Below are 115,343 nucleotides of genomic sequence, written 5' to 3' on the forward strand. Positions count from 1 at the left end.
GTTTGCCGCCATCTTTGGCACAGCGACGCGAATCTAATGCGAATCTACGATTGCGAACTTGTGACTCGGGACACTAGGATGGATTGAGCTCTTCGCGAAGCCCCATCAGACCATCCGGCCGATTGGGCGGGCGATCAATATGATGACGACGCGACAACGGTGACATTGCACTCAACTCGTAAGCGATCTCCAAGGGGACAGCCGCAACGAGAGCACTTTCGGTCAGCTCGGAGTTAAGTGCACTGTCACCCGTTATCGCGAGCCTCTCCTCGGGTGACGCGCACGCCCAAGTAATTAGTAGTCCCAACGTGCGGAGACCTCGCGATAGATGAGCAGCCCGGCGCTCCACATCACGACGCCGAGACCGCAACCCAACACGATCAGAAGCTCGGGAGCTATCACATGGAGCATCATTCGCATGAACTCCACCCGAGCTGATTGAGAACCGGAAGAAACCTTCGCCAAAATCAAGTAGACTTGCCACTCCCGGAGCACAAACAAGATCACCAGCACTTTTAGAAAGCCCAGCGCGGTTCGTCCTTCCGGAGCAGGAAAAAATAACCCGCGCGGGCCTGCAGCGTAAGAATCCCAAGAACAAGCAACGAGACGAGGAGCGACAAGACAAAAAACTGGCGAACGAAAATGTCTGCTCGATCGAAATCGGCAAACGTAATCTCTTCAAATACTTTGAATTTCTCGGTCAGTGCGACAAACAGCATCCTTTCGGGGAGAGGGAGCGCGAATGGAAATACGAAGTCAATCACGGGCGCAGGCAGTATCAGCGTTTTTCCTTCGCCAAACAGCAGCAATGCGGTGCCGGGGACGATCATAAGCAGTGCGTTGGCCAAGGAATAGCAGTGGCCGACAAAACCGCCTCGGTCTAACCCAAAGTTACCGTTGTCCATGGAGGTCACTGAATCTTATCCTGCGCGTTGCTGCGCAAGTTATCACATCCACAGTCTGCTAAGCAGGGTTAGCAGCAGCAAAGTCAGTGGAAGCACCACGATCGTCGTGAGCAAGCGCTGCTGAACGAACACCCTGGTTTGCTCATCCCTGGGAAACATCTCCCAAGTCATGCGCTCCCAAAGGCCAACTCGGCGCGACGGTTTAAGACCTCGCATCCAAAGAGAGAGATGTGTAATCACCAAAGTAATGAGCAAGGAGATCAGCATGGTCCAGCCAGTCCGCGTCATTTGGCAAGCCTCTCCTGAAGCAATTGGCTGGGCGGCCTTCCCGAAGGACCCGCCCCACTCATCGAGATGCAAGCGGGGCACTCTCGAATAACCCGTCAGTCTCGTCGATGCTTATCCAAACACACTCGAAAACTCTGTGCAGGCTGAGAGCACGTGCCGACGGTTCAACCCGACATTTCCTGAACCGAGCGGTCCGCTGAACTTCACAAGGAGACGCTCCGGATGCTTTGGATTCGGTCTGGCATCCGTCGTCCATGACAAACGCCCAATTCTGGTCTTGATGGCTTCTTGACGTTCACAGGCTAGCGCAATCGAAGTGAACAGCGCACGCACGTCGTCGATGGACATATCCATTGCCGACGACTCTCCCAGATTGCACCAGAGCCGAAATCCTGGACCGAGAAACTCGACGTAAAAGCCATAGCCAGGGCCGACAAGTGAAATCCGCTGGTCTTTCATATGCGCTCTATGGGTCCATAGCTCACGACAAAAGAAAAAGCCCAGTCGCGAGACCGGGCTTTCCTTTATTCTCAGCTCTCCGACGCCACTCACGCCGCCTTCGACACCAGCGCCTCGCTCTCGATCAGCTCGGTACCGATCAGATAGTCCCGGCAGCCCCGCAGGCTCCGCAGCGCGCGGTTGAAGTCGATGCCTGTCGAGACCAGCGCATGCAGCGTTGCGGGATTGCGCACGATGCCGCGCAGCACGGCGGCGAGGTCGATCTGACCGTTCGGCTTGATGGCGGCGCGGGCGAGCGCCGGCAATGCGCGGTGGGCGGGATCGCTGATGACGCGGACCGCGGCAAAGGGCAGCCCGGCTTCGGTGGCATAGGCGGCCGCGATGTGGCTTTCCATGTCGACGGCGGAAGCACCGGTCTCGGAATGCAGCGCCGCCTTGCAGGCGCGCTTGGTGACCACTTCCTCGGCACCGGCGAGGCTGCCGCGCACCACGCGGCGGCGGCCCGAGGTCAGGCGGTCGATCAAATCGTCGCCAAGCGAGAGCCCTGCGGCCCAACGGGTATCGCCGTCGAGCACCTCGGTCGCCAGCACGACGTCGCCGGAGCGCAGGCTCGGGTCGAGCCCGCCGGCCACGCCGAACGAGATCACGCCGCGAATCGTCTCTGGATCCACCACCGTCAGCAGCGCCCGCAACTGGGTCGGGCTGCTGGATGAACAAATCACGGCCATTCCGGGCCCGGCTGCGATGCGGGCCTCCTGAACCAGTCCGGTCACGATCAGTATCGGCCGCGGGTCGATGGCATTACCCACGGTAAAATAGTCCCCCGTCCCCAAAGTCACATTCCGACCCCTACCACCCTGCTGTTGGTGTTCCGCAAGTTCCGATACCGCGCCAGTGCCCACAACGGAAAGAACTTTGGGTAACCATGATACCGCAGATAGAACACGCGGGGGAAGCCTGTGGCGGTGTACCGCTGCTCGTCCCACAGTCCTTTTTTGTTCTGTGTTGCAATCAGGTACTCCACCCCGCGGGCGACGGCCGGGTGATCAACCTCGCCTGCCGCCATCAGGGCAAGCAAGGCCCATGCCGTTTGCGAGGCGGTCGAGGGGGCGGCCTCCCATCCCCGGTAGTCCAGCCGGTAGCTGACGGCGTCCTCGCCCCAGCCGCCGTCCTCGTTCTGGATCGAGGCCAGCCAGCCGGCGGCCTTCCGAATCATGGGGTCCTTGTGGGCGACGCCGGCCATGTTGAGGGCGCAGAGCACCGACCAGGTTCCATAGATGAAATTCATGCCCCAGCGGCCGTACCAGGAGCCCTCGGGGTGCTGAGTCTTCCTGAGGTAGGCGACCCCGTCAGCCACGTGCTTGCTGGTCTTCTCGGTCTCGCCGAGCTGGGCCAGCATCGAGATGCAGCGCGCCGTGACGTCCTCGGTCGGCGGGTCGAGCAGCGCGCCGTGGTCCGAGAACGGGATGTTGTTGAGATAGTATTCGAGATTGTTGACGTCGAAGGCGGCCCAGCCGCCATCGTCGCTCTGCATGCCCTCGATCCACTCCCGGCCGCGATCGATCGCGGCGTCGTAGCCGGTCGCACCGTGCTCCCGGCGCATGCGGTCCATCGACATTACCACCACGGCGGTGTCGTCGAGATCGGGGTAATGCGCGTTGTTGTACTGGAAGGCCCAGCCGCCCGGACGCACGTCGGGCCGCTTCACGGCCCAGTCGCCCTTCACCTCGAGCTCCTGCTTCGGGATCAGCCAGTCGAGGCCCTGCTTGGCCGCCGGCACCGCCTTGTCGCCGCCAGCTTCCAGCAGCGCATGCGCCGTCAGCGTCGTGTCCCACACCGGCGAGACGCAGGGCTGGCAATAGGCTTCGTCGTCTTTGATCACGAGCAGCTTGTCGATGCCCCGGCGTGTGATCGCGCGCGGCGGGAAGTTCTCGTCCTTGCCGAGCGCGTCGTACATCATGACGATGTTGGCCATGGGCGGGTAGATCGCGCCCATGCCGTCCTCGCCGTTGAGCCGCTCCTCGGTGAAGGCGAGCGCCGCATCGATGGCGCGCTTGCGCAAGGCCTTCGGGAACATCGGCTCGATTACGCGTAGAATCGCGTCGAGCGAGCGAAACAGCACGAACCAGGCCATGCTCTGGTGCGGCGCCTTCGCGGTCATGCCGATCGAGCGCGGATCCTGCAGGAAGAGCTCGTCGATGCCGACGCCCTTCGGGTTCTTCGCGCGCGGCTTCAGCGCTGCGAGCACCATCAACGGCACCATGGTGGTGCGCGCCCAGTATGAGATCTTGTTGAGGTGGAACGGCGACCAGAACGGCAGCAGCACGATCTCGATCGGCAGCACCGGCACCGCGCGCCAACTCACCACGCCGTACATCGCAAGCAGGAAGCGCGTGAAGACGTTGCTGTTGACAGCGCCGCCGCGCGCGTGGATCGCCTCGCGCGCGCGCACCATGTGCGGGGCGTCGACGGAATCGCCGATCATCTTCAGCGCGAAATAGGCCTTCACGCTGGCGCTCATGTCGAACTCGCCGTCATGCACCAGCGGCCAGCCGCCATGGGCGCCCTGAATGCGGCGCAGGTAATTGGCGATCTTGGCTTCGAGCACGGCATCGACCGGCTCGGCGAGATAGTGGCGCAACAGAACGTATTCGGCCGGAATCGTACAGTCGGCCTCGAGCTCGAACACCCAATGGCCGTCCGCCTGCTGGAAGTCGAGGACGCCCTGCGTCGCCGATGCAATGCTCGATTCCAGGATGCCCGATTGCAAGATCCCCGATTGAAGGGCTTCGCGGCTGGTCGCGTTCACGGAATCCATCTCGCTCGATTGCTCCGATAGTCGATTGAAATTGGCCGGGACGTCTGCCCGTCAGGGCCGCTTTGCGGCGAGAACCAGATCGGCGGCGCGATCACCGGACCGGACCGATCCCTCGATGGTTGCAGGCAATCCCGTAGCAGTCCAATCACCCGCAAGGAACAGGTTTTTCAGCGCAGTGACCGGCCCCGGACGCAGGGCATTCTGCGCCGGCGTCGCCGCAAATGTGGCACGGCGCTCGCGCACGATCTGCCAAGGGGGCAGCTCGCCGGACACGCCGCCGGCCTTGCAGACGTCGTTCCAGATCGTCTGCGCGAGTTCCTCACGCGGCATGTCGACCAGACGGTCGCTGTTGCTGATGGTGACGGACAACCGGTTCGGGAACGCGAACAGCCACTCCACGACGCCGCCGATCACGCCGAGGATGGGCGCCGAAGCCGGCGGCGGTGTGATCCGGAAATGCGCATTCACGATGGCGCGATATTCGGTCGGCGTCTTCACGCCCGGCAGCAGGCTCGCAGCAGCCCGCGGCGGCACCGCCATCACGACGACGTCGCCCTCCCCGATCTGAACGACATCCTCGCCGCCGAAATTCAGCGCACTGGCCTTGCCGTCAGTGCTGGTGAAGGACCGCAGCTCATGGCCGAGTTGAACGGTGTGGCCGCGCTCCTGCAGGAACTTCACGGCCGGCTCGATCAGAACGGCGCTGAGGCCGTCGCGCGCGATGAGGGGACGGCAGGCCTGTCCGCCGGCAAGCAGCGTCTCGCGCACGATGGCGCCGGCAAGCCCGGCCGAGCCCTCGGGCGGATCGACGTTGAGCGCCGCGAGCAGCAGCGGCTGCACCAGACGCTGATAGAGCACGCCTTCGCAAGGAATCGATTTGCCGACCAATGTGTCTTCCGACGCCCAGATCAGCGGCGCCAGCTTCAGATAATCGGTGAGGCCCGTGTCGGGCACGCGGCGGCCTTCGTCGAGCACCCAGGTCGGCAGCCGGCCGGTGCCGAGATCGATCTGCCAGCGCTGCCCGGTCTTGATGTCGACGAAGGGAAACTGCGCGCTGTCAGGGCCGACGAGGCCGGCCTCGCTGCCGATCGAACGCGCATAGGCGCGCGCATGCCTGTTGCCCGACAGCAGCAGATGATTGCCGTTGTCGATGGTGAGATTGGTGGCGCCGTCGAAATAGGAACGGCAACGGCCGCCGGCCTGCTGCGTCGCCTCGTGCACAGCGACCTTGAAGCCGGCATTGGCGAGCCGCACGGCGGCGGAGAGGCCGGAAATTCCGGCACCGATGATATGAGCTGTCTTTTGCATCAGATGAAAGCGTAGCGAAGCAGGATCAGGATACGTGTGACCTTCGACACACGCACCGGCTGGCGCGGCGCGTTGAAGCCGCGCGCAATCAGCAGATCCAGAATGGAATGATAGTATTTCGACATGATCCGCGGCGCGCGCACCGTGCGGCGCTTGTTGCGGTTCATGATCTCGTCCGACTTCTCGAAATGCGTCTTCGCACGCTGCGTCAGCGGCAGGCAGACCTTCGGCAGCGCGCGCTCGGCGATCACGCGGTTCGGATCGTCGGAGGTGATGCCGGCATGCAGCAGCGCCTCGCGCGGCAGATAGAGCCGGCCGAGGCCAGCGTCCTCGTCGATGTCGCGCAGGATATTGGTGAGCTGAAGCGCGCGGCCCAGATGATAGGCGAGCTGGATGCCGTCTTCCTCGGGCAGGCCGAACACCCGCACCGACAGCCGTCCGACGGCGCTGGCGACGCGATCGCAATACAGATCCAGCGTCGCCATGTCGGGCGCGCGGATGTCCTGCGGGACGTCCATCTCCATGCCGTCGACGATGGCGAGGAAATCCTCGCGCTTGAGGCCGAAGGTCTTCACCGAGCCGACGTAGTCCTTCAGCCGCGGCGGCGGATTGCCCTGATAGAGCGCGTCGATGTCGTTGCGCCATTCCTGAAGCGCGGCGAGCCGCTCCGTGCGCGGACCGTCGGAATCGGCGATGTCGTCGACCTGGCGGCAGAAGCTGTAGATCTGGAACATCGCTTCGCGCTGGTCATGCGGCAGGATGCGCATCGCGGCGTAGAACGAGCTGCCGGATGCGGTCGAGCCATAATTGGCGCCGGGCGAGGTCGCCTCAAGCGTCATGTGCAGTCCCCGGTCTGGAAATGGCCTTGCGTCCAATTGCGCGGCGGCCGACCTCGCCGATCATTCCGGCAAGGCTGAAGATGAGCAGTTCGAATTTGTTCAGGTGCACCCGCTCGCGCAGGGGATCGCGCACCTTCAAGAGGCGCACGATACGGTCGGCATAGGCCTGGATCACCGCAACGTCGACGCCGAGGCGGAAATCCCGGATCTCCGCAGCGAGCGACCTGCCCTCGTCGAGCAGCGCTTCATTGCGCACGGCCAGCGCCTGCAGGCAGGCCAGCATCGCCGGCGGCGACTGTGTCAGCCCGAGCTGCTCGACCGAGGCACCGTGTGCTGCCAGCGCATCGCGCGGCAGATAGACGCGATTGAGCTCGCGGAAATCCTTGCCGCAATCCTGCAGGTGATTGTTGATCTGCAAGCCTGCACAGAGCGCATCCGATGCGGCCCAGGTCGAGGTGCTCTCGCCGTGGACATCGAGCATGAAGCGGCCGACCGGCATCGCCGAGTAACGGCAATAGTGGATGACCTCGTCCCAGTTCTCGTAGCGCAGCTTGGTCACGTCCATGCGGAAGGCGATGAGCACGTCGAGCGCATGGCGCGGCGCCATGCCGCGCTCGGCCAGTGCACGGCGCAAAATGACGGCCTCAGCCTGGGTGTCGCCCTTGCCGAGCAGTTCCGCCTCGAGCAGGTCGAGATAAGCGAGCTTCTGATCGGGCGGCAGGGTCGCGTGATCGGCAATGTCGTCGGCGGTGCGGACGAAATTGTAATACGCCAGGATCAGGGCGCGATGACGCGGATGAATGATCCAGGACGCGACGGGAAAATTCTCGTCGCGGTCACCTTTACCGGATCGCAATTCGCTCGCAGAGGTCATCGAGGGCTGGTTTACAATCGTTTGGACAGGAAGGGCTTCTTCGCTCGCGCGGGCTCATGCCGGCGATCCGCCGCGGCCCCCATATAGGGGAATACGGCCGCAAAACCAATCCTGTCTCTCGATGGCTGCCCTTCCGCGGATCGGGCCCGAAAAGGCGGCCCGGAGGCCGCCTTTGTGGGCCAGTGGCCGAGCTTACTGGTTGTGGGTCTTCAGGACCTGGTCGCAGGCCTGCGAGATCTTGGCCCGGTTCTCCTTGAGGCAGGCCAGGATGGTGAAATCGCCCTGGTCGATGACTGGGCGGCAGAACTTCTGCACGTCGCGCGTGCAGGCCTTCTGCTCGGCGTCCGTGCCGCGCCCTGCCTGGGCAAAGGCCGCCGTCGAAAGGGATGCCGACAGCAGGGTGAGAGCGACGAGAAGCTTACGCATTGTATTCCTTCATTCTGACGGCAGAATCGCACCGGACCCGGACTGCACAGGGCGGAGGACCGGAACGGATTGTTCTGATGGCAAGTCGCCGCGACAGGTGCGGCCTCAGAGAAGGCACAAGCACTGGCAAATGCGGCCAAATTGGCGCCACGCCCACCAAATCAGGTCTTCCCTGCGCCTTCATTGGCAGATGTAAGAGATTGATACTACGTCATAATTCGGAAGCACTGCGTTTTACTGCATACCTGTTGCAGAGCTGCATCTGTCCGCCCCGCCTTTCCCGCCGGAAACACGCAGAAACAGGGCAAATCGACCGGTCCGGGTCTGGCGAGAGGCGTCGTGAACCGCCATCTCTGGCGGCCGGGCTTTGAACCTGACACTGGCTCGGAGCACTAAACTTTCGATGTGGCGAGACGTTATCACGCGTAAGCGGGCGTCGTTCCAAAACGGGATATTTGAGATGAAATTCTTTGGGCGATCTGGACTGGCAATCAAAGCGGCCGGCATCGGGGCGGCGCTGCTCTTCTCGGTTTCGGCAGGCCACGCTCAGTCGTCCGGCCCGTTTGCCGGTTTCGACGGCGCGTGGACCGGCACCGGCACGGTGTCGCTGTCCGACGGCTCCACCGAGCGGATTCGCTGCAAGGCCGACTACAAGGTCGCCGGCAGCGGCCTCAATTTGAAGCAGGCTCTGCACTGCGCCTCCGACAGCTACAAGTTCGACCTCACCAGCGACGTGACGAGCCAGGGCGAGCGCATCTCCGGAAATTGGAGCGAGTCCAGCCGCAACATCTTCGGCAATCTCCAGGGCACCGCCGGCGGTGGCCAGATCGACGTGTTCGTCGAGGCCAACGGCTTTGCCGCAAATCTGTCGCTGCGCACCAACGGCACCAAGCAGACGGTGCAGATCAGCTCCAAGGGCGAGATCCGCGGCGTCAACATCACGATGACGAAGGGCTGATTTCGTTCAGCTTGAATGGAATCATTAGCCCCCGGTTCTCGCGAGCCGGGGGCTTTTTGCTGGCATGAACTCACCCGGAACGGACTTGCCGAGATGGACCCGATACGCAGACATCTGCTCAAGGCCGCCGGGCTCTTCGTCGCCACTCGCGCCTTCGCCAATGATCAGCAGGGAGCGAACATGCAGCCTTCGTCCGTGAAGCCGCGTCACGTGCTCTGCTTCCTTGGAAAGAATGAAAGCCTGCTGCGACCGCCGAAGGCGGTGGCCGAGACGATCGCCGATTTGGGCTTCGAGATCGACCGCACCCATTCGCAAGCAAAGCCCGATCCGCACATGGAGCGGTCGTTCGGGGTGTGCTGGGACCGCGTCTTCCCGAAGGCATGGTCCGCATCCGACGAAGCGGCCGTGGCCAACCACAAGTCAGTCCTCTACGTGCTGGGCCCGCCGATGGCTCAGCAGAAGACGGCCGCCTTTTCAGCCGCGGCCCTGCAGATCGTGGACGAGATGCTCGACGCGGGCGCCGTCGCGGCGAAGGGCGAGAGCGCCGGCGTCGCTCACGGCATCGCGCGGTGGCGAGGTCTCATGGATCAGGCGCGCAAGGGCGCCATAACCAGCCAGGGCCTCAGCATGACCCCCGCCGTCACCAAGGCCTGCCGCCTTGCCTTCGCCAAGCGCCCGCTCGCCGGTCACAGCTATTACGAGACCGTCGGCTATCACCTCGTCGGCCTGCCGGAGGTTTACGTCGCGAAACCGCGCGGCAACGAATGGTCCGCGGTGATGGCGATGGAGGAGATCGCCGACGCCATGGCCGAGCGCGGCATCGAGGCGACGCTGCGCGAGCGCAAGCTCACGCTCTCGCACGAGCAGGACTACGCCGAGAGCGACTTCAAGTTCAATCCGTACGGGATCGTCCGGATCGAGGCGTGAGGCAGGGCAGCCTTAGCTGCCTCGCCGCTCAGATTGCCGGCTTGTCGGTCCCCTGCAGCTTGGCGTGCAGGTTGATCAGCCACATCGCCGTCGGCCGCAGGATGAAGAGGTCGGCGACCAAGGCCATCACCATCGAGAAGGCGCTGAGCCAGCCGAACAGCCGCAGCGATGGCAGGTCGGAGAACACGGTGACGACGAGGCCGCAGGCCAGCACCACCGTGGTCAGGATCAGCGCCGGGCCGACCAGCACGGTCGCGCGCTCCACCGCGAGCGCCGAGCCGACGCCCGGCTTGCTCTCGAGCCGGAGGCGGTTGAGGAAGTGGATGGTGGCGCTGAGGCCGAGACCGAACGAGACCGTAAGCGCGACGACGCTGGCGAATTGCAGGCCCTCGCCCATCGCCCACAGCACCGTTCCCGACATCACCACCGGGAAGATGCCCGGCAGGATGCAGGCGAACATCACCACCCAGGAGCGGAAGGCGAGGCCGATGAAGATCGCGACCAGCGCGAATTCGACGGTGAGCCCGCGGTTCAGCTTCTCGATCATGCTGGCCGAGTTGCGCGCCGCGATCGCGGCAAGGCCCGTCACCGCGACCTCGTAGCCCGGATGCTTCTTGCGGACGGCGTCGAGCTCGGCATCGAGCTTGTCGACGATCGGCAGGAGCTGGCTGGAATCCTTGTCCGGCACGCGGCCGGCGACCACAACCGCGTCCTGCTCGGCGTCAATGAAGCGCCGCACCAGATGCTCGGGAATGACGCTGACATATTCCTTCAGCGTCGCGACGTCGGCGCTGCCGGCCTTTTCCGCAAGCCAGCGGCGCAGGGTCTCGACCGACCAGACATTGCCGACACCGGCCGCCTTCTCCACGGTCGCATGCACGTCCGCGATGGTCTGCAGCGTCTCCGGCGAATAGAGCGATTCACCCTTGGGGAACTGGATCAGCACATTGACCGGGTTGGCGCCGGTGAGCTTGGCGTCGAGCCGGTTGCTGGCAGCGACCGCCTGACGCTTGTCCGGCACCTGGTCGGCAAGCCGGTAGCGCGGCTCCAGATTGGCGTAGATGACGCCGAGGCCGCCGACGAACAGCACTGCGATCAGGCTGAACAGGCCGGGCCGGCCCACCATCCGCACCGCGATCCAATAGCAGAAATTACGCAGCGCCTGGACGCCGGCATCCGCGCTCTGGAACTTGACCGCGAACGTCTTCTCGTTGCGCACGAGCAGCACGCCGAACACCGGCACCAGCGACAGCACCGCGACCAGCGCGATGATGGTGGCGGCGAGGCCCGCCTCACCGAACTTGCGGATCAGGTCCGAGTTGGAGAACTGCAGCGCGATGAAGGAAATGCCGGCGGTGCCGTGCGTCAGCACGCAGGCCGGGCCCACCACCAGCACCGCGTTCTTGAACGCGGTGAACTTGTCCTGGCCCGCGATCAGCCGGTCGCGCGCGGCGAAGGTGAGCTGCATCGAGTCCGAGAAGCTGATGACCATGATGAGCGGCGTCATCACGTTCAGGAACATGTTGAGATTGAAATTGGCCCAGCCGAGCGCGCCGAGCGCCAACAGGATCGCGATCATCGGCGGAAACGCCGCGGCGACCATGAACGAGATCTTGCGGAAGAAGATGATGGCGATGATGCAGCCGGCGAGAATGCCGAGGATGTTGTAGGTCAGCCCGTCGCGTTCGACGGCATTGCGGATCTCGAGCTGCATGACCGGCACGCCCGAGAGCTGCACGTTGAGACCGGTGTCGCTGAGATCCTCCTTCATCAGGGCGCGGATGTCGCCCACGGTCTTGGTCAGCTTGCTGGACGCCACCACCTCCGGATCGAGCGACAGCACGATCAGCGCCAGCGTGCCGTCTTCCGACAACAGCTTGCCGCGGATGATCTCGTTGTTTTTGACGGTCTCGATGAACTTGTCGTAGTCGGCGCCCTCGGGCAGTTGGGCCGGGAACAGCGCCGCCGGCAGCTTGCCCGGTGCCGGCGCCTGGCGTGCCGAGAACAGCGAGACCAGCCCGCGCGTGCCTTCGACCAGTTGCAGGTCGGTGACGAAGTCGCGCAGCTTCTCCAGATTGTTCCGGGCCAGCAGGTTCTTGCCCTCGACCACGACGAGGACGTCGAATTCCTCGGCCGGGAACTTCTTCGTGACCTCTTCATATTGATGGAATTCGCGACTGTCGGAGCGAAACAGCTGCGACAGCGAATCGTCGATCTTGATCCGGTGGATGCCGAACACGGCTCCGACGATCAGGACGAGCAGGACGATGCAGGAGACGATCGGCGCCCGGACGGCGATCAGCCCGATGCGCTCCAGCCCGAAGGCGATCGAGGACGTAGGTCCCTGCTCGACCTTGTCGACATGAACCTCATTCTCGCTGTGCTTTTCGAGCATGCCTTATCCAGTTCCTAAATCGGCTCGGGCTGAGAGCTTATTGCGCCCCGCGAACGGCTTGAAAACGCCATACCAATGGGAGGCTTGCCCTTTGAAAATGCGCGGAAAATCGCCGCGAGGGGTTTAGCAGGTGAACCGGTCTTTTCGCAAGCAGGCGAAGTGTGGCCGAATCGATCAAGAAGTGGCGATCTGGGCCGGGGATGCCCGTCATTCGGGCAATGCCGTGCCAATTCGACGCGGCGCGCGGTCCGCGCTCTCGTCCTTCAGCGCCACGCCGCTGACCTGCCGGGCCAGCCCCTCGCGGACCAGCCAGGCGATCTTGAAGGCGGCCTCGTCGTAGCTCAACCCGGCGTGATGGATATTGGACACGCAATTTCGCTCGGCGTCGGTGCGGCCGGGCTTCGGCGCAAAGGTCAGATAAGCGCCGAGGCTATCGGGCGCCGACAGGCCCGGCCGCTCGCCGATCAGCATCAAGGCCATGCGCGCACCGAGAATGGCGCCGATCTCGTCGCCGAGCGCGACGCGCGCGCCTGACGCGACGACGACATGGCCGACCGCGACGTCATCCCCTTCGGCGAGCAGGGGCAGCAGGTGCCTCACCAGCGCCGCCGCATGGGCGTGGACTGCCGCCGCGGACAGGCCGTCGCCGATCACGAGCGCAAGCCGGCACGGCGCCGAAGCCGCTCGCGCCAAGACCTCGGCCGAGCCGGGGGCGAGCCGTCGTCCCAGATCCGGCCGCCGCAGATAGTCCCTGCGGTCGACCGCCTGGCTCCTCACCTCGGTGACGGCAAGCCCCAGCGCGCCGAGATCGGCGAGCAAACGCGGCGCATCGAAGGCGGCATGCACGGCATCGCGGGCGCGGGCATGATCGAGCGTGAAATCGAGCAGCGCCTTGGTCGGCACGCTAGCGCCGCTGCGCCCGAGCGCCACGCGCGCGGGCGTGAACGCCCGCAGATCGAGGGTCGGACGGCGCGGCAGGGCCGGATCAGACATGTCGCATCATTCGGCGGGAACGGCGGCCTCGCGCAGCCGGATCGAGTAGTTCGAGGCGTTCTGCCTGCCGCTGGAGGCCGCGCGCGCAAAGGTGATGAGGTGGTGCGCGATCAGGGTGCATCCGATCAGACCTTCGACATCGCCGCGCTTGAGGCGCCCCAGCGCGAACTTCCAGAACACGCGCTTGTAGTCACCGAGCACGCCGACCTTCCAGAAGATGTTGCGCAGCATGACGAGGCCACGCCTGATGTTGGCCCAGGTCTTCATCTCGTCCGGGGTCGGCACCTTGAGGCGGTGAACATAAACGTGGTCGCATTGATACTGGAAGCGCGCGTAGACCTTCTCGGGCGCATATGCGACCGCCATCGCGTGCTTCCAGGACGCGACGACGTCGTCATAGGGCAGCAGGAAGTCGACGTTGGAATCGCGGCCGTCGTCTTCGACCAGGCGCCCCTCGCGCTCCAGCCGGTCCCACAGCGGCGTCTTCGGCAGCGCCTGAAGCAGGTTGATCGTGAGCAGCGGAATCCGGGACTCCTCGACGAAGCCGAGCAGCGCCTCAGACGTATTCGGCTTGTCGGTGTCGAGTCCCATGATGATGCCGGAGACGACCTCCATGCCGTAGGAGTTGATGGTGCGCACGCCCTCCAGGATCGGGACCATCATGTTGTGGTCCTTCTGCATCGCCTTCAGCGCGTCGGGATCGGGCGTCTCGATTCCGCAGAAGATGGTGATGAAATAGGCCTCGCGCATCTTCTCGAGGATCTCGGGCCGCTTGGCGATGTTGAGCGTCGCCTCGCAGGCGAGCCGCACCACGTAGCCGGTCCGCTTCTGCCATTCGATCAGATGCGGCAGCAGATCCAGCGCCGCCTTGCGGTTGCCGATGAAATTGTCGTCGACGAAATAGACCGTGTCCGTCATGCCGCATTCGCGCAGGCGGTCGAGCTCGGCGATGATCTGCTCCGGCGCTTTGAGGCGTGGATTGCGGCCGTAGAGGCCGGGGATGTCGCAGAACTCGCACTGATAGGGACAGCCGCTGGAATACTGGATGCTGCCGAGCATGTATTTCTTCACGTCGGCAAGCTCGTAGGCCGGGATCGGAAACTCCGTCATCGGCACGCGGTCCTTGGTGGTGAGCACCACCTGTTCCTCAGGACGCGTGCTGTCGCGCGACAGGATCTCGATCAGCTGGTTGGTGGCATCGCCGAGCTCGCCGACATGGAGATAGTCGAAGGACGGATAATAGTCGGGACAGGCGCTGACGGAGGGACCGCCGAGCGCGACCGGCAGATCGAATTCATGAGCGCGGCGGCAGATGTCGTTCATCTGCTGGCGCTGGATGTGCATGCCGCTGACGAAGACCACCTCGGCCCACTCGAACTCCTCCCTGGTCGTGCGACGCAGGTTCTCGTCGACGAATTTGACCTGCCAATCCTGCGGCAGATAGGCCGAGATCAGCAGCAGCCCCTGCGGCGGCATGAAGGCACGGACACCATCGGTCAGGGGATAGGAATGCTCGAACGTCCCGAACGACGAGGTGTAGCGCGGAAACACACAGAGAATCCGCCGCGACGTTCCGTTACTTTCAGCTCGCATCAAAGCTCCCCCGCCACGCTCGATCTGGTTGCGGAAATAGCCAGCCAGACACATAGCGTAATGCCGTCGCCGGAATTTCTCAATATTGTGGCACAAGCATAATTCGGAGAGGGACCAATGGTTTCCTGAAGGCCTTAGGGAGCTTCCAGCCTCAGGCGATCAGCCGCGAGGCAAAATCGGGCAGCAGGCCTGCATCGCCGGCAAGACGGAAATCGGCGCCAGTAATCCCTGCCTGCACCAGCCAGTCGTCGAATTCCGGCGCGCGGCGCAGACCGAAGACGTCCCGGACATAGAGCGCGTCGTGAAAAGACGTCGACTGGTAGTTCAACATGACGTCGTCGGCGCCGGGGACACCCATGATGAAGGTGACGCCGGCGGCTGCGAGCAGCGTCAGCAGATTGTCCATGTCGTCCTGGTCCGCCTCGGCGTGATTGGTGTAGCAGATGTCGATCCCGAGCGGCAGGCCGAGCAATTTGCCGCAGAAATGATCCTCCAGCCCGGCGCGGATGATTTCCTTGCCATCATAGAGATATTCCGGGCCGATGAAGCCGACCACGCTGTTGACCAGCAGCGGGGCAAAGGCGCGGGCGACCGCATAGGCGCGCGCCTCGCAGGTCTGCTGGTCGACGCCGTGGTGGGCGCCCGCCGACAGCGCCGAGCCCTGGCCGGTCTCGAAATACATCACGTTCTGCCCGACCGTGCCGCGCCCCTGCGACAACCCGGCCTGCTGCGCCTCCTTCAGAAGCGCAAGGTCGATGCCGAAACTGCGATTGGCGGCCTCGGTGCCGGCGACCGACTGGAAGACAAGGTCGACCGGCACGCCCTGCCCGATCAGCGCCAGCGTCGTCGTGACATGGGTCAGCACGCAAGCTTGCGTCGGGATCTTCAGCCGCGTGATGATCTCGTCGAGCAGTCGCAGCAATTGCGCGATGACGGCCGGATCGTCGCTCGCGGGATTGATGCCGATGCAGGCATCGCCGGCACCCAGCAGAATGCCGTCGAGGATCGAGGCGGTGATACCCCTGGCATCGTCGAAGGGATGGTTGGGCTGCAGCCGCGTGCTCATCCGCCCCTTCAGGCCGATGGTGTTGCGGAAGGCGGTGGTGACCTCGCATTTCCGCGCCGCCAGGATCAGATCCTGATTGCGCATCAGCTTCGACACTGCGGCTGCCATCTCCGGGGTGATGCCGCCCGCCAGCTTGCGCAGGATTTCGGGCGTTGCGGCATCCGACAGCAGCCAGTCGCGGAAGGCACCAACCGTCAGCGACGCCACCGGCGCGAAGGCCTTCGCGTCATGGCTGTCGATGACGAGGCGGGTGACCTCGTCGGCCTCGTAGGGAATCACGGCTTCCTGCAGGAATTGGCCGAGCGGGACGTCGGCGAGCGCCATCCGCGCCGCGATCATCTGCTCGGCGGTGTCGGCGGTGATCCCGGCCAGCCGGTCGCCGGAGCGCGGCGGCGTCGCCCTGGCAAGGAGGTCGCGCAGGTCCGGGAAGGTGTGGGTCGTGGCGTCGATGGTATGGCGGTAGACCAAGGGTCTCTCCGGGGTGCGTCGGCCGGTGGCCGACCTAAGACTATCCTGAAACTCTACCTTCGGATCAAGACGCTGAAATAACTTGCCTTTCCTACGACCAAGGACGGAGGCAGCCAACGGCCGTGTTAACGCCGCATCCATCTTCGTTCTGCATAGTTTTGCATCAAATTCGAACCACCCCGCTCACCGGCCGCTTCAGGCCATTCCGGGCCCCTGAACACCATGACATCAGACCGATCTGGGAATGCCGCCAAGCTGGCTGGCCGTTTCACGCTTGCCACCAAGCTCTATGCGATCTTCGCGCTGTTCGCGCTGCTGACGGCTGCGATCGCGATGCTGTCCGACTACAACAGCCGCCGCGGCGCCGACCTGACCAGCGCGATCGAGACGGCGAACGCCGCAGCTCTGAACGTCGAGCGCGTCAACTCGCTGGTCTATGCGGTCGTGATGGAATCGCGCGGCGTCTACATGTCGACCGAGCCCGCCGTGGTGAAGAAATACGGCGAGGGCCTGCTCAAGTTCAACGCCCAGATCCTCGACGTCGTGAAGCGCTGGGAGACCATCGTCAAAGCCGACGATGCCGAGCAGTTCGCCACCTTCAAGAAGCGCATCGAGCAGTTCGTCGAGTTCCGCAAGGAGTTGGTGCGCCGCGGCGTCGAGATCAATGCGGCCGCGGGCCGCGAATGGGGCGACAACGATGCCAACCGCACCGTGCGCTCGGCGCTGAACAAGGATCTCGAGGCGCTGTCCAAGGTCTATGCCGAGCGCGCCAAACAGATCGCGCGCGAGACGGAGACCAATCGCATCCTCTCCTTCGTCCTGACCTGCCTCGGCGGCGTGGCGCTGGCCCTGGTCGTGATCGGCATCGTCATCATCGCCCGCTCGGTCGCCCGGCCGCTCGCCGCGATCACCGCGACCATCAAGCAGGTCGCCGACGGCACCGAGGATGTCGTGGTGCCGCACTCCGACCGCGCCGACGAGATCGGCGCGCTGGCGCGCGCGATCCAGGTCTTCCAGGAGGCCATGGGCCGCAACCGCAACCTCGCCTCGCAGGTCTCGCAGGGCTCCGCCGCGCGCGAGGAGCGCGCGCGCCACATCGAACAGTCCGTCGAGGAGTTTCGCGGGGCGATCGGCGCGATCATGCGCGGCCTCAGCGACAACGCCTCGGTCATGCGCGAGACCGCGCAGACCATCACGCGCGTCACCGCGGATGCCTCTAGCCGCGCCGGCACGGCGGCCAATGCCACCGAGCAGGCCTCGCACAACGTCACGGCGGTGGCCGGCGCGGCCGAGGAGCTGTCGGCCTCGGTCGTCGAGATCGGCCGCCAGGTGCGGCAGAGCGCCGGCGCGGTCGAGCAGACCGGCCAGCGCACCGAGAAGTCGATCTCCGAGATCGAGAGCCTCGCCGCGGCGACGCAACGCATCGACGGCGTGCTCAATCTGATCCAGGCCATCGCCGAGCAGACCAATCTGCTGGCGCTGAACGCGACCATCGAGGCCGCGCGCGCCGGCGACGCCGGCCGCGGCTTTGCCGTGGTCGCTCATGAAGTGAAGACGCTCGCGGGCCAGACCGCCAAGGCCACCGCGGAGATCAGCGAGAACGTCTCGATGATCCAGGCCTCGACCCGCAACGCGGTCGATGCCGTGCGCGAGATCGGCGGCGCGGTGCGCGAGATCAACGAGGTCACCTCCGCGATCGCCGGCGCCATCGGCCAGCAGGACGCCGCCACGCGCGAGATCTCGTCCAACGCGCAAAGCGCGGCGCAGGGCAACGAGACGCTGGTCGCCAACATCACCTCGCTGCGCGACGCCATCGGCGAGACCGATACCGCCGCATCCTCGGTGTTGACGGCGGCGGGCAGCCTGACCGAGACCGCGGACACGCTGTCGCGCGAGGTGGAGAAGTTCTTCCAGAATTTGCGCGCGGGATCGGCGGACGGCCGCATCGCCAGAGCGGGATGATCAAGGCCGGATGATTGGCGCGTCCGCCGCTGCAGGGGCCGCGGCGAGCCTGCTCCAGACAAAAGTGCGAAAACAACCCCATGCACAGTAGACGGGGTCAGCACTATCAATGGCCTGGCGCGGCCTGCACGATGACTGCTGATTTTTCGAAGTCGTTCCCAAGCGGAAATGGACAGCGATGCTGAGCTTGTGCCCTTCGCCACGCCGGCGACGGCTCACAGCATCTAACAACGCCTAACGAGCTATCGGCCGGCCTCCACGCCATGTTGCAGAGCCAGACGAAGGAGTGTCCTGCCCCGCAGGGCGCCTCGCCTGAAGCCAGGAGGCACTCCGATGCCCATGTCATCCAATTTGCCATCCAATTCGTCATCCAAATCCGCAATCATCATCGACAGAGATCGACGCGCGCTTCTCGGCACCGCTGCGATTGGAATTGCAGCGGCGATCTCCGCGAGCGTGTTTTCCGTTCACGGCGCGCTGGCGGCCGACGAGAGCGTCATTCGCCCGTTCCGTATCGACATTCCCGAGCAGGATCTCGTCGAGCTCCGCCGTCGTGTGCTGGCGACACGCTGGCCCGACCGCGAGACCGTTTCCGATCAGTCGCAGGGCATCCCGCTGGCGAAGCTCCAGTCGCTCGTGCACTATTGGGGCACGGGCTACGACTGGCGGAAGATCGAAGCAAAGATGAACGCGCTTCCGCAATTCGTCACGACGATCGACGGGATCGACATTCATTTCATCCATGTCCGCTCCAGACATCCCAATGCGCTCCCTGTCGTGATCACCCATGGCTGGCCGGGATCGGTGTTCGAGCAGCTCAAGGTGATCGATCCGCTCACGGATCCAACGGCCCATGGCGGACGGCCTGAGGACGCGTTCGACGTGGTGATCCCCTCGATGCCCGGCTACGGATTCTCCGGCAAGCCGCGCGATACCGGCTGGGGCCCCGAGCACACCGCGCGCATCTGGGCAGACCTCATGAAGCGGCTGGGTTACACCCATTACGTCGCCCAGGGCGGCGATTGGGGTTCGCCCGTCTCCAGCGCGATGGCGCGGCTGGCGCCGGCAGGCTTGCTCGGCATTCACATCAACTTGCCGGCGATCGTCCCGCCCGACATCGCCGCGATCCTCGCCGCCGGCGGGCCTGCCCCGGCGGGACTGTCCGAGAAGGAACGCACCGCGTTCGAAGCATTCAGCGCGGCTGCCAGGATGGGCAACCGGTCGTATGCGGTGATGATGGGAACGAGGCCGCAGACGGTCGGCTACGGCTTGACGGATTCTCCCGCGGGGCTGGCGGCCTGGATGCTCGGTCATCCAGGGTTCTCGCATTGGAATTACGATGGCACCGACCCCGAGAAGTCCCGCGACGAGGTGCTGGACGACATCACGCTCTACTGGCTGACGAACAGCGCGGTTTCGTCGGCGCGACTTTACTGGGAATACAGCGGGCGCAGTCCCGCTCTCGCCGCCCCCGAGAAGACCGCGGAGATCTCGCTTCCCGTGGCCATCACCGTCTTTCCCGGCGAGAGCTATCAAGCCCCGGAGACCTGGGCCCGGCGCGCCTATCGCAACCTGACCTACTTCCATGAGGTCGACAAAGGCGGTCATTTTGCGGCCTGGGAGCAGCCTGAGCTTTTCTCCGCGGAGCTACGCGCCGCGTTCAAACCGCTTCGGCGCGCGAACTGACGCGCTCAGCGGCTCGACATGTCGATCAACGCGATTCCGCGAAAGCTTTTGCGGTTGCCAGATCGAGGCCGGAAGCCGGCGGCCGATTAGTCGATATAATTTGCTTGCATTCATCGATATGGGCCATGAATAGTGGCGGCCATGGCAAGCCAGGATTTCAACGATTTGCTGGCTTTCGTGGCCGTCGCCCGCGAGCGCAGCTTCACGAAGGCCGCAGCGAAACTGGGCGTGGTGCAATCGACGCTCAGCCATACGATCAAGCGCCTGGAATCGCAGATGGGGCTGCGGCTGCTCACGCGCACGACCCGAAGCGTCGGCCTGACCGAGGCGGGCGAGCGCCTTCAAAAATCAGTTGCGCCCCGCATCGAAGAGATCGAGCGCGATATCGCCGCGCTGATGTCGCTGCGTGACAAGCCGTCGGGCACGATCCGGATCACGCTCTCGGACCATGCGCTGGACACGGTCGTCTGGCCGAAGCTGTCGCCCGTCCTGAAGAAATACCCCGACCTCAAGGTCGAGTTCAGCCTCGACACGGCCTTCCGCAACATCGTCGAAGACGGCTTCGATGCGGGCATCCGCCTCGGCGAGAGCGTCGAGAAGGACATGATCGCGGTGCGCATCGGTCCGGACTGGCGGCTCGTCGCGGTCGCCTCGCCTGTCTATCTGGAGGAGCATCCGAAACCAAGACATCCGCAAGACCTGCTGAAGCACGTCTGCATCAAGCGGCGCGCGGCCGCCGGCGGCCATTACGTGTGGGAGTTCGCCAGGAACGGTCCCGACCTCCGGGTGCGCGTCGAGGGACAACTGACCTTCAACGATTCCCGGGCGATGATCGACGCCGCCGTCAAGGGTTTCGGCATCGCCTATGTCCCCGAGGACATGGTGACACGGCAGGTCCGGTCCGGCGAACTCGTCATCGTGCTCGACGACTGGTCGCCGAAATTCGACGGCTACTATATCTATTATCCGACCTCGCGGCAGAACTCGGCCGCATTCAAGGTGATCGTCGACGCGCTCCGCCATCACGAAGCGCGAGGAAGGCGCCGCTAGTTTGCCTCGGCGGCTTCATGCGCGGCGCGCTGGCGCCGCTGCCGCGTCGCTCAACGATTCGACTGGTATGACCGAGAGCCAATCAGATCGCCGTCATTTCCCGTCGAGGAAAGCCCGCACCTTGCTCACGGTCTGCGCCGGCTGCTCTTCCATGATCCAATGTCCGGAGCCGGTGACGATGCCGCCGTCAACCTTGGTGCCGACTTCGCGCATGATCGCGGCCTGCTGATCGCCAAAGGACTTTTCAGCGCCAAGGGCGAGGATCGGCATGTTCAACTTGGTGCCGGCAAAAACCTTGTTGTCCTTGGCGTCTTTCCCGAACGCTGCGAACTGCTCGAAGGCGTAATGCATGTTGCCTGGCCGGGCGTAGAGTTTCGCATAATGGTTGCGGGTCGCTTCGTCGATTGCCTTGGGGTCGGCCGACAGCTCATTGTAGAACCGGTCGAGATAGATGCGCTCGCGGCCCTTGACCAGGCGGTCGACGTCAGGGCCGCGGAAGTTGAAATGCCACAGCATGGGGCTTTTCAGGATTTCGTCCCAGGGCCCGATGCCGGGCAGCGGCGCGTCGATGACGACCCATTTGGTGATGCGGTCGGGATATTGCGCCGCGAGCGCATAGCCCACCATGTTGCCGATGTCGTGCGTCACCAGATCGGCTTTCTGGACGTTGAGCTTGTCCATGACCATGGCGATGTCGACGCCCTGGTTCTTCTTGTCGTAACCGGCTGCGGGTTGCGACGAAAGCCCCATACCGCGCAGGTCCGGAACGATCACGGTGTGGTCCTTGTAGAGTGCCTTGGCGAGCGGCGCCCACATGTCTCCGGTGTCGCCGAAGCCGTGCAGGAGCACGACCGCCGGTCCCTGTCCGCCAACGCGGACATGCAGGGTGACGCCGTTGACCGAGATGCGCTGGATTTTGAAATCCGCGGGAAAGGGCTCCACTGCGGCAAGCGCGGATGGGCCGCTGCAGATGATCAGGATCATCAAAATCGAGGCGAAGATTGCCGCGATGGATCGCGCGCCGGACGTCCGGCGGCTCGGGACGAAATTGCACATTGTTGACCTGCTCGCTCTTGTGCCGAGCGCAACAACGTCGGCAATGCACGCATTGAAGTGATCCCGTCATCCAAGCATACCATGCTACCTATGACCAGATACTTCCGCGCATTGGGCCAGTCCCGGAGAAACTGTCTGCCTATCCCATCACCCCGCCGCGCTTGATCAGCTCCTTGCCGACAGCAGCCAGATGCACCTGGTCCGGTCCGTCGCCGATGCGGATGAAGCGGGCGTAGACATAAGCACGCGCCAGGAACGTGTCCTGCGAGACGCCGGCGGCGCCGTGGATCTGGATGGCGCGGTCGATGACACGGGCGGCCATGCTGGGCACCACGATCTTGGCCGCCGCGATCAGGCCGCGCGCGGCCTTGTTGCCTTCGCGGTCCATCCTGTCGGCGGCTTGCAGCGTCAGGAGCCGCGCCTGCGCGATCTCGCAGAACGAGTTTGCGATGTCCTCGCGCACCGAGCCTTGCTCGGCGAGCGGCCTGCCGAAGGCCACGCGGGAGACGGCGCGCTGGCACATCAATTCGAGCGCACGCTGGGCGCAGCCGATCAGCCGCATGCAATGGTGGATGCGGCCGGGCCCGAGCCGCCCCTGCGCGATCTCGAAGCCGCGGCCCTCGCCGAGCAGCATGTTTTCCGCGGGCACGCGGACGTTCTCGTAGACGATCTCGGGGTGGCCGACCGGGGCGTCGTCATAACCATAGGTGAGCATGTCGCGGACGATGCGCACGCCCGGCGTGTTTCTGGGCACCAGGATCATGGATTGCTGGCGGTGACGGTCGGGATCGTCGGGCGCGGTCTTGCCCATCACGATCAGGATCTCGCAATCCTCGTTCATCGCGCCTGAGGTGAACCACTTCCGGCCGTTGATGACGTAGTCGTCCCCGTCGCGCGTGATGGCGCACTGGATATTGGTGGCATCGCTGGAGGCGACCTGCGGCTCGGTCATCGAGAAGCCGGAGCGGATGCGGCCCTCCAGCAGCGGCTTCAGCCAGCGCTCCTGCTGCGCCCTGGTGCCGTAGTTCGCGAGCACCTCCATGTTACCGACATCGGGCGCCGAGCAGTTGAAGACCTCGGGTGCCCAGAGGATGCGGCCCATGATCTCCTTCACCGGCGCATATTCGAGATTGGTCAGACCCGGTCCGTGCTCGCCCGACAGGAACAGATTCCAGAGCCCCTGCTCCCGCGCCAGCCGCTTCAGGTCCTGCAGGACGGCCGGCGTCCTGTAGCGCGCGGCCTCCGGCTTCACCTGCTCGTAATAGAGCTCCTCGACCGGCTCGACATGTGTCCGCATGAACTGCCGGACGCGCTCCTGGAGCTCCAGCGAACGGGCGGAGTGTTGAAAGTCCATTGGGTTCTCCTCTTCCCTTCTCCCCTTGTGGGAGAAGGTGGCGCGAAGCGCCGGATGAGGGGTTGTTTCAGCGAATGCCATTGTTAGAGGAGTGCGCGGAGATAGACCCCTCACCCGGCTTCGCTTCGCGAATCCACCCTCTCCCACAAGGGGAGAGGGTGCACCGTCTCTGCGGCTGCCCGTCAGGTCCCGCGCAACAGCTCACTCGCCACCACCCAGTCGTTGCCGTCGAACTGCAGCATGTAGCCGTCCTTGATCGGGCGGAAATCCTGCGGCGTGGTATTGAGCGTGATGCCGGGCATCAGCAGCGACAGCGGCACGCTCTTCAGGTTCGCCGCCTGCGCCATGATGTTCTCGCGCGTCAGATTGTCCTTGCACTGCTTCAGCAGCACCACCAATGCCTCGGCGACGGTGTAGCCGTAGAGGCCGGCGACGTTGTTGACGTCGGCATTGGGCAGGCGCTTCTTCATGAAGTCGATATAGGCCGTCATCGCCGGATCGTCCTTCGGCGTCTCGACGAACGGCTTGAGCGCGCCGAGCGAGAGCACGCCTTTGCCGGCCTCGAGGCCCGCAGGGACCATCACGGTCGCCTTGTTGGCGCAGCCGCTAGCGAGGAAGCGCGTCGGCTGCCAGCCGACCTCGTGGGCTTTCCTGATCGCCTGCGCGCAGGCGCGCGGCGTCACCGAATAGATCATGAAGACGTCGGCCTTGGTGTTCGCCAGCGTCAGCACCTGGGAATCGACGGTGGGGTCCGCGACCTCGAAGCTCGAGGCCATCGCGATCGCCTTGTCGGCGTCGGCGCCGAGCGCCTCCTTGACGCCGCGAAGATATTCCTTGCCGGCATCGTCGTTCTGGTAGAGCACGGCGAAGCGCGCGTTCGGGTTCTTGGCACGCGCATAGGCGACGTCGATCGCAGCCTCGCTGGTGTAGTTCGGCGCCCAGGGCAGCGCCATCGACCACGGCATGTTGGCCGGATCGTTCCATTTCGAGGCCGAGCTGATCAGAAACAGCTGCGGCACCTTGTTGCTGTTGAGATATTTTGCGATCGCCGAGCTCGGCGCCGTGCCCATGGTCGCGAAGATGAAGGCGACGCCGTCGCCTTCGACGAGCCGCCGCGCCGCCTCCATGGTCTTGGGCGGCGAGAACGCGTCGTCCAGCGAGATCAAATTGAGCTTGCGGCCGCCAACCCCGCCCTTCTCGTTGACCTCGTCGAAATAGGCCGCGATCACCTTGCCCGTGATGCTGAGCGGCGAGGCCGGCCCGCTATAGGGCATGGTGTTGCCGATCTTGATCTCGGTGTCGCTGACGCCCGGACCGTAGGATTTTTGCGCGGAGACGGATGTGGACAGGCAGGCGGCAGCGAGCGCTGCGGCCAGGGCCAAGGCGGCTTTCATGGTTTCTCCCCGGTGATCTCCGCGCGAGGCGGCCGCGCGGCGTGCTGCTTTTTGTCAGCGCGTCAGATCAGCGGAGTTCCGCAAGATGGTCTTGCGTCGAGTTGCTGATGGCTTAGCCGCGCCGCTTCAAGCTGAAGCCCAGGCTGATCCAGCCCGCTCCCGCCATGATCAGATCGATGCCGAGGAACAGGCCGAGGATATAGACGCTGTTCACCGGCCAGCGCGCGACGATCAGCAGGCCGAGCAGCAGCGTGATGACGGCCGACAGCGCCACCCAGACCCACGGGCTCTCGCGCTTCATGCTGAAGGCGAGAAACAGCCTGACGGCGCCCGAGGCGATCAGCGAGGCGCCGAGAAACAACGTCAGCAGGACCGCCGCGAACAGCGGATTCTCGAAGGTCAGGAAGCCCGCGATCACGTAGAGCACGCCGAGCAAGGCCCAGATCAGGAACTTGCCCCAGCTCTTCATCTGGAACGCGCCGATGATCTCGGTGACGCCCGCGACGATCATCATGGCGCCGACCACGATCACGCTCGCCACCGTCGCCATCACCATGCTGCCGAGCGCAATGAAGCCGGCGATGAGATAGACGACGCCGAGCGCGACGATCCAGCCCCATTTGGCATGCAGCGCCGCGATGCCGGAGCCGAGACTTGGGTGATGTGACGTGTCCGAAGCACTGGTCATGACGGCCACTCCTGCTTGCGTAGCCCGGGGGCGCGCGCCAGAATAGCACGCATCGTGCCGGGACGACAGCCAGCAGAGCACCCGTACCGGCAGTAACATTGACGCAAATCAAGATCGACTGCGGCGCGTCAGCCGCGCGACCGCTCCATCTCGAGCTCGGCCTTGAGGTTGTCGAGATCGCGGTAGATCGACGCAACCGCCAGCACGCGGCCGTCCTTGCGGTACTTCAAAAGGCAGTCCTTGCCTCCGATGCTGCCGTCGATCGCGACCTCGTCAAAGCTCTCGGCGTGGCCGACATAGTTGATCGGCACGTCGTAGTGTTGCGACCAGAAGAACGGCACCGCGTCGAAGCGCTCGCGCTTGCCGAGCATGTTGCGCGCCGCGGTCTGGCCCTGGCGTTCGGCAACGACCCAATGTTCGACGCGGATGGTTTGCCGGGAATGCGGATCGGGCCAGCGCGCGATGTCGCCGGCCGCGAAAATGCCGGCGACACTGGTCTCGAGATATTCGCTCACGCTGACACCGCGATCCGCCGCAAGCCCGGCGTGCTCGGCCAGCGCAAGGCGCGGCTTGACGCCGATGCCGACCACGACGAGGTCGGCTTCGATGACAGCTCCACTCTTCAGCGTGGCGCGGGTGCCGTCGAGCTTTTCGACTGTGTCCTTGAGATGAAAGATCACGCCGTTCTCTTCATGGAGCGACCGCACGAAGTCGCCCATCTCGGAGCCGAGCACCTTCTGCATCGGCCGCTCTTCCGGCGCGACCACGTGCACCTCGATCCTGCGTGCCCGCAAGGACGCCGCGACTTCGAGGCCGATGAAACTGGCGCCGATTACCAAAGCGCGCCTGGCACTCTCCGCGGCCTTGATGATGGCGCGGCTGTCGGCGACGGAGCGCAAGGTGTGGACATGCGGCTGGTCGGCGCCCGGGATCTGCAGTTTGACGGGCTCGGCGCCGGTCGCGAGCAGCAGCCGGTCGAACGGAAGCCTGTCACCATTGCCGAGCGTGACGTTGCGCGTCTTCGCATCGATGGCGGAGACGCCGGTGTTGAGTCTGAGATCGATGCCCGCGTCCTGATAATAGTCCTTACCCCGCAGCGGCAGCCAATCCTCCGGTGCGTTGCCCGCGAGGTAATCCTTGGAGAGGTTGGGCCGGTCGACCGGCATCGCGCCGTCATCGCTGAGCATGGTGATGGCGCCGGCAAAGCCCTCGCGCCGGAGCGTCTCGGCGGCCGCGAAGCCGGCTGCGCCGCCGCCGACGATGACGAATTTCTCCGGTGTCGGCGCGTTGCGATGAGCGGTCGACGGCTTTGGCGCCTCGCGCTTGCGCCGAACGATGATGTCGTCCCGATCGCGCGCGACCTCCCACACCGCCAGCGCGTTCAGGGCCGGCGGGCGGGTGGCTTCGCCCGTGCGCAAGGAGAAGCAGGCGTGATGCCAGGGGCAGCGGATGGTGTCTCCCACCACCAGGCCCTCGGCGAGCGGCCCGTGGTAATGGCTGCAGGCCGGCTCGATCGCAAAGATCTCGCTGCCGGCCTGCACCAGCAGGACGTCCTCCTCGCCGACATGACCGAGCAGTTTGCCATCCCTGAACGCGGTCAGCGACACGCCTTTGCTCAGGTCGGGTCCGCTCGGCTTGTTGTCCTCGGTCATGGCGCCGTCTCCTTGAGCAGCCGCGGGTCAATCGTCCGAATTGGCGAGCCCCAACAGTTCCTGGCGCGTCAGCGCATTGTCGCGGAATACGCCCAGCATGCGGCTGGTGACGAGATCGGTCCCGGGCTTGTGCGCGCCGCGCGTCGTCATGCAGTGATGCGTCGCCTTGATGATGACGCCGACGCCTTCAGGCTTGAGCACGTCGTTGATGGTATTGGCGATCTGCGCGGTCATCTTCTCCTGGATCTGGAGGCGCTTCGCGTAGATGTCCACCACGCGCGCAAGCTTGCTGATGCCGACGACACGGCCCTGCGGGATATAGGCGACCCAGGCGCGGCCGACGATCGGCGCTATGTGGTGCTCGCAATGGCTCTCGAAGCGAACGCCGCGCAGCACGATCATCTCGTCATAGCCTTCGATCTCCTCGAAGGTCTTTTGCAGGATTTCCGTCGGATCCTGCGCATAGCCGGAAAAATACTCTTCGAAGGCACGTGCGACCCGGTCCGGCGTGTCACGCAGACCGTCGCGCGCGGGATCGTCACCGGCCCAACGGATCATGGTTCGGATCGCCTGCTCGACCTCCGGCCTGTCAGGCCGTTCGACCGGCGCCTGCGCCACCGCGACACGTTCCAGCTTGCGCACTTGTGACTTCATCGAGATCCTCCCCTGCAACGCACCGCATACAGAAGCGGCTCCTCAGCTTGGACGGCTGCAATCGCAAAAGGTTCCCAGGATCAGGAAAAATCGGAGGGATGGCAGACAAGCCGGCCGGCCGGACGAGAAAGGGCCTTTATGAGGCCGCTTTCCGGACCTCGACCACCGCCTGTGCCCATTCGGCCGGCCGCTCCTGCGGCAGGTTGTGGCCGGCATCGGCGAAGACACGCCGCTCGAATGGGCCCTCGAACTTGCGCGCGTGATGGGCGGTGCCGGGATTGACGCCGTCGCTGTCGCCGTCGATCGCGATGGTCGGGACGCGGATCGGCGGTTGGCCCGCGAGCTTCGCCTCGCTCGCGGCATAGGCGGGGTCGCTCGCGACCAGCGCGTAGCGGTGGCGGTAGGAGTGGATCACGACATCGACGAAGTCAGGATTGTCGAACGACACCGCGCTCCGTTCGAACGTCGTGTCGTCGAACGCCCATTTCGGCGACCACATCGCCCAGAGCTGGCGGGCAAAGCCACGCCGGTTGCGCTCCAGCGCGCGGCGGCCGCGCTCGTTGTGGAAGAGATATTGATACCAGAGTGCCGCCTCTTCCGGCGGCGAGGCCGGCTCCATGGCGCGGGCGATGTTCTGGATGTTGTAGGAGTTGCCGGAGACGAGGCCGACCACGCGCTCCGGATAGAGCGCAGAGACCACGCAGGCCGCGCGCCCGCCCCAGTCATAGCCGCCGACGACGGCACGCTTGATGCCGAGCGCGTCCATGAAGGCCAGCAGATCCGCGCCGAGCGCCGCCTGCTCGCCGGAGCGCGGCGTGTCCGCGAAGCGAAACCGCGTCGGCCCGTAGCCACGCAACCAGGGCACCAGCACCCGCGCGCCGGCTTCGGCAATGATCGGCGCGGTCTCGGCATAGGCGTTCACGTCATAGGGAAAGCCGTGGCCCATGATGCAGGGCCAGCCGTCGGGCGCACCGTATTCGCGATAGGCGATGTCGAGGATGTCCGTGGTGACGGTTTTTTGTTGCATGATTTGCTCACGGAGTTGTGCGGTCGTAGGCCGGATGAGCGAAGTGATATCCGGAATCTGGCGCGGCCGGCCACGGATGTCGCTACGCTTATCCGGGCTATAGGGCTATCTCTGCGGGCCTGATAGCGAGATGTCGCGCTCGGCGCGGAAGACATTGCTGTAGAGGTTGGCGATCCATTGTCGGCCGATCTCGGTCTTGTTGAGGTAACCGATCTCGGTCTGGATGTGCGGTGCGACGCTGTTCCAATAGAATTGTGGATAGCGGTTCACGATGTCGGCCGGTGAATCGTAGCCGAGCTGGCGATTGATGCCGACTTCCTCGAACTCGTAATAGAGCGCGTTGGCCTTGCGCAGATAGTTGGGATCGCCGAGCTGGCCGATGAAATCGGCGGCGCGCAGGATCGAGGCATCGACGTCATACTCATGGCCCTCCTGGGCCGGAAAGCGCGTTCCCTCGATAGCGCGGGCGATGCGTTCAGGATCGAGACCGGGAATGTGCTGCAGCCGCCGCGAGACATAGAGCTTCGAGCGGTCGACGTGATACATCATCAAGCTGGCGTCGGAGGCACCACGCGGCAACGAGATCTTGGTGTCGGCGGCATCGATGACGAAGCCGTCGATGTCATCCTCCTCAAACAGCCCGCGGACATAGCCGATATCGTGGGCGAGGCAGGCGATCAGGACATGGACGTAGTCCTCGGCCGTCAGGTGGGTATGGAGATTTCGGCCACTGAGGATCGAATGGCCCGCCAGCGTCACCAGCATCGTATGTTCGATATTATGGTAAAGGGCATCGCTGTTACCGATGCATTCCATCGCGGTGCGGGTTGCGCTCTCGACCATGCTTGCAGCGGTCTCGCCGTACCGACGCCGCATAAACGTACCCAGCAGTTTCTCCAGGGATTCAGCCGCCAGTCTCGGCAACGTCATCATGGATGCAGCCCCGCGTGTCGGTGGTGTCCCATGTCAGCTCCCGAAGTCTCGTTCTTGTCCTCGACGCAACGACCCAGCATAGCCCATCTTGGGCCGAGTGACCAAACCCCCGGGAACGCGATTACGGAAATATGTTACCGTTGTGCTATGCAAGATCGCGGTTGCGGTGAAGGCACGGCACACCCCGGCGGCGAGCCCGGCCGACGAGGCCGCGTTTATTCCACCATCACCACGTCCACGGCGACGCCGAGCTTCTGCTTCGGCGAGCCGACGATGATGCCGTCGACCGGCGAGACGTCCGAAAAGTCGCGCCCGACCGCAAGCACGATATGGTCGTTGGCAATCAGCAGATCGTTGGTCGGGTCGAAATCGATCCAGCCAAGCTCCGCCCCGCACCACAGCGACACCCAGGCATGGGTGGCATCGGCGCCTTGCAGGCGGGCCTGGCCCGGCGGCGGAATGGTGCGTAGGTAGCCGCTGACATAGGCCGCCGGCAGACCGAGCCCGCGCAGCCCTGCGATCATCACATGGGCAAAGTCCTGGCAGACGCCGTGTCGCTTGTCGAAGACCTCGTTCAGCGGCGTCGAGATCACCGTCGCCTTGGGGTCGTAGCGAAACTCGGTGCGGATGCGATGCATGAGATCGACCGCGCCCTCGAGGATGCCCGCGCCCGGCGCAAAGCTCATCCCCGCATAGGCGCTGACCGGACGCAGCACCGGCACCAGCGGGCTCGCGAAGACATAGCCGACCGGCGAGGACGGCCCGAGGCTGGTCGCCTCGAAGGCGATGTCGCGGATGCTCTCCCAGCTCGGGCTGCCCGCATCGCGCGTCGGCGGCTTACGTGACACGGAGACACGCGAACGCGAGTCGATCCGCAAATTGCGATGCGCCGCTTCGATCACCACACTCTCCGTCAGAGTGCCGAAGAAATCGCGCCGGACGTGGCGCTCGGCGGGACGCGGGCGGATATCGACCTTGTGCGAGATCAGCTCCTGGCCGCCGCCGCTCCTCGGCTCCAGCCGCAGCGTGCAGCGGGCGAAGCTGACCGGATTCTCGTACTCGTAGGTGGTGACGTGACGGATGTCGTAGATCACGCCAGCCCCGTCAGCTTTTCCGGCCGGGCGGCATTGGGGCCGTGCGGGAAGTAGTGCTGACCGATCGCCTCGGCGAGGCTGAGCAGGTCCTGCTCCAGCGCGAACAGCGTCTTGACCTCGAGCTTCTCGGCCTCCGCGGTCGCCAGCATCGCCTGCATCGCCACCGCAAGGCGCTGCGGCTTCTCGATCAGGCCGTGCTCCTTCAGGCTCGGCAGCGCGGCGATGTGCTCGTTCAGCGTCGTCACCTGGAACGCCACCGAACGTGGATTGTAGCCGTCGAGCACGGCAAGGTCGCGCACCGGCGCCAGGATCGGCGCCAGCAGATAGCGCGAGCGATAGGTGATCTGGCAATCCACCAGCGTCAGCAGGATGTCGAGATCCTCATCGCCGGCCTCGTCATAGGCAAACTGGCGGGTGAAGCGCGTGGTGTTGATGGCGCGCTCGGTGCGACGGCCGATGTCGAGAAAGCGCCAGCCGGCGGCGCGGTTCATGTTCTCCTGCGCCAGCCCTGCGAGGCTCGCGAGTTCCTGCAAGGTCAGCTCGGCCGCGCTCAGCACGCCGTCGTCGCCCTCGACCTGGTAGGCCAGGCGCTCGGCCATCTCGGTGATGACCTGCCAGGCATCGGGCGACAGCCGCTCGCGCAAGGAGGTCGCCGTGCGCTGCGCCGCGCGCACCAGCGACAGCGCCGAGCCGAAACGTTCCGCGCTCTGCAACGCTTCGGCGGTGATCCGCCCGGGCGCGGCGCGCGAGGTCTGCGAGATCGCGCCCCAGGCCACCAGCAGGCGCTGGATGCGTTCACCAGATTGCAGCGAGGCCGCGGTGCCCTTGTTGGGCCCGCTCGGCGAGCCCAAAGCGCGCACCAGCCGCAGCGTCGCCTCGGCGCGTTCGAGATAGCGGCCGAGCCAGAACAGATTGTCGGCGGCGCGGCTCGGCAGCACGCCGGCGATGCGGCGGATGCGGACCTTGTCGGTCGCCGGCAGCAGCGTCGCAGTCGAGACCTGCTTGTCGGAGACCACCCAGACGTCGGCCGCGCGCGCGCCGTCGCCCATCGACACCGCGCGCGCATCCGCCTGCTCGGCGATGCGGCAGAAGCCGCCGGGCATGATGGCCCAGCCGTCGGGCGTCGCCGCCGCGAACACGCGCAGCACGAAGGGCCGCGGCGTGATCTGGCCCTGCTCCCACACCGGCATGGTCGACAGCCGCACCACCTCCTGGCCGACATAATCCATGCCGCGCGCGGCGATGGCGTCGATCAGGCGCTGGCGGCCGCTCGCATCCAGCTCGCTCGCGAGCACCGGTCCCGCGCTGTCGAAACCGGGCACGCCGCGCCGATAGGCGCCTTCGATCGCGACCTCGTCGAGCCGCGACAGCACCTCCTCGCGCGCGCTGCGCTGGCCGCACCACCAGGTCGCGATGTGCGGCATCTTCAGCTCTTCGCCGAGCAGGCGGCGGCTGAGCGCCGGCAGGAAGCCGAGCAGCGCCCGCGCCTCCAGCACGCCCGAGCCCGGCATGTTGGCGACGACGACGCCGTCCTTGCGCAGCACGTCGATCAGGCCGGGCACGCCGAGATGCGAGGAGGCGTCGAGCTCGAGCGGATCGAGCGAATTGGAATCGACCCGGCGCAAGAGCACGTCGAGCCGCTTCAGCCCGGCGACGGTGCGGATGTGGACGCGGTTGTCGCTGACCGCGAGATCGTCGCCCTCGACCAAGAGGAAGCCGAGATAGCGCGCCAGCGTCGCATGCTCGAAATAGGTCTCGCTGAAGCTGCCGGGGGTGAGCACGCCGATCCGGGGCTCGTCGCGGTCGGCGCGCGCACGAAGACTGTCGCGGAACGCCTCGAAGAACGGCGCGACGCGCGGCACATTCATCGACTTGTAGAGGTCGGAGAAGGCGCGCGAGAGCACCAGACGGTTCTCCAGCGCGTAGCCCGCCCCCGACGGCGCCTGGGTGCGGTCGCCGAGCACCCACCAGCGGCCGTCGGGGCCGCGGCCGACGTCGGCGGCATAGATCGACAGATAGCGCCCGCCCGGCGGCGGCACGCCGCAGACGGGGCGGAGATATTCGGGACTGCCGGCAATCGCGGCCGCCGGCAGTGCGCCTTCCGCGACCAGCCGGCCCTCGCCATAGATGTCGCGCAGCACCAGTTCGAGCAGCTCGGCGCGCTGGGTGATGCCGGCGCAAAGCTGCTGCCAGTCGGCCTCGTCGATCAGGAGCGGCAGATGGCTGATCGACCACGGCCGGTCGGCGCTGTCGCCGGGCGCACGGTAGGTGACGCCGGCCTCGCGCAGATGGCGGTCGGCCATGCCGAAGCGACGCTCGATCTCGTCGGGCGCGAGCGCGCCGAAGGCATCGAAGAAGCGGCTCCAGACCGCACGCGGGGCGCCGTCGGGGCCCAGGAACTCGTCGGGGATGCCAGGCAAGCGGCGATAGTCGCGGACCCATTGGGCAAAGCGGCGCTGGCCTTCACGCTGGCCTTGCGCCCTACCCGCCTTGTCCTGCTCGGCTGCGCCCTCGCTCATGCGCCTCTCCCTGCCCCACCATCATACTCATTGCAGGAGCGGGGTCCGCAAGTCGAGGGTCAGCGGAAACTCATTTGTGCGTTCCTCGGGCGGCGGCTGGACCGGCCCCGGCGTATGGCCGTGGTCCTGGAAACGCGCCAGCCGCCGCGCCTCGGCCTCGTAGGTGTTGACCGGCTTGGTGTCATAGCTGCGGCCGCCGGGATGGGCGACGTGGTAGACGCAGCCGCCGAGCGAGCGGCCGTTCCAGGTATCAATGAGATCAAAGGTCAGGGGCGCATGCACCGGAATGGTCGGGTGCAGGCCGGAGGCCGGCTGCCACGCCTTGAAGCGGACCCCGGCCACGGCCTCGGAGGAGCGGCCGGTCGAGGTCATCGGCAGGCGGCGGCCGTTGCAGGTGACGATGTGGCGGCCCTCGACGAACCCTTCCGCCTTGACCTGAAGCCGCTCGACCGATGAATCGACATAGCGCACGGTGCCGCCGGCCGAGCCCTCCTCGCCCAGCACGTGCCAGGGCTCCAGCGCCTGACGCAGCTCCAGCGTCACGCCGCCATGATGGACGCGGCCGAACGCGGGGAAGCGGAATTCGAGCTGGGCCAGATACCATTCCGGCTCGAACGGGTAGCCGAACTGCTTCAGCTCAGTGAGAACGTCGAGAAAATCCTCCCAGATGAAATGCGGCAGCATGAAGCGGTCATGCAGCGCCGTGCCCCAGCGCACGAACTTGCCGGCCTGCGGCTCGCGCCACATCTTCGCGATCAGCGCGCGGATCAAGAGCTGCTGCGCCAGCGACATGCGCGGATCGGGCGGCATCTCGAGCGCGCGGAATTCGACGAGGCCGAGCCGGCCGGTCGAGCCCTCCGGCGAATAGAGCTTGTCGATGCAGATCTCGGCGCGATGGGTGTTGCCGGTGATGTCGACGAGCAGATGCCGGAACAGCCGGTCGACCAGCCATAGCGGCGTCTGGGTGCCCGGTGGCGGCACCTGCGAGAGCGCGATCTCGAGTTCGTAGATGCTGTCGTGGCGGGCTTCGTCGATGCGCGGCGCCTGGCTGGTCGGGCCGATGAACAGGCCGGAGAAGAAATAGGACAGCGACGGATGCCGCTGCCAGTGCAAGACCAGACTCTTGAGCAGATCAGGCCGGCGCAGGAACGGCGAGTCCTGCGGCGAGGAGCCGCCGACCACGACGTGGTTGCCCCCGCCGGTGCCGGTGTGGCGGCCGTCCACCAGGAAGCGGTTGGCGCCGAGGCGAATCTTGGCGGCATCCTCATAGAGCCCGACGGTGATGTCGACCGCCTCACGCCAATTCCTTGCCGGCTGGACGTTGACCTCGATCACGCCGGGATCGGGCGTCACCTTGATGACCTCGACGCGCGGATCGAAGGGCGGCGGATAGCCCTCGACATGGACCTGGAGCTGCATCTCTTCCGCCGTGGCTTCGAGCGCCGCGATCAGCTCGAGATAGTCTTCGATCCGCTCGACCGGCGGCATGAAGGCGCAGAGCACGCCGTCGCGGACTTCGATCGACAGCGCAGTACGCACCGGAACAGACGTGTTGAGATGCTCGGGCTCGACCCGCGGCGGCGATTCCGGGCGCGCCGGAAGGCTGAACACCGGCAGCTTGCCGCGCGCCTCCATCGGATCCCGCTCGATAATGTAGGGATATTGATTGGGCGGGACGTAGCCGAGCGAGCCGAGCGGCAAGCGCAGGCCGAGAGGCGAATCGCCGGGCATCAGGAACAGATGATTGCGCCGGAGAGCCCAACGCTCGCTGCGCCAGCGCGGCGGCGCGTTCCAGCGCTGCACCGGCAGCACGAAGCCGCGCGGCGTGTTGAGGCCCTGCTCGAACACGCGCGCCATCCGCGCGCGCGCTTCCGGATCGGACAATTTGGAGTCGGACGGATCGACGTTGACGGGCAACTCGGCTTCCTTCTGGAGCCAGTAGGCAGTGTCCTCGTAAGCCGGGATGATGTAGCCGGGATCGAGCCCGAGCCGTGCCACCGTACCCTCCATGAAGGCCTCAGCATCCTTCGTCTCGGCGCGCCGCGGATTCCCGATCCTGGCGATCAGGTCGGCATTCTTCCAGATCGGCACCCCGTCCTTGCGCCAGTACAGGCCAAACGCCCAGCGCGGCAGGCTCTCGCCCGGATACCATTTGCCCTGGCCGTAATGCAGAAGGCCGCCGGACGCGAAGCGCGTGCGCAGGCGGCGGATCAGATCGTCGCCCAGCGCGCGCTTGGTCGGGCCGACGGCCTCCGTGTTCCACTCGGCAGCTTCGAGATCGTCGACCGAGACGAAGGTGGGCTCGCCCCCCATGGTGAGCCGCACGTCCTGCGCGGCGAGATCGCCGTCGACCTGCTCGCCGAGATCGTTGAGCCGCGCCCAGGATTCGTCGGAGAAAGGCTTGGTGATGCGCGGCGCCTCGCGAATGCGGCGCACGCTCATGTCGAAGGCGAACTCGACCTCGGCAAAGCCGGCGCTGCCGGAAATCGGCGCAGCCGAGCGGTAATGCGGCGTGGCGGCGACCGGGATGTGGCCCTCGCCCGCGAGCATGCCGGAGGTCGCGTCGAAACCGATCCAGCCGGCGCCGGGCAGATAGACCTCGGCCCAGGCGTGCAGGTCGGTGAAGTCGTTCTCCACTTCCGGCGGTCCCTCGATCGGATCGATGTCCGGGCGGATCTGGATGAGGTAGCCGGAGACGAACCGCGCCGCGAGCCCGAGATGCCGGAAGGTCTGGATCAGGAGCCAGGCGGAGTCGCGGCAGGATCCGGCGCCCGAGGCGAGTGTCTCCTCCGGCGTCTGCACGCCCGGCTCCATGCGGATGATGTAGCGGACCTTCTTCTGAAGTTCGCGATTGAGCTCAACCAGGAAGTTGACGGTGTTCGGAGCGTCCTGCGGGATCGAATCGAGATATTTCGCAAACAGGCGATCGGGCTTGATGGTCTCCAGATAAGGCGCCAGCTCGGTCTTGAGATCGTTCGGATAATGAAACGGAAAGCTGTCGGCATAGGGCTCGACGAAGAAGTCGAACGGGTTGACCACGGTCATCTGCGCCGTGAAGTCGACCTCGATCTTCAATTCGGTCGTCTTCTCCGGGAAGACATAGCGGGCGAGCCAGTTGCCTTGCGGATCCTGCTGCCAGTTCACGAAATGGTTGGCTGGCGTGACCTTGAGCGAATAGCTCATGATCGGCGTGCGCGTATGCGGCGCCGGCCGCAGGCGGATGGTCTGCGGGCCGACGTCGATCGGGCGATCGTATTTGTAGTGCGTGACGTGGTGTAATGCGACGTAGATCGACACGGGGTGCGATGCTCCAGCAGCTTTTTTGAGCAGAACACCTGATGTCAGCGCGATCAAGCACTAACAACGGGCAGAGCGTGCCTAGGAAGTATCCCGTCAGCCCGGCGGGCGAACTACGATGTCGGAGTTTGGCGCTCTGAACCTTCCGCGGCGTCATGGCCGGGCTTGTCCCGGCCATCCACGCCCTTCGCTGCAGTATCAAAGAACGTGGATGCCCGGGACAAGCCCGGGCATGACGACCTCTTGTGGGGCCACGCAATTACCCTCTTCGCGCGGCCCTACGCCGCCGACGTCAGCCGCTGCAAAAACTGCGTCACCTCGCGCCGGAGCGTCTCGACTTCGCCGTGGACGCGTTCGGAGGCGCTGTTGACGCGGCTGGCGACGCGCCCCGTATCGGCGGCGGCTTCGCTGATGCCTGACACGTTGGAGGACACTTGCGAGGTGCCGACTGATGCTTCCTGGACGTTGCGGGCGATCTCGCGGGTCGCGGTGCCCTGCTCCTCGATCGAGGCGGCGATGCTTGCGGTGATACCGTCGATCTCTGCGATGGTCTGCGCAATCGCCTCGACGGCTGCGACCGAGTTGGTGGTCGATTGCTGCATCTCGCCGACCTTGGCGCTGATCTCCTCGGTGGCCTTCGCGGTCTGGTTGGCGAGGCTCTTGACCTCGGAGGCCACGACGGCGAAGCCGCGGCCGGCCTCGCCTGCCCGCGCCGCCTCGATCGTGGCGTTGAGCGCCAGCAAATTGGTCTGCTCGGCAATTTCGCTAATCAGCTTGACGACGTCGCCGATCCGCAGCGCGGCATCCGCGAGGCTGCGAATCTCGCTGCCGGCACGATTGGCTTCATCAACGGCGCGCCCGGTGCTCGTGGTCGAGCCGGCCACCTGGCGGCTGATCTCGGCGATCGAAGATGCGAGCTGTTCCGCGGCGCTCGCCACCGTCGCAACGTTGTTCGACGCCTGATCGGACGCACTGCGCATGCCGGAGGTCTGACGGTTCGTCGTCTCCGCCGCCGCCGCCATCTGGCCGGCATCGGATTCGAGGTCGGTTGCGGCGCTCATCAGGCTGCCCGCGACTTCGTCGAGATGCGTGCCGAACTGCTTTGCGAGGCCGGCGATCTCGACCACGCGGCGACCAAGGCTGTCGGTGCCGGCATTGATGACGGTGGCCGAGCGGCGGAACGAGCCGGGCAATCCGCGCGCGAGGATCTTGCGGAAATACTTGCCGCGGCTGGCATAGTCCATCGATGCCGAAGCCTCGCGGACGAAGGCGTCGGCGATGTCGAGCATGTCGTTGACCGACTTCTGGATGGCGCCGATCCGGCCGGCCTGGCGCTCGCTCAGGATCCGCGCTTCGAGATCGCCGCGCGCCGCCTTGCGGCAGACATCGGCGACCTCATCGACGGCCACCGCCGTGCGATGCTGACACCAGAGCGCGTAGCCGAGCAGCAGGACCGCCGCGCCGAGCGGCGCTGCACTGATGATTCCGGTCCAGCCGAGCAGCGAGAGGACGAACGCGATGCTGGCGAGAAGGCACGCGACTGCGGTCGCTCCCTGCGCCTTAGAGAGAGAGCACAAATTCATCGTAACCGACACCGTTTTGCTTGAGCAGACCGACCATCATTTCGAAGCTCGCACGCATGCCGTCCTTGGCATTGGCGTGGCGCGCCTCTTCCGCGCAGAGCGCCTTGTAGATCGGTTTGATTTTCTCGACCGGCGCCGGATCGGGCCTGCGTCGATTGGAATGATAGCCGATGATGTTGCCGTGATCGTCGAGCGTCGGGGTGACATGGGCGAACACCCAATAGTGGCTGCCATCTCCCGCGAGATTGACGACGTAGGCGAAGATTTCCTGCTTGGCCTGGAGCGTATCCCACAGCAGCTTGAAGACGCAGCGCGGCATGTCGGGATGGCGGATCAGGCTGTGGGGCGCGCCCATCAGCTGCTTCCAGGGGTATTTCGCCATGCGGAGAAAGACGTCATTGGCGTAGGTGATGCGGCCTTTGAGATCGGTCTTCGATACAATCAGCTCCTCCTCACCGAGGAGATTTTCCACCCCCGTGGGACGTATCGCTTGCATCGGTTCGATCCTTAAAGGCCGGCCCACCACGCTGTGGAGCCGCATCGCCCCCTGTCTACGGCAACAGTGTTAATCAGGTGTAAGCCGCGGATCCCCAGCGAAGAAACCTCGCCTCCGTATCATTACGTAGCGAACGATCGGTGCAATTCGCGCAACCACACGCGCTACCCATCGGCCGCGCGTATCCCCCAATGACACGCAATTGCATGTGTGCTGCGCGAAGCGCGGCTACATCGTCGCGCCGAGCACCCAGGGCGCGAACTCGGCACCGCCGAAATCAAAGCTCTCGCTCTTGGTCGGCTGTCCCGAGGCCGTCTTGAGGATGAGATCGAAGATGCGCTGGCCGCATTGCTCGACGCTCTCCTCGCCTTCGAGGATGGTGCCGCAATTGACGTCCATGTCCTCTTCCATGCGCTTGTACATGGGCGTGTTGGTGGCGAGCTTGATCGAGGGCGCCGGCTTGCAGCCGAACACGCTGCCGCGGCCCGTGGTGAAGCAGACGAGATTGGCACCGCCGGCGACCTGCCCGGTTGCAGCGACAGGGTCGTAGCCGGGCGTGTCCATGAAGACGAAACCCTTCTTGGTGATGGGCTCGGCGTAACGCAGCACCTCGACGAGGTTGGTGGTGCCGGCCTTCGCCATCGCACCAAGCGATTTTTCAAGAATGGTGGTGAGGCCGCCGGCCTTGTTGCCGGGGCTCGGATTGGCGTTCATCTCGGCGCCTTCGCGCTCCGTGTATTCGTCCCACCAGCGCATCAGGTCGACCAGCTTCTCGCCGACCTCGCGGCTGACGGCGCGTCGCGTCAAGAGATGCTCGGCGCCGTAGGTCTCCGGCGTCTCCGACAGGATCACGGTGCCGCCGTGGCGCACGATGAGGTCGCTCGCAGCTCCGAGCGCGGGATTGGCCGATACGCCAGAATAGCCGTCCGAGCCGCCGCATTGCAGGGCCACGGTGAGTTCGCTCGCCGGCACCGTCTCGCGCTTAACCTTGTTGGCGTCAGCCAGCGCTTCGCGCACGAAGGCGATGCCTGCCTCCACGGTCTTGCGGGTACCGCCGACCTCCTGGATGTCCATCGCGCGCAGGCGTCCTGCGAGCTTCTGCTCCTCCATCAGACCACCGATCTGGTTCACCTCGCAGCCGAGGCCGAGCACGATGACGTGGGAGAAATTGACGTGGCGCGCATAGCCGCCGAGCGTGCGGCGGAGCAGCGCCAAGGGCTCGTTCTGCGTCATACCGCAGCCGGTCTTGTGAGTCAGCGCGACCACGCCGTCGACATTGGGGAAATCGGCCAGCGGATTGTCGCCGGTGAAGGGATTCTTCTTGAAGACGTCGGCGACGAGGCTTGCGACATGCGCGCTGCAATTCACCGAGGTGAGGATGCCGATATAGTTGCGCGTGGCGACGCGGCCGTCCGGGCGGCGGATGCCTTCGAAGGTCGCCGGCAGGTCGAAATTCGGCGTCGGCTTGACGTCGGCGCAATAGGCATAGTCTTTTGAAAAGTCGCCCATGCCGATGTTCTGCACGTGCACGTGCTGGCCCGGCGCGATCGGAATGGTCGCAAAGCCGATGATCTGGCCGTAGCGGATGACGGGCTCGCCCACCGCGATCGGCTTGATCGCGACCTTGTGCCCGGAGGGGATGCGCTCGACCGTGGTCACGCCGTCGGCGACGACGGTGCCGGGCGGCAGGCTGGCACGCGCGATCACCACGCCATCATCGGGATGCAGGCGGATGACGGGGCTGATGGTCATGGATATCTCCTGTATCGAAATGATCGTGCCCCGGACGCAGCGCAGCGTGAAACGATGCGCTGCTGATCCGGGGTCTGGTTGTTACGTCATGCGCTTCGTTAGCGACTGGGTCCCGGCTCTGCGCTGCAACGCGTCCGGGACACGAGATCAGGCCTTCCCGCCCGAATCCTTGCGGGTCGCGTTGACCTGCATCTTGGCGTAGGTCGTCATCAGGCCGACCTCGTTCGACAGCGTCACCAGCTTGAAGCCCATGTTGATGGCGCGCGCTGCGCCTTCGGCGCCGCTGCAATGGATGCCCGGGTTGAGGCCGCGCTTGCCGCATTCCTTGATGATCTTCTCGTAGATCGCGAGGATCTCGGGCTCGCTGCGGTCGAGCTTGGGCTCGAGGCCGTAGGAGAAGCCGAGATCGGAGGGTCCGATATAGACGCCGTCGATGCCTTCGACGTCGAGGATCGCTTCCATGTTCTCGACCGCGGTCTTGGTCTCCATCATCGGCAGCAGGATGGTGTCGGCATTCGCGGTCTTCTGATACGAGCCGGCGGTGCCGTACATGCCGGCGCGGATCGGGCCGTTGGAGCGCACGCCCTGCGGCGGATATTTGGAATAGGAGACGAGGTTCCTGGCTTCCTGCGGCGTGTTGACCATCGGGCAGATCACGCCATAGGCGCCGCCGTCGAGCACCTTGCCAATGATGCCGGGCTCGTTCCAGGGCACGCGGACCATCGGGGTCACGGGGTGCTTGTCCATGGCCTGGAAGCACTGCACCATCGACAGATAGTCCTGCACGCCATGCTGCATGTCGACGGTGACGCTGTCGAAGCCGCATTGCGCGATCATCTCGGCCGAGAAGCCGGAGGGTATAGCGAGCCACGCGTTGACCACGGCCTTGCCCGACTTCCAGATTTCCTTGACCTTGTTCGCCACGTTGCCTTCCTTCTTTGTTGTTTGGACCGTGTTATTTGGACCTTCGTCACCATGACGAGCGCCGCGACAGCACGACCCGCTGTTAGCGCGAACCGGAGCGCCGCGCTACGCTCGCAATGACGCAACGCCTATGCGCTCGCGCGCTGGATACTGACTTCGCTGACGCCGACCCCGCTAGCGGCGCTCACTATTGCCGCCCGGGTGTCGCCCGGCAAGGGGACGCCGTTTCGAGGCCGCTCTGTCACGATTTTCCGCCCCGGATCGCCCGGAATCGGCCGCCCCCGATCCCACCGCCAGCGTCGTCCACCTTCGAATCGATGTCAAACCGTCGCCCGACGCCCCCGGTTCCGGCCGTCATGCCGCTCACTCCTCGGCACTGGCCTCCTCGCTTGCGCCAAGCTCTGCAAGACTCTGTTCGAGCGCGCCGAGCATCTCCTGCAATTCGGCGAGCTTGCGTGCACCGAAGCGTCGCGTGATCTCGGCATAGATCGCCTCCGACGTCGGCGCCACCGAGGCCATCAGCTTCACGCCCTCTTTCGAGATCGAGACCATGCTGCGACGCTGGTCCGCCTTGGCGGTCTTGCGTTCGATCAGATTGCGCGCCTCGAGATCGCGCAGGATGCGCGACAGGCTCGGTCCAAGCAGGAACGCCGTGCGCGCGAGTTCCGTGGCCTCGACGGCTTCAATGGCCGCCAGTGCACGCAGGATGCGCCATTGCTGCTCCGTCAAGCCGTGCTCGCGCAGCGAGGGACGAAACTGCCGCATCACCGCTTCGCGGGCCCGCAGCAGCGACATCGGCAGCGAGCGCGAGAAATCGCGCATCGGCACCTGTCTTGCGGTAGGTCCTGCGGCAGGCGCGCTTCCGTTGGCCGGATCAGCCGGTCTCTTCACCATGATGCCCTTTCAAACCGCAAAATGTTTGCAGTGCAGCAAGCCGAAATTGTGTTTGACGCATTCACTTAACATGTTAAGTATCTCCCGGCACCCCAATTTGTAAGATCACAAATGGCGCTTTCCAACGACGATATCCAAGCTTGCGCGAGGCGTCTGCACGAGGCGGAGAAGACCCGCGTGCAGATCCGGCAGCTGTCGCAGGATTTCCCCGGCATCACCATCAACGACGCCTACGCGATTCAGAGGGCCTGGGTCGACGTCAAGATCGCCGAGGGACGCATCGTCAAGGGCCACAAGATCGGCCTGACCTCGAAGGCGATGCAGAGCGCGCTCAATATCGACGAGCCCGATTCCGGCGTGCTGCTCGACGACATGTTCTTCGCCGATGGCGGGATCATTCCGACCGAGCGCTTCATCGCGACACGCGTCGAGGCCGAGCTCGCCTTCGTCATGAGCAAGCGGCTCGCGGGGCCGGGCTGCACGCTATTCGACGTGCTCAACGCCACCGATTTCGTGGTGCCGGCACTTGAAATTCTGGACACCCGCATCGAACGCGTCGATCCCAAGACCAAGGCGACGCGAAAGATCTTCGACACCATCGCCGACAATGCGGCGAATGCCGGCATCGTGCTCGGCGGGCGGCCGATCCGCCCGCTCGACGCAGACCTGCGCTGGATCGGCACGCTCTGCTTTCGAAACGGCCAGCTCGAAGAGACCGGCCTTGCCGCTGGCGTGCTCAATCATCCGGCGACTGCCGTCGCCTGGCTCGCCAACAAGATCGCGCCGCTCGGCCTTGCACTGGAGCCTGGACAGGTCGTGCTGGCCGGCTCCTTCATCCGCCCGATCGAGACCCGCAAGGGCGACACAATTCAAGCCGATTATGGCGCCTACGGCTCGGTCAGCTGCTACTTCGCTTAGACGCATAAAAATACAGGGAGTGAAACCGCGGTGCCGCATTTCACGATTGAATATTCGGCCAATCTCGATGGCCGCCTCGATATCGCGGCGGTGTGCGAGATCGTGCGCAAGGCGGCGGTCGAGACTGGCATCTTCCCGCTCGGCGGCATCCGCGTCCGCGCCATCAGGTGCGAGCACTATGCGATCGCTGACAACAGGCAAGACTATGGCTTTCTCGACATGGTCCTGCGCATCGGCGAAGGCCGCGACCTTCCCACGCGCAAGAAAGCCGGCGAGCACGTCTTCCAGGCACTCTCCCGCCATCTCGATCCCGTCTTCGCCGCCAGCAAGTTCGCTTTGTCGTTCGACATGCAGATCAACGACAAGGACACCAGCTGGAAGCGCAACAACATCCACGACGCCCTGAAAGCGGAAGCCGCCCATGGATAAGCCCAGCCCGAAAGCCGATGTGTTCCAGGCCAACCGCGACCGCGTCGCGCCGCTGCTGAAGAAGCTGCGCACTGAGGGCATCGGTCACATGATCGACGGCAAGACCGTTGCCTCGATATCAGGCGAGACGTTCGAGACGAAGTCACCGGTCGACGGCACGACGCTCGCGGGCGTCGCGCGGGGCACTGCCGAGGACATCGACCGCGCCGCAACGGCCGCGGCGCTCGCCTTCAAGTCCTGGCGCGACATGGGCCCGGCGATGCGGAAGAAGCTGCTGCATCGCGTGGCCGACGCGATCGAGGACAATGCCGAGGACATCGCGGTGCTCGAATGCATCGACACCGGGCAGGCCTATCGCTTCATGGCCAAGGCCGCGATCCGCGCCGCCGAGAATTTCCGCTTCTTCGCCGACAAATGCGCTGAGGCGCGCGACGGCCTCAACACGCCGAGCGACGAGCACTGGAACGTCTCCACCCGCGTGCCGATCGGCCCGGTCGGCGTGATCACGCCGTGGAACACGCCGTTCATGCTCTCGACCTGGAAGATCGCCCCTGCCCTCGCTGCCGGCTGCACCGTCGTGCACAAGCCGGCCGAGTGGTCGCCGGTCACTGCCGACATCTTGTCGAGGCTCGTCAAGGAGGCCGGCGTTCCCGACGGCGTGCTCAACACCGTCCACGGCTTCGGCGAAGAGGCTGGCAAGGCGCTGACCGAGCATCCCGCGATCAAGGCGATCGGCTTCGTCGGCGAGAGCGCGACCGGCTCGGCGATCATGGTGCAGGGTGCGCCGACGCTGAAGCGCGTGCATTTCGAGCTCGGCGGCAAGAACCCCGTGATCGTGTTCGACGACGCCGATCTCGACCGCGCGCTCGATGCCGTCGTGTTCATGATCTACTCGCTCAACGGCGAACGCTGCACGTCATCGAGCCGTCTCCTGGTTCAGGCCGGCATTGCGGACAAGTTCACGGAGAAGCTCACCGCGCGCGTGAAGGCGCTGAAGGTCGGCCATCCGCTCGATCCCTTGACCGAGATCGGACCGCTGATCCACGAACGCCATCTGGCAAAGGTGTGCTCCTATTTCGACGTCGCGCGCCAGGATGGCGCTGTGATCGCCGTCGGCGGCAAGGCCCATGACGGCCCGGGCGGCGGACATTATGTCGAGCCCACCCTGGTCACCGGCGCGCACGGCAAGATGCGGGTGGCGCAGGAGGAGGTGTTCGGCCCGTTCCTCACCGTGCTTCCCTTCAAGGACGAAGCTGAAGCCATCGCGATCGCCAACGACATCCGCTACGGCCTGACCGGCTATGTCTGGACCAACGATGTCGGCCGCGCACTTCGCGTCGCCGACGCGCTGGAGGCCGGCATGATCTGGCTGAACTCGGAAAATGTCCGCCATCTGCCGACGCCGTTCGGCGGCATGAAGGCCTCCGGCATCGGCCGCGACGGCGGCGACTACTCGTTCGATTTCTACATGGAAACCAAGCACGTCTCGCTGGCGCGGGGCACGCACAAGATTCAGAAACTGGGAATTTGAGTCATTCCGGGGCGTGCGAAGCACGAGCCCGGAATCCATAACCACAAGCCGGGGTTATGGATCCCGGGACTGGCCCTACCGGCCATCCCGGGATGACAAGCCGAAAGAGGGGAAACGCAAATGCCCGTACCGCAACACATCTTCGAGCCGCCGTTCAACATCATCCGCTCCAGCCACGTCGTGCTCGACGTGACCGATTTGAAGCTGAGCCGCGAGTTCTACGAGACTATTGTCGGTCTGCATGTTGAGGACGCCGACGACAAGGTCGTGTACCTGCGCGCCGCCGAGGAGCATCAGCATCACTCGCTGGTGCTGCGCAAGGCGGCGGTGCCCGCCTGCGCCCGGCTCGGCTTCAAGGTCGGCAACGACGGAGATCTCGACAAGGCCGCCGCGTTCCTGTCCGAGAACGGCCTTTCTTACGCTTTCGTCGATCAGCCCTTCCAGGGACGGACCCTGCAGTTCACCGATCCCTTCGGCTTCCAGATCGAGCTCTATGCGTCGATGGATCGCCGGCCGCATCTGCTGCGCCGCTATGATCTCTACAGGGGCTGCCACCCGCAACGGCTCGATCATTTCAACGTCTTCGCCGCCGAGGTGCAGGACACCGTGGAGTTCTACGCCCGGCTCGGCTTCCGCCTCACCGAATACGCCGAGGAGGATGGCCCGAACGGCCGCATCGCCGCGGCCTGGATGCATCGCAAGGGCAATGTCCACGACTTCGCGATCACCAACGGCAAAGGTCCTCGCCTGCACCATTTCGCCTACTGGACGCCGACGGCGATGAACATCATCCATCTCTGCGACGTCATGGCGTCCCAAGGGTTCGTCAAGAACATCGAGCGCGGCCCCGGGCGCCACGGCATCTCGAACGCATTCTTCCTCTATGTCCGCGATCCCGACGGACACCGGCTCGAGCTCTACACCAGCGACTATTTCACGGGGGATCACGACCACGAGCCGCTGCGCTGGTCGCTGCGCGATCCCCGCCGCCAGACGCTGTGGGGCGCCCCCGCGCCGCGCTCCTGGTTCGAGCAGGGCTCGCCGTTTAGCGGGCAGGCCGTGCGGGAGCCGAAGTTTGTCGCGGACGTGCTGGTTGCGGACTGATGCCCATGACCAGCCGAGCTTCTCTTCCTGTCGTCCCTGCGAACGCAGGGACCCATAACCACAGGGAGGAGTTTTGCGAAATTGGGTCGTTCGGGATCGTCACCGTGCGCTATCGATGGATCACGCGGTTTGGGTCCCTGCGTTCGCAGGGACGACAAGAGAGATAGACTGCCTATGAAACTCCCTCGCCTCGCTACCTATTCCGTCAAGGGCGATGCCCGTTATGGGGCCGTCCTCGAGAGCGGCATCGTCGACCTCTCCACACGTTACGCAAAACACTATCCGACGCTGCGCGAGGTGATCGCGGCCGGAAAGCTCGCGAGCCTCGCCGAGGAAGCCGCCAGCCGCGCGCCGGACCACGCGCTCGATGACATCACCTGGCTGCCGCCGGTGCCCGCGCCGGAAAAGATCATCTGCATCGGCGTCAACTATCCCGACCGCAACGCCGAGTACAGGGATGGCCAGGACGCACCGAAATATCCGAGCATGTTCATGCGCTCGCCGCGCTCCTTCGTCGGCCACGACACGCCGCTGGTGCGCCCGCGTGCGTCCGCGCAGCTCGATTATGAGGGCGAGATCGTGCTGGTGATCGGCAAGCAAGGGCGGCACATTCCGGAAAGCAGCGCGCTCGATCACATCGCCGCGCTGACGCTGTGCAACGAAGGCTCGGTGCGCGACTGGCTGCGCCATGCCAAGTTCAACGTGACGCAGGGCAAGAACTTTGATTCCAGCGGCAGCCTCGGCCCATGGCTCGTGCCCTACCTGCAGGAATCGCAGATCGCCGATGTCAGGCTCACCACGCATGTCAACGGCGAGCTCAGGCAGGACGACCGTACCAGCCGGCTGATGTTCTCCTTCCGCTACCTCATCAACTATATCTCCACCTTCGCAACCCTCGTCCCCGGCGATATCATCGTCACGGGCACGCCGACCGGCGCCGGTGCCCGATTCGATCCGCCGCGTTACCTGAAGCCGGGCGATGTCATCGAGGTCGCGGCCGAAGGCATCGGCAGCTTGCGAAATGGCGTCGTCGACGAGGCCTGATCAACGAACGAATGGAATGATGCAATGACCACCCTCACCGGCGGCGAAGCGATCGTAAGCGGCCTGGTCGCCCATGGCGTCGACACCGTGTTCGGTCTACCCGGTGCGCAGGTCTACGGCCTGTTCGACGCCTTCCATCAGGCCCAGCTCAAGGTGATCGGCGCGCGGCACGAACAGGCCTGCGGCTACATGGCGTTCGGCTACGCGCGCTCCAGCGGCAGGCCCGGCGTGTTCAGCGTGGTGCCCGGCCCAGGCGTGCTCAATGCCAGCGCCGCGCTGCTCACCGCGTTCGGCTGCAACGAGCCGGTGCTGTGCGTCACCGGCCAGGTGCCGACGCAATTTCTGGGCAAGGGCCGCGGCCATCTGCACGAGATGCCGGACCAGCTTGCGACCTTGCGCACCTATGTGAAATGGGCCGACCGGATCGAATATCCCGGCAATGCACCGACGGTCGTCGCGCGCGCCTTCCAGGAGATGATGTCGGGACGGCGTGGCCCGGCCTCGGTTGAGATGCCCTGGGACGTCTTCACCCAGCGCGCGGACACCGCCGCGGCGCAGGTGCTGGAGCCGCTGCCCGCCCCGCAGCCTGATCCCGATCTCGTGAAGCAGGCGGCCGCGCTGATCAAGGCCAGCAAGGCGCCGATGATTTTCGTCGGCAGCGGCGCGATCGAGGCCGGCGAGGAGATACTCGAGCTCGCTGAGATGATCGATGCACCCGTCGTCGCCTTCCGCAGCGGCCGCGGCATCGTCTCCAACGCGCATGAGCTCGGCCTCACCATGGCCGCAGCCTACAAGCTGTGGCCGACAACCGACCTGATGATCGCAATCGGCACGCGCGCCGAGCTGCCGGCATCCGGCTTCCGCTGGCCCTATCAACCGAGCGGACTGAAATCCATTCGGATCGACATCGATCCGGTCGAGATGCGCCGGCTCGCCGCCGATGTCGCGATTGTCGCCGACGCCAGCGACGGGACCGCCGATCTCGCTGCAGCCGTGAAGAGGGCCGGCTATGCGAGGAGCCATGGCCGGCGCGGAGGGATCCGCGAGGCCACCGCGGCCGCGCAAGCGGAGATCCAGCGCATCCAGCCGCAGATGGCGTATCTCAACATCCTGCGCGAGGTGCTGCCGGCGAACGCGATCGTCACGGATGAATTGTCGCAGTTCGGCTTCGCGTCCTGGTACGGCTTTCCGGTCTATGAGCCCCGCACCTTCATCACCTCGGGCTACCAGGGCACGCTCGGGTCGGGCTTCCCGACTGCGCTCGGGGCTAAGGTCGCCAATCCCGACAAGCCGGTGGTGGCCATCACCGGCGATGGCGGCTTCATGTTCGGCGTGCAGGAGCTTGCCACCGCCGTGCAATTCAACATCGGCGTGGTGACGCTGGTGTTCAACAACAACGCCTACGGCAATGTCCGCCGCGACCAGCGCGAACGTTTCGACGGCCGCGTGGTGGCGTCCGACCTCGTCAATCCCGATTTCGTCAAGCTCGCGGAGTCCTTTGGCGTTGCCGCTGCGCGCGTCACAGCGCCCGATCAGTTCAAGGCGGCGATGGAAAAGGCGCTCAGCCATGGCGGGCCGTATCTGATCTCGGTCGAGGTGACGCGAGATTCAGAGGTTAGTCCGTGGGCGTTCATTCACCCGCCGAAGCCGTAATTGCTGTCATTCCGGGATGCGCCGTAAGGCGCAGGCCCGGAATCCATACTCCCGATCGTTGTTATGGATTTCCGGGCTCGCGCTACGCGCGCCCCGGAATGACGAAGACTACCGCGTCCTGCGAAACGTCAGATTGATCCGCTTCCGCCCGAGCAGCGCATGCTCGCCCTCCGCGAGCGGCGCAACGCCGTGATAGGCGAGCCGGCTGGCTCCGCCCCAGACCACGACGTCGCCATGCACCAGGCGGAAGCGGCGCGGCTTGTCGCTGCGGACGAGGCCACCGAACAGGAAGGTCGCGGGCAATCCGAGCGAGACCGAGACGATCGGCGCCGAATAATCCAGCTCGTCCTTGTCCTGATGCAGCGACAGCCGCGTGCCGGGCTCGTAGCGGTTGACGAGGCAGGCATCGGGCGCGAAGTCTTGAAAGCCGCCCTGCTCCGCGGCGTGGCGCGCAAGATCGCGGAGCACCGGCGGCATTTCGGGCCATGGCGCGCCGGTGCGCGGATCGATGGGATCGTAGCGATAGCCGGTGTGGTCGGTGATCCAGCCACGCTCGCCGCAATTGGTCATCGCCACCGACATCAGATGGCCGCCGGGCGTGGTCATCCGGCGGAATGGCGATTGTGCCACGATGGCGCGCACGGCGGCGATCAGCTCGCTTTCGATCGGCTTGACGAAGCCGCGCAGCAGCACGGCGCCGTCGGCGATCTCTTCGCGCGAGGGCTGCGCTTCGGCAACGCTATCGAACAAATCAGCCGTCAACGCTCCGCTCATTTGGCATCGTGAAAAATTACACCCAGTGTGTGGCGCTGGCCTGACCTGATGCGGCTGACGCCATGGCGCAGATTAACGCGGTAAGTGCCGCGTGTCCCCTGCACCGGGCGGTGATGCACAGCGAAGGCGACCGCATCACCCTGCGCCAGTGGCACGACCTCGGCGCGGGACTGCATGCGCGGCCGTTGCTCGGTCAGCACGAATTCGCCGCCGGTGAAGTCGCGGCCCGGCTCGGAGAGCAGGATGGCGACCTGGAGCGGGAACACGTGCTCGCCATAGAGGTCCTGATGCAGGCAGTTGTAATCGCCCGCCTCATATTGCAGCAGCAGCGGCGTCGGCCGCGCCTGCCCCGCCTCGTGGCAGCGCTTGAGGAACGCGGCATGCGCTGCGGGATAGCGGATGTCGATCCCCATCGCCTCGTTCCAGCGATTGGCGACGCCTTGCAGATGCGCATAGAGCGCCGGGCGCAATTGCGCGATCAGATCGGGCAGCGGATAGGAGAAATATTTGTACTCGCCGCGGCCGAAGCCGTGACGGCCCATGACGATGCGGCTGCGGAAGTGCGTGTCGTCTGGATATAGCGCGGCGATGGCGCCGCATTGCCCGGGCGTGAGCAGGCCCTTCAGGACGGCGCAGCCCTGGGTGTCTAGCTCGGAGGTAATTTGGGGCCAGCCCAGGGCATCAACGTGGGCAGCGAGGTCGGTCGCCTCATCGACAGCGGGGGCACGTTTCGCAATTGCCATAGCGGTCATCCTGTCCACTTTTGTCATTCCGGGGCGCGACGCAGTCGCGAGCCCGGAATCCATTCATCCACCAACCTTGCGGCTCGATGGATTCCGGGCTCGCGCCCAAATGGGCGCGCCCCGGAATGACGGCAGTGGGTGTGGCAGATCATGGCTCGAACAACCACCCGATTTCCGCGAGACCGCGCCGCCCCAATTCCGTCTGGTTCCACCGCGAGGTTGTACTCACTCCGTCCCGCTCCTTCAGCCTGCACGCGATGCGCAAATTCTTCGTCGTTGCTGCCAAGACCGCGTTGGTCCTGCTCTCGCTCGGTGTCGCGGGCCTGCTGGCCATCTTCGCCTGGCTGGTCTGGCACTACGGTTACAGCTTCGGACTTCCGACCGAAGCCCAACTCGCAGCGGTTTCGCCGACTGGCCCGGCGTGCAGGACCGATCCCGGGCGCACCACCATTCCCCTCGCCGATATCCCGCCCCTGATCCGAAACGCTGTGATCGCTTATGAGCAACCTGACTTCTACGAAGCCTGGTCGTTGAATCCAATCGTCGAGATCGCGTTGGGTCTGGGCACCGACCGCGGCCCGAGACCGGTCGGCATCACCCAATCTGTCGCGCACTGTCTGAAATTGCTCAGCCCTGGGAACGACCGGCAGATCGATCCGATCGCCACGATCTACTTCATGCAGCGCGTCACCCGCAGCCTGTCCCGGGACAGGATCCTCGAGATCTATCTCAATGAGAGCTATCTGGGTCGCGGTGCATACGGCGTGGCGGCCGCGGCGGAGGTCTACTTTGGCAAGGCGCTCGCGGACCTCGATATCGGCGAAATCGCGCTCCTCATGACACGTGCACGACGGCCGTATCCTAGTCGAACGTTCGATACGGACTCGCGAAACCACGCCATCGATCGGATGCACGCGGCCGGATTGATCAGCGAGACCCAGGCAGCAGCGGCCAAGGGCCGGCCGCTGCCTCTCCCGGGCGCACAAGCCAGGCCGATCAACCAATGACGGCGCCGATCAGCCCCTCACCGGCAACGTCACCACATCATACCCATGCCTGATCGTCCGCTTCAGCACGGGATCTTCCAGCTCGAAGTCGAACCGCTCCGCCGGGCGGATGCCGCCCTTGGCTGCAAACGTGCCGCCGAACATGGCGCAACCGTCGGGGAATTTCCCTCCTTCGAAGCCGCGCGCGATCAAATCCTTGACCGGCAGCATCGCATCGAGCGTGCCCTCCTGGTAGAGCACGCGCTCGCCCTTGATGGTGGCGTAGGAGCGCAGGATCATCTTGTCCCAATGACCGATGACGTCCTCCAGCTCCCACAGCGTCAAGGCGATCGGCTTGTCGCACATCTGCTTGGACACCGTGACGTTGTAGGCCTCGACCTTGCGGTCGGTGTGGTCGGAGCCGCAGCCGACGAAGATGCGGCCCTGCCAGCCGATCAGCACGAACTCGACCTCGCCGGAGGAATCCCCGCCAGTGCATTCGATGCTGTCTTCCTGGGTCAGCCGCCGCGCCGAGGCGCGGTAGTAGATCGGCGTCGAGGCCGGCGGGGCGATGCCCATCTCCTGCAGCTCCTTGATGTGCTTGTCGCGCGCGACGGGATCGCGGCCGGTCCAACCGGCGATGACCATCTGGTCGATCGCCAGCGTCAGCGGCGTGGTGGTGTCCTGGGCATCGACGGTGAAAGTGAGGTCAAACACGAATGACGGCCTCCATGCCGGCAGCAAGTTCAAAGATACGATGGTCCGTTCCGCCCGCGCCCGCCAGCATCAGGCCGACCGGGACGTCGCCCTGGCGATGCGCCGGCAGCGAGATGGCGCAGCCGTCGATCATGTTGATCAGGGTGCAGTTGCGCAGCGCGCGCAGGTTTTCTCTGGTGAATGCCTTGTCGTCGGCGAGGTCGGCGATCTTCGGCGGCGTGTTGGGCGTGGTCGGCAGCACCAGCGCATCATAGGGCGCGATGCGCGCGTTGACGCGGGCGATCAGCGAGCGGCGCTCGTTGAGGAGATCGATGTAATCGGCCGCGCTCTGCGCCTCGCCGCGCATGATCCGCACGGAGACGCGGGGATCATAGACATCGCCCTTGGAGGTGATGAGATAGCGGTGCCAGGCGTAGCTCTCGGACGCGGCAAAGCCGCCCTTGGCGTTCATCGGGCCGATGTCGTGGAACTCCGCCATCTCGATGCGCTCGATGATGGCGCCATGATCGGAAAGCGTCTTCAGGGCGCGTTCGAACGTCTCGGCGACTTCAGCATCGAGGTCGTCGAGCGCGATTGTGGTCGGCACCGCCAGTCGCATGCCCTGGATCGGACGCGGCTTCAGCGGGGCGATCGGCTCGTTCGCGAGCACGGCGTCGAGTATGGCACAGCAACTGACTGATCGTGCCAGCGGCCCGATGCTGTCGAGCGAGAACGACAGCGGCACGGAGCCATCGAGCGGCACGCGCCGCTGCGTCGGCTTGTAGCCGACGATGCCGTTATAGGCCGCCGGAATCCGGCACGAGCCGCCGGTGTCGGTGCCGAGCGCGCCGTGGGCCATGCCATCGAGCACGGACACCGCCGCGCCGGCGGAGGAGCCGCCCGGCACATGGCCTTGGGCCCGGTTCCAGGCGCCCTTCGGCGTGCCGTAGTGCGGATTGATGCCGATGCCGGAATAGGCGAACTCGGTCATGTTGGTGCGCCCGATCACGACGAAGCCGGCCCTGCGCAGCCGCGCCACTGTCGCCGCATCCTGCTCGGCCGGCGGCGAATCGTCGAGCGCGCGGGAGCCGGCGCGTGTCACCTGGCCCTTGATGTCGAACAGATCCTTGATCGAGATCGGGATGCCGGCATAGCGCGATGGCGCCGCCTTGGCCTTGCGCAAGCCGTCCATCGCATCCGCCGCCGCGAGCGCGGCGTCCTTGTCGACGTGGAGGAAGGTGCGCTGCCCCTCCCCGGCGGGATCGGCGATCCTGGCGATGCACGCCTCGACCAGCTTGCGGGCGGTGGTGCGGCCGCTTTCGAGGTCTTCGGCGAGCTTCGCCAGCGTCGGAAATTCGGGCATGTCTGTCTCACGGAATATTGTCGCGCGCAATCTATAGCGCTGCCTCAGTTCGACACAAGCATTGTGCGCATGATGGCATGCATGCGTATTGCTGGACCGTTGACGCACCATGGTCGATTGTCGCATCAAGCTTGAAACGGGCGGGCGTGAGGCCTGCCTTATCAAGATTTGCTTTCTGGGAGGGCGTTCCGACATGGCCGAACCGCAGCGCGCGCGACCGAAACCGACGCCGGAAACCCAGCATTTCTGGGACGGCACCAAAGCGGGCGAATTGCGCCTGCAACGCTGCGACGCCTGCGCGCATGTCTACTTCCCGCCGCGCCCGTTCTGCCCGTCCTGCGCCTCGCGCAAGGTCAGCATCTTCAAGGCGAGCGGCAAGGGCTTCCTCTACAGCTACGTGATCAATCACCGTCCCGCTGCGCCCGGCTTCACGCCGCCTTACGCGATCGCCGTGGTGGAGCTTGCCGAGGGGCCGCGGATGATGAGCAACATCATCGACTGTCCGCAGACGCCCGAGGCGCTCGAGCTCGACATGAAGCTCGAGGTCGCCTTCGAGGCGCTCGACGACAAGATCACCCTCCCCGTGTTTCGTCCGGCGAAGGGGTAAGCCATGCGCAAGAATCAGGTTGCCGTCGTCGGCGCGGCCGAGACCACCGAGCTTGGCGTCATCCCGAACGCCTCGCAGCTCCAGCTGCACGCGGATGCGGCGCTCAACGCGATCGCCGATGCCGGACTGAAGCTCTCCGACATCGACGGCTTTGCCACCGCGGTCGAGACGCCGCAGCAGGTCTGCCACTATCTCGGCATCAAGCCGACCTGGGTCGATGGCACCTCGGTCGGCGGCTGCTCGTTCATGCTGCACGTCCGCCATGCCGCGGCGGCGATCGAGGCGGGCTTGTGCAAGACCGTGCTGATCACCCATGCCGAGAGCGGCAAGTCGATGATCGGCAAGGCGCCGCGCTCGATCCCGGCGGACAGTCTGCAGGGCCAGTTCGAGGCGCCCTTCGGGGTCTACGGTCCGCCCAGCATGTTCCCGATTCCTGTGCTGCGGTTCATGAAGACCTACGGCATCACGCACGAGCAGCTCGCCTCCGTGGCGGTGGTGCAGCGGGAATGGGCGGCGAAGAATCCGCGCGCGATGATGAAGGACCCGATCACGGTCGCCGACGTGCTCAATTCGCGCATGATCGCCTATCCGTTCCGCCTGCTGCAGTGCTGCCTCGTCACCGACGGCGGCGGCGCGCTGATCCTGACCTCGGCCGACCGCGCCAGGGATTTTCCGCGCAAGCCCGTCTACATCATGGGCACCGGCGAGAGCGTGGAAACGCCGATGGTCAGCCAGATGGAGACCTTCAACTCCTCGCGCGCGTTCAGGACCGCGGGCCCCCTCGCGTTCAAGGAGGCCGGCATCGGCCACGGGGACGTCGACCATCTCATGATCTACGATGCCTTCGCGCATCTGCCGCTGTTCGGCCTCGGCGATCTCGGATTCATGCCGCATGAGGAGACAGGCAAGTTCATCGCGGACGGCAATACGCGCCCGGGCGGCAAGCTGCCGCTCAACACCAATGGCGGCGGATTGAGCTATATGCATTCGGGCATGTACGGCATGTACGCGCTGCAGGAGAGCGTGCGGCAGATGCGCGGCATCGCGCCGGCACAGGTGCCGAATGCGAGGATTTCGGTGTGCCATGGCGTCGGCGGCATGTTCGCGGCGAGTGGCACGATCGTGTTTACGAACGAGAGGTAAGCGGCTGTCATTCCGGGGCGTCGCGTCAGCGACGAGCTATGATGCGCAATGCGCATCTGAGAATCCATTACCACGATCGGGAGTATGGATTCTCAGATGCGCAATTGCGCATCATAGCTCGCGCCAAGGGGCGCGCCCCGGAATGACGGCGGAAATTGGAACGGCAGCGGAGAACCCCCCATGAGCAAATCACTGCAAGACAAGGTCATCATCGTCACCGGCGCAGGCCGCGGCATCGGGCGCGAGATCGCGCTGCTCTGTGCGGCGGAGGGCGCCAAGGTCGTGGTCAACGATCCCGGCGGAGCCTCGGACGGCGCCGGCTCGAACGCTGCGCCTGCCGAGGAGGTGGTCGAGGAGATCAAGAAGCGCGGCGGCACGGCCGTCGCCAATTTCGAAAGCGTCGCGGAAGCCATCCCCGCCAGCAAGATCGTGAAGACCGCGACCGATCATTTCGGCCGGCTCGACGGCGTCGTCAACAATGCCGGCATTTTGCGCGACATGATCTTCCACAAGATGAGCGTGGAGGCGTTCGAGGCCGTCATCAAGGTGCATCTGATGGGCTCGTTCTATGTCAGCCACGCCGCGGCGCGGATCTTCCGCGAGCAGGAGTCGGGCTCCTTCGTGCACTTCACCTCGACCTCCGGCCTGATCGGCAATTTCGGCCAGGCCAACTACGCCGCCGCCAAGCTTGGCATCGTCGGGCTGTCCAAATCCATCGCGCTGGACATGGGCCGCTTCAATGTTCGTTCGAACTGCGTCTCGCCGTTCGCCTGGACGCGCATGATCGGCACCATCCCGACCGAGACTGAAGCGGAGAAGGCGCGGGTCGAAAAGATCAAGCAGATGGGGCCGGAGAAGATCGCGCCGCTCTGCGGCTATCTGATCTCCGATTCCGCCAAGGACGTCACCGGCCAGATCTTTGGCGTGCGCATGAACGAGATCTTCCTGTTCAGCCAGAACCGTCCGATCCGCTCGGTGCAGCGGAGCGAAGGCTGGACGCCGCAATCGATCGCGGAACACGGCATGCCGGCGCTGAAGGGCTCGTTCTACAAGCTCGACCGTTCCGCCGACATCTTCACCTGGGATCCCGTCTAGCCGCATTTCCGGCATTCCTGCCCTGCGATCTCCGGTTGTCTTGTCCGGAGATCGCCCCGGTTTACGCCTGATTGCGGGCGAATGGTCGCCTCCCAACGAAACTTTGGGAGGAAACCATGACAAGAATTCTGACCAACTCCGACGACACGACTGCAGGCGGCGGTCTCGGCCGCCGCGCGCTGCTGCAGGGTGCAGCGACACTCGCCGCATCGACCCTGCTCGCCTCCAATGCCGACGCCCGCGACTTCGGCGCCAATGCCGAGCCGCAGCGCTATCCCGACCCCGACATCATCGCCATCGATCCCAAGCGCTTCAAGGCCAAGGTCGGCAACACCGCAATCAAGCGGCTCTACACCGGCTGCCTCTGGGCGGAAGGGCCGGCGTGGAATGCGCAGGGACAATATCTGGTCTGGAGCGATATCCCGGCCAACCGGCAGCTGCGCTATCTCGACGATGACGGCCATATCTCCGAGCAGTTCCATAAGCCGTCCAACGAGGCCAACGGCAATTCGTTCGACACCGAGGGCCGCCAGCTCAGCGCCGAGCGCACCCGCCTCGTCCGCTACGAGCATGACGGCTCGGTGACAGCGCTGGCCGAGCAGGCCGGTGGCAAGCCGCTCAACGGCCCGAACGACATGGTGGTGCATCCCAACGACAAGGCGATCTGGTTCACCGATCCCGGCTATGGCGCGATCAGCATCTACGAGGGCAAGCTGGCCAATACCGGCTCGCTGCAGCCGCACCAGAAGGAAGCCGTCTATCGCCTGGACACCCAGACCGGACAGGTGGCGAAGGTCGCGGACGAGCCGTTCAAGCCGAACGGCATCGCCTTCAGCCACGATTACAAGAAGCTCTATGTCTGCGACACCGGCATCACGCACTACCCTGAAGCCAAGAAACGTGGTGTGGGCCTACGACATCGACGGGGCCAAGCTGTCGAACCCGAAGAAGCTGATCGACATGACGCTCGACGGCAAGTCGGGCTTCCCTGACGGCTTGCGCGTCGACACCGAGGGCAACATCTGGGTCGGCGCCGGCTGGGTCGGTCCCGGCTATGACGGCGTGCAGGTGTTCGCGCCGACCGACGGCGCGCGCATCGGGCAGATCCTGCTGCCCGAGACCTGCGCCAATGTCTGCTTCGGCGGCAAGAAGCGCAACCGCCTGTTCATGACCGCAAGCCAGTCGCTCTATGCGGTCTATGTGGAGACGCAAGGCGCGCATTTCTGTTGAGTGCCCCACTCTCTCCGCGTCATGGCCGGGCTTGACCCGGCCATCCACGCCTTACCGCGCGATGCCAAGAACGTGGATGCCCGGGACAAGCCCGGGCATGACGGCTGAGTATCGGGCAGCAACGTGGCCCGGTAGCTACCCCGTATTCCTCAGCCCCGCCGAAATCCCGTTGATCGTCAGTTGAATCCCGCGCAGCACCTGCTCGTCGGGGTTCTGCGCGCGATGCTCCTTCAAGAGCTCGACCTGCACGTGGTTGAGCGGGTCGAGATAGGGAAAGCGGTGGCGCACCGAGCGCTCCAGCAGCGGATTGCCCTGCAGCAGCCGGTCCTGCCCCATGATGTCCAGGAGCGTCTCGATGCAGGAATGCCATTCGCGGCGAATGCGGCCGAATATTTTTTCGCGCAAGGCTTCGTCGGGCACCAGCTCGGCATAGCGCGAGGCGATCGCGATCGAGCTTTTGGCGAGCACCATGTCCATGTTCGAGAGCAGCATGCGGAAGAACGGCCATTCCCTGTAGAGTTCCTTCAGGAACGGCATGCCCTTGTCGGGATGTTCAGTGATCCACTGCTCGACCGCGCTGCCAAAGCCGTACCAGCCCGGCAGCATCAGGCGGCATTGCGCCCATGAGAACACCCAGGGGATGGCGCGAAGATCCTCGATCGCACGGGTCTTCTTGCGCGAGGCCGGACGGCTGCCGATGTTCAGCGTCGCGATCTCGTTGATGACGGTCGAGGACCAGAAATAATCGACGAAGCCGTCGGTCTCGTAGACGAGGCCGCGATAGGCTTTGAAGGCGAGGTTCGACAATTCGTCCATCGCGGTCAGATATTCGCGGCGCGGCGCGCTCTGGCGCGGATGCAAAAGACTTGCTTCAAGCGTCGCCGCCGCGAGGATTTCCAGATTGTTGCGGCCGACTTCGGCGTTGGAATATTTCGACGAGATGATCTCGCCCTGCTCGGTGATGCGGATCTGGCCGTTCACGGCGCCGCCGGGCTGCGCGATGATGGCGTCGTAGCTCGGACCGCCGCCGCGGCCGACCGAGCCGCCGCGGCCGTGGAACAGGCGCAGTCGCACGTGATGCCGCTCGAACACTTCGACGAGGTTGATCTCGGCCTTGTAGAGCTCCCAACCCGAGGTGACGAAGCCGCCGTCCTTGTTGCTGTCGGAATAGCCGAGCATGACCTCCTGCACGCTGCCGCGGCTGTCGACGAGGCGGCGGTAATCGTGCAGCGACAGCATGCGGTCCATGATGCCGCTGGAGGCCTGCAAATCCTCGATGGTCTCGAACAGCGGCACGATGTTGATGGCGCTGCGACCGGAGGGATGGACCAGGCCGACCTCCTTCAGGAGCACCGCGACCTCGAGCATGTCGGACATGCCCTTGCACATCGAGATGATGCATTGGGGAATGGCGTCCGAGCCGAACATCGCATGCGCTTCCGCGGCGGCATGGAACACGTTGAGCTCGCCCATGGTCTCGTCGCTGTACTTGACGAAGGGCGAGACCAGCGCGCGCGTCGAGCGCAGCTCGTTGGTCAGCAGCGAGATGCGCGCCTCCTCGCCGAGCGCGAGATAGGACATGCCGGGATTGGCGGCGTCCATCAGCTCGGCGATGGTGCGTTCGTGCACCGCCGAGTTCTGGCGGATGTCGAGCCGGGCGAGATGGAAGCCGAAGCAGTCCACCGCGCGCCGCAGCAGCCGCAGCCGGCCGCGGGCGATGACGCGGGCATTGTTGGAGATCAGCGAGCGGTGCAGCACGTCGAGATCGGCCTGCAGCTCCTTCACGCTCGCATATGGCGCGCCCTTGCCGACCGGCCGCCGCGTGATCTCGACAGCGAGCTTTTCGGCCGTCGCGGTCAGGCGCGCATAGATGCCGGAGACTGCCAGACGATAAGGCTCGCCGCTCCGGTGCGGCGAGGTATCCGGCGAGCGTTCCGCCAGGTTGCGCAGCTCTTCGGAGACGTCGGCAAGATGCGCCGCGATCGACAATTCCGAGCCGAGCACGTGCAGCTCTTCCAGATAGAACTGCATCACCCGGCTCGACTGCAGCCGCAGCGTGCCGCGCATGACGTCGGCGGTGACGAAGGGATTGCCGTCGCGGTCGCCGCCGATCCAGCTGCCCATGCGCAGGAACGAGGCGAGCTCGGAAGCCGCCTGCTCGCCGCCCTCCTCCAGCCGGTCCTCGAGGGCGTTGACCAGCCGCGGCACCTCGCGCAGGAAGGTGTAATCGTAGAACGACAGGCCGTTGGCGACCTCATCGAGCACGGTGAGCTTGGTGCGGCGGAGCAGATTGGTCTGCCACAGCGTCAGCACCTCGCGGCGCAGCTGCTCGTCGCTGGCATCGGCCTCCTCCGCGGTCAGCGCCACGCGCTCACGGCGATCGAGCAGGCCGGCGACCTCCATCTCGCGGTCCATGGTGCTCTTGCGGCGGACTTCGGTCGGATGCGCGGTCAGAACCGGGCTGACCAGCGCGGACTTGAAGAAGCTGCGGAGCTGATCGGGCTTGATGCCGGCGTCCCTGGCATGGGCGAGCGTTTCCGCCAGCACGCCGGAGCTCTTGCCTGCGCTGCGAGCCCGCATCTGGCGGATGTTGTTCTGGTCCTCGGCGATGTTGGCGAGGTGGGAGAAGTAGCTGAAGGCGCGGACGATCCGCACCGTCTCCGAGGTCGACATGCTGTCGAGGATCTGCTCGAGCTCGCGGCGGGCGAGCCGGTCCTCGTCGCGGTGGAAGCGGATCGAGGTCTGGCGGATGCGCTCGACCAGGTCGAACAATTCGGCGCCCTCCTGATCGCGCACGGTGTCGCCGAGGATGCGCCCGAGCAGGCGGATGTCGTCCCGCAGCCGCGCGTCGGCCTCCTGCGCCTGGACGTCCTCAGGGCGGTTGGGGCGATGCTCGGCGCTGTCGGATGGTATGGTCTGGAGGGACATGGCTCGCTCCTCTTCGAGAGCTCCTTGCGGCTCCTCAGTCCGGTGGAGTGTGCGATATTTTTCTACCGCAGTGCAAGACGAAGTTGGGGGCATTGCACACTGCCGGCCAAACTCGTGTCCCGGACGCGCTGCAACGCCTTAAGCGTTGCTGCGCAGAGCCGGGACCCAGAAAGCCGCACCGTCCCTGCCGCCTTCTGGGCCCCGGCTCTGCAGCGCACCACGCCGCGAAGGCGCGACGCGCTGCGCTGCGTCCGGGGCACGAGAGCTCTCTTCAACTGATAAAACACGCCTTCGCCTTCTCGCGGCGTATTCCGCCCGAGCTTTGCTGTCCGTTTCGCCCTCATCGAGAACAAAGGGCGCAGGGAAGGCCGGGCGCCGGCTGGCACCCAGGGTCCGCACGCGACAAGACGCACGCGGGGTGACCACAGGTGACGCCGGGACATCCCGGCCTTCCCTGCGCAATGGTTTTACGGCTTATGGCGCGCTCTCCCCGGGGAGCGATGCACTATTGCCCCCGTCGCCTTGCGGATCACTGATGCGCGCGCCCGGTCGGGCCGCTTCACCACCGCAAGCCTTGACGCACAGACCCCGGGCGTCAGGACCACACGCTTTTGCCGTCCGCGGACGTCCCTCCCCGGACAGTCGGAAGCTCGCGCGTGCTCGCTTCCAACGCCGTAAAGAAACGCTGTGACCGCGCCGTGTCGTGCCGCGGATCGCGATGGCTCACGGGCCTCGCCCGCCCTGCCACCCCGTCACGCGCCGGCGCTGCCGCGTCCATCGCATCCCGGCCTACGTATCGTGACGATCGCGAAACGCCCCTTCGACGGGCGGGAATGGAATGCGGTTTAGCCGAAACGGAAAATTCGGTCAATCAGAATATTTTACAACCCCGTCCCTTGACCTGCATGTAGCGTGTTTTGCCCGTCGGGCAACGCGAGGGATTGGGGGCGGAGGGCCGCAACTGCCTGGACGCCGAGCTGCGGCTCGATAGGGGTTGAGCTCTGGCACTGCAAGCGGAAATGAAGACGACAGCCGCGCAGGTCTCCCTGGGGCCAGCAGCACACGTTCATGGGCGTATCGCATGCCGGGACATATTCCGCCGGAACGGCCGCACGAACATTGCGGCGAAGGCAAGAGCGACCAGCCGACCCGGTGTCGCCGAGCTCGGCTGCGTCGAGACCGCCAGCGGACTTGCAGCCACGACCGCCGTCAGGCCTTTCGACGCCTGGATCGTCAGCGCAGCCACCGACACGCCCGCGATCACATCCACGAAGTAATGCCCTCCGACCAGCGGGGTCGCGACGAGCATTCCCCCATTCAGCACCAGCAGGGCGGGACGCAGCCACCAAATGCTCCATAAGCTCCAGATGCTGAGAAGCGCCGTGGCAGCGTGAAAGCTCGGGAAAGTGAGGATGCCGCCGAGCTTCACGATGTTGAGAGCTCGCAACGTGCCATCGCGCAGCATAGGTATGTCGCTCGCCTGTCCTCCATATCCGTTCGCCTTGAACAGCTCGGTGTCGGAGGGCAGTCCGAACTCGAAATAGGTGCCGATCGCCGGAAGCAGGGAGGAGACGACAATCACCACGCACAACGCCAATGTCGACGCCATCACGAACTGCTGCAGACGGATATATTGACCCATCAACCCCAGTACGACCGGAACGCAGAAGGCCGGCACGAGGATCATTGCGTAGAAGAACTTGGCGTACAGCAGCAATTCCGGATGGGCCATCGCAAAATGGAAATATCCAGGCCAGTCCAGGCCGAGCAATCGGTCAAGCTCGGCAAATCTGGCGTCCTGCAGCGGCATCGCGGCGCCCAAGCCGATATACGACAGCGGCGCCGCACAGATCGCGACAAAACCCATCTGCGCAAATGCGAGCATGGTGAACGCCGGCCGCTCGCCCCAGCCCCACCGCATGAGCCACAACCCGGCAACCGCCAGCGCCGGCGCTGTGACGACCTCCGTCGTCATCAAGCCTTCCAGCGTGAAGGTTGTTACGGCAAGCCCGACGCAGAGCGCCAGCGCCCATCCAACCACGAGGCTCCAGTTAACCAGTTGCAACCTGTTCGCGATCCGTCGTTCCGTGTGACCGACCAAGCGCAGCTGTTCCTTGACAACACAATTTGCTCTCGCAAAAGGCGGCGCACTGAACATTCCAATTCCCATGCCGGCCCACGTGCAATTTCGGGCAATGCTCCCAGAAGTTTAGCGCCCACACCGTCCGGTTGCATCTCGTGACTGACGCCATCGTTATTATTGGTAAAAATTTTGTTTCCAAGCGTTGCTGGCAGCGTTCCGATAATGGGAATCGGCCTGGCGCAGGACGAGGCGCGGTCTCGGCGCTAGGGTCAAACGGAGTTGAGATACTGTTGAGGTGTCTGCTCAGGGGTCATCAGCCGACGACTCCGCAAGCTATGCCGGCTTCCCCTCTACGCGCGGAGGCGGACATTGACGGATCCCCACCTCACGCCGGCACGATCACCTTGCCGATCGGCCACAGCGCGATGCCGGCGAGTTTCAAATGGGCCCAGGCGAAGGGGAGGCCGATGATGGTGATCGCGAGCGCCAGTGCGGTCAATAAGTGGCCGAGCGCCAGCCGCCAGCCGGCGAGCACGAACCAGATGTTGCCGATCAGCGCGTAGGATGGGTGGAGCCCTTGCGAAACCCATCATGCCTCGTCAACGGTCGGGTTGATGGGTTTCGCTCTCGCTCTACCATCCTACGAGGCTCAATCTGTTCGCCGTCTCAATGGCCCTTGGTACAGCCGAATTTTGCAATCTTGGTACTGGTTTCATGACCAAGCGTAACGCATCTAACTGCTAGCGCCACGACCGAAGCGATCCCGATCGGCAGTTTCAGTGGGAGCCCCGGTCAATAGATCGCGGACACTTCCACACTGTCTGGCAGTTTGTGGATAGCCGTCGCGCTCACGCTGACTGCAATCGTTGCATCAGGAGACAATGACTGAGGAGATGATCCAATGAAGGCGATCGTTGTAACGGAACAGGCCGCGGGAACGGCGGGGATGAAGCTGGTGGACCGGCCCGAGCCGCAGGCTGCGATAAACGACGTCGTGGTTCAGGTTCATGCGTCGGGATTTGTCCCGACTGAGCTGACGTGGCCTTCGACCTGGACTGATCGCCTCGATCGCGACCGAACACCGTCGATCCCTGGACACGAGCTGGCCGGAGTGGTCACTGCTCTTGGCTATGGAACGACAGGGCTGGTGTTAGGACAGCGGGTGTTCGGCCTGGCGGACTGGTATCGCGACGGCACGCTGGCCGAGTATGTGGCAATCGAGGCGCGCAATCTTGCGCCGCTGCCGGGCGACGTCGACTTCACAGTGGGGGCGAGCCTGCCGATCTCGGGGCTGACCGCATGGCAAGGGCTGTTCCAGCATGGCCGTCTCAAATCGGGGCAGAGCATCCTGGCACACGGCGCGGCCGGCGCAGTCGGGTCGATGGTGACGCAACTCGCACGAGAGGCCGGCGCCTACGTCATCGGCACCGGACGCGCCGCCGACCGTCAGACGGTGCTCGACTTCGGCGCAAACGAGTTCGTCGACCTCGACAAGGACTCGCTGCAAGACGTCGGCAAGGTCGATCTGGTGTTCGATGTCATCGGCGGTGACATACAGAAGCGGTCGGTAGAACGCATTCGAGCCGGAGGAACACTGGTGACCATCGTCGGGCCGGCCGAGGCGCGGCCCTCCGATGGATTGGCGGTCGACTTCGTCGTCGAGTCGGATCGCGCCCAACTCAGTGAGATCGTCCAGCGGGTGCGGGATGGACGACTGCGGACGAACATCGGCAAGGTCTCGACCTTCGACGATGCGGTCGCCGCCTTAAATCCGACCGGGCGACGCAAGGGAAATACGATCATTCGCGTTCGTCCCTGAGGGAGCATGCTCATTGATGTCCGCAGCGCGTAGGATGGGGTGCACTTGCGAAACCCATCCTACGAGCCACGAGTTGGGCCTCACGCCGGCACGATCACCTTGCCGATCGGCCAGAGCGCGATGCCTGCGAGCTTGAGATGGGCCCAGGCGAAGGGGATGCCGATGATGGTGATCGCGAGCGCCAGTGCCGTCAATAAGTGGCCGAGCGCCAGCCACCAGCCGGCGAGCACGAACCAGATGATATTGCCGATCACGCCGAGCGGGCCCGTACCGATATCCTCGACACCGGTGACGTCGTAGCGGTTGACCGCCCGCGAACCGAACGGCAGCAGCGTGTAGACGGCGATGTTGAACGCCGCCCGCGCCCAGGGCAGGCCGATGATGGTGATCGCCATGATGACCGCGGCGATCACCCAGCCGAACGCCATCCAGGCGCCGCCGAAGAGGATCCAGAGGATGTTGAGCAGCATGGAAACGGGGGTCATGGGATGATCCGGGGGTGGATGATCCCGTGCATATAGGCATGAAATCTGTCTCTGCTAAGACGGCCCCGATTTCCGCTCCCCTCCAAGCTCATAATCCGTGACGCCGGCTGCGTTCGGCGCGCAGCGATGTGCCGACAAACCCAACATCCTCGATCCCGCGCGAGATCTCCTTTGAGCAGAGCCAAAGCGTCAGCGCGGCGGCGCCGATCGCGGCCAGCCCCGAGATGACAACAGGACTAGGGCAGAATGTGGCGAGTAAGTTGTCGAGCGGAACGGAGCCGGTGGGCCGGCGCGGGCTGCAAGACGATGCCAGGGCCCAACCGGACAGCATCACGGCGGCCGCGTTCACACCGGCCAAAATCGCCACGACGATCGCAAGGCCCTTCCTGACGGAGAGTGCGAGATCAATCGTCTTCACAACAGCGCAATACGCGGCCACGGCGACGAGAGCCGGGACCCATCCAGAACCCCCGGCTGCGATCGCCTGGGCCTGACCGCTCCAGGCCCACAGCGCAACGACGCACCCGAGCAGTGTCAGATTGACCTTCACGGCTTCGGGAAATTTGCAGCGAAGCACCCACACATTCGCTTTCTCGATCAGGTCCAGCACTGCGCAGGCGATCAGCCCGGCCGCAAAACCACCGAGATGCACGCCCCAGTCGATCCGCGAATTGCCGAGCGCAAACGCGACGTTCAATCCGATATTGATCGCGAAGAAGTCGATCCTGACGTCGAGCTTGCCGAGGATCCACAGGCAGAGCAGCGCTCCGAGGATGCCCGACGTGGCGCCGGACGCGCCGACCGTCAAATAGGGCGTGGAATGGATACCGTTGCCGATGACGGCACCGAACACCATCGCGCAGAGATAGATGAGGAGGAAATAGGCCGGCCCGACCCGCCGCTCGAGATGGGCGCCCCACAGCACCAGGCACAACATGTTCATGGTGAGGTGGATGAAATTGACGTGCAAGAAGCCATAGGCGACGAGGCGCCAATATTCGTGCCGCGCGATCGCGGTCGCATACATGCCGCCGTAGCGATACAGCAACTCCGCCGGCGCCGCCGGACCACCCGCCTGGATGAAGCAGAAACCCGACGCGAGGACCGTCACCGTCATCAGCGTATAGACGGCGGCATGGGGGACTTCGAAAAAGCCAGGACTGGCACGGTATGAGGGCATGGACGATCGCAGGGGATTGGCGTGGGAATGCCAATCTAGCCGAGCCGCTCGATGATTGCTACTCCAACGCGTACCAGACGGCCCCGGCTACCGCCCCTCGAATTTCGGCTCGCGCTTTTCCATGAAGGCATTCATGCCCTCGGCCATGTCCTGGGTTTTGAACAGCGGCAGGAGCTGGAGATAGACGTGGTGGACATGGTCGTGGAAATTCTCGTTGAGGCCCATCCGCATCATGCGCTTGGAGGCCTGCACCGCGAGCGGCGCGTTGGCGGCGATCTCGCGGGCGACCGCCGTGGCGCGGCTCATCAACTCGGCGTCCGGCACGACCTCGTTGGCAAGGCCCCATTCCAGGCACTCGCGCGCGCCGAGCGTGCGGCCGGTGAAGATCAGCTCGGAGGCCTTGGCCCAGCCGAGCATGCGCGGCAGCAGCCAGGTGCCGCCGGATTCCGGCACCACGCCGCGCTTGACGAAGGCGGCGGCGAGCTTTGCGGATTCCGCCATGATGCGGATGTCGCAGCCGAGCGCGGTGTCCATGCCGTAGCCGGCGGCGCCGCCGTTGACGGCGCAGATCGTCGGCTTGTCCATCGCTTGCAGCACCGTCGGCGGCGTGTTGCGGAGGTTGATCGTGGTCGGCGAGGACGCCGCGCTGAGGCCGTTGCCGTCACGCTCCTTGCGCAAGTCGAGGCCGGCGCAGAACGCCCTGCCCTTGCCGGTGAGGATCACGACGCGGACGTCCTTGTCCTCGTTGGCTTCGGTCAGGAGCCGCGCCAGATCGTTCAGCATCGGGCCGGAGATCGTGTTCATGCGCTCCGGCGCGTTCAGCGTGATGGTCGCGATGTGATCGGCGACTTCGTAGAGGACTTCGTTCGCGGCGTCGGTCATGACAAATGTTTCCTCGTCCCTGATCTCGTAGGGTGGGCAAAGGCGCGCCTGCGCCGTGCCCACGATCTGTCAACGTATTCTGATCGAGATGGTGGGCACGCTCCGCTTTGCCCACCCTAGGGTCCTCGTCGAATTGTCAGATCTTCCGCCCCGCCTGCTCCCAATAGGGATCGCGCAGGCGGCGCTTGAAGATCTTGCCGGAATCCTCGCGCGGCAGGCCGGTGCGGATCTCGATGTGCTTGGGCACCTTGTAGTCGGCAAGGTGCGCCTTCAGCGCGGCGCGAACACCTGCAGCATCCAGCGTGACGCCGGCTTGCGGCTCCACCACCGCCATCAGCGCCTCGCCGAACTCGGCATCGGGGATGCCGAACACGGCGCAATCATGCACGCCTGATACGGCGTGCAGCACGGACTCGATCTCGGCCGGGTAGATGTTGACGCCGCCCGAGATCACCATGTCGCGCTTGCGGTCGCAGATGAAGACGTAGCCGTCCGCGTCGATATAGCCGACGTCGCCCGAGGTGATGAAGCCGTCGCGGTCGATCTCGGCGCGCTTCTCCGGCTTGTTGTGGTAGGTGAAATCGGCGAGATCGGCCATGCGCGAATAGATCTCGCCGATCTCGCCGACGCCGAGCACGCTTCCGTCCTCACCAAGGAAGCGCAGCTCGGCGCCGGGCGAGATTTTGCCGACGGTACCGGGCTTCTTCAGCGCGTCCTCGGAGGTCGCGAACGTCACCGCGCTGGATTCGGTCGAGCCGTAGAATTCGTAGATCACCGGCCCCCACCATTCGATCATGGCGCGCTTGACGTCGGCCGGACAGGGCGCGGCGGCATGGATGACGTGGCGCAGCGAAGAGACGTCGTACTTCCTGCGCACCTCTTCCGGCAGCTTCATCAGGCGGATGAACATGGTCGGCACCATGAAGATCGTGTCGATTTCAAATCGCTCGATCAGTTCGAGGAATTCTTCGGCCTCGAAGCGCGGCATCAGCACCAGCGCGCCGCCGAGCTTTCCGGCGCGGATGCCGAAGGAATTCGGCGCGGAGTGATAGAGCGGCCCCGGCAGGATCGCGCGGGCGCCGGGCTTGAGCCCGTAGATCATCGCGCGCATGCGCTCGCCGGCGGCCTGCTGCTCCGGCGTCGGCGCGTTGCGCCGCACGCCCTTGGGATGGCCTGTCGTGCCCGAGGTGTAGATCATATTCATGGGCTGCGGCACCACGGGGCCGTCATAGGGCTGGAATTGCGCGAGCCAGGCTTCGAAATCGATGGCGAAGTCCGGCGTCGTCAGATGATCGGGATCGATCCGGTAATTGGACAGGATCTCCGGCGGCGTCGGCACGCTGAGCACGGTGACGCCCTCAGGGATCGCATCGCGCAAGGCGTGCAGCATGTCGGCATGTCCGATCAGGACGGACGTGCCGGTGTCATCAAGGATGTAGGTGATCTCCTCCGGCTTGAAGTGCCAGTTGATCGGAACGCCATAGGCCCCGAGCCGCATCGCGGCGTAGGCGGCCTCCAGGAAGGCGATGTCGTTGCGCATCAGCATGCAGACGCAATCGCCTTGGCGGACGCCGATCTTGGCGAGGCCCGAGGCGATGCGGTCGGCGCGGTTGGCGACCTCAGTGTGGGTTCGGCGGCGCTCGCCGGAGACGATGCCGAGGAATTGGGGCGTTTCGCTCATTGTTGTTTTCCGATCTTTCGTCGGGTTGAAGGGCATCGAACCAACCACGATCGTCATTCCGGGGCGCGCCTCTTGGCGCGAGCCCGGAATCCATACTCCCGATCGTGGTTATGGATTCCGGGCTCGATGCTTCGCATCGCCCCGGAATGACAGAAAGCTAATCCGCATACTTCGCCGCGCGCTTCTCCAGATTGGAGCGCACCGCCTCGGTCTGGTTCGCGCTGCCGATCAGCTTCTGCTGCTCGACCGACTCCGCCAGCAGCGCCGGGCCCGGATCGACCGAGAGATTATTGAGCAGTCGTTTTGCCGCGCGGATCGCATCGGGGCTCTTACCGGCGATCTCGCGTGCGGTCTCCAGCGCCGCGGCGCGCGGGTCGTCGCAGATGCGCGTGGCGAGGCCGTAGGTCATCGCCTCCTGCGCGGAGAAGATGCGCCCCGTATAGGTGAGATCGCGCAAAATGTCGTCGCGCACGAGGCTCGCAAGGATCGGCGTGCCCGCCATGTCAGGCACGAGGCCCCATTTGATCTCCATGATCGACATCCGCGCATCCGCCGAGAGGAAGCGCATATCGGCGCCGAGCGAGAGCTGGAAGCCGCCGCCGAAGGCGACGCCGTGCACGGCCGCGATCACGGGAACCGGAAGCTGGCGCCAGCCCCACACCGCCTGTTGCGGGAAGTTCGCCTGGCCGTGCGTGCGCTTGGTGAGATCGCGATTTTCGCCACCCGGAATTCCGTTGCCGCCCTTCTCCTTCATGGCGGCAAAACGCCCCATGTCGAGACCGGCGCAGAAGGCGCGGCCTTCGCCTGAGAGCACGACGACGCGCACGCTCTTGTCCTTCGAAAGCCGGTCCGTTGCGGAAACAAGCGCCTCGAACATGGCCTGATCCAGCGCATTCATCTTGTCCGCACGCACCAGGCGCACGTCGGCGACGCCTTCCGAGATCGAGATCGAGACGCGCTCTTCCATGGATGAATTCTCCCTTAGTTCTTGCCTGTTCTTGTTCAGTGCCGCTTTACAGGACGCCGGCGGCCGGATTTAGTCAATCGACCAATTAACTGACAATCCGTACGGGAGAAACAGCCATGTTCAAGGAAAATCTTCTCGCTGGACGGCGCATTCTCGTGACCGGCGGCGGCACAGGTCTCGGCAAGGCGATGGCAGCGCGCTTCCTCCAGCTCGGCGCCGAGGTGCACATTTGCGGCCGGCGCAAGATCGTGTGCGACGAGACCGCAACCGAGCTGATGGATCTGTATGGCGGCCGCGTCACCAGCCACGGCGTCGACATCCGCAACGCGCTCGCGGTCGAGGAGATGGTGGAGACCATCTTCCGCGACGCGCCGCTGACCGACCTCATCAACAACGCCGCCGGCAATTTCATCTCGCGCAGCGAGGACCTGTCGCCGCGCGGCTTCGACGCCGTCGCCAACATCGTCATGCACGGCACGTTCTACGTGACGCAGGCGATCGGCAAGCGCTGGATCGCCTTGAAGCAGCCCGGCAACGTGGTGTCAATCACCACGACCTGGGTGCGTAACGGCTCGCCCTACGTCGTGCCGTCGGCGATGAGCAAGTCGGCGATCCATGCCATGACGATGTCGCTCGCGGCCGAATGGGGCCGCTACGGCATCCGCCTCAACACCATCGCGCCCGGCGAAATCCCGACCGAAGGCATGAGCAAGCGCATCAAGCCCGGCGACGAGGCCGGCGCGCGCACCAAGGCGATGAACCCGATGGGCCGCGTCGGCACCATGGAGGAACTGCAGAACGTCGCCGTGTTCTTGATCTCCGGCGGCTGCGACTGGATCAATGGCGAGACCATTGCCATGGACGGCGCGCAGGCGCTGGCGATGGGCGGCAATTTCTACCAGCTCCGCGACTGGAGCGACGACGACTGGAAAACCGCGCGCGAGAGCATCATGGCGCAGAACGAGAAGGACCGGGCGAAGCGGGGGTGATGTCGCGTTGCAACGGCGTGGGGGTGTAAGGGGCTGACGCTCTACCCTCACCCTCAACTGTCGTCCCCGCGAGGCGGGGACCCATAACCACAGGGAGAGGTGCGAGGCGAGGCGAGGCTGGTCACTCCGAGTCTTCGCCAAATCCTTGCTGCGGCGTATGGGTCCCGGATCTGCGCGCGCTTATGGCGCGCTTGTCCGGGACGACAGCGGGGCTCCCACCTTGTCTTCCCCCGCAATTGACTCCACACTCCCGGGCATAAGAACAAGACGCCACGGGAGAAACATGTCCACACAGCCATTGGCAACTCTTGCCGACATGGTGCGCGAACGCGCCAAGAGCCGCGGCAACGCCATCGCCTACGAGTTCGAGGGCCGCCTCACCAGCTTTGCCGAATTCGACGCGAGGACCAACAAGGTCGCCAACGCGCTGATTGCGATGGGCGTGAAGAAGGGTGACCGCATCGCCTATCTCGGCAAGAACAGCGACCTCTATTTTGAGCTGCTGATGGGCGCGATGAAGGCCGGCGTGGTGACGGCGCCGGTGAACTGGCGGCTCGCGGGGCCCGAGGTCGCCTTCATCGTCGAAGATTGCAAAGCCGCGGTGCTGTTCGTCGGGCCGGAGTTCATCACGCAGGTCCGCCAGATCAGGGATCAGCTGCCGGGCGTGCGCACGGTTATCACCACCGAAGGCGGCGCGCCGGAATGGCAGGACTTTGCGGCGTGGCGGGATGCGCAGAGCGGCGACGATCCCGGGGTGCCGATCGACACGAAAGACATCGCGATCCAGCTCTACACGTCCGGCACCACGGGCAAGCCGAAGGGCGCGATGCTGAGCCACGCCAACTTCCTCAACCTCGTGCAATCAGGCAATGCCGAGGACAAGCCGGAGTGGAACCGGTGGTCGACCGACGACGTCTCGCTGGTGGCGATGCCGGTCTTCCACATCGGCGGCTCCGGCTGGGGCGTGATGGGCCTCTATCACGGCGCCCGCGGCGTGATCGCGCGCGAGTTCGATCCGACCAAGGTTTTGGATTTCTTCGAGCTATCAGGCATCACAAAACTGTTCATGGTGCCGGCGGCGATGCAGTTCGTGGTGCGGCAGCCGCGCGCCGGGACAGTGGACTTTTCACGATTGAAATACATGCTCTATGGCGCCTCACCGATACCGGCGGCGTTGCTGAAGGAGTGCATCGAGGTCTTCAAATGCGGCTTCGTGCAGCTGTATGGGATGACCGAAACCACGGGCACCATCGTCGCGCTGCCGCCGGAGGATCATGTCGAGGGGCTGGAGCGGATGCGCTCGGCCGGCAAGGCGCTGCCGGGTATCGAGATCGCAATCCTCGACGTCGACGGCAAGCCGTTGCCGCCACGAGAGGTCGGCGAGATCGCGACGCGCTCGGGCTCCAACATGGCGGGCTACTGGAATTTGCCGGAGGCGACGGCGTCGACGCTGCGCAGCGACGGCTGGCTGCGCACCGGTGATGCCGGCTATATGGACGAGGACGGCTATCTCTACATCCACGACCGCATCAAGGACATGATCATCTCCGGCGGCGAGAACATCTACCCCGCCGAAGTCGAGAGCGCGCTGTGCGATCATCCCGACGTCGCCGAAGCCGCGGTGATCGGCGTGCCCGACGACAAATGGGGCGAGGCGGTGAAAGCGGTTGTCGTGATGAAGCCCGGCAAACAGGCGAGCGCCACCGACATCATCAACTTCACCCGGACGCGCATCGCCGGCTACAAGACGCCGAAGAGCGTGGAGTTCTTGCCGGCGCTGCCGAGGAATCCGAGCGGCAAGATTTTGCGGCGGCAATTGCGGGAGCCGTATTGGGCGGGGAAGGATAGAAGGGTGAATTGATCCCGCTGTCGTCCCGGACAAGCGAAGCGCAGATCCGGGACCCATAGCCCCAGGGAGAAGTTTGGCGACGACTCGGAGTTACCAGTTCGCGACAAACTTCTCCCTGAGGTTATGGGTCCCCGCGTACGCGGGGACGACTCGCGGAGAGATAACGCGCGATCACAGTCAATGCTTCCCCGGCCCCATATAGCCGAACAGGAATCCCGCGACCTTCCGCATCTGGATCTCCTCGCTGCCTTCGGTGATCCGGTAGCGGCGGTGGTGGCGGTAGATGTGCTCGAACGGCTTATGGCGTGAATAGCCCATGCCGCCGTGGACCTGCATGGCGCGGTCGGCGGATTCGCAGCAGAGGCGGTTTGCCCAGTAATTGCACATCGAGACGCGGTCGGAGAGCGTGCGCTCGATCTGCTCCTCGGTGAGCTGGTCCATCTCCCAGGCGGTCTTGCGGATCAGAAGGCGCAGCATCTCGGCTTGCGTGGCAAGCTCGACCAGCGGGAACTGGATCGCCTGGTTCTCGGCCAGCGCCCGGCCAAACGGTTTTCGCTCGCGCGCATACTTTACACTCTCGTTGACGCAATAGACCGCCGCGCCGAGCGAGCTCGCAGCCTGACGGATGCGGTTCTGGTGGACAAAGCACTGCGCCAGCGACAGGCCGCGGCCGACCTCGCCGAACAGCGCGTCCTCCGGCACGAACACGTCGGTGAAGCTGACGCGCGGATGATCCGTCGGCATGTTGAAGGTCCACATGTACTCCTCGACCTTGACGCCGTGGCTCTTGGCCGGCACCAGGAAGCAGGTGATGCCCCGGGCATCGCCGTCATTGCCGCTGGTGCGCGCAAACAGCGCGCAGTGCGTCGCGACGTGCATGCCTGTGGTCCACATCTTCTCGCCGTTGATGATCCAGCCCTTGACGTTGTCGCGGGTCGCGGGCACCGCGCGCGTCTCCATGTGGGTGGCGTCGGAGCCGTGATGCGGCTCGGTCAGGCCGAAGGTGATGCGGTACTTGCCCTTGATCGAACCGTCGATCATCGCCTTCTGGTCGTCGCGGCCATAGCGGTCGAGCATGGTGACGACAGGGAAATTGCCGACGATGGAGTGCTCGTTCTGGAGATCGTTGTGCAGGCCGAGACCCTTCGCGGCAAAATGCTCGCGGATCACCGCCATCCAGAGATTCGAGCCGTCCTTGCCGCCATATTGCTTCGGCACGGGAAAGCGCAGATGTCCGGCGGCGTCCGCAAGATCCTTGGCCTTGCGCAGCAGCGCCTCCCATTCATGGCGCGGCAGGCCGCCATTCTCGAAATCGGTGCGCGCCCATTCGCGGCGATGATCGAAGAAGCGGATGTTGTCGTCAGCCTCTTCCAGCGGCTTGATCTCGCGTTCGATGAAACGATCGAGCTCTGCGAGATAGGCGAGGAGATCGGCAGGCAATGAGAAATCCACAGGTTCTCTCCCGGATTGATTTTATCGTTTTGCGTTAAGGCGCTAGGCGCGTTTCTGCTTCGTGCGATTAAGCTGAGAAGAGCGCGTGCAAGTCAAGCAAAGCGAGGCGTGTGACGCGCGCAAGGCGCATCAGCGCAATTCGATGGTGCTCCAGCGCCGACGCGCGGTAGTATGCGGTCAATATTCCTTGACGAGAAAATGCGGGAGCGCGCGATGGAGCTGAAATTCTCAAGAGTGGAACGCAAGGGGCCGATCACGATCGTCACACTGTCGCGGCCCGAGGTCTACAACGCGCTGCACACCGACGCGCATTTCGAGCTGCAGAAGGTATTCGACGATTTCTCCGCGGATGCCGAGCAATGGGTCGCGATCGTCACCGGCGCCGGCGACAAGGCGTTCTGCGCCGGCAACGATCTGAAGTGGCAGGCGGCGGGGGGCAAGCGCGGCTGGGACAAGGGCGGCTTTGCCGGCCTCACCGCGCGCTTCGACTGCGACAAGCCTGTTATCGCAGCGGTGAACGGCGTCGCCATGGGCGGCGGTTTCGAGATCGCGCTGGCGTGCGACCTCATCATTGCCTCGGAGAATGCGACCTTCGCCCTGCCCGAGCCGCGCGTCGGCCTTGCCGCACTCGCCGGCGGCCTGCACCGGCTGCCGCGGCAGATCGGGCTGAAGCGCGCCATGGGCATGATCCTCACCGCGCGCCATGTCAGCGCCAAGGAAGGTTTTGAGCTCGGCTTCGTCAACGAGGTCGTGCCGCAGGGCGAAGCGCTGTCGGGCGCGCTGCGCTGGGCGGACATGATCACCAAGAACTCGCCGATGTCGATCCGCGCGTCCAAGCAGGCGATCCAGAAGGGACTCGGCGTCTCGCTGGAGCAGGCAATCGAGGAACAGCGGGAGTATCCGGCGGTGAAGGCGATGGTGGCCTCGCAGGACTACATCGAAGGCCCGAAGGCGTTCTCGGAGAAGCGGCCGCCGAAATGGGTGGGGAAGTGACCGCGCTTTGCGCGGTCATTCCGGGGCGCGCCGACAGGCGCGAGCCCGGAATCCATCGGGCGGCAGAACGCGCGGATCAATGGATTCCGGGCTCGTCGCTACGCGACGCCCCGGAATGACGGCAGCTTCGTAGGATGGGTAGAGCGCAGCGAAACCCATCAATGACGGGACAAGGTGTGAGATGATGGGTTTCGCTGCGCTCTACCCATCCTACGGATTGCGCCCCAGCTCGCGCTTGTACGATGCGTAGTTCGGCTGATCGACCGCGAGCTTGTCCATCGTCGTTTGCCACAGATGCTCGGCAAGGCCCGGGGTTGCGAGGTCGACCTCGCCCTTGGCGATGCGCTCGGCGAGCGCGTGGTTGAGTTCGGTCACCGAGCCGTCGATGCCCAGCAGCGCGCGCAGGCGCGCCACTTCCTCAGCATCACTCCCCTCCTCCCGCGTCAGCTGTCGCGTGACGAGGTCGAGGATGTTGATGGCGACGCGCAGCTTGAAGGCCTGGTGACCGCTGATCAGCGGCGTGATGTCGTTGCGCAAGAAATCGGCGACCGATTTGGTCAGCTCGATCGGGGTCGGTTCGTCCTGCATGCGTCAGCTCCCGCGCGGCGCCAAGAGCCGCAACAGATCGATTTCGGTCTCGCTCGCGCGGCGGCCGATCATGGCACGTTCCATGGAATGGTCAGGTCCCTCGCGAAAGCGCTGCATCATGCCGCCGCACATGATGCCCCAGCGCAGCGTGCCCATCACTTCCCAGAATTTGACGCGCACCGGATCGACCTTGCGGCCGGCAGCCTCGTAGCCCGCAAACAGCTCCTCGCGTGTGCCAAAACCGCCGACGGGCTTGTCGATTTCGCCGAAGCGCCAGGAGTTGACGCAGACCCAGCCGAGATCCTCCATGGGATCGCCGAGATGGGCGAGCTCCCAGTCGAGCACGGCGCGCACGCCATCGCGGCCGATGATGAGATTGCCGTTGCGGAAATCGCCGTGCACCAGCGTCTCCTCGGCCGACGGGCCGGGATCGTGGTCGCGCAGCCAGCGCAGCGCCAGCTCGAACACGGGCTTCGGCCAGTTCAGGCTGTGATAGTCGCGCTCGAACTCGGAAATCTCCTGGGTCGCCGACCTGCTGCGCAGCTCGGGCAGCCTGTCCTTTGGCAGTCGATGCAGGCCTGCGAGAATGCCGCCGATCTGCCGCGCCAGATGCGGCCGCGCGGCCGCATATTCGTCATCGCGAAGAATCTTGCGCGCGATGGTCTCGCCCTCGATACGCTGCATGATGAAGCCGGTGCCGAGATCATCTTCCGGCACGAGCACATGCATCACCCGCGGCGACGGCACGCCGGCCTCATAAGCGAGCTGCATCAGCTGCGCCTCAGCCGCAAGGCCCGCCGCGCGCGTCGGCGCTGCGCCATATCCCTTCGGCGAGCGGCGCAGGATCGCGCCGATCACGCCATCGGGATGCGTGATGTCGAAGCGCCAGGTTTCCTGGCTGGCACCGCCCGACAGTTTGGCCGCAGAGGTCGCGCCGGTCGCGCCGTTGCACCAGCGTTGGACGCTGCGCGAAAGCTCAGTCTCGATCATTTGCCTTTGAACTGCGCGGGACGCTTCTCCAGGAACGCGCCCACGCCCTCGCGGAAATCCTGGGTGTCGCCGGCGCGGAGCTGGCACTGGAATTCGAGGTTGAGCTGATCCTCGAAGGAATTTTCGGGGCTGTCCCAATAGAGCTTGCGGATCAGCGACAGCGCCACCGTCGGGCCGCTGGCGAGATCGCGCGCGAGCTTCATCGCCTCCTCCATCAGCACACCGTCGTCATAGACGCGGTTGACGAGACCCCATTCCAGCGCCTTCTCGGCCGGCAGCCGCTCGCCCATCAGCGACAATTCGATCGAGCGCGCCCGGCCGACGAGGCGCGGCAACAGCCAGGTCGAGCCGCAATCCGGCACGAGACCGATGCGGCGGAAAGCCTGCAGGAAGTACGAGGACCGCGCGCACAAAATCATGTCGCCGAGCAGAGCGAAGCTCATGCCGGCGCCCGCCGCCGGACCGTTGACCGCGGTGACGATCGGGCAATGCAGATTGCGAATGCGGCGCAGGAAGGGGTGAAAGCCGGTCTCCAGCGTCAGGCCGGCCTTGGTCTTCTTCGACTGGTTGTTGCGGCCCTGGAGATTCGCACCGGTGCAGAACGCCCGCCCCGCGCCGGTCAGCACCACGCAGCGCACCTCATCCTTCTTCTCCTCGATCGCATCGAGCGCCTCGGCAAGACCGCCCAGCATATCCACGGAGACCGCGTTCATCACCTCCTGATGGTCGAGCCTGAGGACCGCGACCGAGCCATCGAGATCCAGCGTGACGTGTTTGAACTGCATGGTTTCCTCGTGAGTTGCGGCCCGCGTCAGTTTCGCAGACCGGAATTCGTTTTGTCGGGGCGCATATTTGATTTTTGGCGCGGTCTTGTCCATGGTGATCAGAGCATAGCAAGCAATCTTGCGCGCAGCGGCTGATGCGCCGCATCCCAAGATGTCTCGCCCAAAAACAGGAAACGCGGCATGAACCTTTTCGACCTCTCCGGCCGCGTCGCCGTGATCACCGGCGGTAATGGCGGCATCGGCCTCGGCATCGCGCGGGCGCTCGCCAGCCAGGGCTGCAATGTCTCGATCTGGGGCCGCAATGCCGACAAGAACAAGGCCGCGGCCGCGAGCATGGCGGGGCTATCAGGCAAGGTCGATGCCCGCGTCTGCGACGTCACCGATCCCGCCTCGGTCAACGCCGCGATGAAGGCGACGCTCGACATTTTCGGCCGGGTCGACGGCTGCTTCGCCAATGCCGGCATCGGCGGCGGCGGCCGGCGCTCCTTCATCGAGCGCACCGAGGACGAATGGCGCACGATGTTTGCGACCAATCTCGACGGCGTGTTTCACGCGTTCCAGGCCGCGGCGAGACACATGACCGATCGCGCCAATGCCGGCGATCCCTTCGGCCGGCTGGTCGCGACCTCGAGCCTCGCCTCGATCTTCGGCACCGCGCGCAACGAGCATTATGCGGCAACCAAGGCCGCGATCAACGCGCTGGTGCGCGCGCTCGGCGTCGAGCTCGCCCGCCACGGCGTCACCGCGAATGCGATCCTGCCGGGCTGGATCAAGAGCGACATGACGTCGGGTCTCATGGCCAACGAAAAATTCGTCGCCAACGTGATGCCGCGGATTCCGGTGCGGCGCTTCGGCGAGGCATCCGATTTCGGCGGCATCGCGGTCTATCTGATGAGCAAGGCGTCGTCGTATCACACGGCCGATACGTTCGTGATCGACGGCGGCTATACGGCGTTCTGAGATTTCGCAGGGTGGGCGAAGGCGCTCTTGCGCCGTGCCCACGGTCAGTATTTCGAATGTCGTGGTGGGCACGCTGCGCTTTGCCCACCCTACGGCTTCTCGTTTTGTCAGCGCAGAAGGGAATGGGCAAATGTTCTCACACATCATGATCGGCACCAACGATCTCGACAAGGCCAAGTCGTTCTACGACGACCTGCTGAGCACGCTCGAAGTGCGGCCGGCCAGGGTCGACGGCCACCGCATCTTCTACATCACCAAGACCGGCGTGTTCTCGGTGTCGAAGCCGATCAACGGCGAGCCGGCGACCTGCGCGAATGGCGGCACCATCGGCTTTGCCTGCAATTCACCGGAGCAGGTCGACAAATGGCATGCAGCCGGCATCGCGGCCGGCGCAAAATCGATCGAGGATCCGCCCGGCATCCGCCAGGGCCCCGGCGGCAAGCTCTATCTCGCCTATTTGCGTGATCTCGACGGCAACAAGATCTGCGCGATGCATCGGATGCCGAACTGAGCTACACACTCGGTGTCGTCCCGGCGAAAGCCGGGACCCATAACCACAGGGAGAAATGAGGGCACGAAGCTCTCAACTCCGAGTCATCGCCAAACCACTCCCTGTGGCATCGCGACGAGCGCCAAGCGCTCGCGCGGAGGTCCCGGATCTGCGCTTCGCTTGTCCGGGACGACACCAGCGAGGGAGCGCCGCCCTCCACGCCATTCAAACAACATTTCAAACGACCCAGCGATATTCCATCGCGTGGCATGGCTCCGCGTGAAAAATGCGCGCTCGCACTTTGGCGGCGCTGCGACTATTCTTGCGCCCAGAACGATCTCAGCGTCCCCGGGAGGAACAATGACAAAACATACCTATATTCCCCGCACCACCAACTACACTCTCAACCCCGGCGACGAGCTCAACGACCTCCGGATGTCGGACCAGGTCCGGCCGCTCTACGATCACGTCAAGAAGTTCATCCGCGACACCGTCGAGCCGATGTCGATCGAGTTCGCCAAGGCGGGCGAAGGCAAGGAGGATCGCTGGAGCTTCACGCCGAAGCAACTCGAGGTGCTGGAAAAGGCCAAGAACAAGGCCAAGCAGGAAGGCCTCTGGAACTTCTTCCTGCCCGACGATGAGACCGGCCAGGGCCTGAAGAATCTCGATTACGCCTATATCGCCTCCGAGCTCGGCAAGAGCCCGCTGGCGTCCGAGAGCATGAACTGCTCGGCGCCCGACACCGGCAACATGGAGGTGCTGGAGCGCGTCGGCACCAAGGAGCAGAAAGAGAAGTGGCTGAAGCCGCTGCTCAACGGCGAGATTCGCTCGGCCTATGTCATGACCGAGCCGAACGTCGCCTCCTCCGACGCCAAGAACATCTCGACGACGGCAAAGCTCGTCGGCGACGAATGGGTCATCAACGGCGAGAAGTACTACATCTCCGGCGTCGGCGATCCCCGCTGCAAGATCCTGATCGTGATGGTGAAGACCAATCCGGATGCGGCGCCCAGCAAGCAGCAGTCGCAGATCCTGGTGCCGCGCGACACGCCCGGCGTCGAGGTGCTCGGCCCGATGTACGTGTTCGGGCAGGACCACGCCCCGCGCGGCCACATGCACATGCGCTTCAACAATGTGCGCGTGCCCAAGGAGAACATGCTGCTCGGCGAAGGCCGCGGCTTCGAGATCTCGCAGCTCCGCCTCGGCCCCGGCCGCATCCATCACTGCATGCGCACCATCGGCAAGGCCGAGAAGGCGCTGGATCTGATGGTGCAGCGTGGCCTCACCCGCGAAGCCTTCGGCAAGAAGATCGCCCATCTCGGCGGCAACATGCAGATCATCGCCCAGGCGCGCTGCGAGATCGAGGCGATGCGGTTGATGGTGCTGAAGGCGGCCAAGGCGATGGACGTGCTCGGCAACAAGGAGGCCCGCGTCTGGGTCTCCATGGTCAAGGCCATGGTGCCGGAGCGCGCCTGCAAGATCATCGACCAGGCGATCCAGATGCACGGCGCCACCGGCATCTCGCACTGGACCCCGCTCGCCGAAATGTATCAGGACGTCCGCCATCTGCGCTTTGCGGATGGCCCGGACGAGGTGCACTGGATGGTTGTGGGACGCCACGAGCTGAGCATGGCGTGATCAGATGCCGTAGGGTGGGCAAAGGCGCTTCGCGCGCCGTGCCCACCATCTCTCTGTTGCAAGAAGTGCGTGGGCACGCTTTCGCTTTGCCCACCCTACGGAAGATCGTAGGGCGGATTAGCGAAGCGTAATCCGCCGACTTTCGCGTGACGAAGATGACGGATTACGCCTGCGGCTAATCCGCCCTACGCAGTGGACTCGCGGAGAGTGAGCACCGCCTACGTCGCCGCCTCGACCTTGTCCTGCGTCTTCGTCTCGAAATCGCTCGCATCGTGCCGCTCGTGCAGCTGGCTGGCGGGATCGCCCGAGACGCGGTTGACCATGCGGCCGCGCTTCACGGCGGGGCGCTGCGCGATCTGGTCGGTCCAGCGCTGCACGTTCTTGTAGTCCTGCACCGAGAGGAATTCGCCGGCGCCATAGACCAGCCCCTTGGCGAGCGCGCCGTACCAGGGCCACACCGCCATGTCGGCGATCGTATACTCCTTGCCCGCGAGATAGTCGTTGTCGGCAAGGCGCCGGTCGAGCACGTCGAGCTGGCGCTTGGTCTCCATCGCGAAACGGTCGATGGCGTATTCGATCTTGGTCGGCGCATAGGCGTAGAAATGGCCAAAGCCGCCGCCGAGATAGGGCGCGCTGCCCATCTGCCAGAACAGCCAGGACATCGCCTCGGTGCGGCTCTTGATGTCCTTCGACAGGAAGGCGCCGAACTTCTCGGCGAGATAAAGCAGGATCGAGCCGGACTCGAACACCCGGATCGGCTCCGGACCGGAGCGGTCCATCAGCGCGGGGATCTTGGAGTTCGGGTTGATGTCGACGAAGCCGCTGCCGAACTGGTCACCGTTGCCAATTCTGATCAGCCAGGCGTCGTATTCGGCCCCCTTGTGGCCGAGCGCCAGAAGTTCCTCCAGCATCACCGTGACCTTCACCCCGTTCGGCGTCGCCAGCGAATAGAGCTGGAAGGGATGCTTGCCGACCGGCAGCTCCTTGTCGTGGGTGGGACCGGCGATCGGGCGGTTGATGCTGGCGAACTGCCCGCCATTTTCCTTGTTCCAGGTCCAGACCTTGGGCGGCACGTAGGCGGGGGTGTCGGTCATGCGAGGGGCTCCGGCGGAAAGATGCGCCTGCATTAATTAGCCCGCGAATGGCCGATGACAAGCCCTCCGAGTTGCATTGCCGGGCGGGGCGTCTCACCGTTTCGTCATGGCAAGCTTCCTCCCCGTCGTGCCGGGGCCGCAGGGGCGAGCCCGAAAATCCATCGCGCCGCCGGGAATGCTCTGAAAAATGGATTCCGGGTTCTCGCTGGCGCGAGCCCCGGAATGACGGCGTCACCCAGGACGCCGCGGCCTGCGGGTGGAGCGCGACGTCTACACACAAGATGCCTCGCCGAATCCGGCCTGTCATCGTGAGTGACGATCAGCTAGCGTCACCTTGCTTCGCGCACGAAAGCAACGAGAACGCGAAGGCCGCCGGGAGAGAGAGCCATGAAATCGCCGATCTGCGACATGCTGGGCATAGAATTCCCACTGCTGGCCTTCAGCCATTGCCGCGATGTCGTCGCCGCCGTCAGCCGCGCCGGCGGCTTCGGCGTGCTCGGCGCCACCGTGCACACGCCCGATACGCTCGAACGCGAGCTGAAGTGGATCGACGATCACGTCGACGGCAAGCCCTACGGCATCGACGTGCTGATCCCTGAGAACATCTCGACCGCGGGCGAGAAGGACGTCACCTGGAAGAGCCTGGAAGCGCGCGTGCCGCAGGAGCACCGAACCTACACGCGCGAGCTCCTGAAGAAGTACAATATCGAGCTGACGACCACGGAGGTCGCAGCCGATCAGCCGCAGCCGTTCGACGGAAAGACAGCGCTGCAGCTGCTCGAGGTGTCCTTCAATCATCCGATCCGCCTGATCGCCAATGCGCTGGGCGTGCCGCCGAAGCCCATGATCGAGATGGGCAAGAAGCACGGCGTCCCCGTTGCGGCGCTGGTCGGTGCCAAGGAGCACGCGCTGCGCCAGGTCGCGGCCGGCGTCGACATTCTCGTGGTGCAGGGCACCGAGGCCGGCGGCCATTGCGGCGAGGTCTCGACCATGGTGCTGGTGCCCGAGGTGATCAAGGCGATCAAGCCCATCCGCGACGTGCCGGTGCTGGCGGCCGGCGGCATCATGACGGGGCGGCAGATGGCGGCGTGCATGGCGATGGGCGCGGCCGGCGCCTGGACCGGTTCGGTGTGGCTTGCGACGGTGGAGGCCGAGACCACGGAGATCTTTCGCGAGAAGATGATCGCGGCCTCTTCCCGTGATGCAGTCCGCTCGAAAGGCCGCACCGGCAAGCCGGCGCGCCAGCTCCGCTCGGTCTGGACCGATGCCTGGGATCGCGCGCCGGACAGCCCCGGCGCACTGCCGATGCCGTTGCAAAGCGTCATCAGCCGCGACGCCTTCAACTCGATCGACCGCGCGGCGGCGAGCGGTAACGCCAAGGCGCGCGACCTCGTCAGCTATTTCGTCGGCCAGGGCGTCGGGCTGGTCGACAGCGTGAAGTCGGCGGGCGCGGTGGTGCAGGAGTTCAAGGAAGATTTCGCCGAAGCCGTCGAGCACATGAATGCGCTGGTGGCGGAGTAGGTGTAGACCCTCATGGTGAGAAGGCGCGCAAGTGCCGTCTCGAACCATGAGAGCCCGCGGCCCATCCTTCGAGACACCTGCTTCGCAGGCTCCTCAGGATGAGGTCTGAGATGTCTGAGAGAGTGAAGAAGCAAGAACAATGGCGACCGTTTCCCCTGACCGCATCCCCGTCATCGTCGGCATCGGCGAGATCGTTGACCGTCCCAAGGAGATCACCGACGGCCTCGAGCCGCTCGACCTGCTGGAGCAGGCGCTGCGGCGCGCGGAAACAGATGCCGGCGCAAAGCTGCTGGGCGAGGTGCAGTCGCTCGATGTCGTCAACTTCCTGAGCTGGCGCTACCGCGATCCGGAGCAGCTGTTGGCACAGCGCCTCGGCATCACGCCTTCGCATTGCTATTACGGCCCGGTCGGCGGCGAGAGCCCGATCCGCTACCTCCACGAGGCGGCCAAGCGCATCGCACGCGGCGAATGCACCGTGGCCGCGGTCTGCGGTGCCGAGGCGCAGTCGACTGCAACCAAGGCCGAGCGCAATGGGGCAAAGCTGCCGTGGACGCCGTTCGCCCATGATGTCGAGGAGCCCAAGCGCGGTGCGGCGTTCCAGAAGCCGCTGGCGGTGAAGCTCGGCGTGTTCCGCCCCGTCACGGTCTATCCGTTCTACGAGGCCGCCTCCTCCGCGCATTGGGGCCAGACGCCGCGCGAGGCGATGGCGGAATCAGGCACGCTATGGTCGCGCTATTCGGAAGCCGCCGCGCAAAATCCCAATGCCTGGCTGAAGCGGCGTTATGCGCCGGAGGAGATCACGACGCCGACGGCGGACAACCGGCTGATCGCCTGGCCCTATAACAAGCTGATGGTCGCCAACCCCAGCGTCAACATGGGCGGTGCGCTGCTGGTCACCAGCCTCGCCAAGGCGCGTGCGCTCGGTATCGCGGAGAGCAAGCTGGTCTATCCGCTCGGCGGCGCCTCGGCGGAAGAGCCGCGCGACTATCTCCTGCGCGACCAGTTCTACGAGAGCCATCCGCAGAACGCGGTGCTGAAAGCGGTGATGGACCTTGCCGGCGGCGATGGCAAAAACTTCGACGCCATCGAGCTCTATAGCTGCTTCCCCTGCGTGCCCAAGATGGCGCGGCGGACGCTTGGTCTCGGCGCCGACGTGCAGCCGACCGTGACCGGCGGCCTCACCTTCTTCGGCGCGCCGCTCAACACCTACATGACGCATGCGGCCTGCGCGATGGTGCGGCGTGTGCGTGACGGCGCAAAGCTTGGCCTGCTCTATGGCCAGGGCGGCTTCGTCACCAAGCATCACGCACTGGTGGTGGCGAAGGCGCCGCCGCGCGAGGCGCTGGCGCAGGAGACCAGCGTGCAGACCAAAGCCGACCGCAACAAGCGCGCGGTGCCGGACTTCGTTGCGGAGGCCTCGGGCAAGGGCAAGGTCGAGAGCTTTACGGTGCTCTACGGCCGCGGCGGCGATGCCGAGCACGGCGTGGTGATGCTGCGGACGGAAGATGATAGGCGCACGCTGGCGCGGATCCCGGCGAGCGATAGCGCGACGTTGGCGCATCTGCTGAACATGGATCGCACGCCGGTGGGATCGCTCGGGGAGATCGCCATGGCTGGGGACGGCGTGGCGGAGTGGCGCGTGGCGTGATCTCTCGTGTCCCGGACGCGGTGCGGCGCGAAGTGCCGCTCCGCAGAGCCGGGACCCAGAAAGCGACACTGTACTTTGAGAAGAGATGGGCCCCGGCTCTGCAGCGCATCACTGCGTGCTGCGCTGCGTCCGGGGCACGAGACCGCCCTACCCCTTCGGCGCCTGCTTTTCCGACGCGGTCGCCGGCTTGGCCTTGGCGCCGACCACGCGCACCGCATCGCCATCCGAGAGGCCGTCCGGCGGCGCGGTGATGACGCGGTCGTCCGCTGTTATGCCCGAGGCGAGCTCGATCTCGCGGCCGAGGTCGCGGGCGATGGTCACGGGCTTGAACAGAACCTTGTCGTCCGCACCGACGGTGGCAACGCGCAGCCCGCTGCTGTTGAAGATCAGCGCGCTGGCGGGGATGCTGAGCGGCGCGGAATCGCGCTGGAGGTTGAGCTTCACGCTGGCATAGCCGCCGGGCATCAGCTCTCCGTTCGAATTGTCGAGCCCGAGCTGCATGCGCGTGGTGCCGGAGGCGACGTCGACGGCCTGCGAGGACGCCTCCACCGTCGCCTGGAACGTCCGGTTCGGATACTCCGGCAGCGTGATCGTCGCCTTGGCGCCGATCTTGATCGCCGGCACGTAGTTCTGGGGCACGTTGACGTAGACGCGCAGCTTGGTGATGTCGGAGATCACGAACATCGCCGGGCCCGAGCCGCCACCGGCATTGATCAACGCGCCGACATCGGTGTCGCGCGCGGTGACGACGCCGTCGAACGGCGCGGTGATCTTCTTGTAGCCGGCCAGCGCTTCCAGCCGCTCGACATTGGCCCTGCCCGAATTGACGGCCGCGTTCTTGTTAGAGAGATCGGCGGTGCGCTCGTCGATCTCCTGCGCCGAGACGAAGTTGGAGGCGACCAGCGTCTTGCGCCGATTCAGCGTTGCTTCCGACAGCCTAGCGCTGGCCTGCTGGCTGGCGAGGTCGGCTCTAGCCTGAAGCAGTTGCTGATCGAGGTCCGGCGCCTCGATCTCGGCGATTACCTGCCCGGCCTTGACGCGGGCGCCGATATCGGCGCTCCAGCTCTTCAGATAGCCCGACACGCGCGCGAAGATCGGCGCGCGATAATAGGCTTCCAGCCGGCCCGGCAGATCGATGGTGGCGTTGAGAGCCTTGGCGCTGGGCTGGGTCACCGCGACGCTGGGAACAGCCTGATCGTCGGTCCATTCCTTCAGCCTGGAGCCCTGCTCCTCGCGCGCGCGGATGCCGGTACCCACGACGAGGCCGGCCGCGATCAGCGCCACCACGCCGAAGATGCCCAGTTTCCGGTGCGACACCGGCGAGCGGGGTTCAGTGGGCGACATGCGGGGTCTCCAACGGGGCGGCGGCTTTGGCGCCTTGTTTCTTGTGGACCATGCTGAACACCACGGGAACGAACATCAGCGTGGCGAAGGTTGCAAAGATCAGGCCGCCGATCACGGCGCGGCCGAGCGGCGCATTCTGCTCGCCGCCCTCGCCCAGCCCCAGCGCCATCGGCGCCATGCCGATGATCATGGCGAGCGCGGTCATCAGCACCGGGCGGAACCGCACGAAGCCGGCTTCCAGCGCGGCGGCAATGGGATCACCGAGCTCCTCGTAGCGTTCGCGCGCGAAGGAGATCACGAGCACGCTGTTGGCGGTCGCGACGCCCATGCACATGATGGCGCCGGTGAGCGCGGGGACCGACAGCGTCGTCCCTGTCGCGAACAGCATCCAGACGATGCCGGCGAGCGCGGCCGGCAGCGCCGTGATGATCACGAACGGATCGGACCAGGACTGGAAGTTCACGACGATCAGGAAATAGATCAGCACGACGGCACCGAGCAGACCGAACAACAGGCCGGTGAAGGCGCTGTTCATGGTCTGCACCTGCCCGAGCAGCACTACCGAAGAGCCCTTCGGCACTTCCTTGGCAGTGTCGGCGATCACCTTGCGGATATCGGCGGCGACCGCGCCGAGATCGCGGCCCGAGGTCGTCGCAAAGATCTGCACCATCGACTGGATGTCGTATTGCGAGACAACCGCGCTCGAGCTCGAACGCCTGATGTCGGCGATGCCGCCGAGGATCGGCGACTGCGCATTGCCGGCCGCGGTGATCGGCAGCGTCTGCAGCGCGCTGAGCGAATCGATCTGGTACTGCGGCGTCTGCATCACGATCGAGTAGGACACGCCGTTCTCGGGGTTGAGATAGTAGGTCGGCGCCACCTGCGAGGAGCCGGCGAGATTGACCACGAGGCTGTTGGTGACGTCGCGCTCGGTCAGGCCGACATATTGCGCGCGGGTGCGGTCGACATCGATGTTGAAGGTCGGCGCGTTCGGCGACTGCTGGATCCGTGCATCGGCAACGCCGGGAATCCGGCGGACCTTGGCCAGCAGATTGTTGGCGTAGACAAAATTGGCGGCGAGATTGGCGCCGCGGATCTGCAGGTCGATCGGCGCCGGCGCGCCGAAGTTCAGGATCTGGCTGACGATGTCGGCGGGAAGGAACGCGAAGCTGACGCCGGGGAACAGTCGCGGCAGCTGCTCGCGCAGCACACGCACATGCTCTTCGGTCGGCTTGTGGCCCTCCTTCAGCTTGATCTGGATGTCGCCGTCCTGCGGACCGATCACGCCGGTGTTGTTGTAGGTCATGTTGATGCCGGAGATCGGCATGCCGATGTTGTCGGTCATGGTCTCGATCTCGCCCGGGATCAGCTTGCGGACCGCCTTCTGCACGTCGGCGAGCTGGTTGGCGGTCTCCTCGACGCGGGTGCCGACCTGGGTGCGGACATGCATCAGGATGTTGCCGGCGTCGACCGCGGGAAAGAAGTTGCGACCGAGGAACGGCACCAGCGCGAAGGATGCGCCGACCACACAGAGGAAGCCGATCACGAACACCGCGCGGTGCGCCAGCGCCAGCCCGAGGAAGCCATGGTAGCCGCCGCGGATGCGCTCGAACCGTGCCTCGAAGCCACGCTGGAACCAGACGAGCGGATTGCGCGATTTCGGCGGCCCGCCCTCGTGATGGACATGCGCCTGCAACAGATAGTTCGCCATGGTCGGCACCAGCGTGCGCGACAGGATGAACGACCAGATCATCGCGAACATCACCGCTTCCGCCATCGGCACGAACAGGAAGCGCGCGACGCCCGAGAGGAAGAACATCGGCACGAACACGATGCAGATGCACAGCAGCGACACGAAGGCCGGCGTCACGATCTGGTTGGCGCCGTCGAGGATCGACTGCTCGACCGGCTTGCCCTGCTCCAGGTGGTAGTTGATGTTCTCGATGGTGACGGTGGCGTCGTCGACGAGGATGCCGACCGCGAGCGCGAGCCCGCCGAGCGTCATGATGTTGAGCGTTTCGCCGATCGCCGACAGCATGATGATGGCGCCCAGCACCGACAGCGGGATCGAGACCGCGATGATGATGGTCGAGCGCCAGCTGCCTAGGAACAGCAGGATCATGACACTGGTGAGCAGCGCCGCGATCACGCCTTCGACGGCGACGCCTTGAATCGCGCCGCGGACGAACACCGACTGGTCGCCGATGAAGCCGATCTTGAGCGCGTCGGGGAGCTGATCCTTGACGTCGATGACCTTCTGCTTGATGCCGGCGATGATATCGAGCGTCGAGGTCGCGCCCGCCTTCAGCACCATCATCAGCACCGAGCGATTGCCATCGACATGGACGATGTTGGTCTGCGGCGGATTGCCGTCGCGCACGGTGGCGACGTCGCGCACATAGACCATGGCGCCGTTGACGGTCTTGATCGGGAGGTTGCCAAGCTCGTCTATCTTCAGTGGCGAGTTGTTGAGCTGGATGTTGTACTCGAACTGGCCGATCTTCTGCGTGCCGACCGGCGTGATCAGGTTTTGCGCGGCGAGCGCGTTGGCGACGTCCTGGCCGGACAGGCCGCGAGCCTGCAGCGCGGTGGGATCGAGGTCGATCTGGACCTGGCGCTGCTTGCCGCCGAATGGATAGGGGATCGCCGCGCCGGGCACGGTGACCAGCGGCGTGCGCAGATTGTTGATGCCGATATCGGCGAGGTTCTGCTCGGTCAGGCCATCGCCCGACAGCGCCACTTGGATGATCGGCACGGTGGAGGCCGAGTAGTTCAGGATCAAGGGCGGCGTCGCGCCGGGCGGCATCTGCTTGATCAGCGTCTGCGAGATCGCGGTGACCTGCGCGTTGGCGGTTCGGATGTCGACGTTGGGCTGGAAGAAGATCTTGATGATGCCAAAGCCGTTATAGGAATTGGCCGTGATGTGCTCGATGTCGTTGACCGTGGTCGTCAGCGCGCGCTGGAACGGCGTGGTGATGCGGCCGGACATCTGGTCCGGCGGCAGGCCGGTGTACTGCCAGACCACACCGATCACGGGAATGCGGATGTCCGGAAAGATGTCGGTCGGGGTCCGCAGCGCCGCGAGCGGTCCGATGATCAGCAGCAAAAGTGCCAGCACGACGAACGTATAGGGCCGGCTCAGGGCAATACGGACCAGAGCAATCATGCGCCAGGCAAATCCGGGTCAGATGAGAATACGGAATCTGCCCCCACGGCGATCCCCATTCCCCTTTACCCGAGCACCGCCGGAAACGCTAATAAGCAGAACTATCCTGCATTCACTTCCCTGCTACCGCACTGCGAAATCGACATCGCAGCTATGCGGCGGCCGGTCTCAGGCGGCGCGGACCGCGTTCAGGAACTTGCCGACCTCGAGCTTGAGGCGATTGGAATCGCGGGACAGCATCTGCGCCGCCGACAGCACCTGCGAGGACGACGCGCCGGTCTCGGCGGCCCCCCGCTCGACCTCGCCGACATTGGACGAGGCCTGCTGGGCACCCTTGGCCGCCTGCTGCACGTTTCGTGTGATCTCCTGCGTCGCCGCCCCCTGTTCCTCCACCGCCGCGGCAATGGCCGCAGCGATCTCGGACAGCCGCGCGATGGTGCTGCCGATGTCGCGGATCGCCGCGACGGATTCCTGGGTCGCCGACTGGATGCCGGTGATCTGCTGCGCGATCTCACCGGTCGCCTTCGCGGTCTGCGCGGCAAGGGCCTTGACTTCGGAAGCCACCACCGCGAAGCCGCGACCGGACTCGCCGGCCCTCGCCGCCTCGATCGTTGCGTTGAGCGCGAGGAGATTGGTCTGCCCCGCGATCTGGTCGATCAGCTCGACGACGTCGCCAATCTTCGCGACCGCTCTCGACAATCCGTCGATATGCCCGTCGGTCAGCCGGACCTGATCGACGGCTTCGTTGGCCATTCGCGCCGAATCCTGCACCCGGCGGCTGATCTCGTTGACGGACGACGACAGCTGCTCGGTCGCGGACGCGACCGACTGGACGTTTGCGGAGGCTTCCTCCGAACCGTCGGCGACAGTGACGGCGAGCTTCTGCGCCCGCGCGGCCGTCACGTTCATCGCGCCGGCAGAGGCTTCCAGCTCGGTCGACGCCGAACTCACCGCGTCCACGATCTCGCCGACTGCAGTCTCGAATTGACCGGCAAGCCGGTGCATGTCGGCACGGCGCTGTTCGGCCGCGATCTGGTCCTGCCTGATCTTGGCGTCCGCGACCTCGTGCGCCTTCTGCTCGGCCTTGACCTTGAACGTCTCCACCGCGTGAGCCATGTCGCCTACCTCGTCCTTGCGGCCAAGCCCGGGGAGAACCACTGCGAAATTGCCGCCGGCCAATTCGTCCATCGCGGCCGTCAGTGCCGAGAGCGGACGCACGATCCTGGAAACCGCGACCCAGAAGCTCAGCAATGTGAGGCCGAGGCTCGCAAGCAGGATTGCAACGCTGATGATCAGGTTGGAGGCGCTCGCCTTCGCCTGTTCGGCGGCCTCCGTACCCGCCGCCGCGCCGATTGCATCCGCGAGCCCAAGAATGGAATTGATGGCCGTCGTCGCGCGGCTCACATAATCGCGGCTGCCGATCTTGTACTCGCCGCTCGGACCTGCGGCGAGGATTTCGGCACGCAGTGCGCCATAGGTCTGAAAGTAATCCTCATTCACCGACTTGATGGCTCGCGCGAGTGCTGCCGGAACGTCGGTGCGGTCGGCGATCGGGGCAACCGTCTCCCAGGCGAGCTCCACGTGGCCGCGGAAGGTCGCGATCCGGCCGATGCCGTCCGCGGCGAGCTTCGCGTGCGAACTGATCAACCCGCCGAGAAGCGCACGTTCGCGCCCGGCGTTTTCTGCCATCTCCGCTGTCAGGTGCCGAAGGCCGACGAGGCGTGCCATGGCCGCCGAAGGCGAACTGGTCAGCGTTTCCTGCGTCAGGCGCAGTCTGTTGGCGGCGACCTCGATCAGGTCGGTGATCGCCGGGGCAAAGGCCTTGACCACCTCGGCGTCCCGCTCCGACCCAGGCTTGGCCAGATTCGCATCGACCCTGCGGCGCAGGCTCTCGAAGCTTTGGAATGCCCGTTCGGCTTCCGAGATGCGTTGTTCGGCGCCCTTCATCGCCGTGACGCCACGCAAGCGCTGCACGGCATCGCGGAAGGCCCGATCCGACGTCGCGCGCACAGCATCGATTTCAGAGCGGCGATCGGCCGGAAGCACCTCGGGCGAATTCAGCGCCGCATTGGTCATGCCCCGCTCCTTCGCCCACTGCCCGGCGCTGTGCAGCAACGATTGCGAAATGCCGTTGAGGCCGACAAAGATCTCGGCCTCCTGACGGTCGTGGTAGGCGTGAATGGCCGTGTAGGCGGTGGCCGCCACTCCCATCAAGGCAAGCGCCGAAATGATGACCGGTAGGACCGTGCCAATTCTGAGATGCACCGCTGGCTTCCTTCTCCCGAGTGCCGCTTCCTCTGGACGAAGGAATCGACCCTCACGAGAGATACAAGAAGCCCGCAACGCGATGTTGTCTCACGTCAAAGTGCGGCCGCGCTGCCGGGGGCGCCACCGCATATGCTTATCAAAACGTTGCCCGCGAAAACGCGCGCGTGCAACGCTGGTACGTCGTGCTGTCCTCAGGCGGCGCGGACGGAGTTGAGGAACTTGCCGACCTCGAGCTTGAGACGATTGGAATCGCGGGACAGCATCTGCGCCGCCGACAGCACCTGCGAGGACGCCGAGCCGGTTTCGGAGGCGCCGCGCTGGACGTCGCCGACATTGGACGAGACCTGCTGGGTACCCTGGGCGGCCTGCTGAACGTTACGGGCAATCTCCTGGGTGGCCGCGCCCTGTTGCTCCACGGCCGCGGCGATCGTTGCGGCAATCTCCGACAAACGCGCGATGGTGCCGCTGATCTCGCCGATGGCACTGACCGAATCCTGCGTCGCCGCCTGAATGCCGCCGACCTGCTGGCCGATCTCCCCGGTGGCCTTCGCCGTCTGCTCGGCGAGCGCCTTGACCTCGGAGGCCACGACGGCGAAGCCGCGACCCGCCTCGCCGGCCCGCGCCGCCTCGATCGTGGCATTGAGCGCCAGCAAATTGGTCTGGCCGGCGATCGCATTGATGAGCTCGACGACGTCGCCGATCCGCGATGCGGCCCGCGACAATTCGCTGACACGTTCGGTGGTCGCATGCGCCTGGCTGACCGCCTCGCTCGCGATCCGGGAGGAGTCCTGCACCTGGCGGCCGATCTCGCGCACCGAGGACGACATCTCTTCGGCGGCCGACGCCACCGAGTGGACATTGGTGGACGCTGCTTCCGAGCCGGATGCGACCACCGTGGCCAGCTCCTGCGCCCGGCCCGCGGTCGAGGACAGCGTCGAGGCTGACGCCTCGAGCTCGGTTGCGGCCGACGACACCGTCTCGACGATCTCGCCGATCGCGGCCTCGAAGCCGTCGGCAAGCTTGGTCATGTCGGCCTTGCGCTGCGTCTCGGCACGGCGCTGCACCGCCTGCACCTCGTCGCGGCTGAACCGGATGATGGTCTGCACGGTCTGAAGGTTGCGCAGCGCCTCGCCGATCTCGTCGTCGCGCTCGATCACGATGCGGTTGTCGAGCTTGTCCTGCACGAGGTTGACCAGGGTGTCGTTGAGCTGTTGCATCGGCCCCTGGATCGCACGCATGGTTGCAAGGCCCGCGAAACCGACGACGACGGCACCGACGACGGCCAGCGCCGACAGGATCAGGCTGGCCGAACCACCGGAAGCGAGCGCGCCGCCGATGCCGAGCCCGAGCATGAACAGCGCCTGGAGCGCCATGGTCGTGACGAGACGCGCCTTCAGCGTCCTCGTGAAGACGCTGAAACGGTCGAGCCACGAGCGGCGGCGGATGATGCCGGCGTCGACGCGATAACCATGCGCCTTCTTCTCCCGGATCGCGGCATAGACCTCCTCGGCGAGCTTGCGCTGATCGGCCGGCAGTTTTGTGCGGATCGAGGTGTAACCCTTGAGCTGGCCGTTCTCCCGGATCGGCGAAGCAGTTGCCAGCACCCAGTAGAAGTCGCCGTTCTTGCGGCGGTTCTTTACCGCGCCGAGCCAGGGCTTGCCGGCCTTCAGCGTGTCCCAGAGATTGTCGAACGCCTCCGGCGGCATGTCGGGGTGGCGAACGATATTGTGCGGCTGACCCATCAGCTCCTCGGACGTGAACCCGGCGGCCGCGATGAAGTCCTCGTTGAAGTAAGTCAGCTTGCCCTTGAGATCGGTCCGCGAAACGATCAGCGTCTCGTCGCTGACCGGATATTCGACATCAGTGACGGGAAAATTCTTGCGCATTGGGGCCCCCAAATGAATTGACTATTCGTTCATTCCAATTCGGACGGCCGCTGTTCGAGTCGTCTTGGCGTCATCCTCATAAAGCGAGTTTAACCAACGATGAAGCGGAACCACCGTGCGTCTACGGGTGCTTCCCCTTGATGCTACCTGTAGGCAACATCATGCTACCGGCCGCAAAAAAGGAAACGAGCGGCGCTTTTGACGCCGCTCGTTCCTGGAGCGATAGCTGTGCGCGCGAACTTATGCCGCGCGCACGTTGGTCAGGAACTTGCTGACCTCATTCTTCAGCCGGCCCGAGTCGTTCGACAGCATTTGCGCCGCCGACAGCACCTGCGAGGACGCCGTGCCGGTCTCGGTCGCTCCGCGCTGCACGTCGGTGATATTGGAGGAGACCTGTTGGGTACCTTGCGCGGCCTGCTGCACGTTGCGGGCGATCTCCTGCGTCGCCGCGCCCTGCTCTTCCACCGCCGCTGCAATCGCCGACGAGATCTCCGAGAGACGCTCGATGGTCGAGGAGATTTCCTTGATGGCGCCGACGGAGTCGTTGGTCGCCGCCTGGATGCCGGAGATCTGCTGACCGATCTCACCGGTGGCCTTCGCGGTCTGCTCGGCGAGCGCCTTCACCTCGGAGGCCACCACGGCGAAGCCGCGGCCGGCCTCGCCGGCACGTGCGGCCTCGATGGTCGCGTTCAGCGCCAGCAGGTTGGTCTGGCCGGCGATGGTGTTGATCAGTTCGACCACGTCGCCGATGCGGGCGGCCGCCTTGGACAGCTCGCTGACGCGCTCGGTGGTGGCACGGGCCTGGCCGACGGCATCGCCCGCCATCCGCGCCGATTCCTGCACCTGACGGCTGATCTCGCCGACCGACGAAGCCATCTCCTCGGTCGCCGAGGCCACCGACTGCACGTTACCAGATGCCTGGTCGGATGCGGTGGCGACGACGGAGGCGAGCTCTTGCGCCCGCTCGGCGGTCGAGCTCAGTGATCCGGCCGAGCTTTCCAGCGCGCCGGATGCGGCGGACACCGTTTCCACGATACCGCCCACCTGCGCTTCGAAGCTGTCGGCCAGCTCGTTCATGGTGCGCTTGCGTTCGCGATCGGCAGCGGCCTGGTCCTGGGCACGCTGCTCGATGCTGCGCTTGATGTCGTCCTGCATCGAGCTCAGCGACGTCGCGAGCCTGCCGACCTCGTCGGCCTGATCGATCTTGAGCTGCTGGTTGAAGTCGCCCTTGGCGATGCCGTCGGCGAAATTGGCGCAGTCCTGGATCGGCCGCGCGATCTTGCGTGCAGCGAACGAGATCAAGAAGATTGCCGCCAGCACGATGGCGAGGCCGACACCGAGCTGCCAGAACGTGCTCGACGTCGCGCGGGCACTGAGCGAGGCATCCAGCTGCCGTGCGGACGCCAGCACGACCTCGCGCGGGACCGAGATCACGACCGACCACGCATTCTCGGTGAGCCCGAAGCGGATCGGCGCATAGATATCGATGTTGGCGAACTTCGGATCGTCCTGCACCGCGCTTTTGCCGGCCTTGACGATGGCGAGGCTCTCGCTCCAGCGCGGATCGGCTGCCGGAGCGTTCTTGCCGATCACGTCCTGATTGGCGCTGTTGGCCACGATCAGGCCGGTATCGTTGAGGATCGCGACCTTGCCCTTGCCCTCGAACAGCGAGGCATTGATCTTGACGGCCAGCTTCTGCACGAAGTCGAGATTGTAGTCGGCGCCGGCAACGCCGCGGAACTTGCCGCCGATCATGACCGGCACCGACATGGTCGCCAGGAAGACGGCCTTGCCCTGCACGATGTAGGGCAGCGGACCGAGGATGTTCTCCTTACCCGTCGTGTTCGGATTGATGTACCAGGCGCCCTTCACCAGACCGTTGGGATGCCGCTCGCTGCTGTCGTACTCGACCAGCGGCTGAACGGCGATGTCGCCGTTGGCATTGCGCGTCCAATAGGGCAGGAACCGGCCGGTATTGTCCGATCCAACCTCCTTGCGGCCCTTGAACGCCGCGTCATCGCCATCCAGCGCGCCGGGCTCCCAGGCAGAATAGGTACCGTTGAAAGCAGGATTGAGCTCGAGCACGTGGCGGAGCAGCGCGTTGAACTGGGCGCGCCGGGCTGCGATGGGGGTGCCGGTCTTCTCGTCTGCCAGCGTCGCGAACGCATGCGCGATGGTGCGCGCGGCATCAAATCCGACCTCCAGCTCGGCCTTGATGGCGCTGGCTTCGGTGGCAGCGCGGTTCGTCAGGCTTTCCTTGGTCTGATTGTCGACCAGCTGCATGACCTCGTGGGTCACGTACTGGTTCATGCTCTGCGTGGAGAAGAGGCCGTAGCCGATCAGCACGACGCAGGTGACCGCGAGGCAGAGGCCGGCGATCAGGGCAATCTTCAACTGGATGGAGCGAATGGCAGAAAACGAAAACAGCTTCACGATGGGCCTCCGAAATGCTGCGAGGACTTAAAGTTCCCCGCGTTCGGAACCCGTAAAGATTTGGAACCGTATGACCCACGTGAAAAATAAGTCCGGGGCCGGGCGGTGCGCCAAAAGCAAAGAGCGGCGCCGATGACGCCGCTCTTGCGTAGTTTGATACCTGTCCCGAAGGATCAGGCCGCGCGCACGTTGGTCAGGAACTTGCTGACCTCATTCTTCAGCCGGCCCGAGTCGTTCGACAGCATTTGCGCCGCCGACAGCACTTGTGAGGACGCCGTGCCGGTCTCGGTCGCTCCGCGCTGCACGTCGGTGATGTTGGAGGAGACCTGCTGGGTACCTTGCGCGGCCTGCTGCACGTTGCGGGCGATCTCCTGGGTCGCCGCGCCCTGCTCTTCCACCGCCGCCGCAATCGCCGACGAGATTTCCGAGAGACGCTCGATGGTCGAGGAGATCTCCTTGATGGCGCCGACCGAGTCGTTGGTCGCCGCCTGGATGCCGGAGATCTGCTGACCGATCTCACCGGTGGCCTTCGCGGTCTGCTCGGCGAGCGCCTTCACCTCCGAGGCCACCACGGCGAAGCCGCGGCCGGCCTCGCCGGCACGTGCGGCCTCGATGGTCGCGTTCAGCGCCAGCAGGTTGGTCTGGCCGGCGATGGTGTTGATCAGCTCGACCACGTCGCCGATGCGGGACGCCGCCTTGGAAAGCTCGCTGACCCGCTCGGTGGTGGCGCGCGCCTGGCCGACGGCATCGCCCGCCATCCGCGCCGATTCCTGCACCTGACGGCTGATCTCGCCGACCGACGAAGCCATCTCCTCGGTCGCCGAGGCCACCGACTGCACGTTGGTCGAGGCTTCCTCCGAAGCGCTGGCAACGGTGGTCGCCAGCCTCTGGGAGCGGTCGGCGGTCGAGGTCAGCGTCGAGGCGGAGGCTTCCAGCTGGGTCGAGGCCGACGACACGGTCTGGACGATCTCGCCGATCATGGTTTCGAATTCGCGGGTGATGTTGTCGACGCGGCGGCCGCGCTCGATCTTGGCTTCGGCATCCGTGGCCGCAGCCTCGTCGGCGGCTTTCTTGGCGATCAGCGCCTCCTTGAAGATCTGGAGCACGTCGGCCATGGCGCCGATCTCGGTCTTCTCGCCCCGGTGCGGGACTTCGGCGGAGAGGTCGCCCTTGCCCAGCGCCTGCATCGGCTCGATGATCGAGTTGATGCCCTTCGAGACGTCCTGGACGAGATAGAAGCCGACGCCGATGCCGATGATGACGGCGGCGCCGAGAATGATCGAGACCAGCATGAAAGCATAGGAGTAGCTGTCCGCGGCATCCTGAGCCGCCTGATCGCCACCCTTGGTGTTGAGCTCGATGTCCTTCATCAGGACCTCATCCGACGCAAGACCGATCTTGTTGACCGTCTTGCTGTTCAGCTCCTGGGCTTCGTGCGGGACCTTGCCGACCTCCTTGCGCGAGAGCGCCATCACCTCCTCGGTGCCCTTCTTGTAGTCGTCCCAGAGTTTTGCCCACTGGTTGTAGAGCGCCCGCTCCTCCGGCGAGGTGATCATTGGCTCGTACCGGCCGCGGATCTTGGCGAGCGCCTCGATCACTGTCACACCCGTCTTCTCGTTGGCGAGCTTCTCGTCCAGCGTTTCGGAAAGCATGTGCTGGCGGACCACGTTGCGATAGGTGATGACGCTCGCACGAAGCTCGCCAAGCACCCGCACACTGGGCATCCAGCTCGTGGTGATGTCGATCGTGTTGGCGTTCATCGACCGCATTTTCATGACGGCCAGGAGACCCATGCCGGCCATTGCGACCAGCAGGAACGCCACGACACTGATGATCTTGGCGCGGATGGAAATGGTGGCAAGCATAATCGGGTCTCTTTGTGCTGGCGCGGTGCGCGTCCGGAGGTATTACGAATCAACCAAAGGGAGCAGCACCAACATCCAACACCAGAGCACCTGCGCAGATGTTAACTACGACTCCGTACGAGTACGGAGCCTCAAAGAGATGAACACGTCGCTAAAAATGCTCTGCGCTCAGCGCATGAGCCTAAGCGCGTCGGAGAAAAATTCAGCGCCGCCGAAGTTTCCGGACTTCAGAGCGAGCAGCATGTTTTCTTGCGCGCCCACCGCATGCAGCACCGGGACACCTGCCGCGATTTCCACTCCGACGAGAAATCCGGGAATCTTCAACCGATCGACCACCGCACCGGAGGTCTCGCCGCCGGCAACGATCAGTCGCCGCACGCCTGATTTTACAAGGCTTTCCGCGATGTCGGCCATGGCCTGCTCGATCGCGTGGCCGGCCGCGTCGCGACCGTGCCGCGCCTGCAGTGCGGCGACCTGATCGGGCGTCGCGCTCGAGGCGATCAGCACCGGCCCCTCCGCAAGCCGCGGTCTCGCCCAGTCCAGCGCACGCTGCGCTTCGCCGCCCCCCGTAATGATACGGTCCGGATCGAGGTGAAGCACCGGCATGACGCGTTCGGCGTTGGCGATCTGCTGAAGCGTCGCCTGAGAGCAGCTCCCGGCGAGGCAGGCCGCCGGTCCGCCGACGGCAATGCCGGTCTCGCCGTTCGCCCCGGCCGATTTGACTTTACCCGTCGACACCAGCGCACGCGCGAGCCCGAGGCCGATGCCGGAGGCGCCGACCGACAGCCGATGTTCGGCGGCGACGAGGCCGATGGTCTCGAGGTCGCGGTCGAAGACCGCGTCGATGATGGCAGCGCCGATGCCCTTGCCCGCCAGTTCGGCCAGCCGCGCCCGCACGGCATCTGCGCCGCGCGTGACGGTGGCGAGATCGACGAGACCGATCTGCGTCCCGCTCTGGCGCGCCAGCACGCGCACCAGGTTGGAATCGTGCATCGGGTTGAGCGGATGGTCCTTCAGCGGGCTCTCGTTGAGCGGCACCGCGCCGACGAAAAGGTTGCCCTGGTAGACGGTGCGGCCGGTCTCCGGGAAGGCCGGCGTCACCAGCACGGCACCTTCGCCGCTATCGGCACGCAGCGCGTCCATCACCGGGCCGATATTGCCGGCGTCGGTGGAATCGAAGGTCGAGCAGATCTTGAACAGCACGTGGCCGGCGCCGCGGCCGCGCAGCCACTGATCCGCCGCGCGCGAACGCGACACGGCAAGGCCGGCCTCGATCGAGCGGCTCTTCAGCGACACCACGACGGCATCGACCTCGGGCAGTGCGAGATCGTCCGCGGGCACGCCGATGGTCTGCACGGTGCGCAGGCCCGCGCGCGTCAGCGTGTTGGCGAGATCGGAAGCGCCGGTGTAATCGTCGGCGATGCAGCCCAACGCAAGTGTCACGGCTTCACTCCTGCATAAGGCTTGAACCAGGCAAGGCCGTCGGTGGTCTTGCCGCGCGGATTGTACTCGCAGCCGACGAAGCCGGCATAGCCGAGGCGGTCGAGCTCTTCGAACAGGAACGGATAGTTCAGCTCCTCCCCGTCAGGCTCGTTGCGCGAGGGGATGCTGGCGATCTGGATGTGGCCGATGATCGGCATCATCTCGCGCAGCCGCATCGTGACGTCGCCATGGATGATCTGGCAGTGATAGATGTCGAACTGGAGCTTGAGGTTCGGAAGCCTCAGCTCCTGGATCAGATCGCGCGCGAAGCCGAAATCGTTGAGGAAGTAGCCGGGCACGTTGCGCGCATTGATCGGCTCGAGCACGATATCGATGCCGTGCGGGGCGAAGAACTCCGCAGCCCATGCCACCGATTTGTAGAATGCCTCGATCGCGACGCGCTCGCCGCGGTTGGCGATGCCGGCCATCAGGTGCAGCCGCTTGACGCCAGTCGCCTTGGCGTAAGGCAGAGCCGTCTCCAGGCCCGCCTTGAGATCGGAGAAGCGCGAGGGGAGCGCCGCAAAGCCCTTCTCGCCGGCGTTCCAGTCGCCCGGCGGCAGGTTGAACAGCGCCTGGGTCAGGCCGTTGCGCTTGAGGCGCTCGCCGACCGCCTCGGCCGGATGCTCATAGGGAAAGAGAAACTCGACCGCGGTGAAGCCAGCCTGGGCTGCGGCATCGAAGCGGTCGAGGAACGGCACCTCGGTGAACATCATCGAGAGATTGGCGGCAAAACGGGGCATTGGCGTCCTCTTCGTTACTTGTCGCCGGGCAGCTTGACGCCGGTGACCTGCGCATACATCCGCGCCACCGAGGCGTCGTCGTCCCGGCCCATGCCCGCGGCCGATGTCATCAGGAACATCTGGAGCGCGGCGGCGGAGACCGGCACCGGGAATCGCGCGCTGCGCGCCATGTCCTGGATGATGCCGAGATCTTTCACGAAGATCTCGACGGCGCTGCGCGGTGTGTAGTCGCCGTCGAGCACGTGTGGCATGCGGTTCTCGAACATCCAGGAATTGCCGGCGGAGGCCGTGATCACCTCATAGACCTTGCGGATGTCGAGGCCCTGCTTGGCGGCGAATGCCATCGCCTCCGAGGCGGCGGCGATGTGCACGCCGGCGAGCAGCTGGTTGATCATCTTGAAGGCGGCGCCCTGGCCGGCGGCGTCGCCGAGCTCGTAGAGCTTTGCGGCCATGGCATCGAGCGCAGGCCGCGCCTTCGCGAACGCTGTGGGGCTGCCGGAGGCGAGGATCGTCAGCTCGCCTTGCGCGGCGCGCTGCGCTCCGCCGGAAATCGGTGCATCCAGATAATGCCGGCCGGTCGCCTCCAGCTGCTTGGCAAGGCGTCGTGCCACGTCGGGGTCCATCGTGGCGGAGGATACGAAGGCGCTGCCTTCGGGCATGGTCTCGGCGGCCCCATCCTTGCCGAACAGGACGGCTTCCGTCTGCGCGGCATTGACGACGACGCTGACGACGATGTCCGCGCTCTTGGCCGCCTCGGCCGGCGTTTTGGCACCCGCACCGCCATCCTTGACGAAACGCGCCACCGCCTCGGCCGACACGTCGCAGCCGGTGACGGCGTGGCCGGCGCGCTTCAGCGAGGTCGCCATGCCAAACCCCATCGAGCCGAGCCCGATGACCGCGATGCGCTGATTTTGTGACGTGGAGGCGGACATGCAACTAACCCTTGCGAACGTTTCCCGGACGGCCGGCTTTTGCGGCGGCTCGGCGAACCGATATCACGCCTTGGCCGCGCTGCCAAAGCGTGAGACAAGCGGGCATGACGGCCATGAAACCTGAAGCGAGCAACGAGACGCGGCTGCGCGAGGACATCTGCCGCTTCGGACGGTCCCTGTTCGAGCGCGGGCTGACGCCCGGCTCCTCCGGCAATATCAGCGTCAGGCTGGACGGCGGCGGCTGGCTGGTGACGCCGACCAATGCCTCGCTCGGTTTCCTCGATCCTGCGAAGCTGTCGCGGCTGGACGAGAAGGGCCAGCTGGTGTCGGGCGATGCCCCGACCAAGGAAGTTCCGCTGCACACCGCGCTCTATGACACGCGCGGCAGTGCCCGCGCCATCGTGCATCTGCACTCGACACACTCGGTCGCGCTCTCGATGCTGCCCGAGATCGACCCGCGCGCCGCGCTGCCGCCGATGACGGCCTATTATCTGATGAAATGCGGCGCCACCGCGCTCGTGCCGTACTACCGCCCCGGCGATCCCGCGGTCGCGGATGCGATCAAGGGCCTGGCGGGGAAATATTCATCGGTGCTGCTCGCCAATCACGGCCCGGTCGTTGCCGGCGACACGCTGGAAGCCGCGGTGTTCGCGACGGAGGAGCTGGAGGAGACGGCGAAGCTCTATCTGCTGCTGCGGGGGATGAACCCGCGCTATCTGTCACCGGAACAGGTGGCGGATCTGGTGAAGGTGTTTGGGGTGACGTTGCCGGAGCATGGGAACGGGCATTGAACCACACCCACCGCCGTCATCCTTCGAGGCGCGCAAGAGCGCGCACCTCAGGATGACGGCGGAGAGTGCGGCGACGGCGTCAACGCCTACAGCCCCAGATACGCCTTCCTCACGTCGGGATTGCCCCTGATCTCGGCCGCGGGCCCCTGCATCAGCACGCGGCCGGTTTGCAGGATGTAGGCGCGGTCGGCGATCTCCAGGCACTCGGCCATGCGCTGCTCGACGATCAGAACGGTCATGCCGGCATCGCGGATGCGCTTCACCGCCTGGAAAATCTCGTCGACAAGCTTTGGCATGATGCCCTGCGAGGGCTCGTCCAGCATCAACAGACGCGGGCGCGTCATCAACGCGCGGCCGATCGCAAGCATCTGCTGCTCGCCGCCGCTTAGCGTTTCGGCGCGCTGCTCCAGGCGCTCGGCCAGGCGGGGAAACAGCTGGAAGACGAGATCGAGCGGCCCCTCGCGGTTCGCGTCACCGCGGTAGAGATAGCTGCCGAGACGCAGATTGTCGCGCACCGACAGGCGCGGGAACAGGCGGCGATTCTCCGGCACATAGGCAATGCCGGTCGCCGTGATGTGGTGCTGCGCCATGCCGTCGAGGCGCTTGCCGTCGAACGTCACCGTGCCGGAACGCGGCCGCTCGGCGCCGGCGATGGATTTGAGCAGCGTCGATTTGCCCGCGCCGTTGGCGCCGGCGACGCAGACGATCTCGCCCTTCTGGACCTCGATCGAGATCGCGGAGATCGCGACCAGGCCCTGATAGGCGGTCGTGACTTCACGCACGCTGAGCATGACGATCTCCCAGATATGCGCTGATCACCTTGGGATCGCGAACGACATCGGCGGGCTTGCCCTCGACCAGCACCTTGCCGAGATCGAGCACGATGGCGCGATCGACCAAGGGCATCACGATCTCCATGACGTGCTCGACCATCAACACGGTGATGCCGGCATCGCGCACCTTGCGCACCAAGGCGACACCGGTCTGCGCTTCGGTCGGCGTCAGGCCGGTGAGGACTTCGTCGAGCAGCAGCAGTTTCGGTTCGGTCGCGAGCGCACGGGCAACTTCAAGACGGCGCTTCTCGGCGGGCACGAGGTCGCTGGCAAGCACGTCGGCGCGCGCGGCAAGGCCGGTGAACTCCAAGACCTCGTGCGCCTTGCGACGGGCCTCGCGCATCACGGTGTTGCGCACCAGCGCGCCAACGATGACATTGTCGATCACCGTCATGGTCTCAAAACTCTTGACGACCTGGAAGGTGCGGCCGACGCCGCGCTGGCAGCGTTCGGCCGCCGGCATGTGGGTGACGTCCTCGCCGTCGAAGAGAATCGAGCCTTGCGTCGGCGGCAGAACGCCGGCGATGAGATTGAACAGCGTCGACTTGCCGGCGCCGTTGGGGCCGATCAGGCCGACGATCTCGCCGCGGCCGACCGAGATCGAGACGTCGCTGTTGGCGACGAGGCCGCCGAACCGCTGCCAGACGCCGCGGGTTTCAAGAAGCGCGGTCATCTTGCGGCCCCCGTCTTCTTCCGGCGTGAAAACAGGCTGAGCAGTCCCCGCGGCAAGGCCAGCGAGATCAGGACGATCAGCGTACCGTAGACGATGAGGTCGACGCCGCGCCCGGAGCCGCCGAACTTGAAGCGGGTCAGCTCCGTCAGCGGGATCAGGATGGCGGCCCCTAGCACCGGCCCCCACAGGGTGCCGATGCCGCCGAGCACGGCGGGCAGCGCCATCAAGAGCGAGAACTGGAAGCCCATGACGCTTTCAGGATCGATGTAGGAGACGAACTGGGCATAGAAGCTGCCACCCACCGCGACCAGGAAGGCGGAGACGGCGGCCGCGCCCATCTTGGAATTGAACACGTCGACACCGAGGCTCTCGGCCGCGTCCGGATTGTCCTTCACCGCACGCCACCAGAATCCCCATTTGGAGTTCTCCAGCCACCAGGTGACGAACCAGGCGAGGCAGCACAGCGCCAGCGCGAAATAGAAGTATGGCAGCTTGGTGCGCAGGAACTGGAATTTCAGCCAGCTGTCGCCGCGGATTGGAATGGTGATGCCCATCGCGGCGCCGGCCCATTCCCAGTTGTGGAACAGAAGCAAGCCGATCTCGGCGATGACGATGGTGGCGATCACGAAGTAATGGCCGCGCAGGCGGAAGAAGGGATAACCGAGCCCCATCGCGATCAGCGCCGACACGACGCCGCCCGCCAGCATGCCGAACCAGGGCAGCACGCCGAACTTCGTGAACAGCAGCTCGGTGGTGTAGGCGCCCAGGCCGAAATACAGCGCGTGCCCGAGCGAGATCTGCCCGCAATAGCCGGACAGGATGTTCCAGCTCTGCGACAGGCCCGCATACATCAGCGTCAGGATCAGGATGTTCTGGACGACGACGTCCTTCACGAACAATGGCGTCGCTGCGGCAATCGCGGCGAGCACCGCGGCGATGATGAGGTCGCGGCGGCGCCGCGCTGCAAAATCCTTGTCCATCAGATCGATCCGAACAGGCCGCGCGGCCGGATGAAGACGACCAGCAGATAGACCGCGTAGATGCCGACCGATTTCAGCGACGGCGGCAGCACCAGCGCGGTGGTCGCTTCGACGAGGCCGACGATGATGCCCCCGGCAAAGGCGCCGAACACGCTGCCGAAGCCGCCGAGCGCCACCGTGACATAGGCGATCAGCGCAAAGGACGCGCCGACATCGGGATAGATATAGAAGAAGCTCGCCATGATCGCGCCGGCGAGACCGACCAGCGCGGCACCAAGGCCCCAGCCGAACGCGAACACGCGGTTCTTGTCGATGCCGACCAGCGCGACCGCACCGGGATCTTCGCGGGTGGCTTCCAGCGCGCGGCCGAAATCGGTGCGATGGATGAAGAAGTAGAGGCCGGCAAAGGCGAGGATCGAGACCAGCGCACCGACCAGCTGCGGCTCCGGCAGGAAGATGCCGGCGACCGAGATGGTTTTGCCACCGAGCCAGGATTGCGGAATGCTGCGATAATCAGGCGTGAAGAAGAACTGCGCCAGGCCCCGCATCACGATGGCAAGGCCGAAGGTGGTGAAGATCTGCACCATGCCGGCATTGGCCTTGGCCCGCATGGCAAAACGTACAATGAGCAAGTAGACCACCGCTCCGAAGATAAAGAGCGCCGCGGCGACCAACGGCGCCGAAAGCAAGGGGTCGATCGCGAAGAACGCGAACAGGAAGAAGGACAGGTACATCGCGATCATCAGGAACTCGCCATGAGCGAAGTTCGTGACGTCCATCAGGCCGAAGATCAGCGCGAGGCCGACCGCGATCAGTCCGTACAACAGCCCCATGAGGAGGCCGCTCGCGAGACTCTGGATAATGGCTTGCGCTGTCAAAAGTCCGTCCCCCGAAATAGATCCTCATCCCGAGGAGCGCGCTCAGGCGCGCGTCTCGAAGGATGGCCAGCCCTCGTCCTTCGAGACGCGGACTACGCCCGCTCCTCGGGATGAGGGCGGGAGCTGCATCTGAGCTCCCGCGTCCCAGTCTTACTTCATCGGCCAGACCGCCTCGGCGATCGCGGCCTGCGGCGGGAAGATGGTGACGAACTTGCCGCCGATATATTGCAGCAGCACCGGGTCGGCGTCGTTGTTCTGGCCCATCTCGTCGAACTTGACGCGCTTCCAGGGCATGATGGTCTGCTCGCCCGGGATGTCGGTCGCGGCCAGCGCATCGCGGATCTTCTCGCCGTCGGTCGACTTGGCGCGGCTGATGGCGTCGGCGAGGATGATCAGGCCCATGAACTGGCGCGAGGTGAGGTCGTTGAAGTCCTTGCCCGACCGCGTCTTGAACATCTCGTTGATCTTGCCGACCATCGGGCGCTTCTGCGCGAGGTCGAGCGAGAACGTGCCGCGCGAGATCACGCCTTCGAGCTTGTCGCCGACGGCATCATAGAGCGCCTTCTCGGAGAAGCCGGCGTCCTGCGCCACGATCGCATTCGGCTTGTAGCCGAGCTCGGCCATGGTCTTGACCAAGAGGATGCCGTCGGTGGTGTAGCTCGAGGGCATCAGCACGTCGGCATTCGCGGACTTGAGCTGCTGCACCTCGGCCGAGAGCGAGGGCGAGTTGGCGCGATACTTGATGTCGGTGACGATCTTGTAGGCGCGCTCGCCGGCGATCTTGGCCTGGGCGTTGCCGGAATCGGTGCCGAAAATGGTGTCCTCGTGGAACAGCGACAGCGTCTCGATCTTGGTGCCCTTCTTCTTCATGGCGTCGAAGAAGTCGAACATGGCGGCCGAATACATCTCGTCATGCGGCGCGGCGCGGAAATAATACTTCAGGCCGCGGCGATGCAGGCTCGGCGAGGAATTGTCGGCGGAGACGAACGGGACCTGGTAGCGCTCGCAGATCTGGCTGACGGTGACGGCGACGGCGCTCTGATAGGTCCCGATGATGGCTGAGACCTTCTCCTGCGTGATCAGGCGCTCGGCTTCGGCGCGGCCCTTCTGCGGATCGGCCTGGTGATCGGCGAACACGAGGCGGACCTTGGCGCCGCCGAGGCCCGGCAGGCCCTCGCCCTTCGCCAGCGGCAGGTCGAAATCGGTGTCCTTGTTGATGACCTCGAGCGCGGTCTCATAGGCCTTCTGCGCATCGACGCCCTGCTGCGCGCTGCCGCCGGAGAACGGATAGATGACGCCGATCACGACTTCGGAAGTCTGTGCGCGCGCCGCCAGCGGCACCAGTGCGGCAGTCGCGGTGGCTCCCAACAACACGTCGCGGCGAGTGATCGTCATGGCAAAGTCCCCTGTACTGAATTTCGGCTGATCGAATGAAGCGATTGATGGATGCAGTAAAGCCCTAACATGCAGCATACGCTGCCCATTAAATCACGGCCATGGTCCTGTTCTTGAGATCCGTCACCAGCATCAGGCCGGGCGAATGCGTGATCGCGAACGGGAGCTTGGCGGCGTTGATGACGGATTGCGGCGTCACGCCGCAGGCCCAGAACACCGGAATCTCGTCGTCGGCGACCGGCACCGGATCGCCGTAGTCCGGCTTGGCGATGTCCTTGATGCCGATCAGATGCGGATGGCCGAGATGGACGGGCGCGCCGTGCACGGCGGGATAGCGCGAGGTGATCTGCACCGCGCGGATCGCATCCGAAGGCTTGAACGGACGCATCGACACCACCATGGGGCCGGCGAACGGACCGGCCTCGCCGCAGGCGATGTTGGTACGATACATCGGCACGCGCACATTGCGCTCGATGTGCCGGATCGGCATGCCCTCGTCGAGCAAGGCTTCTTCGAACGAGAAGGAGCAGCCGAGCACGAAGGTCACGAGATCGTCGCGCCAATGCTTCGTCACATCGGTCGGCTCGTCGACGACCTCGCCGTCGCGCCAGACGCGGTAGCGCGGCACGTCGGTGCGGATGTCGAGATCGGCGCCGAGCGAAGGGATGTGCGGACTGCCGACATCGGACATGCCGATGATCGGGCACGGCTTCGGATTGAGCTGGCAGAAGCGATGAAAGGCGCTGGCATATTCCGCCGGCAGGATCGCCAGATTGCCCTGGACGAAGCCGGGGGCGACGCCTGCGGTGGAGGCGACCAGCCCTTGCCGGTAGGCAAGCCGCGCCTTGCGGCTCGGAAGGGCGTCGGGCGTTTCAGTTTGCTGCACTGCCACCAAAACAGTCATGTACTCGACCTGCCTATAAACTCGACAAAGACAGCCAACACCAAGCGTGCTATAAAGTCTAATCGTCCTTTCTAATCGATATCGATAAATCTATTTTATCGGCAAGGAAAATCCTTTCAATGCTGGACTTCAGGTCGATCGAGACTTTTCTCTGGGTCGTAAAGCTCGGCAGCTTCCGCGGCGCCGCAGCACGGCTCAATACGACCCAGCCGGCGATCTCCCAGCGCATCGCCCAGCTCGAGCGCGAGATGGGCGTCAAGCTGCTCAACCGCGACCACCGCGTCGCCTCGCCGACGCCGAGCGGCCGGCAGATGATGGTCTATGCGGAGAAGCTGATCGGCCTGCGCGCTCAGATGATGGCGGAGATCGGCGACCGCTCGGCGATGCGCGGCGTGATGCGGCTCGGCGTCGCCGAGACCATCGTCCACACCTGGCTGCCGCGCCTCGTGAAGAGCGTGAACCAGGTCTATCCGAACCTGTCGCTCGAGATCGAGGTCGACATCACGCCCAACCTCACCGCGCGCCTGCTCGCGCAGGAGATCGAGCTTGCCTTCGTGGTCGGACCGTTGTCGGCGTCCGGCGTGCATAATCGCGTGCTCGCAGATTACCCGATCGGCTTCCTCGCAAGCCCTTCGCTCGGCCTTGGCAAAGGCCGGGTGACACCGGCGGAGCTTGCGCGGTTTCCGATCATCACCTTCCCGCGCAAGACCAAGCCTTACGAGGTCGTGCGCGAGGTATTCGACCGGCCGGAGCTGCCGCCGATCCGGCTGCACGCGTCCGCATCGCTCGCGACCGTTATCCACATGGCGGTCGAGGGCCTCGGCGTCGCCGTGATCCCCGACGCGATCGTCGAGAACGAACTCGCCGACGGGCGGTTACAGCTGCTCGACACCGATCTCGCGATCGCACCGCTGACGTTCACCGCAAGCTGGCTCGCCTCGCCCGACGTCGTCGCCGTGGAGCGCGTCGCCGAGCTTGCACGGCAGATTGCGCAGAGCAGCCTCGCAGTTGACGCGCCCGCGCTGGCGCGTCATTGAAAAAGGCGCCGGACAACCTTCAACGTCATTCCGGGGCGATGCGACAGCATCGAACCCGGAATCTCGAGATTCCGGGTTCGGCTCTTCGAGCCGCCCCGGAATGACAACTGAGAGACTGACCGCATGAGCCGAGCCGCCACCAATCTGCAAATCGATTCCGCCCGCCTCTGGGGCTCCATCCACGAGACCGCGCAATTCGGCGCGACGGCCAAAGGCGGTGTGCGGCGGCTAACGCTCAGCAGCGAAGACAAGCAGGTGCGCGACTGGTTCCGCAAGGCCTGCGAGGACGCTGGTCTCGAAGTGCACACCGACGCACTCGGCTCACAATTCGGCCTGCGCAAGGGCCGCGACATGTCGAAGCCGCCTGTCGGCATCGGCTCGCATCTCGACACCCAGCCGACCGGCGGCAAGTATGACGGCATTCTGGGCACGCTCGGCGCGCTGGAGGTGATCCGCACGCTGAACGATGCCGGAATCGAGACCGAAGCGCCGATCTGCGTCGTGAACTGGACCAACGAGGAAGGCTCGCGCTTCGCACCCGCGATGATGGCTTCCGCCGCCTATGTCGGCGACTTCACCACCGACGACATTTTGTCGCGCAAGGACGCCGAGGGCACGACCGTCGGCCAGGCGCTGGACAGCATCGGCTATCGCGGCGACAAGCCGGTCGGCTTCCAGAAGCTCGGCTGCTTCGTCGAATTGCACATCGAGCAGGGCCCGATTTTGGAGGCCGAGGGCAAGACCATCGGCGTGGTCGATTCCGGCCAGGGCGTGCTGTGGTACGACGGCAAGATTTCCGGCTTCGAGAGCCATGCCGGATCGACCCCGATGCCGCTGCGGCGCGACGCGCTGGCGACGCTGTCAGAGATCGTGCTGGCGATGGAGTCCATCGCCAGGAAGCTCGGACCGAACGCGGTCGGCACCATCGGCGAAGCCGTGATCGCAAATCCCTCGCGCAACGTGATTCCCGGCGAGATCGCCTTCACCATGGATTGCCGCAGCGCGGACGGCGCCATCATGGACGCGCTCGATCGCGATCTGCGCGCCGCAATTGCCGAGATCGCCGCGCGCCGCAAGGTCGAAGTCAAGATCGACCTGGTCTGGCGCAAGCCGCCGACGCATTTCGATCCCAAGCTGATCTCGGCGGTCGAGAACGCGGCAAAGACGCTCGGCTATTCCTCGCGCCGCATCACCTCCGGCGCCGGCCACGACGCCTGCAACCTCAACACGATCATGCCGGCGGCGATGGTGTTCGTGCCCTGCAAGGACGGCATCAGCCACAACGAGCTGGAGGATGCGACGCAGCCGGACTGCACCGCCGGCACCAACGTTCTCATGCATACCGTGCTGGCGATCGCCGGCGTCGCGTCCTGACCGGAGAGAGCCATGCGCGGAGTTTTCGTCGACGCCAATGAAGCGCTAGCCGTGATCATGGAACGGCTGGAGAAGCCCGGGGATCCCAAGGTGCGGATCCACCGGGATCCCGACATCAAGCCCGAGCAATATCCTGAGATCCTCGATGGCGCCGAGATCGCCATCGTCGATCACACCGCGCTGCCGACCGAGGTGGCGAAGAAGTGCGCGGGGCTGAAGCACGTCGTGTTCCTCGGCACCGGCGCGCGCAGCTACATGAACCCTGAGGAGCTGGCAGAACTCGGCATCTCCGTGCATCTGATCAAGGGCTATGGTGATACCGCGGTCGCCGAATCCGCAATCGCGCTGATGTGGGCGTCGGCCCGCGGCATCGCGATGATGGACCGCGAGATGCGCGTCGGCAACTGGCTGCGCGAAGACGGCATGCAGCTCACCGGCAAGACGCTCGGCCTGATCGGTTTCGGCGGCATCGCCGCCGAGGTCGCGCGCATTGCGTCCGGCAGCGGCATGAAGGTGATCGCCTGGAATCGCTCGCCGAAGAGCCATCCGGGCGTGGAATTCACCGATCTCGACAGCGTGCTGGCAAGGAGCGACGTCGTGTCGCTGCACCTGCTGCTCAACGACGAGACGCGCGGCATGATCACGCGCGAGAAGATCGCAAAAATGAAGCGTGGTGTCATCCTCATCAACACCGCCCGCGCCGCTGTCGTCGACGAGGCCGCCATGATCGATGCGCTGAAGTCGGGCCACATCCGCCATGCCGGCCTCGACGTCTTCAACATCGAGCCGCTGCCCGGCGATCATCCGCTCACAAAACTGCCGAACGTGACGCTGTCGGCGCATTCGGCGTTCCGTACGCCGGAGGCGAGCGAGAACCTGATTGGCGCGGCGTGGGAGCACTGCCGCCGGATCGTGAATTCGTAGGGTGGGTTAGCCCTGCAGTACGCGAAGCGCGTCTGCAGGGCCTAACCCACCTCTGTCTATTCCGCGGAGACAGAAGAGGCGGGTTATGGCTTCGCCTAACCCACCCTACGTCCTCCCCCGCCAAATCGTGAAGGGATAAGAGCAATAACAATGGCCGACTATCGCACCATCAAGGCAGAGCCGCTCACCAACGCCATTCGTGCCATCGTCAAGGCGGGCGGGTCTTCGGACCGCGAAGCCGAGCTCGTGGCCACCAATCTGGTCGAGGCCAACCTCAAGGGCCATGACTCCCACGGCGTCGGCATGATCCCGCGCTATGTCCAAAGCGTCACCAATGGCGGCCTCGCCGTCAACGCGCACGTCAAGATCGTGCTCGACACCGGTCCGCTCCTCACCCTCGACGGCCTCACCGGCTACGGCCAGGTGATCGGTCATGAAGCGATGGAGCTGGCAGCCGAACGCGCTAAGCGAAACGGGGTGTGCCTCGTCGGCCTCTCCAATTCGCATCACATCGGTCGCATCGGCCACTGGGCTGAGCAGTGCATCGACCACGGACTGGTCTCGATCCACTTCGTCAACGTCATTTCCCGCCCGATCGTGGCGCCCTGGGGCGGCAGCGATGCGCGCCACGGCACCAACCCGTTCTGCGTCGGCATCCCGCGCCCCGGCAAGGACCCGATCGTGCTCGACTTCGCCACCAGCAGGATCGCACAAGGCAAGACCCGCGTCGCCCACAACAAGGGCGTCGCGCTCGAGCCAGGCACCATCATCGACAATGAAGGCAAGCCCACCACCAACCCGCGCTACACCGTGATCCCGCCGCACGGCGCCATCCTCCCCTTCGGCGAGCACAAGGGCTCCGGCCTCGCGCTGGTCTGCGAAATCCTCGGCGGCGCGCTCTCCGGCGGGCAGGTGGTCAAGGGCCCCTCCGACGGCAAGTACAACGTCCTCAACGGCATGCTCTCGATCGTCATCGATCCCGGCAAGCTCGGCACCGGCGAAAACCTCGCGCGCGAAGTCGAGAGTTTTGTTGCCTGGCAAACCGGCTCGCCGCCTGCCCCCGGCGTCGACAAGGTCAGAATCGCCGGCGAGCCCGAGCGCGAGACCAAGAAGAAGCGCCTTGCCGAAGGCATTCCGGTCGATCCGACAACCTGGCAGGAGATCATCGAGGCCGGGAAGAAGTTCGGGCTGGATCAGACGGCGATCGAGGACATCGCTGGCTGATCGAGAACGAAATAGAAATCGTAGGGTGGGTTAGCCGCAGGCGTAACCCACCACCTTCTTCGCCGAGAGGTGGGTTACGCCAAGCAGATGCGCTTTGCGCATCTGCAGGGCTAACCCGCCCTGCGCATTGTCCGTCAATCCACCATATCCGCGACGGCCTTGCCGCAGGCCGTGGTGTCGGCGTTGCCGCCGAGGTCCTTGGTGCGGAGCGTGCGTTCGGCCAGCGTGCGCTCGATCGCCTCGACGATCGATTGGCCGGCTTCCTTCTCGCCGAGATGCTCGAGCATCATGGCGCCCGACCAGATCGCACCGATCGGGTTGGCGATGCCTTGGCCGGCGATATCAGGCGCCGAGCCGTGCACCGGCTCGAACACCGAGGGGAAATCGCCCTCGGGGTTGATGTTGCCTGACGGCGCGATGCCGATCGTGCCGGTGCAGGCCGGACCGAGGTCGGAGAGGATATCGCCGAACAAATTGGAGCCGACCACGACGTCGAACCAATCCGGATGCAGCACGAAGTTCGCGGTGAGAATGTCGATGTGGTACTTGTCCCACTTCACCCCCGGAAACTTCTTGGCCATCGCCTCCACGCGCTCGTCCCAATAGGGCATGGTGATGGAGATGCCGTTGGACTTGGTCGCCGAGGTCAAATGCTTCTTCGGCCGCGACTGCGCGAGCTCGAAGGCGAACTTCAGGATGCGGTCGACGCCGGTGCGGGTCATCACCGTCTGCTGGGTCACGAACTCGCGGTCGGTGTCGGGGAACATGCGGCCACCGACGGAGGAATATTCACCTTCGGTGTTCTCGCGCACCACCCAGAAATCGATATCGCCGGGCTTGCGGCCCGCCAGCGGCGACGGCACGCCGGGCATCAGCCGCACCGGGCGCAGGTTCACATACTGGTCGAACTCCCTGCGGAATTTGATCAGCGAGCCCCACAGCGAGACGTGGTCCGGAATCTTGGCCGGCCAGCCGACCGCACCGAAATAGATCGCATCGTGCTTGCCGATCTTGTCCTTCCAGTCATCGGGCATCATCTGGCCGTGCTTCTCGTAATAGTCCCACGACGAGAAGTCGAAATGGTCGAAATGCAGGGAGACCCCGTGCTTCTTCGCCGCCGATTCCAGGACGCGCAGGCCCTCGGGCATCACTTCCTTGCCGATGCCGTCACCGGGAATGACCGCGATCCGGTATTGTTTCTTGCTCATCGAGAACGTCCTTGGTTGGTCCGGCAGCCGCCGCCTTTTGACCGCACTGCAATGGACCAAACGCAGCGGCAGCGCAACGCTGCACTGCAATGTTGACCATGGCGCGGCCAAGCGCCTACTGATTTTATCCTGTTCCTATCCTGCGAGTAACCTCATGGATCTGCATCTGCGTGGCAAGCGCGTCCTGATCACGGGCGCGTCGAAGGGCATTGGCGCCGCAGCCGCCGAAGCGTTTGCCGAGGAAGGCGCACACCTCCTGCTCGCCGCCCGCGACGGCGACCAGCTCAAGGCGCTGGCCGAGCGCCTGCGCTCCGCCCACCAGATCGATGCCGCAACGAGCATCGTCGATCTTCGCAAGGCTGAGGATCTGGCGCGGCTCGCGAAGGAAGCGGCCGACATCGACGTGCTCGTCAACAATGCGGGCGACATCCCCGGCGGCTCGATCGACAAGATCGACGAGGCGACCTGGCGTCACGCCTGGGAATTGAAAGTGTTCGGCTATATCAACCTGACGCGGCAGATCTACGCGCAGATGAAGGCGAAGGGCGGCGGCGTCATCGTCAACGATATCGGCGCGGCCGGCGAAAAATTCGACGCCAACTACATCTGCGGCAGCGCCGGCAATGCCGCGCTGATGGCCTTCACCCGCGCGCTCGGGGGAAAAAGTCTCGCCGACAACATCCGCGTGGTCGGCATCAATCCCGGCCCCGTCGGCACCGATCGCCACGTCACCCTGCTGAAGACGCGGGCCAAGCACCAGTTCGGCGACGAGAACCGCTACAAGGAATTCCAGAAGAGCCTGCCGCTCGGCCGTCCCGCGCATGCGCGCGAGATCGGCGACCTCATGGCGTTCCTGGCGTCGGACCGCGCCGGGTATACGTCGGGTGTGATCTACACGGTCGACGGCGGCATCAGCGCTGGATGGGGTTAACTGACCTCGGGGACCGTCGTTCCGGGGCGATGCAAAGCATCGAACTATGGTGCGCGATTGCGCACCTGAGAACCTCGAGATTCCGGGTTCGCCCTTCGGGCGCACCGGAATGACAATCTAGAGCTAGGAGTACAATAATTGTCTCAAGACCTGATCCGTGAAACCGCCTGCGCCGTCGTCGACAAGCTGCGGTCCGGCGATGTCTCGCCGCTCGAACTGCTGGATGTCGTGGAGAAGCGCATCACTGAAGTCGACGGCAAGGTGAACGCGCTGCCGATCCTGTGTTTCCAGCGCGCGCGGGACAGCGCCAAGGCCTTGATGCGGAAACCCGCCGGCGCGCGGGGGCTGCTCGCGGGCCTGCCGGTGCCGATCAAGGATCTGACCGACGTTGCGGGCGTACTGAACACGCAGGGCTCGCCGATCTTCAAGGACAATATCCCTGCCAAGTCCGACCTCATGGTCGAGAACCTCGAGGCCAACGGGGCGGTCGTCTACGCCAAATCCAACACGCCGGAATTCGGCGCCGGCGCCAACACCTTCAACGAGGTGTTCGGCGCGACCCTCAATCCCTGGGATACTTCAAAATCCGCGGCGGGCTCTTCCGGCGGCGCGGCCGTGGCGCTGGCCACCGGCATGGCCTGGCTGGCGCAGGGCTCCGACATGGGCGGCAGCTTGCGCAGCCCCGCGGCTTTCTGCGGCGTCGTCGGCATGCGCCCGAGCATCGGCCGCGTCGCGCATACCCCCAAATCCGGCATCGATCGCAATCTCGGCGTGGTCGGCCCGATGGCGCGCAACGTCGAGGATCTCGCGCTGCTGCTGGATGCGATGAGCGGCGACTACGCGGACGATCCGCTGTCGCTGCCGGCGCCCACGACCTCATTCCTGTCGGCGGCTCAGTCCGGCAAGAAGCCGAAGCGCATCGCCTATTCGCCCGATCTCGGCATCACGCCCGTCGATCCCGAGGTGAAGGCGATCACGCGCAAGGCGGCGGAACGCTTTGCCGAGGCCGGCGCCATCGTCGAGGAGGCGCATCCGGACTGGCGCGAGGCGCACGAATGCTTCCACGTGCTGCGCGCCTTCGATTTCGCGATCACCAAGGCCAATCTGCTGCGCACCAAGCGCGACCTGCTCAAGCCCGAGGTGATCTGGAACATCGAGGAAGGCCTCAAGCTCACGGTCGAGCAGCTCGAACGAGCCGAGGCCCAGCGCGTCGGCATGACTGCGCGGGCGGTCGAATTCTTCAAGAGCTACGATCTGTTGCTGACGCCGACCACGATCGTGCCGCCCTTCCCGATCGAACACCGCTATGTCGCCGAATGCGCCGGCAAGAGGTTCGACAATTACGTCGAGTGGCTCGGCATCGTCTACGCCATCACGCTCGCCTGCTGCCCCTCGCTGTCGTTGC

General features: G+C 65.0%; 91 protein-coding genes and 2 pseudogenes (1 of these 93 running past the window's edge). 32 read left to right on the plus strand and 61 right to left on the minus strand.

Annotated elements, in window-relative coordinates; translation table 11 throughout:
- Window positions 1-515: 515 nt before the first annotated feature.
- The 8 genes from XI03_RS15805 to XI03_RS15840 all read right to left on the minus strand — a co-directional run bounded on the left by XI03_RS15805 (window position 516) and on the right by XI03_RS15840 (window position 7,917).
- A complete protein-coding gene (locus tag XI03_RS15805; RefSeq protein ID WP_271592613.1) occupies window positions 516-914 on the minus strand; it encodes a hypothetical protein in 399 nt (132 codons plus the stop codon).
- Between the two features lie 390 nt (window positions 915-1,304).
- Window positions 1,305-1,652, minus strand: coding sequence for a hypothetical protein (locus XI03_RS15810; RefSeq protein ID WP_271592614.1), 348 nt, complete (start codon window positions 1,650-1,652; stop codon window positions 1,305-1,307).
- An 89-nt stretch (window positions 1,653-1,741) separates the two neighbouring features.
- Window positions 1,742-2,491 (minus strand): phosphorylase, encoded by a 750-nt coding sequence (locus XI03_RS15815; RefSeq protein ID WP_038971557.1) that lies wholly within the window; start codon window positions 2,489-2,491, stop codon window positions 1,742-1,744.
- Window positions 2,488-4,470 carry a squalene--hopene cyclase gene (shc, locus tag XI03_RS15820; RefSeq protein WP_271592615.1) on the minus strand — a complete coding sequence of 661 codons (1,983 nt, stop codon included), beginning with the start codon at window positions 4,468-4,470 and terminating at the stop codon, window positions 2,488-2,490. The genes XI03_RS15815 and shc overlap by 4 nt, the downstream gene beginning before the upstream one ends.
- Before the next feature lie 51 nt (window positions 4,471-4,521).
- On the minus strand, window positions 4,522-5,778 hold the full coding sequence (gene hpnE, locus XI03_RS15825) for a hydroxysqualene dehydroxylase HpnE (protein WP_271592616.1): 1,257 nt from the start codon (window positions 5,776-5,778) through the stop codon (window positions 4,522-4,524).
- Window positions 5,778-6,617, minus strand: a complete 840-nt coding sequence (gene hpnD / locus XI03_RS15830) for a presqualene diphosphate synthase HpnD (RefSeq protein ID WP_038971560.1) — start codon at window positions 6,615-6,617, stop codon at window positions 5,778-5,780. Before hpnD ends, hpnE begins: the two co-directional genes overlap by 1 nt.
- Window positions 6,607-7,491 (minus strand): squalene synthase HpnC, encoded by an 885-nt coding sequence (gene hpnC, locus XI03_RS15835; protein ID WP_271592617.1) that lies wholly within the window; start codon window positions 7,489-7,491, stop codon window positions 6,607-6,609. Before hpnC ends, hpnD begins: the two co-directional genes overlap by 11 nt.
- 192 nt (window positions 7,492-7,683) lie before the next feature.
- Window positions 7,684-7,917, minus strand: coding sequence for a hypothetical protein (locus tag XI03_RS15840; protein ID WP_028143219.1), 234 nt, complete (start codon window positions 7,915-7,917; stop codon window positions 7,684-7,686).
- 460 nt (window positions 7,918-8,377) lie between these two features.
- Between XI03_RS15840 and XI03_RS15845 the strand changes: the two genes are divergently transcribed.
- On the plus strand, window positions 8,378-8,875 hold the full coding sequence (locus XI03_RS15845; RefSeq protein WP_028143220.1) for a hypothetical protein: 498 nt from the start codon (window positions 8,378-8,380) through the stop codon (window positions 8,873-8,875).
- Window positions 8,876-8,968: 93 nt separating this feature from the next.
- Complete coding sequence (locus tag XI03_RS15850) at window positions 8,969-9,802, plus strand: hypothetical protein (protein WP_271592618.1); 834 nt, start codon at window positions 8,969-8,971, stop codon at window positions 9,800-9,802.
- 28 nt (window positions 9,803-9,830) lie between these two features.
- Here XI03_RS15850 and XI03_RS15855 read toward each other — a convergent pair whose 3' ends face one another.
- The 4 genes from XI03_RS15855 to XI03_RS15870 all read right to left on the minus strand — a co-directional run bounded on the left by XI03_RS15855 (window position 9,831) and on the right by XI03_RS15870 (window position 16,317).
- Window positions 9,831-12,197: an efflux RND transporter permease subunit gene (locus XI03_RS15855; RefSeq protein WP_271592619.1), complete on the minus strand. Its 2,367-nt coding sequence runs from the start codon at window positions 12,195-12,197 to the stop codon at window positions 9,831-9,833.
- 207 nt (window positions 12,198-12,404) lie between these two features.
- Window positions 12,405-13,190 carry an ethanolamine ammonia-lyase subunit EutC gene (gene eutC, locus XI03_RS15860; RefSeq protein WP_271592620.1) on the minus strand — a complete coding sequence of 262 codons (786 nt, stop codon included), beginning with the start codon at window positions 13,188-13,190 and terminating at the stop codon, window positions 12,405-12,407.
- Window positions 13,191-13,196: 6 nt separating this feature from the next.
- Window positions 13,197-14,783 carry a B12-binding domain-containing radical SAM protein gene (locus XI03_RS15865; RefSeq protein WP_271592621.1) on the minus strand — a complete coding sequence of 529 codons (1,587 nt, stop codon included), beginning with the start codon at window positions 14,781-14,783 and terminating at the stop codon, window positions 13,197-13,199.
- A 151-nt stretch (window positions 14,784-14,934) separates the two neighbouring features.
- Entirely contained in the window at window positions 14,935-16,317 is a 1,383-nt protein-coding gene (locus XI03_RS15870; RefSeq protein ID WP_038947785.1) for an ethanolamine ammonia-lyase subunit EutB, read from the minus strand.
- A 222-nt stretch (window positions 16,318-16,539) separates the two neighbouring features.
- On the opposite strand from XI03_RS15870, the gene XI03_RS15875 reads away from it, so the two are divergent.
- From XI03_RS15875 to XI03_RS15885, 3 genes are all read left to right on the plus strand, one after another.
- A complete protein-coding gene (locus XI03_RS15875; RefSeq protein WP_271592622.1) occupies window positions 16,540-18,279 on the plus strand; it encodes a methyl-accepting chemotaxis protein in 1,740 nt (579 codons plus the stop codon).
- Between the two features lie 333 nt (window positions 18,280-18,612).
- Entirely contained in the window at window positions 18,613-19,965 is a 1,353-nt protein-coding gene (locus tag XI03_RS15880; protein WP_271592623.1) for an epoxide hydrolase family protein, read from the plus strand.
- A 141-nt stretch (window positions 19,966-20,106) separates the two neighbouring features.
- Window positions 20,107-21,015, plus strand: a complete 909-nt coding sequence (locus XI03_RS15885; protein WP_271592624.1) for a LysR family transcriptional regulator — start codon at window positions 20,107-20,109, stop codon at window positions 21,013-21,015.
- 93 nt (window positions 21,016-21,108) lie between these two features.
- Here the strand turns inward: XI03_RS15885 and XI03_RS15890 are convergent, their stop codons facing one another.
- From XI03_RS15890 to hpaR, 16 genes are all read right to left on the minus strand, one after another.
- Window positions 21,109-22,071, minus strand: coding sequence for an alpha/beta fold hydrolase (locus tag XI03_RS15890; protein ID WP_271592625.1), 963 nt, complete (start codon window positions 22,069-22,071; stop codon window positions 21,109-21,111).
- Window positions 22,072-22,210: 139 nt separating this feature from the next.
- Window positions 22,211-23,425 carry an acyl-CoA dehydrogenase family protein gene (locus tag XI03_RS15895; RefSeq protein ID WP_271592626.1) on the minus strand — a complete coding sequence of 405 codons (1,215 nt, stop codon included), beginning with the start codon at window positions 23,423-23,425 and terminating at the stop codon, window positions 22,211-22,213.
- A 182-nt stretch (window positions 23,426-23,607) separates the two neighbouring features.
- Window positions 23,608-24,819: an ABC transporter substrate-binding protein gene (locus XI03_RS15900; protein ID WP_152103287.1), complete on the minus strand. Its 1,212-nt coding sequence runs from the start codon at window positions 24,817-24,819 to the stop codon at window positions 23,608-23,610.
- 112 nt (window positions 24,820-24,931) lie between these two features.
- Window positions 24,932-25,507 carry an HdeD family acid-resistance protein gene (locus XI03_RS15905; protein ID WP_026201537.1) on the minus strand — a complete coding sequence of 192 codons (576 nt, stop codon included), beginning with the start codon at window positions 25,505-25,507 and terminating at the stop codon, window positions 24,932-24,934.
- A gap of 128 nt (window positions 25,508-25,635) precedes the next feature.
- Window positions 25,636-27,159, minus strand: a complete 1,524-nt coding sequence (locus tag XI03_RS15910; RefSeq protein WP_271592627.1) for an FAD-dependent oxidoreductase — start codon at window positions 27,157-27,159, stop codon at window positions 25,636-25,638.
- Between the two features lie 27 nt (window positions 27,160-27,186).
- Window positions 27,187-27,813 carry a GTP cyclohydrolase I FolE gene (gene folE / locus XI03_RS15915; protein ID WP_028143232.1) on the minus strand — a complete coding sequence of 209 codons (627 nt, stop codon included), beginning with the start codon at window positions 27,811-27,813 and terminating at the stop codon, window positions 27,187-27,189.
- Window positions 27,814-27,949: 136 nt separating this feature from the next.
- A complete protein-coding gene (locus XI03_RS15920) occupies window positions 27,950-28,840 on the minus strand; it encodes an alpha/beta fold hydrolase (protein ID WP_271592628.1) in 891 nt (296 codons plus the stop codon).
- A 105-nt stretch (window positions 28,841-28,945) separates the two neighbouring features.
- The gene (locus XI03_RS15925) at window positions 28,946-29,773 is read right to left on the minus strand and encodes a hypothetical protein (protein ID WP_028143234.1); all 828 of its coding nucleotides are present in this window, start codon (window positions 29,771-29,773) and stop codon (window positions 28,946-28,948) included.
- 215 nt (window positions 29,774-29,988) lie between these two features.
- The gene (locus XI03_RS15930; RefSeq protein ID WP_271592629.1) at window positions 29,989-30,867 is read right to left on the minus strand and encodes a transglutaminase family protein; all 879 of its coding nucleotides are present in this window, start codon (window positions 30,865-30,867) and stop codon (window positions 29,989-29,991) included.
- Window positions 30,864-33,386 carry a circularly permuted type 2 ATP-grasp protein gene (locus XI03_RS15935; protein ID WP_271592630.1) on the minus strand — a complete coding sequence of 841 codons (2,523 nt, stop codon included), beginning with the start codon at window positions 33,384-33,386 and terminating at the stop codon, window positions 30,864-30,866. The genes XI03_RS15930 and XI03_RS15935 overlap by 4 nt, the downstream gene beginning before the upstream one ends.
- A gap of 27 nt (window positions 33,387-33,413) precedes the next feature.
- A complete protein-coding gene (locus XI03_RS15940) occupies window positions 33,414-36,683 on the minus strand; it encodes a transglutaminase family protein (RefSeq protein ID WP_271592631.1) in 3,270 nt (1,089 codons plus the stop codon).
- Between the two features lie 278 nt (window positions 36,684-36,961).
- Window positions 36,962-38,266, minus strand: a complete 1,305-nt coding sequence (locus XI03_RS15945) for a methyl-accepting chemotaxis protein (RefSeq protein ID WP_271592632.1) — start codon at window positions 38,264-38,266, stop codon at window positions 36,962-36,964.
- Entirely contained in the window at window positions 38,244-38,762 is a 519-nt protein-coding gene (locus XI03_RS15950; protein WP_212251302.1) for a PAS domain-containing protein, read from the minus strand. The genes XI03_RS15945 and XI03_RS15950 overlap by 23 nt, the downstream gene beginning before the upstream one ends.
- A gap of 228 nt (window positions 38,763-38,990) precedes the next feature.
- Window positions 38,991-40,514 (minus strand): UxaA family hydrolase, encoded by a 1,524-nt coding sequence (locus XI03_RS15955; protein ID WP_028143240.1) that lies wholly within the window; start codon window positions 40,512-40,514, stop codon window positions 38,991-38,993.
- A gap of 147 nt (window positions 40,515-40,661) precedes the next feature.
- Window positions 40,662-41,438: an HpcH/HpaI aldolase family protein gene (locus XI03_RS15960; RefSeq protein ID WP_008549964.1), complete on the minus strand. Its 777-nt coding sequence runs from the start codon at window positions 41,436-41,438 to the stop codon at window positions 40,662-40,664.
- Between the two features lie 363 nt (window positions 41,439-41,801).
- Complete coding sequence (gene hpaR / locus XI03_RS15965) at window positions 41,802-42,332, minus strand: homoprotocatechuate degradation operon regulator HpaR (protein WP_271592633.1); 531 nt, start codon at window positions 42,330-42,332, stop codon at window positions 41,802-41,804.
- A gap of 111 nt (window positions 42,333-42,443) precedes the next feature.
- Here hpaR and hpaH point away from each other — a divergent pair, with 111 nt between their 5' ends.
- The 6 genes from hpaH to XI03_RS15995 all read left to right on the plus strand — a co-directional run bounded on the left by hpaH (window position 42,444) and on the right by XI03_RS15995 (window position 49,011).
- Window positions 42,444-43,250, plus strand: coding sequence for a 2-oxo-hept-4-ene-1,7-dioate hydratase (hpaH, locus tag XI03_RS15970; protein ID WP_095424902.1), 807 nt, complete (start codon window positions 42,444-42,446; stop codon window positions 43,248-43,250).
- Window positions 43,251-43,280: 30 nt separating this feature from the next.
- On the plus strand, window positions 43,281-43,679 hold the full coding sequence (locus XI03_RS15975) for a 5-carboxymethyl-2-hydroxymuconate Delta-isomerase (RefSeq protein ID WP_038971576.1): 399 nt from the start codon (window positions 43,281-43,283) through the stop codon (window positions 43,677-43,679).
- Window positions 43,672-45,210, plus strand: a complete 1,539-nt coding sequence (gene hpaE / locus XI03_RS15980; protein ID WP_271592634.1) for a 5-carboxymethyl-2-hydroxymuconate semialdehyde dehydrogenase — start codon at window positions 43,672-43,674, stop codon at window positions 45,208-45,210. Before XI03_RS15975 ends, hpaE begins: the two co-directional genes overlap by 8 nt.
- A 120-nt stretch (window positions 45,211-45,330) precedes the next feature.
- Window positions 45,331-46,314 (plus strand): 3,4-dihydroxyphenylacetate 2,3-dioxygenase, encoded by a 984-nt coding sequence (hpaD, locus tag XI03_RS15985; protein WP_271592635.1) that lies wholly within the window; start codon window positions 45,331-45,333, stop codon window positions 46,312-46,314.
- A 174-nt stretch (window positions 46,315-46,488) separates the two neighbouring features.
- Complete coding sequence (locus tag XI03_RS15990) at window positions 46,489-47,358, plus strand: fumarylacetoacetate hydrolase family protein (RefSeq protein WP_271592636.1); 870 nt, start codon at window positions 46,489-46,491, stop codon at window positions 47,356-47,358.
- Between the two features lie 24 nt (window positions 47,359-47,382).
- Window positions 47,383-49,011 carry a thiamine pyrophosphate-dependent enzyme gene (locus XI03_RS15995; protein ID WP_271592637.1) on the plus strand — a complete coding sequence of 543 codons (1,629 nt, stop codon included), beginning with the start codon at window positions 47,383-47,385 and terminating at the stop codon, window positions 49,009-49,011.
- A gap of 108 nt (window positions 49,012-49,119) precedes the next feature.
- Here XI03_RS15995 and alkB read toward each other — a convergent pair whose 3' ends face one another.
- Both alkB and XI03_RS16005 read right to left on the minus strand, forming a co-directional pair.
- Window positions 49,120-49,773, minus strand: a complete 654-nt coding sequence (gene alkB, locus XI03_RS16000; protein WP_271592686.1) for a DNA oxidative demethylase AlkB — start codon at window positions 49,771-49,773, stop codon at window positions 49,120-49,122.
- An 8-nt stretch (window positions 49,774-49,781) separates the two neighbouring features.
- Window positions 49,782-50,528 carry a 2OG-Fe(II) oxygenase gene (locus tag XI03_RS16005; RefSeq protein WP_271592638.1) on the minus strand — a complete coding sequence of 249 codons (747 nt, stop codon included), beginning with the start codon at window positions 50,526-50,528 and terminating at the stop codon, window positions 49,782-49,784.
- A 125-nt stretch (window positions 50,529-50,653) separates the two neighbouring features.
- On the opposite strand from XI03_RS16005, the gene XI03_RS16010 reads away from it, so the two are divergent.
- The gene (locus XI03_RS16010) at window positions 50,654-51,535 is read left to right on the plus strand and encodes a transglycosylase domain-containing protein (RefSeq protein ID WP_271592639.1); all 882 of its coding nucleotides are present in this window, start codon (window positions 50,654-50,656) and stop codon (window positions 51,533-51,535) included.
- Window positions 51,536-51,544: 9 nt separating this feature from the next.
- Here XI03_RS16010 and XI03_RS16015 read toward each other — a convergent pair whose 3' ends face one another.
- Both XI03_RS16015 and XI03_RS16020 read right to left on the minus strand, forming a co-directional pair.
- Window positions 51,545-52,231 carry a DUF2848 domain-containing protein gene (locus tag XI03_RS16015; protein WP_271592640.1) on the minus strand — a complete coding sequence of 229 codons (687 nt, stop codon included), beginning with the start codon at window positions 52,229-52,231 and terminating at the stop codon, window positions 51,545-51,547.
- Window positions 52,224-53,573 carry an amidase gene (locus tag XI03_RS16020; RefSeq protein ID WP_271592641.1) on the minus strand — a complete coding sequence of 450 codons (1,350 nt, stop codon included), beginning with the start codon at window positions 53,571-53,573 and terminating at the stop codon, window positions 52,224-52,226. Before XI03_RS16020 ends, XI03_RS16015 begins: the two co-directional genes overlap by 8 nt.
- A 193-nt stretch (window positions 53,574-53,766) precedes the next feature.
- On the opposite strand from XI03_RS16020, the gene XI03_RS16025 reads away from it, so the two are divergent.
- The 4 genes and pseudogenes from XI03_RS16025 (at window position 53,767) to XI03_RS16040 (ending at window position 57,648) form a co-directional block, all read left to right on the plus strand.
- The gene (locus XI03_RS16025; RefSeq protein WP_027568974.1) at window positions 53,767-54,180 is read left to right on the plus strand and encodes a Zn-ribbon domain-containing OB-fold protein; all 414 of its coding nucleotides are present in this window, start codon (window positions 53,767-53,769) and stop codon (window positions 54,178-54,180) included.
- A 3-nt stretch (window positions 54,181-54,183) separates the two neighbouring features.
- Window positions 54,184-55,323: a thiolase C-terminal domain-containing protein gene (locus XI03_RS16030; protein WP_271592642.1), complete on the plus strand. Its 1,140-nt coding sequence runs from the start codon at window positions 54,184-54,186 to the stop codon at window positions 55,321-55,323.
- 180 nt (window positions 55,324-55,503) lie between these two features.
- A complete protein-coding gene (locus tag XI03_RS16035) occupies window positions 55,504-56,418 on the plus strand; it encodes an SDR family oxidoreductase (RefSeq protein ID WP_038947755.1) in 915 nt (304 codons plus the stop codon).
- Window positions 56,419-56,534: 116 nt separating this feature from the next.
- A pseudogene (locus XI03_RS16040) lies at window positions 56,535-57,648 on the plus strand (SMP-30/gluconolactonase/LRE family protein).
- 135 nt (window positions 57,649-57,783) lie between these two features.
- Here XI03_RS16040 and ppc read toward each other — a convergent pair.
- From ppc to XI03_RS16055, 3 genes and pseudogenes are all read right to left on the minus strand, one after another.
- Window positions 57,784-60,576, minus strand: coding sequence for a phosphoenolpyruvate carboxylase (ppc, locus tag XI03_RS16045; RefSeq protein ID WP_038947754.1), 2,793 nt, complete (start codon window positions 60,574-60,576; stop codon window positions 57,784-57,786).
- A 1,066-nt stretch (window positions 60,577-61,642) separates the two neighbouring features.
- Window positions 61,643-62,734: a phosphatase PAP2 family protein gene (locus XI03_RS16050; RefSeq protein WP_271592643.1), complete on the minus strand. Its 1,092-nt coding sequence runs from the start codon at window positions 62,732-62,734 to the stop codon at window positions 61,643-61,645.
- Between the two features lie 310 nt (window positions 62,735-63,044).
- A pseudogene (locus XI03_RS16055) lies at window positions 63,045-63,215 on the minus strand (YccF domain-containing protein); the annotation flags it as partial.
- A 345-nt stretch (window positions 63,216-63,560) separates the two neighbouring features.
- On the opposite strand from XI03_RS16055, the gene XI03_RS16060 reads away from it, so the two are divergent.
- Window positions 63,561-64,478 (plus strand): NADP-dependent oxidoreductase, encoded by a 918-nt coding sequence (locus tag XI03_RS16060; RefSeq protein ID WP_038971586.1) that lies wholly within the window; start codon window positions 63,561-63,563, stop codon window positions 64,476-64,478.
- Window positions 64,479-64,558: 80 nt separating this feature from the next.
- Here XI03_RS16060 and XI03_RS16065 read toward each other — a convergent pair whose 3' ends face one another.
- The 5 genes from XI03_RS16065 to XI03_RS16085 all read right to left on the minus strand — a co-directional run bounded on the left by XI03_RS16065 (window position 64,559) and on the right by XI03_RS16085 (window position 69,673).
- Window positions 64,559-64,963: a YccF domain-containing protein gene (locus tag XI03_RS16065; protein WP_028135280.1), complete on the minus strand. Its 405-nt coding sequence runs from the start codon at window positions 64,961-64,963 to the stop codon at window positions 64,559-64,561.
- Window positions 64,964-65,051: 88 nt separating this feature from the next.
- Window positions 65,052-66,143 carry a rhomboid family intramembrane serine protease gene (locus XI03_RS16070; RefSeq protein ID WP_271592644.1) on the minus strand — a complete coding sequence of 364 codons (1,092 nt, stop codon included), beginning with the start codon at window positions 66,141-66,143 and terminating at the stop codon, window positions 65,052-65,054.
- Window positions 66,144-66,230: 87 nt separating this feature from the next.
- Window positions 66,231-67,025 carry an enoyl-CoA hydratase/isomerase family protein gene (locus XI03_RS16075; protein WP_271592645.1) on the minus strand — a complete coding sequence of 265 codons (795 nt, stop codon included), beginning with the start codon at window positions 67,023-67,025 and terminating at the stop codon, window positions 66,231-66,233.
- Window positions 67,026-67,161: 136 nt separating this feature from the next.
- Window positions 67,162-68,706, minus strand: a complete 1,545-nt coding sequence (locus tag XI03_RS16080) for an acyl-CoA synthetase (RefSeq protein WP_271592646.1) — start codon at window positions 68,704-68,706, stop codon at window positions 67,162-67,164.
- Between the two features lie 157 nt (window positions 68,707-68,863).
- Window positions 68,864-69,673, minus strand: a complete 810-nt coding sequence (locus tag XI03_RS16085; RefSeq protein ID WP_271592647.1) for a crotonase/enoyl-CoA hydratase family protein — start codon at window positions 69,671-69,673, stop codon at window positions 68,864-68,866.
- A 116-nt stretch (window positions 69,674-69,789) separates the two neighbouring features.
- On the opposite strand from XI03_RS16085, the gene XI03_RS16090 reads away from it, so the two are divergent.
- Window positions 69,790-70,662: an SDR family oxidoreductase gene (locus tag XI03_RS16090; protein ID WP_038947744.1), complete on the plus strand. Its 873-nt coding sequence runs from the start codon at window positions 69,790-69,792 to the stop codon at window positions 70,660-70,662.
- A gap of 283 nt (window positions 70,663-70,945) precedes the next feature.
- Entirely contained in the window at window positions 70,946-72,523 is a 1,578-nt protein-coding gene (locus XI03_RS16095) for a fatty acid--CoA ligase (RefSeq protein ID WP_271592648.1), read from the plus strand.
- A gap of 165 nt (window positions 72,524-72,688) precedes the next feature.
- Here the strand turns inward: XI03_RS16095 and XI03_RS16100 are convergent, their stop codons facing one another.
- The gene (locus XI03_RS16100; protein WP_271592649.1) at window positions 72,689-73,963 is read right to left on the minus strand and encodes an acyl-CoA dehydrogenase family protein; all 1,275 of its coding nucleotides are present in this window, start codon (window positions 73,961-73,963) and stop codon (window positions 72,689-72,691) included.
- Window positions 73,964-74,176: 213 nt separating this feature from the next.
- Between XI03_RS16100 and XI03_RS16105 the strand changes: the two genes are divergently transcribed.
- A complete protein-coding gene (locus XI03_RS16105) occupies window positions 74,177-74,956 on the plus strand; it encodes an enoyl-CoA hydratase-related protein (protein ID WP_271592650.1) in 780 nt (259 codons plus the stop codon).
- Window positions 74,957-75,166: 210 nt separating this feature from the next.
- Here the strand turns inward: XI03_RS16105 and XI03_RS16110 are convergent, their stop codons facing one another.
- The 3 genes from XI03_RS16110 to XI03_RS16120 are packed head-to-tail and all read right to left on the minus strand — an operon-like array spanning window position 75,167 to window position 77,319.
- Window positions 75,167-75,544 carry a DUF6285 domain-containing protein gene (locus XI03_RS16110; RefSeq protein ID WP_271592651.1) on the minus strand — a complete coding sequence of 126 codons (378 nt, stop codon included), beginning with the start codon at window positions 75,542-75,544 and terminating at the stop codon, window positions 75,167-75,169.
- Between the two features lie 3 nt (window positions 75,545-75,547).
- The gene (locus XI03_RS16115; RefSeq protein WP_271592652.1) at window positions 75,548-76,534 is read right to left on the minus strand and encodes a phosphotransferase family protein; all 987 of its coding nucleotides are present in this window, start codon (window positions 76,532-76,534) and stop codon (window positions 75,548-75,550) included.
- On the minus strand, window positions 76,531-77,319 hold the full coding sequence (locus XI03_RS16120; protein WP_271592653.1) for an enoyl-CoA hydratase/isomerase: 789 nt from the start codon (window positions 77,317-77,319) through the stop codon (window positions 76,531-76,533). Before XI03_RS16120 ends, XI03_RS16115 begins: the two co-directional genes overlap by 4 nt.
- 180 nt (window positions 77,320-77,499) lie before the next feature.
- On the opposite strand from XI03_RS16120, the gene XI03_RS16125 reads away from it, so the two are divergent.
- The 3 genes from XI03_RS16125 (at window position 77,500) to XI03_RS16135 (ending at window position 80,407) form a co-directional block, all read left to right on the plus strand.
- The gene (locus XI03_RS16125; protein ID WP_212476328.1) at window positions 77,500-78,279 is read left to right on the plus strand and encodes an SDR family NAD(P)-dependent oxidoreductase; all 780 of its coding nucleotides are present in this window, start codon (window positions 77,500-77,502) and stop codon (window positions 78,277-78,279) included.
- A 130-nt stretch (window positions 78,280-78,409) separates the two neighbouring features.
- The gene (locus tag XI03_RS16130; protein WP_271592654.1) at window positions 78,410-78,790 is read left to right on the plus strand and encodes a VOC family protein; all 381 of its coding nucleotides are present in this window, start codon (window positions 78,410-78,412) and stop codon (window positions 78,788-78,790) included.
- Window positions 78,791-79,129: 339 nt separating this feature from the next.
- Window positions 79,130-80,407 carry an acyl-CoA dehydrogenase family protein gene (locus tag XI03_RS16135; RefSeq protein WP_028143270.1) on the plus strand — a complete coding sequence of 426 codons (1,278 nt, stop codon included), beginning with the start codon at window positions 79,130-79,132 and terminating at the stop codon, window positions 80,405-80,407.
- 218 nt (window positions 80,408-80,625) lie between these two features.
- Here XI03_RS16135 and yghU read toward each other — a convergent pair whose 3' ends face one another.
- Window positions 80,626-81,501: a glutathione-dependent disulfide-bond oxidoreductase gene (gene yghU / locus XI03_RS16140; protein ID WP_271592655.1), complete on the minus strand. Its 876-nt coding sequence runs from the start codon at window positions 81,499-81,501 to the stop codon at window positions 80,626-80,628.
- Window positions 81,502-81,888: 387 nt separating this feature from the next.
- Here yghU and XI03_RS16145 point away from each other — a divergent pair, with 387 nt between their 5' ends.
- Together XI03_RS16145 and XI03_RS16150 are read left to right on the plus strand one after the other, a co-directional pair.
- Window positions 81,889-83,022: a nitronate monooxygenase gene (locus XI03_RS16145; RefSeq protein WP_271592656.1), complete on the plus strand. Its 1,134-nt coding sequence runs from the start codon at window positions 81,889-81,891 to the stop codon at window positions 83,020-83,022.
- A 139-nt stretch (window positions 83,023-83,161) separates the two neighbouring features.
- Window positions 83,162-84,670, plus strand: coding sequence for an acetyl-CoA acetyltransferase (locus XI03_RS16150; RefSeq protein WP_271592657.1), 1,509 nt, complete (start codon window positions 83,162-83,164; stop codon window positions 84,668-84,670).
- 147 nt (window positions 84,671-84,817) lie between these two features.
- On the opposite strand, the gene XI03_RS16155 is transcribed toward XI03_RS16150, so the two are convergent.
- The 9 genes from XI03_RS16155 to ltnD all read right to left on the minus strand — a co-directional run bounded on the left by XI03_RS16155 (window position 84,818) and on the right by ltnD (window position 100,786).
- Entirely contained in the window at window positions 84,818-86,014 is a 1,197-nt protein-coding gene (locus XI03_RS16155) for an efflux RND transporter periplasmic adaptor subunit (protein WP_271592658.1), read from the minus strand.
- A complete protein-coding gene (locus XI03_RS16160) occupies window positions 86,001-89,180 on the minus strand; it encodes an efflux RND transporter permease subunit (protein ID WP_271592659.1) in 3,180 nt (1,059 codons plus the stop codon). The genes XI03_RS16155 and XI03_RS16160 overlap by 14 nt, the downstream gene beginning before the upstream one ends.
- Before the next feature lie 168 nt (window positions 89,181-89,348).
- Window positions 89,349-91,445 (minus strand): methyl-accepting chemotaxis protein, encoded by a 2,097-nt coding sequence (locus XI03_RS16165; protein WP_271592660.1) that lies wholly within the window; start codon window positions 91,443-91,445, stop codon window positions 89,349-89,351.
- Between the two features lie 194 nt (window positions 91,446-91,639).
- Window positions 91,640-93,334, minus strand: a complete 1,695-nt coding sequence (locus XI03_RS16170; protein ID WP_212476335.1) for a methyl-accepting chemotaxis protein — start codon at window positions 93,332-93,334, stop codon at window positions 91,640-91,642.
- Between the two features lie 240 nt (window positions 93,335-93,574).
- Window positions 93,575-95,767 carry a methyl-accepting chemotaxis protein gene (locus tag XI03_RS16175; protein ID WP_271592661.1) on the minus strand — a complete coding sequence of 731 codons (2,193 nt, stop codon included), beginning with the start codon at window positions 95,765-95,767 and terminating at the stop codon, window positions 93,575-93,577.
- A 173-nt stretch (window positions 95,768-95,940) separates the two neighbouring features.
- On the minus strand, window positions 95,941-97,632 hold the full coding sequence (locus XI03_RS16180) for a methyl-accepting chemotaxis protein (RefSeq protein WP_152103294.1): 1,692 nt from the start codon (window positions 97,630-97,632) through the stop codon (window positions 95,941-95,943).
- A 168-nt stretch (window positions 97,633-97,800) separates the two neighbouring features.
- Window positions 97,801-99,075 (minus strand): 3-oxo-tetronate kinase, encoded by a 1,275-nt coding sequence (otnK, locus tag XI03_RS16185; RefSeq protein WP_271592662.1) that lies wholly within the window; start codon window positions 99,073-99,075, stop codon window positions 97,801-97,803.
- Entirely contained in the window at window positions 99,072-99,854 is a 783-nt protein-coding gene (gene otnI, locus XI03_RS16190) for a 2-oxo-tetronate isomerase (RefSeq protein ID WP_212248119.1), read from the minus strand. The genes otnK and otnI overlap by 4 nt, the downstream gene beginning before the upstream one ends.
- 14 nt (window positions 99,855-99,868) lie before the next feature.
- On the minus strand, window positions 99,869-100,786 hold the full coding sequence (gene ltnD, locus XI03_RS16195; RefSeq protein WP_271592663.1) for an L-threonate dehydrogenase: 918 nt from the start codon (window positions 100,784-100,786) through the stop codon (window positions 99,869-99,871).
- A 104-nt stretch (window positions 100,787-100,890) separates the two neighbouring features.
- Here ltnD and otnC point away from each other — a divergent pair, with 104 nt between their 5' ends.
- Window positions 100,891-101,577 carry a 3-oxo-tetronate 4-phosphate decarboxylase gene (otnC, locus tag XI03_RS16200; RefSeq protein ID WP_271592664.1) on the plus strand — a complete coding sequence of 229 codons (687 nt, stop codon included), beginning with the start codon at window positions 100,891-100,893 and terminating at the stop codon, window positions 101,575-101,577.
- 86 nt (window positions 101,578-101,663) lie between these two features.
- Here otnC and XI03_RS16205 read toward each other — a convergent pair whose 3' ends face one another.
- From XI03_RS16205 to XI03_RS16230, 6 genes are all read right to left on the minus strand, one after another.
- Entirely contained in the window at window positions 101,664-102,368 is a 705-nt protein-coding gene (locus XI03_RS16205; RefSeq protein WP_028143388.1) for an ABC transporter ATP-binding protein, read from the minus strand.
- Window positions 102,352-103,083 carry an ABC transporter ATP-binding protein gene (locus tag XI03_RS16210; RefSeq protein WP_028143389.1) on the minus strand — a complete coding sequence of 244 codons (732 nt, stop codon included), beginning with the start codon at window positions 103,081-103,083 and terminating at the stop codon, window positions 102,352-102,354. The genes XI03_RS16205 and XI03_RS16210 overlap by 17 nt, the downstream gene beginning before the upstream one ends.
- Complete coding sequence (locus tag XI03_RS16215; protein WP_028143390.1) at window positions 103,080-104,063, minus strand: branched-chain amino acid ABC transporter permease; 984 nt, start codon at window positions 104,061-104,063, stop codon at window positions 103,080-103,082. The genes XI03_RS16210 and XI03_RS16215 overlap by 4 nt, the downstream gene beginning before the upstream one ends.
- Complete coding sequence (locus tag XI03_RS16220) at window positions 104,063-104,896, minus strand: branched-chain amino acid ABC transporter permease (RefSeq protein ID WP_240536472.1); 834 nt, start codon at window positions 104,894-104,896, stop codon at window positions 104,063-104,065. Before XI03_RS16220 ends, XI03_RS16215 begins: the two co-directional genes overlap by 1 nt.
- Before the next feature lie 195 nt (window positions 104,897-105,091).
- Window positions 105,092-106,336 (minus strand): ABC transporter substrate-binding protein, encoded by a 1,245-nt coding sequence (locus XI03_RS16225; protein WP_026201530.1) that lies wholly within the window; start codon window positions 106,334-106,336, stop codon window positions 105,092-105,094.
- 88 nt (window positions 106,337-106,424) lie between these two features.
- Window positions 106,425-107,240, minus strand: coding sequence for a putative hydro-lyase (locus tag XI03_RS16230; protein ID WP_028143392.1), 816 nt, complete (start codon window positions 107,238-107,240; stop codon window positions 106,425-106,427).
- A gap of 119 nt (window positions 107,241-107,359) precedes the next feature.
- Here XI03_RS16230 and XI03_RS16235 point away from each other — a divergent pair, with 119 nt between their 5' ends.
- The 4 genes from XI03_RS16235 to XI03_RS16250 all read left to right on the plus strand — a co-directional run bounded on the left by XI03_RS16235 (window position 107,360) and on the right by XI03_RS16250 (window position 111,799).
- On the plus strand, window positions 107,360-108,277 hold the full coding sequence (locus XI03_RS16235) for a LysR family transcriptional regulator (RefSeq protein ID WP_018315615.1): 918 nt from the start codon (window positions 107,360-107,362) through the stop codon (window positions 108,275-108,277).
- 123 nt (window positions 108,278-108,400) lie between these two features.
- Complete coding sequence (locus XI03_RS16240; RefSeq protein ID WP_271592665.1) at window positions 108,401-109,651, plus strand: Zn-dependent hydrolase; 1,251 nt, start codon at window positions 108,401-108,403, stop codon at window positions 109,649-109,651.
- Window positions 109,652-109,663: 12 nt separating this feature from the next.
- A complete protein-coding gene (locus XI03_RS16245) occupies window positions 109,664-110,575 on the plus strand; it encodes an NAD(P)-dependent oxidoreductase (protein ID WP_271592666.1) in 912 nt (303 codons plus the stop codon).
- A 150-nt stretch (window positions 110,576-110,725) separates the two neighbouring features.
- Window positions 110,726-111,799, plus strand: coding sequence for a malate/lactate/ureidoglycolate dehydrogenase (locus XI03_RS16250; protein WP_271592667.1), 1,074 nt, complete (start codon window positions 110,726-110,728; stop codon window positions 111,797-111,799).
- A gap of 134 nt (window positions 111,800-111,933) precedes the next feature.
- Here XI03_RS16250 and XI03_RS16255 read toward each other — a convergent pair whose 3' ends face one another.
- Complete coding sequence (locus tag XI03_RS16255; protein WP_028143396.1) at window positions 111,934-113,007, minus strand: tartrate dehydrogenase; 1,074 nt, start codon at window positions 113,005-113,007, stop codon at window positions 111,934-111,936.
- A gap of 154 nt (window positions 113,008-113,161) precedes the next feature.
- Here XI03_RS16255 and XI03_RS16260 point away from each other — a divergent pair, with 154 nt between their 5' ends.
- A complete protein-coding gene (locus tag XI03_RS16260) occupies window positions 113,162-113,938 on the plus strand; it encodes an SDR family oxidoreductase (protein ID WP_028143397.1) in 777 nt (258 codons plus the stop codon).
- A gap of 138 nt (window positions 113,939-114,076) precedes the next feature.
- Window positions 114,077-115,343 carry the 5' portion of an amidase gene (locus tag XI03_RS16265; RefSeq protein WP_271592668.1) on the plus strand. 152 nt of this gene lie beyond the right edge of the window, so only the first 1,267 of its 1,419 coding nucleotides appear in the window; it begins with the start codon at window positions 114,077-114,079; its stop codon lies off the right edge, out of view.

The sequence above is a fragment of the Bradyrhizobium sp. CCBAU 65884 genome (assembly GCF_028128835.1).
Classification (GTDB): domain Bacteria; phylum Pseudomonadota; class Alphaproteobacteria; order Rhizobiales; family Xanthobacteraceae; genus Bradyrhizobium; species Bradyrhizobium ottawaense.

Excerpts from the sequence above, each read along its gene's own strand:
- XI03_RS15810 (WP_271592614.1), bottom strand. The coding sequence starts at position 1,652 with ATGAAAGACCAGCGGATTTCACTTGTCGGCCCTGGCTATGGCTTTTAC.
- shc (WP_271592615.1), bottom strand. The coding sequence starts at position 4,470 with ATGGATTCCGTGAACGCGACCAGCCGCGAAGCCCTTCAATCGGGGATC.
- hpnE (WP_271592616.1), bottom strand. The coding sequence starts at position 5,778 with ATGCAAAAGACAGCTCATATCATCGGTGCCGGAATTTCCGGCCTCTCC.
- hpnD (WP_038971560.1), bottom strand. The coding sequence starts at position 6,617 with ATGACGCTTGAGGCGACCTCGCCCGGCGCCAATTATGGCTCGACCGCA.
- hpnC (WP_271592617.1), bottom strand. The coding sequence starts at position 7,491 with ATGACCTCTGCGAGCGAATTGCGATCCGGTAAAGGTGACCGCGACGAG.
- XI03_RS15840 (WP_028143219.1), bottom strand. The coding sequence starts at position 7,917 with ATGCGTAAGCTTCTCGTCGCTCTCACCCTGCTGTCGGCATCCCTTTCG.
- XI03_RS15845 (WP_028143220.1), top strand. The coding sequence starts at position 8,378 with ATGAAATTCTTTGGGCGATCTGGACTGGCAATCAAAGCGGCCGGCATC.
- XI03_RS15850 (WP_271592618.1), top strand. The coding sequence starts at position 8,969 with ATGGACCCGATACGCAGACATCTGCTCAAGGCCGCCGGGCTCTTCGTC.
- XI03_RS15855 (WP_271592619.1), bottom strand. The coding sequence starts at position 12,197 with ATGCTCGAAAAGCACAGCGAGAATGAGGTTCATGTCGACAAGGTCGAG.
- eutC (WP_271592620.1), bottom strand. The coding sequence starts at position 13,190 with ATGTCTGATCCGGCCCTGCCGCGCCGTCCGACCCTCGATCTGCGGGCG.
- XI03_RS15865 (WP_271592621.1), bottom strand. The coding sequence starts at position 14,783 with ATGCGAGCTGAAAGTAACGGAACGTCGCGGCGGATTCTCTGTGTGTTT.
- XI03_RS15875 (WP_271592622.1), top strand. The coding sequence starts at position 16,540 with ATGACATCAGACCGATCTGGGAATGCCGCCAAGCTGGCTGGCCGTTTC.
- XI03_RS15880 (WP_271592623.1), top strand. The coding sequence starts at position 18,613 with ATGCCCATGTCATCCAATTTGCCATCCAATTCGTCATCCAAATCCGCA.
- XI03_RS15885 (WP_271592624.1), top strand. The coding sequence starts at position 20,107 with ATGGCAAGCCAGGATTTCAACGATTTGCTGGCTTTCGTGGCCGTCGCC.
- XI03_RS15890 (WP_271592625.1), bottom strand. The coding sequence starts at position 22,071 with ATGTGCAATTTCGTCCCGAGCCGCCGGACGTCCGGCGCGCGATCCATC.
- XI03_RS15895 (WP_271592626.1), bottom strand. The coding sequence starts at position 23,425 with ATGGACTTTCAACACTCCGCCCGTTCGCTGGAGCTCCAGGAGCGCGTC.
- XI03_RS15900 (WP_152103287.1), bottom strand. The coding sequence starts at position 24,819 with ATGAAAGCCGCCTTGGCCCTGGCCGCAGCGCTCGCTGCCGCCTGCCTG.
- XI03_RS15905 (WP_026201537.1), bottom strand. The coding sequence starts at position 25,507 with ATGACCAGTGCTTCGGACACGTCACATCACCCAAGTCTCGGCTCCGGC.
- XI03_RS15910 (WP_271592627.1), bottom strand. The coding sequence starts at position 27,159 with ATGACCGAGGACAACAAGCCGAGCGGACCCGACCTGAGCAAAGGCGTG.
- folE (WP_028143232.1), bottom strand. The coding sequence starts at position 27,813 with ATGAAGTCACAAGTGCGCAAGCTGGAACGTGTCGCGGTGGCGCAGGCG.
- XI03_RS15920 (WP_271592628.1), bottom strand. The coding sequence starts at position 28,840 with ATGCAACAAAAAACCGTCACCACGGACATCCTCGACATCGCCTATCGC.
- XI03_RS15925 (WP_028143234.1), bottom strand. The coding sequence starts at position 29,773 with ATGATGACGTTGCCGAGACTGGCGGCTGAATCCCTGGAGAAACTGCTG.
- XI03_RS15935 (WP_271592630.1), bottom strand. The coding sequence starts at position 33,386 with ATGAGCGAGGGCGCAGCCGAGCAGGACAAGGCGGGTAGGGCGCAAGGC.
- XI03_RS15945 (WP_271592632.1), bottom strand. The coding sequence starts at position 38,266 with ATGAATTTGTGCTCTCTCTCTAAGGCGCAGGGAGCGACCGCAGTCGCG.
- XI03_RS15950 (WP_212251302.1), bottom strand. The coding sequence starts at position 38,762 with ATGCAAGCGATACGTCCCACGGGGGTGGAAAATCTCCTCGGTGAGGAG.
- XI03_RS15955 (WP_028143240.1), bottom strand. The coding sequence starts at position 40,514 with ATGACCATCAGCCCCGTCATCCGCCTGCATCCCGATGATGGCGTGGTG.
- hpaR (WP_271592633.1), bottom strand. The coding sequence starts at position 42,332 with ATGGTGAAGAGACCGGCTGATCCGGCCAACGGAAGCGCGCCTGCCGCA.
- hpaH (WP_095424902.1), top strand. The coding sequence starts at position 42,444 with ATGGCGCTTTCCAACGACGATATCCAAGCTTGCGCGAGGCGTCTGCAC.
- hpaE (WP_271592634.1), top strand. The coding sequence starts at position 43,672 with ATGGATAAGCCCAGCCCGAAAGCCGATGTGTTCCAGGCCAACCGCGAC.
- hpaD (WP_271592635.1), top strand. The coding sequence starts at position 45,331 with ATGCCCGTACCGCAACACATCTTCGAGCCGCCGTTCAACATCATCCGC.
- XI03_RS15990 (WP_271592636.1), top strand. The coding sequence starts at position 46,489 with ATGAAACTCCCTCGCCTCGCTACCTATTCCGTCAAGGGCGATGCCCGT.
- XI03_RS15995 (WP_271592637.1), top strand. The coding sequence starts at position 47,383 with ATGACCACCCTCACCGGCGGCGAAGCGATCGTAAGCGGCCTGGTCGCC.
- XI03_RS16005 (WP_271592638.1), bottom strand. The coding sequence starts at position 50,528 with ATGGCAATTGCGAAACGTGCCCCCGCTGTCGATGAGGCGACCGACCTC.
- XI03_RS16010 (WP_271592639.1), top strand. The coding sequence starts at position 50,654 with ATGACGGCAGTGGGTGTGGCAGATCATGGCTCGAACAACCACCCGATT.
- XI03_RS16020 (WP_271592641.1), bottom strand. The coding sequence starts at position 53,573 with ATGCCCGAATTTCCGACGCTGGCGAAGCTCGCCGAAGACCTCGAAAGC.
- XI03_RS16025 (WP_027568974.1), top strand. The coding sequence starts at position 53,767 with ATGGCCGAACCGCAGCGCGCGCGACCGAAACCGACGCCGGAAACCCAG.
- XI03_RS16030 (WP_271592642.1), top strand. The coding sequence starts at position 54,184 with ATGCGCAAGAATCAGGTTGCCGTCGTCGGCGCGGCCGAGACCACCGAG.
- XI03_RS16035 (WP_038947755.1), top strand. The coding sequence starts at position 55,504 with ATGAGCAAATCACTGCAAGACAAGGTCATCATCGTCACCGGCGCAGGC.
- ppc (WP_038947754.1), bottom strand. The coding sequence starts at position 60,576 with ATGTCCCTCCAGACCATACCATCCGACAGCGCCGAGCATCGCCCCAAC.
- XI03_RS16050 (WP_271592643.1), bottom strand. The coding sequence starts at position 62,734 with ATGTTCAGTGCGCCGCCTTTTGCGAGAGCAAATTGTGTTGTCAAGGAA.
- XI03_RS16060 (WP_038971586.1), top strand. The coding sequence starts at position 63,561 with ATGAAGGCGATCGTTGTAACGGAACAGGCCGCGGGAACGGCGGGGATG.
- XI03_RS16065 (WP_028135280.1), bottom strand. The coding sequence starts at position 64,963 with ATGACCCCCGTTTCCATGCTGCTCAACATCCTCTGGATCCTCTTCGGC.
- XI03_RS16070 (WP_271592644.1), bottom strand. The coding sequence starts at position 66,143 with ATGCCCTCATACCGTGCCAGTCCTGGCTTTTTCGAAGTCCCCCATGCC.
- XI03_RS16075 (WP_271592645.1), bottom strand. The coding sequence starts at position 67,025 with ATGACCGACGCCGCGAACGAAGTCCTCTACGAAGTCGCCGATCACATC.
- XI03_RS16080 (WP_271592646.1), bottom strand. The coding sequence starts at position 68,706 with ATGAGCGAAACGCCCCAATTCCTCGGCATCGTCTCCGGCGAGCGCCGC.
- XI03_RS16085 (WP_271592647.1), bottom strand. The coding sequence starts at position 69,673 with ATGGAAGAGCGCGTCTCGATCTCGATCTCGGAAGGCGTCGCCGACGTG.
- XI03_RS16090 (WP_038947744.1), top strand. The coding sequence starts at position 69,790 with ATGTTCAAGGAAAATCTTCTCGCTGGACGGCGCATTCTCGTGACCGGC.
- XI03_RS16095 (WP_271592648.1), top strand. The coding sequence starts at position 70,946 with ATGTCCACACAGCCATTGGCAACTCTTGCCGACATGGTGCGCGAACGC.
- XI03_RS16105 (WP_271592650.1), top strand. The coding sequence starts at position 74,177 with ATGGAGCTGAAATTCTCAAGAGTGGAACGCAAGGGGCCGATCACGATC.
- XI03_RS16110 (WP_271592651.1), bottom strand. The coding sequence starts at position 75,544 with ATGCAGGACGAACCGACCCCGATCGAGCTGACCAAATCGGTCGCCGAT.
- XI03_RS16115 (WP_271592652.1), bottom strand. The coding sequence starts at position 76,534 with ATGATCGAGACTGAGCTTTCGCGCAGCGTCCAACGCTGGTGCAACGGC.
- XI03_RS16120 (WP_271592653.1), bottom strand. The coding sequence starts at position 77,319 with ATGCAGTTCAAACACGTCACGCTGGATCTCGATGGCTCGGTCGCGGTC.
- XI03_RS16125 (WP_212476328.1), top strand. The coding sequence starts at position 77,500 with ATGAACCTTTTCGACCTCTCCGGCCGCGTCGCCGTGATCACCGGCGGT.
- XI03_RS16130 (WP_271592654.1), top strand. The coding sequence starts at position 78,410 with ATGTTCTCACACATCATGATCGGCACCAACGATCTCGACAAGGCCAAG.
- XI03_RS16135 (WP_028143270.1), top strand. The coding sequence starts at position 79,130 with ATGACAAAACATACCTATATTCCCCGCACCACCAACTACACTCTCAAC.
- yghU (WP_271592655.1), bottom strand. The coding sequence starts at position 81,501 with ATGACCGACACCCCCGCCTACGTGCCGCCCAAGGTCTGGACCTGGAAC.
- XI03_RS16145 (WP_271592656.1), top strand. The coding sequence starts at position 81,889 with ATGAAATCGCCGATCTGCGACATGCTGGGCATAGAATTCCCACTGCTG.
- XI03_RS16150 (WP_271592657.1), top strand. The coding sequence starts at position 83,162 with ATGGCGACCGTTTCCCCTGACCGCATCCCCGTCATCGTCGGCATCGGC.
- XI03_RS16155 (WP_271592658.1), bottom strand. The coding sequence starts at position 86,014 with ATGTCGCCCACTGAACCCCGCTCGCCGGTGTCGCACCGGAAACTGGGC.
- XI03_RS16160 (WP_271592659.1), bottom strand. The coding sequence starts at position 89,180 with ATGATTGCTCTGGTCCGTATTGCCCTGAGCCGGCCCTATACGTTCGTC.
- XI03_RS16170 (WP_212476335.1), bottom strand. The coding sequence starts at position 93,334 with ATGCGCAAGAATTTTCCCGTCACTGATGTCGAATATCCGGTCAGCGAC.
- XI03_RS16180 (WP_152103294.1), bottom strand. The coding sequence starts at position 97,632 with ATGCTTGCCACCATTTCCATCCGCGCCAAGATCATCAGTGTCGTGGCG.
- otnI (WP_212248119.1), bottom strand. The coding sequence starts at position 99,854 with ATGCCCCGTTTTGCCGCCAATCTCTCGATGATGTTCACCGAGGTGCCG.
- ltnD (WP_271592663.1), bottom strand. The coding sequence starts at position 100,786 with ATGTCCGCCTCCACGTCACAAAATCAGCGCATCGCGGTCATCGGGCTC.
- otnC (WP_271592664.1), top strand. The coding sequence starts at position 100,891 with ATGACGGCCATGAAACCTGAAGCGAGCAACGAGACGCGGCTGCGCGAG.
- XI03_RS16205 (WP_028143388.1), bottom strand. The coding sequence starts at position 102,368 with ATGCTCAGCGTGCGTGAAGTCACGACCGCCTATCAGGGCCTGGTCGCG.
- XI03_RS16210 (WP_028143389.1), bottom strand. The coding sequence starts at position 103,083 with ATGACCGCGCTTCTTGAAACCCGCGGCGTCTGGCAGCGGTTCGGCGGC.
- XI03_RS16215 (WP_028143390.1), bottom strand. The coding sequence starts at position 104,063 with ATGGACAAGGATTTTGCAGCGCGGCGCCGCCGCGACCTCATCATCGCC.
- XI03_RS16220 (WP_240536472.1), bottom strand. The coding sequence starts at position 104,896 with ATGGGGCTGTTGTACGGACTGATCGCGGTCGGCCTCGCGCTGATCTTC.
- XI03_RS16225 (WP_026201530.1), bottom strand. The coding sequence starts at position 106,336 with ATGACGATCACTCGCCGCGACGTGTTGTTGGGAGCCACCGCGACTGCC.
- XI03_RS16230 (WP_028143392.1), bottom strand. The coding sequence starts at position 107,240 with ATGACTGTTTTGGTGGCAGTGCAGCAAACTGAAACGCCCGACGCCCTT.
- XI03_RS16235 (WP_018315615.1), top strand. The coding sequence starts at position 107,360 with ATGCTGGACTTCAGGTCGATCGAGACTTTTCTCTGGGTCGTAAAGCTC.
- XI03_RS16240 (WP_271592665.1), top strand. The coding sequence starts at position 108,401 with ATGAGCCGAGCCGCCACCAATCTGCAAATCGATTCCGCCCGCCTCTGG.
- XI03_RS16245 (WP_271592666.1), top strand. The coding sequence starts at position 109,664 with ATGCGCGGAGTTTTCGTCGACGCCAATGAAGCGCTAGCCGTGATCATG.
- XI03_RS16250 (WP_271592667.1), top strand. The coding sequence starts at position 110,726 with ATGGCCGACTATCGCACCATCAAGGCAGAGCCGCTCACCAACGCCATT.
- XI03_RS16255 (WP_028143396.1), bottom strand. The coding sequence starts at position 113,007 with ATGAGCAAGAAACAATACCGGATCGCGGTCATTCCCGGTGACGGCATC.
- XI03_RS16260 (WP_028143397.1), top strand. The coding sequence starts at position 113,162 with ATGGATCTGCATCTGCGTGGCAAGCGCGTCCTGATCACGGGCGCGTCG.